This is a genomic window from Sphingomonas sp. (assembly GCF_036388215.1).
Classification (GTDB): Bacteria; Pseudomonadota; Alphaproteobacteria; order Sphingomonadales; family Sphingomonadaceae; genus Sphingomonas.
On sequence record NZ_DASVSH010000030.1, the window covers coordinates 1 to 110,443 of the forward strand.

A 110,443-nucleotide genomic window follows, 5' to 3' on the forward strand; every position below is an offset into this window, starting at 1 on the left:
TAGCCTTCTACCCTCACCCTTCCACCGCTACGCGCCTCCCTCCCTCTCCCAAGTGGGAGAGGGACTGGCCTTAGCCCTCGGGCGGGATCGGCGCTTCTTCCGGCTTCTCCAGCTGCAACCCGTGCCGCATGAGCATGGGAATGTTGATCATTGCGAAGACGACGGTGATGATTGGAACGCCGGGAAACTTGAAGGTCAACCAAGTAGTCATATCATCGGTCGCTCCTGGCGCGGTGATCCGCCACACCACCTCATTTAAAATCGCCATCGCCACGAAGAACACAGCCCAATTGATTGTAAGCAATCGCCAGCCCTTGGCTGAAAGGCCGGGGTACGCAGTCTCAAGTAGCATCTGAAGCAGTGGCTTGTGGGTTGCGAGGCCGTAGCCGAGAATGATCGCAAAGATCGAGTAGACGATCGTCGGCTTCATTTTGATAAACGTAGAGTCGTGAAAATAAAGGGTGAGGCCGCCGAACACTAAGACTAGTGCGCCGGATATCCACAGCATTGGCGAAACGTGGCGCGTCTTCCACCAACTCAGCGCCATCGCAGCAGCCATCGCGATCATGAAGGCAGCCGTGGCGGCGAATATCCGCTCAAGCGGAGCTCCGGGCACTAAGCTGTTCACCGCGAAAAACACGACCAGCGGGCCGAAATCTATCAGCATGCGGAGGCCGGGGGACGCGGCTGGTTTCATATTTGACGCCATTTCAAAAAAATCCGCTCACCCTGAGCTTGTCGAAGGGTCTTTGCAAAAAGCGGTAGAGTTAAAGAAGGGCCTTCGACAAGCTCAGGCTGAGCGGGGAGAAGTGAACTCTTCCACGCCCGCGATGATCCGCGCAACCTCGTTCGCATCGAACGGGCGGAGATCGTCGACTTTCTCGCCCACACCGATCGCGTGGATCGGGAGGCCGTATTTCTGAGCCGCGGCCACGAGGACGCCGCCGCGCGCGGTGCCGTCGAGCTTGGTCATCACCAGCCCCGTCACTCCGGCGACTTCCTTGAACACTTCGATCTGATTAAGCGCGTTCTGGCCAGTGGTGGCGTCAAGGACGAGGACCACATCGTGCGGCGAAGCGGGGTTGATGCGGCCCAGTACGCGGCGGATCTTGGCGAGTTCGTCCATCAGCTCGCGCTTGTTCTGGAGGCGGCCGGCGGTATCGACGATGAGCACGTCGATGCCCTTTTCGGTGGCCTGCTTGACCGCTTCGAAGACTACGCCCGCGGCGTCACCACCCTCGGGGCCGGTGACGATCGGCACGCCGATACGCTCGGCCCAGGTGCGCAACTGGCCGATCGCGGCGGCGCGGAAGGTGTCGCCCGCGGCGAGCATCACCCCGTAATCCTGTTCGAGCAGAAGATTGGCGAGCTTGGCGATGGTGGTGGTCTTGCCGCTGCCGTTGACGCCGATGACGAGGATGACCTGCGGGCGGGGGAAGGCCGCGATCTCGAGCTTCTTGCTGACGGGATCGAGGACCTTGGCGATCTCCTCCGCGACGATCAGCCGGATGCCGAGCTCTTCGAGGTTGCGCTCGACTTGCGCTTCCTCAAGCCGGCCGCGGATGCGGGCGGCGGTGGCGGGGCCGAGATCGGAGGCGATCAGCGCTTCCTCGATCTCGTCGAGCTGTTCGGTGCCGAGGCGACCGAGGCCGATCCCGGCGAGGTTGCCGATCAGGCGGTCGGAGGTCTTCTTGAAGCCGCCGAGGAGGCGTTCGTGCCAGGAGGGGCCGGTCATGCCCCGACACCGATGAGCTTGCCGTCGTCGATACCCGTCACTGTAACCTCTACGATCTCGCCCACACCCGCTCGTGCTGAGCCTGTCGAAGCACCCTTCGACAAGCTCAGGGTGAGCGGAGTAGGGGCTAGGCGTACTTCGGCGAAATTGGGCGTGTGGCCCCGATCCCCCAGGCGCTCTACCAGCACTTGCTGCTTGCTGCCTATCAGGCTTTGCAGCCAATGCGCGCGGGATTGTGCCGCCGCGGTGCGCAAACGCGCGGCGCGGGCTTTGACGATCTCGGGCTCGACCTGCGGCATCCGTGCGGCGGGCGTTCCAGCTCGCGGGCTGTAGGGAAAGATATGCCCCTGGACGATCTGCGCGTCGGCGATCAGCGCGAGCGTGTTGGCGAACATCGCTTCGGACTCGGTGGGGAAGCCGGCGATCAAGTCGGCGCCGATGGCGATCTCCGGTCGCGCGGCCATGAGGCGCTGGGCCAGGGCCACGCTATCGGCTCGGTTATGGCGGCGCTTCATCCGCTTGAGGATCATGTCGTCCCCCGCCTGGAGCGAGAGATGGACGTGCGGCATGATCCGCGGCTCCTGAGTGAGGAGCGTGAAGAGGCGGTCGTCGATCTCTATGCCGTCAAGCGACGAGAGGCGAAGGCGCTTGAGGGCGGGGATGCGATTGAGGATGCGCTCGACCAGGGCGCCCAGGCTCGGTGAACCCGGCAGATCGGGTCCGTAGCTGGTGAGGTCCACGCCGGTCAGCACCACTTCGGCATGGCTTTCGGCCAGCATGGCGATGCGGTCGATCAGCGCGCCGGCGGGCACCGAGCGGCTGTTTCCGCGGCCAAAGGGGATCGTACAGAAGGTGCAGCGATGGTCGCAGCCGTTCTGGACTTCGACAAAGGCCCGGGCATGGGTGGAGAAGCTGGCGGCAAGGTGCGACGCCGTTTCGCGGACGGCCATGATGTCCTGCACCTGCACCCGCTCGGGTGAGCCCCAGGCGAACGCATCGAGCTTCTCGGCATTGCCGATCACGCGGCTCACTTCGGGCATCGCGGCGAAAGAGGCCGGGTCGATCTGAGCGGCGCATCCGGTCACCACCAGCTCGGCATCGGGCCGCTCGCGATGCGCGCGACGGATCGCCTTGCGGGTCTGCTTGACGGCCTCGTTGGTCACCGCGCAAGAGTTGACGACCACCGTGTCGCGATCGTCCAGCAGGGCGCGGATGGTTTCGCTCTCGGCGATGTTCAGCCGACAGCCGAGACTGATGAGGTGAGGGGATGGCATTGGCGGACGATCTAGGGATGGGCGAAGGGGATGTCCACGCACAGGCGCGCGAAGTGCTGGGCTTCTGGTTCGCGCTGACGCCGGAACAGCATTTCGCCAGGTCCGAGCCGCTCGATGCCGAGATCGGTGAGCGCTTCGGTATGTTGCGCGATGCTGTGCTGGCGAGCGGGGCGGCGGAGTGGCGGGAAAATGCGGATGCCTTGCTAGCGGCGATCATCCTGCTCGATCAGTTCAGCCGGAATATGCACCGTGGCACGGCGGGTGCTTTTGCCGCGGACGGGCTGGCGCTGGAGCTGACATTGGAGGCTATCGGCAAGGGCTGGGACGCCGATATGTCCAAGGAACGCCTCCAATTCCTCTATATGCCGCTGATGCATTCGGAGGGCCGCGAGATGCAGCAGTTGAGCGTGGAAAAGTTTGGCGCGATGGGGGATGCGGACATTCTCGAATTTGCCAAGAGCCATGCCGAAGTGATCGTGCGCTTTGGGCGATTTCCCTCGCGCAATGCGGCGCTTGGCCGCGAGTCAACGTCCGAGGAGATCGAATATCTCAGCCAGCCTGGCGCTGGCTGGTAGCGATCTGTGGGGTGGGGGCGGGGGCGGGCGCTTCCTGATCGGCGGGCACCTGCTGATGTTGTTGCTGGAGCAAGCGGCGCTCGGCGAGCAGGCGGCGGACATTTGTGACCGATAGCGGGCGGCCATAGAGCCAGCCCTGCGATTTGGCGCAGCCGAGCGCGCGCAGCCGCTCTTCGATCTCGACGGTCTCGACGCCCTCGGCGGTGATCGGCAGGTTGAGGCTTTCGCCCAGCCCGACGATCGCATTCACGATCGCGGCCGAATCCGCATTGTCGTTGAGCGACATCACGAAGCTCTTGTCGATCTTGATGCGATCGAACGGCAGCGCCCGCAGATGGGCCAGCGAGGAATATCCGGTGCCGAAATCGTCGAGCGCGAGCCGCACGCCCTGATTCTTCAGGCTGCCGACGATGGATTGGGCCAGCGCCAGATTGTCGAACAGCGAGCTTTCCGTGATCTCGATCTCCAGCCGATTGGCGGGGAATCCGGTTTCGGTGAGCACCTTGATGATCTTCTGCGCGAGCCATGCGTCGCGAAGCTGCCAGGGCGAGATGTTTATCGAGATGCTGAGCGAGGAATCCCAGTCGCGCGCGGCGAGGAAGGACTGGCGCATGATCGAGAGCGAGAGATCGGCGATCATGCCCGTCTCTTCGGCGATGGGGATGAACAGCTCGGGGCTGATCAGCCCGCGTATCGGATGCTCCCAGCGCGCGAGCACTTCGAAACCGTGGAGCCGGCCGGTGGAGAGATCGACCTGCTGCTCGAAATAGGGAACGATCTCTCCGCGCGGGATGGCGGTGCGCAGACCGCTTTCCAGCTCGTTGCGCACCTGAAGCTCGCGCTCCATCGAATGATCGAACCAGGCATAGCGGTTCCGCCCCGATTTCTTGGCCGCATACATCGCGATATCGGCCGAGCGCATCAGTGCATCGATGCTGGCGCAATCGAAATCCGAGCGCGCGACGCCGAGCGAGCAGCTTATGTGTAGCCGAAGCCCCTCGGCCTCGAAGGGCTGGGCCATGCGGTTCACCAGCTTCTCGGCGATCCGCTCGACAAAGCTAGGCTCTGCGGGGTCGAACAGGAAACCGCACGAAAATTCGTCGCCACCCAGCCGCGCCGTCAGCGCGATCGGGGGCATCACGGCCGCGATCTCGGCCGCGACCGCGCGCAGCAGCGCGTCACCGACGGCATGGCCGTGCATGTCGTTGATTGTCTTGAAGTGATCCAGATCGAGCATGAGCATCGCCATCGCCTTGCGGCGGCGAGTCGCGCGGACGAACATCGCCGCGCCTTCTTCCGCGATCGAGCGGCGGTTCAGGAAGCCGGTCAACGGGTCGCGCGCCGCGAGGGCCTGGGCGCGCTCTTCCGCGACAGTGCGGATGCGGACTTCCTGGCTGAGCGCGGCGTGGCGGCGCCATCCGATCAGGATGAGCGCCACGTTGAGAAGCAGGGCAATGACGAGCGTGCGATCGGCAGGCTCGCCGCCCTGGAAATAATGCTGGAGCGTCTTGGACAGCACCGAGCTGCCCGTTCCCACGAATAGCAGGATCGCGGCAACGCTGATCGCGCCCGACAGCAGATTAGGCCGCTCGGTGGGCCCCTCCGCATTGGTCTCGTCTTCGTCATCCAGCGACATAGCCGGGATTCACTCCCCCATAGGACAATGCGGGTGTGCCATGGGAGGGTGTAAATGGAGTTAAGGCGGGGGCGGTTGCGTTTCACCTGGGTGGCCGCTATGTGCCCGCCCATCCGTTCCACGGAACGCGAGACGCATCAGCGCCCACGGGTGCAGGCCGGCCGACGAGGTTTCGTCCGCCGGCTCGCTTTGCGTTTGGCGTTGCGGGCACGAAAACCGGAGTGATTTTGGTCTCATGTTCGAAAGTCTGAGCGAGCGGCTGGGCGGCGTTTTCGAGCGCTTGCGGGGCCGTGGCGCGCTCAACGAAGCCGATGTCCGCACCGCCATGCGCGAAGTGCGGATCGCGCTGCTGGAGGCCGATGTCGCGCTTCCGGTGGCGCGCGACTTCGTGGAGAAAGTGACCGAGCAGGCGATCGGCCATCAGGTGCTGCGCTCGGTCACGCCAGGGCAGCAGGTCGTCAAGATCGTCCATGACGCGCTGATCGACATACTGGGCAGCGACACTGCCGAGCTGGAGTTGGGCGTCACGCCGCCCGCCGTAATCATGCTCGTCGGGCTTCAGGGCTCGGGCAAGACGACGACCACCGCCAAGCTGGCGAAGCTGCTGGCCAAGTCGCAGGGCAAGAAGGTCATGATGGCGTCGCTCGACGTCAACCGCCCGGCCGCGCAGGAGCAGCTGGCGGTGCTCGGCACCCAGACCGACACGGTGACGCTGCCGATCGTCACGGGCCAGACTCCTATCGAGATCGCCCGGCGTGCGATCAGCTCGGCGAAGCTTCAGGGCTTCGACGTGCTGATGCTCGATACCGCGGGCCGCCTGCACGTCGATCAGGCGCTGATGGACGAAATGAAGGCCGTGGCGGATATCGCCAGGCCGGCCGAAATCCTGCTGGTGGTGGATTCGCTGACCGGTCAGGACGCAGTCAACGTCGCCAAGAGCTTCAGCGATCAAGTGCCGCTCACCGGCGTGATCCTGACCCGCATGGACGGCGATGCGCGCGGCGGCGCAGCGCTTTCGATGCGCGCCGTTACCGGGAAGCCGATCAAGTTCACGGGCATGGGCGAGAAGCTCGACGCGATCGAGCCGTTTCATCCCAAGCGCGTTGCGGGCCGCATCCTGGGCATGGGCGACGTGGTCTCGCTCGTCGAGCGGGCGGCGGAGGCGATCGACGCCGAAGAATCCGAGCGCATGGCGAACCGGCTCTCCAAGGGCCAGTTCGACATGAACGACCTGCGCAGCCAGCTCGCGCAGATGCGCAAGATGGGCGGGCTGGGCGCGCTTGCCGGCATGATCCCCGGCATGAAGAAGGCGCAGGCGGCGATGACCAATAGCGGCATGGACGACCGCATCCTGCTGCGCATGGACGCGATGATCACCTCCATGACTCCCAAGGAGCGCGCCAGGCCCGAATTGCTCAATGCCAAGCGCAAGATCCGCGTGGCCAAGGGCAGCGGCACCACGGTTCAGGACGTCAACAAGCTGCTCAAGATGCACCAGGAAATGCAGACGGCGATGAAGCGGCTCAAGAAGATGGGCGGGCTGAAAGGCATGCTCGGCATGCTCGGCAAGGGCGGTCCCGGCGGCGGGATGGCCGGGCTCGGCAATGCGCTGGGCGGCAAGGACATGGGCCCGCAGCTAGGCGAGATGATGGGCAAGATGGGCGGAAACCTGCCCGGCCTTCCGGGTGGGCCGAACCTGCCCCCTGGCTTTGAGAATTTGCTGAAAAAGAAATAAATCAACTCAAGATACCAAGAAGGAATATCTAATGGCTCTCTCTATTCGCCTTTCGCGCGGTGGCTCCAAGAAGCGCCCCTATTACCGGATCGTCGTGGCCGATGCGCGGTCTCCGCGTGATGGCAAGTTCATCGAGAAGATCGGCACCTACAACCCGCTCCTCGCCAAGGATTCGGCGGACCGGATGAAGCTCGACGCCGAGCGCGCGACGCATTGGCTCAAGATGGGGGCGCAGCCGACCGACCGCGTCGCCCGCTTCCTCGACACGCTGGGCGTGAAGGAACGCGCCGCGAAGAACAACCCGAACAAGGGCAAACCGGGCGAGAAGGCCGTCGAGCGTATCGAGGAGCGCGCCGAAAAGGCGAAGGCCGCCGAGGAAGCCGCAGCCGCAGCCGCCGCAGCGCCCGCGCCCGAGCCTGTAGCCGAGGAAGCTCCGGTGGAAGAGGCTCCCGCCGCTGAGGAAGCTCCCGTCGAGGCGGTCGCCGAGGAAGCTGCCCCCGCCGCTGAGGAAGTTCCGGCCCCCGCGGCCGCTGCGGAAGAAGCTCCCGCCGACGAGGCTCCCGCAGCAACCGATGTGCCCGCCGCAGAGGAGGGCGCAGAGGGCCCCGCTGCAGAAGAAGCTCCGACCGCCGAAGTAGAAGCCGAAGCCCCGGCCGAAGAAAAGTCGGAAGGCTGAGGCACTTGCCGGCCATCGTGCGTTTCCTCGGAGCAACCCGCACCGAAGGAGCGCATGATGGCCAGCCAGAACGGCCCCGACGAGACCGAGCGTGAAAACCCCGGCGACACCCAGACCAACCCCTCCGGCGTCTCCAGCGACCAGCCAGCCGAAGGCTCGGACGATGCCCCCGGCCCACAGCCCGGAAGCCCGAGCGGCTGAGCGTTCGGTAACGCTGGCCGCGGTGATCGGCGCGCACGGCATAGCCGGGGAGGTGCGCTTGAAGGTCTTCGCGCAGGATTTCGCGAGCTATAAATCGTTCAACCAGGGCGCTCTGAACCTTATTTCGCTACGTACAGGTTCCAACGGCGCGATCGCGCGGTTCGCGGAAGTAACCGACCGCAATGCCGCCGAGGCACTGCGCGGCACTGCGCTCACCGTGCCCCGCTCGGCGCTGCCGCCGCTGGGAGAAGGCGAATATTACCACCACGACCTGATCGGGCTGCCGGCCATATCCGAGACCGGCGAAGTCCTGGGCAAAGTCGTCGCCATCGACAATTACGGCGCGGGCGACGTGCTCGAGATCGAGCGAGAAACCGGCAAGCGCTTCATGGTGCCGATGCGGCTGGAGGCGGTTCTCGAATGGGATGACGCGCGGCTGGTGGTGGCTGCCGGGTTTGTTGAAGTGTGACCCTCTCTGCCCCTCTGGTTTACTTCCCCGCCGACCATTATATTTCTACCCACTCCGGCAAGACGGTCACGACCTCAGCATAGAGCTGCACGGGATCGTATCCCAGCGCCTTGGCGATGACATAGAACTCGATCAGGTCCACCCGTCTCACTCCGGTCTCGATCACTGAGACGAACTTTTGGCCCTTCCCAAGCCGACGCCCCAATTCCGTTTGGCTCACGCTCGCGTCTTTCCTGGCTTTCACCAGCGCATTCACGAGCACCTTATAGGCGTCCGTGAACATTGAGGTCGGCATGTGCTGGCCCTTCTCGGAGCGTGGTCCAGCGTGTTGATCTATAGACGGTTATGGGATAGATGATAATCGTCTAGTTATTGAGGATGACCGGCGCGTTGGCTAGTCTCCATGTATTTCAATGGAATAGGGGGTAGCTGTGAAGCCAATCTTCGCGTGGGGCGCATTGATCCTGGCACTTCCGTTCATGGTCGGATGCACAACGATCAAGAAAGCGACAGCCGGCCTGTACGGGGCCGTCTTCCCAGGTGCCATTTTTGATCCCAAGAAGTATAAGGCTGTTGCCTTTGACTACGCCACAAGCCCGTCAGCAGCCGAACAAAATCGGCACCAAAACATTAGGTTCGATGGCTACTATTTCGGTGTCACCACTAATGTTTCCCAGCGAGAAATCATCAGCCAACATATCTATGTGACACTCTGTGAAGACCGGGCGCGGCAGCAGTGCGCAACCAAGATCGCGGTCCACGACATAATTCAAGAAAGGTCATGAGCATCCCCCGCGGGTCTCCCGTTACATTCTACGGCCGGGTCGGCGAGATACAGTCGATTGAATATGGGAACTTGAGCGTCACCAATCGTGACGGTTCCCTCAGCAACGCTGTCTTCTATCTCAAGGCCCATCAGATTTTGCCGCGATGAGAGGGCTCAACGGATCGGGGGAGGGGCAATATGAAAAAGGATCAAAGTGCGCCCGTGGCTCACCTGCCTGGCAGGATCAATGTGGCCCTTGGGCTGGGTGCATTGCTCCTAGCAAGCGGGTGTTCAGGGGCAATGGGGAGCTGGCCTACTGAAGAAGAGATGCGTCCTTTAGTTGAACAAGCTCTAATTAAAAATATTTCTTATCAAGAATGTGCGAGCGCTATTGAATTTGGCACGGGTAGGAAAGTTGGCGGGCCAGCTCTTAAATCATTCTCGGTTGTCAAAAAAGGGAACGTAGAGAAGGGTGTTTATCCTGCTATGATAGAGGCGACATATCTGTGCGATCCTACCCAAACATTTGGATCGTCACCTCAGCAAGAAAAAATCTCCACAAAAAGCATGCGCGTGTTATTCCGGAAAGACGAATTCGGGACTTGGCAGAGTTTGTCTCCACAGGACGGTTCTGCATCCATGCCATGAAGCCTTCCGACGTTTTCTAGCGCCGGATCGGTCGCTGCTCGGCCAGCATGTTGCGGATCGTGGTTGCGGCCACGCCGGCTTCGCCCATCGCATGGCTGATCTGGTCGAGGCCCTTGGCGACATCGCCAGCCGCGAACAGCCCGGGGATCGACGTGCGCTGGTGGTCGTCCACTTCCAGGCACCCGTCCTCCGCCGCGCGCGCGCCGGCCATCACCGCCAGCTTGGAGCGAATGCGCGAGCCGAGCGCGGGGTATAGCGTATCGAAAGCCAGACGGCCGTGCGAGGTATCGAAAGCGATGCTATCGCCTTCGATCGCGTAATTCCCGCACGGGCCATCGACGCGCTTGATCCCCGCGGCGTCGAGTTCGCCTTCATGCTCTTCTTCGATCTGGTGCTCGGCATCGGGCGCGATCAGTGTCACATCCGCGCTGTAGCCGCGCAGGAACAGCGCCTCGCGTGCGCCATGACCGCCCGTGCCGATCACAGCGATTTTCCTGTCCGTGACTTCATAGCCGTCGCAGATCGGGCAATAGCGGACCAGGCCGCGCTGCAACGCTTCACCATGGAGCGCATCAGGCATGTCGGGCCGGTGATTGACCACGCCGGTCGCGAGCAGCACGGAACGTGCGGCAACTTCGCGCTCGCCGATGCGGACGCCGAACCCATCGTCGAGAACGCGCAGGCCGGTGACTTCGACCTGCTCGCGCACCGCGCCATATTGCTCGGCCTGGGCCAGCATGCGGGCCAGGAGGTCCCTCCCGGCGATGCCCTCCGGATAGCCGGCATGATTGTGCGTGCGCGGGATCAACGCGGCGCGGCTGTCTCCCGAATCGAACAGCCGGATCGAGAGATGAAAGCGCGCGAGATAGATCGCCGCGGTGAGTCCGGCGGGGCCGGCGCCAATGATGATGCAATCGTCCATCGGCGGCGAAGCGCATGAGGCAGGGAGTGGTTCCTTGACGACCCACGGTGATGTATATACATAGTGTATGCACGGAGGTGGTTATGGCTGAAAAGATTTCAAACCGGGTTCGCGAATTAAATCGAGTGTTCGGGTCGGCACCGTGGCTCAAGCCGATCGACAAAAAGGATTACAGGGTCAAGGTGTTCAAGTCGGGCAATTCGGTCGCGCTTCGGATGCCAGCGGAACTAGGCCTGCTACCGGGTTCTGAGATGAACCTCCGCGTTGAAAATGGTGAAGTCATGTCGCTTGAACGTATCGACCGCCCGAAGCGCAAGTTTAACGTGGCCAAAGTCTGTGGGTCCGCAACCGGCCTCAAGCCAATCAAGGATGAAGATCGCGTCTTTGAAGAGAGGCCTCTGGCTTGGCCGAGCCGAGGCCCGGTTGATCCAGCGTGAAGTACATGCTGGACAGCAATGCGATCATTGCTCTGGTAATGAACAGCAGTGCGCTGATGGTAGCTCGCGCCGCCGAATGCGACGAGGATGATATTGTCACAAGCGCGGTCGCCTTCGCGGAAGTGGCCTACGGCTCGACGCGCGAGAAGCCTCCGGCGCTGGATCAGCTTCGGGCGTTTGTCGAGGAAGTACCGGTGTTGTCGTTCGACTACAAAGCCGCCCTGGCGTACGCAAACCTGCCGTTCAAGCGCGGAGGCTATGATCGCCTTATAGCTGCGCATGCACTTTCGCACGATCTTGTTGTGGTGACTGACAACACGCGGCACTTTGCCGACGTACCGGGGTTGAATGTCGAGAACTGGACCCTGTGACCTTCGCCGCCACGGTCCTCACCCTCTATCCCGAGATGTTTCCCGGACCGCTGGCCATTTCGCTTGCAGGCCGGGCGCTGCGCGAAGGCTTATGGAGCATGGACGCGGTGCAGATCCGCGACTTTGCGACCGACCGCCATCGCTCGGTGGACGACACGCCGGCCGGGGGCGGGGCGGGGATGGTGATGCGGGCCGATGTGCTGGCCGCGGCGCTGGACAGCGTCGCGCCGGGGCGGCCCGTGCTGGCGATGACGCCGCGTGGCGCGCGCCTCACGCAAGAGCGCGTTCGCTCGCTGGCAGCGGCCCCTGGCGTCACCATATTGTGCGGCCGGTTCGAAGGCATCGACGAGCGTTTGCTGGAGGCGCGTGAGATCGAGCAGGTCTCGATCGGCGACTATATCCTCTCGGGGGGCGAGATGGCCGCGCTCACCTTGCTGGACGCTTGCATTCGGCTGCTCCCCGGCGTAATGGGCGCGCCTTCAAGCGGTATGGACGAAAGCTTCGAAACGGGGCTGCTCGAATATCCGCAATATACCCGGCCCGCCATATGGGAAGGGCGCACGATCCCCGAAGTGCTGCGATCGGGGGATCATGCGAGGATCTACGCCTGGCGGAAGCTGCAGGCGGAGACCGATACACGGCTAAGGAGGCCGGACCTTTGGGAGCGCCATGAGGGCGCTCGGGTCAGTTCTCCCTCTGGCGCGCGGCAAAAGAAGGAAGAATGACATGAACGTCATCCAGACGCTCGAAGCTGAGCAAATTGCCAAGTTCAATGAATCGAAGAAGGTGCCCGAATTCCGCCCCGGCGATACGCTGAAGGTCGGCGTGAAGGTCGTCGAAGGCGAGCGCACCCGCGTGCAGAATTACGAAGGCGTGTGCATCGCCCGCTCGAACAAGGGCATGGGCAGCAACTTCACGGTTCGCAAGATTTCGTTCGGCGAGGGCGTCGAGCGCGTCTTCCCGCTCTATTCGCCGAACATCGACAGCATCGAAGTGGTCCGCAAGGGCGTGGTGCGTCGCGCCAAGCTTTATTACTTGCGCGGCCGCACCGGCAAGTCCGCCCGTATCGCCGAGCGCCGCGATGCGCGCCCGACCGCGGAAACGACTGCCGCCGAATAAGTTTGCGGGCGAGAGCCCAGGGGCAAGCGACGGGGCGCGGCGGCATTGGCCGGCGCGCCCCGTTTCGTTCAATCGGCCGCCGCGAGTGCTTCCTTCAGCTGCCTCGCGCGGTCGTGACCGCGCTGAACCGAATCGAAGCATATCCGGATCACGCTGTTTGTGCCGGATGAAATATGCTCGTCGGCAATGGCGCGCTCGAACTCTTCCTTCAGATAATCCTCGCCGCGCTCGACTTCGCTGATAATCGCTTTGTCTCCGCCACCGAGCGCTGACCGAAGGTCCTCGATGCGGCGGTGAATCGCCGCGGCGGTCGAGCCATAATCGGCGGGCGTCCCGCCCAGTTCGCGGCTTCGCGCGGACAGTGCTTCGACCACTTCGCGGCGCTCGGCGGCCATCGAAGTGAAGAACTCGGTATAGCGGTCGCTTTCCGCATGTTCCGCGGAATGCTCATAGCCCTTGATGCTGTCGATCGTCGTGACGATCAGATCGTCGAGTTTCGCGATATCGGTGTTGTCGGACATGTGGTTCTCCCATGCTGTTGTTAAGGAAGAAACTTGCGCGGAGCGGGCTTGCTCCGCGCAAAGAGAGTCAATCGGGGCTTAATGCGCGGCGTAGCTTACGATCTCGAACTCGGTTCCGTCATAGTCGAAGAAATAGAAGCGCCGGCCGGGTTCGTAATCGCCGTGCGAGAAGGGGACCAGGCCCGCGGCGACCACGCGGCGCTCGACTTCGTCGAGGTCATCGACCTGGATTCCGATATGGTTGAGGGGGACGCCCTTCGTGAACTTGCCCGCTATACCCTCCGGCGGGGTGTAGACCGCGAGATATGCGGTGTCGTCGCCGACATGGATCGTGCGGCCATTATCGCGCGCCGGGCCCTGCCAGCGGATACGCCAGCCGAACAGGTCGTGGAGCAATTTCGCCATCCGCTCGGGATCGCTGACGGTGATGTTGACGTGCTCGATAAAGGGAACGGGCATGGGATTCCTTCCTTGCTAGATTGCCATGCCGAGAGCAGCTACAACCTCAACCTAAGTTGAGGTCAAGCGGTAATTTCAGGAGAGCGGATGCCGCGCGGGAACGAGCTTCTTACGATCGGTGAGCTCGCGGCGCGAACGGGACTCACGGTGTCAGCGGTGCGCTTTTACGAGTCAAAGGGGCTCGTTCATCCGATCCGCACCGGGGGCAACCAACGGCGCTTCCTGCGCGCCGACATCCGCCGCATCTCGTTCGCGCTGATTGCGCAGCAATTGGGTTTCACATTGCCCCAGATCGCCGCGGAATTGGCGCGGTTGCCACAGGAGCGCGCGCCGAGCGCGGCCGAATGGAGGCGTACCGGGGCGGGTTTTCGGCGGGTGATCGAAGAGCGAGTCGCGCAGATGCAGCGCATGCTCGACAATCTCGACGGCTGCATCGGCTGCGGGTGCCTGAGCCTGAAGAAATGCGCACTCTATAACCCGCAGGATCGCGCTGCGCGAAGCGGCGCCGGACCCAGGTTCATTACCATCGGGCGGGCAGCGGCAATGGGGACCGATACGCCTTTACCCGCGCACATTCCCCCGCGATAACGCGCTCCAAGGAGACTATGGGATGCGTAAATGGCTGGTTGGATTGGCCCTGTTGGGAGTGCCGGTAGTGGCGAGTAGCGCAGTGGCGCAGGACCTGCCGCTGGAGCGCGTATTCGCCAGTCCCGATCTCGCCGGACCAGCGCCCAGGCTTCCCAAGCTCTCCCCCGACGGGTCGCTGCTGACCCTGTTGCGCAACCGCGCCGACGAGAAGGATCGGTTCGACCTTTGGGCAATGGACACCGCCACCGGGAAATGGCGCATGCTGGTCGATTCGAAGAAGGTAGGATCGGGCGCCGAGCTCTCCGAGGCCGAGAAGATGCAGCGCGAACGCGCCCGGATCACCAACGCCAAGGGCATCGTCAATTATTCATGGTCGAGCGACGGCAAGTCGATCATCGTGCCGCTGGACGGAGACGTCTATCTTGCCGGCACCGACGGCAAGACCAGGCGGCTGACCAATTCGCCGGAAGGCGAACTCAATCCCGCGATCAGCCCGAAAGGCAATTTCTTCAGCTTCGCGCGCGGCCAGAACTTCTTCGTTCAGCCGCTAGACGGTGGCGAGGTTCGCCAACTCACCAGCGATGGCGCAGGCACCGTCCATTGGGGCGAGGCGCAGTTCGTCGAGCAGGAGGAGATCCACCGCTATGACGGCTATTGGTGGTCGCCCGACGAGACATATATCGCGGTCGAGCGCTTCGACGAAGCGCGCGTCGGCGTGGTCAGCCGCGCGGCGATCGGCGCGGACGGCACGCGGGTCTATTCGCAGCGCTATCCCGCGGCGGGCACGCCCAACGCAGTCGTCGACATCTACGTGATGAAACCCGATGGCTCGGGGCGAGTGAAGGCCGATCTGGGCGCCAACGACGACATCTATGTCGCGCGCGTGTCCTGGGCGCCGGATGGCAAGGCGCTGTATGTACAGCGCCAGAGCCGCGACCAGAAGACGCTCGACATGCTCAAGGTCGATCCCGCCACGGGTAAGTCCAGCGTGCTCTTCACCGAGAAGTCGAAGACCTGGCTCAACATCACCGACGCCTATCGCTTCCTGGAGGACGGCAGCCTGATCTGGCCCTCCGAGCGCGACGGCTATCGGCACCTCTATCATTTCAACAAGGGCAAATGGCGCCAGCTGACCAAGGGCCAGTGGGTGGTCAACACGCTTGCCGGCGTCGATGAAAAAGCAGGCAAGGTCTATTTCGTCGCCAACAAGGATACGCCGCTGGAAATGCAGGTCTATTCGATCGACTTGAAGCGCCCCGATGCCGTCACGCGGCTCACCGAGGCGGGCTATTTCAACACGGCCGTGATGAACAAGACCGCGACTCGCTTCATCGTCAGTCGCTCGAACGCCGGTCAGCCGCCGCAATCCTATCTTGCCGATCAGACCGGCAATCGGCTGGCATGGATCGAGGAGAATGCGCTGAGGGAGGGGCATCCTTATCACCCGTATCTCGCGAGCCACCGCGCCCCGCAATACGGCACGCTCAAGGCTTCCGACGGGACCACGCTATATTGGGAAATGATCAAGCCGAAGCTGGAGCCAGGCAAGAAATACCCGGTCTTCGTGGAATATTATGGCGGACCGGGCACCACGCAGCGTGTCGCGCACAAATGGGAAAACCCGCTGGTCCAGCATATCGTCGATCGCGGCTATATCTATTTCCAGATCGACAATCGTGGCTCGAATTTCCGCGGCAAGGCGTTCGAGGATCACCTGTACCAGAAGCTCGGCACCGTCGAGGTCGAGGATCAAATCGCGGGGATCGACTATCTGAAGACGCAGCCCTTCGTCGATGCGGATCGCATCGGCGGCTACGGCTGGTCCTATGGCGGCTTCATGACGCTCAAGCTGCTTGAGGAGCACCCGGGCGTGTTCGCCGCCGCGGTATCGGGCGCACCGGTGGCGAAATGGGGCCTATACGACACCCATTATACCGAGCGCTATCTGGGCGACCCCAACAAGGATCCCAAGGCCTATGCAGCGGCCGATCCGATCGGGGACGCCGGCAAGATCCGCGATCCGATGCTGCTGATGCACGGCATGTCCGACGACAATGTCGTGCTCGACAATTCGACTGTGCTCGCCGCCAAGCTTCAGGCGGAAAACCGGCCGTTCGAAATGATGCTCTATCCCGGCAAGGCGCACAGCGCACCCAAGGACGTGCATGTCTGGACGACGGTGCTAAGGTTCTTCGACCGCCAGGTGAAGGGCCGCCAGAAATAAGCCCTCTCGACGCGATTGTTTGGCACGCGTAACGTTCGCCGGACAATCGCTGAGGGGGCAAGGCGGATGGCAGACGGACAAGTTGCGCTCGCGCCGGTGGCGGGCAAGGCGCGGATCGACGTGCTCGATATCCTGCGTGGGATCGCGATTCTTGGGATATTCTTCATGAACATCCCTTTCATGGCGGCAGAAATCTCGAAGCTGTTCGTCAATGTCACGGCGATCGGCTGGACGCCGATGGACCAGTTCGCCTGGTGGGGCGTGCATCTGTTCCTGGAGGGCACCCAGCGCGGGCTGCTCGAAATGCTGTTCGGCGCGGGGCTCATGGTATTTGCGGCGAAGGCGATGACGCCGGACGGGCCGGTCGCCGTGGCGGACCTCTACCAGCGCCGCAACCTGTGGCTGATCGGCTTCGGGCTGCTCGACATTTTCGTGCTGCTCTGGGCGGGCGATATCCTCCATATTTATGGTCTCGCGGCATTGCTGTTGTTCCCGTTTCGCAGGCTGGGCCCAAAATGGCTGCTCGCGCTGGGCATGGGCTTCGCGCTCTTCAATCTCGTCTCGGGCGGGATCCAATATGTGAAGCGCGTCGAGCTGGTGCAGCAGGTGGAAGCGGCGCAGGCCAAGCAGGCCGCGAACGCTCCGCTGAGCGTCTCTGAAAAGAAGACGCTGGAGGATTGGGCCAAGAAAGTGGAGCGGCGCCGCACCGGCGGGCCCGAGATGAAGCAGACCGCCGAAATGGAGAAAAAGGGCCATTCGGGCGGTTTCATCGAATATGCCCAAATGAACATCGGGTTCTTTGTCGGATTCGTCCTTTCCTCCCTGCCTTCCAACGTGGCCGAGGCATTCTGCATGATGCTGGTGGGGATCGCCCTGTGGAAATGGCAGGTGATCCAGGGCGGGCGGAGCGGGCGCTTCTATCTGGTTCTCATGGCCGCCTGCTATGTGTCCGGGATCACGCTTCGGTGGATTGGCGGTCACGAGATCCTCGATCTCACCCCGGCGGCGAAGATACATTGGGCGACGGCGGAATTCGCCCGGATGGCTATGTCCGTGGGGCATGTCGCTCTGATAAACCTGCTGGTGAAAGGCGGGGCCGGCCGGTCGCTGCTGGCCCCATTCAAGGCGGCCGGGCGCATGGCCTTCTCGCTCTATTTTCTCCAGAACGCGCTGGGCATGTACATCCTTTATGCCCCCTGGGGGCCCGGCCTGTGGGCGCGGCAGGGCTGGGCGGATATGGCGGGCACCGCGCTGATGGTGATCGCGGTGCAACTGGTGCTGGCGAACGTCTGGATGCGATATTTTTCCTGCGGGCCGCTGGAATGGGCGTGGCGCAGCCTGGCTTATGTGAAGTGGCAACCCTTCCGGAAGCGCCCTGCGGCGAGCGAGCCTATCGCGGCGTAAAGCAAAAGGGGCTTTACGCAGTGCGGCATGGCGCGCATTTGCGCGGCACGGCGGCATCCCCCGCCGGCTAAAAGGGACTTGTAATGGGCTACCGTGTCGTCGTCGCAGGCGCCACCGGCAATGTCGGTCGCGAAATGCTGAACATCCTTGCCGAGCGGGAATTCCCAATCGACGATCTGGCAGTCGTCGCATCGTCACGCAGCCAGGGCGACATGGTCGATTTCGGTGACACCGGAAAACAGTACAAGGTCCAGAACATCGACAATTTCGATCCAGCGGGTTGGGACATGGCGCTGTTCGCGATCGGCTCGGAAGGTTCGGCGCTGCACGCGCCGCGCTTCGCCGCGGCGGGCTGCACGGTGATCGACAATGCCTCGCTCTACCGGATGGACCCGGACGTTCCGCTGATCGTGCCCGAAGTGAACCCCGAGGCGATCGACGGCTACCGGAAGCGCAACATCATCGCGAATCCGAATTGCTCGACCGCGCAGATGGTGGTGGCATTGAAGCCGCTCCACGATGCGGCGCGGATCAAGCGCGTGGTGGTCGCGACTTACCAGTCGGTATCGGGCGCGGGCAAGGCGGGGATGGACGAACTGTTCGAGCAGAGCCGCAACATCTTCGTCGGCGATCCCGCCACGCCGAGCAAGTTCACCAAGCAGATCGCGTTCAACGTGATCCCCCATATCGATAGCTTCCTCGACGACGGATCGACCAAGGAAGAGTGGAAGATGGTGGTGGAGACCAAGAAGATCCTCGATCCGAAGATCAAGGTGACCGCGACCTGCGTGCGCGTGCCGGTGTTCGTTGGGCATTCGGAGGCGATCAACATCGAGTTCGAAGACGATCTGAGCGCGGCCAAGGCCAAGTCGATCCTGCGCGAAGCCCCGGGCGTCATGCTCATCGATAAGCATGAGGATGGCGGCTACATCACTCCGATCGAATGCGTGGGCGAATATGCGACGTTCGTGAGCCGCGTTCGCGAGGATCCGACCGTGGATAGCGGCCTGAGCCTGTGGTGCGTCAGCGACAACCTTCGCAAGGGCGCGGCGCTGAACGCCGTGCAGATCGCCGAATTGCTCGGGCGGCGGCATCTGAAGAAGGCTGCCTAGCTTGCCGATTGCGCTGACTCCCTATGCCGGCGAGCCCGAACTGGGCGACCCTGTGCTCACTGGGGAGTTTGCGGGGGAGCTAGCGAAGATGGCGCAGAACGCGCACAGGCCGCCCTGGTGCAGCTACCTGGCATGGCGCGACGGGCAGGCGGTGGGATCCGGCGGGTTCAAGGGGGCGCCCGATGCCGATCACGCCGTGGAGATCGGTTATCTGACCTTCATCCCCGCGCGCGGAAGCGGCGTGGCGACGGCATTGGCCGGCGCGCTGGTCCGGATCGCGCGGACGGAGGGCGCAGCGTTGGTCGTGGCGCACACGCTGCCGGAGCAGAACTCCTCGACGCGTGTGCTCGCCGCCAACGGTTTCACCAAGACGGCGGAGGTTCACGATCCCGAGGACGGGCCCGTCTGGCGTTGGGAACTTCAGCTCTGATTTCGAGGCATGGCGAAGCGGGGTTTCAGGAGATCGCAGGCCACCGACCCGCCGGGTGCGGTTGCGAGACTGATAGCATTTTGCTATCATAGCGCTTGCCGGCCTCGCTTTCATCGAGGCTGCGGTGGAGGTGCTTCCAAGCATAAATCTGTCGGCGAGCATTGGAAATCGGGCTTGAGATTGAGCATCCGATCTACGACTGCGTCTACCTAGCCCTGGCAGAGCTATTGGAAGGAATCATCGTAACTGCGGATTTGCGGCTCATAAACAGAGCTGGGCCGTATAGCCGGCTGCTGCATCCGCTCGCCTGAACTCAATGCCCCGCCGCCGATGGATCGGGCTTCCCGACCGGCCCTTTCGGCTTGCGCAGGAACAGCACCAGTGGGACCGACAGGGCGGTCACGATCATCATTGCGTAGAAATCGTTCAGATAGCCGATCATCAGCGCCTGGCGGTTGATCTCGGCATTGGCCATGGCGAGCAGCGTGTCGCCTGATCCGCCCAGCGCCTGGAGCAGCCCGGGATCCATCATGTTCAGGTTCTCGGGATTGACCTTGGGCGCCATGTCGGAGTGGCTGATCTGGACGCTGCGGGCCAGCAGGGTGGTCACCAGCGAGATGCCCACCGACGCGCCGATGTTGCGCGACAGGTTCATCAGCGATGAACCCTCGGTTCGATAGCGCGGGGGCAGGGTGGCGAAGGCGAGGCCGTTCAGCGGCATGAACACCAGGCCCATGCCCAGGCCCTGGATGAAGCCCGAAAACACTAGTGGTCCGGTGCCCATTTCAAGCGACCAGTGCGTCATCTGCCAGAGCGAAAAGGCGGCGAGCGACATGCCCATCCCCACGAGCCAGCGGGCGTCGAAGCCGCGCTGAGTAAGCTGCGCCGAAATGGCCATCGTCAGCACCACGCCAATGCCCCGGGGCATCAGCAGCAGGCCAGTGTCGAAGACCGAATGGCCATACAGATTCTGGAGCATCGGCGGCAGCAGCGCCATCGTTGCCATCATCACCACGCCCATCACCAGCATGAAGCCGATCGCAGTGACGAGATTGCGGTTCCTCCACAGCTCACGGTCGAACATCGGCTGTTTCGCGGTGATCATGTGGATCGTGAACATCCACAATGCGATTCCGGCGATCAGCATCTCGATCCAGATCTCGGTCGAGCCCAGCCAATCCTCGCCCTGTCCGCGGTCGAGCATGAGCTGCAACGAGGCGATGCCGAGCGTGAGCATCGAGAAACCGAATATGTCGAATCGCCGCTTTGTGACGGGGCGGGTGGGCAACAGCCACCACAGGATCGCGATGCAGATCACGCCGAGCGGCAGGTTGACGAAAAACACCCAACGCCAATTGAAGTTGTCGGTCAGCCATCCGCCGATGACCGGGCCCATGATGGGTCCGACCATGATCCCCATTCCCCAGATCGCCATGGCCTTGGCCTGGCGCTCGGGCGGGTTGATATCGAGCATAACCGTCTGGCTGAGCGGATTCATGAATGCCGCAGAGACACCCTGGAGCAGGCGGAACAGCACCATCTGCTCCAGGTTTTGCGCCATTCCGCACAGCGCCGACGCCACGATGAAGCCGACCGTGGAGAGCAGGAACAGGTTGCGTGAGCCGATCCGGTCGGCGAGCCAGCCTGTGATCGGAATCGCGATCGCGGAAGCCACGATATAGCTGGTGAGAACCCAGGTAACGGTGTCGGCAGTCGCGCCCAGCGCCGTTTGCATGTGTGGAAGGGCCACGTTCGCGATCGTCGAATCGAGAATCTGCATGATCGTCGCCAGCATCACGCCGAAAGTGAGCAGGCCGCGATTAGCGACGGGCAGCGCCGCCACGCCGGGCGCCGGCGCGGGCGGGGCTGTTGGGCTGGAGGTTTGGGCGGCAGTGGCCATTACGCGCTTACTCGACAGCTATTGTACATCCACCGTCACGTCGGCGGATAGGCCGGCGATCAGCGGACGCGAGCTTTGCTCGTCGATGGCGATACGCACCGGCACGCGCTGGGTCACCTTCACCCAATTGCCGTTCGCGTTCTGCGCTGGCAGCACCGAGAATTCGGAGCCGGTGCCGGCACCGATCGAGGCTACATGCGCCTTCAGGTGGAGCCCCGGATAGGCATCGAAGCTCACTTCGGCCTGTTGCCCGACGCGCATCTTGTTGAGGTCGGTTTCCTTGAAATTCGCCTCAAGCCAGGCGCCCTGGCCGCGCACGATCGTAAGTGCGGGGAGGCCGGTCACCATCATCTGGCCGACCTGTAGCCGGTCCGACTGGCTGACGATGCCATCGGCGGGCGCGTAGACCCTGGTCCGGCTCAGATCGAGTTGGGCCTTGGCGAGCTGGACGCGCGCCGCAGCGAGCTGCGGGTTCTCGCCCGCAGAACCGGTGGAGAGCTTGGAGCGCGCCTCGGCGGCGTCGGAGGCGGCGCGGTTGACGCTGGCGCGCGCCTGCTCGACCGAATGCTGCGCCTGTTCCAGCCGGGCCCGGGTGGTGAAGCCGCTCTTCATCAGCTCTGCCTGGCGGGCATAATCCTGTTGCGCGGCCTGAAGGGTGTCGCGCGCCGCCTGGATATCGGCGCCCGTCCCGGCATAGCTGGTTTGCAGCGTCTGGACGTTGACTTGCGCCGCCGCGATCTGCGCCCGTGCCGATGCCACTGCGATCCGATAGGGCTCGGCATCGATCTGGAAGAGCAGGTCGCCCTTCTTGACGATCTGGTTCTCCTTGACCGCGACATTCACGATGCGGCCGGCCACGTCGCTCGAAACCGATACCTTGTCCTGGCTGACATAGGCATTGTCGGTGGATACAGTCCCTCCGCCGGTGAGATAGAAATAGCCCACGATTGCGAGCAAGACGAGCGGCACGCCGAACATCAGCAACGGACGCAGCCAGCGGCGCTTCGCGGGCGTCACGACGATTGCCTCGACCGGAGCGGCCACCGGTTCCACCACGATCGCCTCCTGAGAGGGTTTTTGGAATTTGGGATCTGCGTCAGCCATTGGCGGCCTCTTTGCTTTCTTGCGTAGGAGTAAGATTTGCGCGGATCGCATTGAGCGAACCGATGAGTTCGTCGCGTTGCCGGGCGGATAATCCCTGAAGCGCCCCTTCGATCATCTCGCTCGCAACGTCGCGAAGGTCATCCAGAACGGGGCGGGCCTTGTCGGTCAGAAAGATGCGCCAGGCGCGGCGGTCGGCTGGGTCGCGGCGGCGCTCGACGAGCCCGGCTTCCTCGAGCCGATCGATCATGCGGCACGCCGTGATCGGCTCCACTTCGAGCAATTCGGCAAGTTGGCCCTGGTTGACGCCCTCACGCCATTCGAGGATCTTCAGCGTGCGCCACTGCGTACCCGTCGCGCCCGTGGTGCGTGCGCGCTCATCGAAGCGGCGGCGCATCAGGCGGGAGACATCGCCCATCAGGAAGCCTAAAGTCTCGGTCATGGCGTGCACATAATAAGCATAGTTATGAATTGCAATCCGCAACTGGATTGCAATGTGAGCCGCAGCGATTGCATGGGAGGCAAGATGAGCGAGGAAATGACCGGCGGATGCCAATGCGGGCGGGTGCGGTACAGCGTTCACGTGGCGGACTACGAAGCTTATCTTTGCCACTGCAGGATGTGCCAGCGCGCCACTGGCGGGCTCGCCGCCGCGTTCAAGAGCGTGAAGAAGGCCGACGTGACCTGGGAGCGTGAGCCCGATTATTATGCGTCCTCGCCCATCGCACGGCGCGGCTTCTGCAGCGCATGCGGCACGCCGCTCACCTTCGAATTTCCGGACAGTTCGCGTATGGACCTGACCATCGGCAGCTTCGACGAGCCGGGCCGGTTCGTGCCGACGCAGCATTACGGCGCGGAGAGCATCCACGAGCAGTGGCTCGACACGCGCGACTTGCCCCGATACCGGACCGAGGACAATCCGAACGTCGTCAACCGCTGGATGGACAAAGTTGGCAGATTACCCGACTGAAACGCACCGCTTCACTTCGCCTGACGGAGTCGAGCTTGCCTGGACCGAGATGGGTGAGGGGCGGGCGGCCGTCCTGATCCATGGCTATTTTTCGAACGCGCAAGTCAACTGGATCAAATACGGGCACGCCGCCAAGCTGGCGGCAAAGGGCTTTCGCGTGATCATGCCGGATCTGCGCGGGCACGGCCTCAGCGGCAAGCCGCACGATCCCGCCGCTTATCCGCCCGATGTGCTGATGCGCGATGGCTTCGCGCTGATCGGGCATCTGGGCCTGACCGATTACGATCTCGGCGGCTATTCGCTGGGCGGACGCACGGCGCTGCGGATGCTGGTCAACGGCGCGACGCCGCGGCGCGCGGTCCTGAGCGGCATGGGGCTGGCGGGGTTGGTCGATACACAGGGGCGGGGCGCCTATTTTCGTCGTGTTCTTGCCAATCTCGGCAGCTTCGAGCGCGGCACTTCCGAGTGGATGACCGAGGCCTTCCTGAAGACCACCAAGGGCGATCCCCAGGCGTTACTCAATGTGCTGGAGACCTTCGTGGACACCAGCGAAGTCGAAATCGCCGCGATCGACGTGCCCATCCTGGTGGTGACGGGGATCGATGACGACGACAACGGATCGGGGGAGGCAGTCGCGAAGCTGCTCCCGCACGGCCGCTTCGCATCGGTGCCGGGCAATCACATGAGCGCCGTCGTCCAGCCCGAGCTGGGGCAAGCAATCGCTGACTTTCTCGCAGCTTGACGGGCCATCGAGGCGCGCGCACTCTGCGCGCCATCCAGAAATCCAGTCCCGAGGTTACTCCATGATCCGTACCGGCATCTCCGCGCTGGCGCTCGCCGCCATGCTCGCCTTCGCGCCTGCGCAGGGCCAGACCGCCGCGCCCACCGCTGCCGAGGCGCAGGCGTTCCTCGATCGAGTCCAGGCCGAATATACGACATTCAACCTGACCGCCGCGCGCGTTCAGTGGATCAACGCGACCTTCATCACCGACGATACCGATGCGCTGGCCGCCGAATATGGCGCGCGCGGGACGGAGATGGCTGTCAAGTGGGCGATCGAGGCGGCTGCTTTTCAAAAGGCGGCCGGGCTCACCGCCGAGCAACAGCGGCAGCTCACCATGCTGCGCGGCGCGATCACCCTGCCTGCGCCGACCAGGGCGGGCGCCGCGACCGAACTCGCAGAGGTGTCTACCAAGATCGGATCGATGTATGGCAAGGGGAAGGGCACGCGCGGCGGCAAGCCGACCAACGGCAGCGACCTCGAAGCCGCGATGGGCGAAAGCCGCGATCCTGCCGAACTCAAGGAGATGTGGACCAGCTGGCACGACAATGTCGGAGCCCCGATGCGCGGCGATTATGCCAGGATGGTGGGCATCGCCAACGAGGGCTCCAAAGAACTGGGCTTTGCCGATACCGGGGCGATGTGGCGCTCCAACTACGATATGGCGCCAGCGGACTTCATCAAGCTGACCGACGGCATCTGGAACGATTTGAAGCCGCTTTACACGGCGCTTCATGCTTACACCCGCCGCAAACTCAACGAGAAATATGGCGACGCGGTCCAGGCCAGGACCGGCCCGATCCGCGCCGATCTGCTCGGCAACATGTGGGCGCAGGAATGGGGCAATATCTATGACGTGGTCGCGCCCGCAGGGGCGGGCGAGCTGGGCTTCGATGTCACCGAATTGCTGACGTCGAAGGGCTACGACCATATCAAGATGGTCAAGGCCGGCGAGAATTTCTATTCGTCGCTGGGCCTCACGGAGCTGCCGGCCAGTTTCTGGGAACGCTCGCAATTCCTAAAGCCGCAGGACCGCGAGGTCCAGTGCCATGCTTCCGCCTGGGATGTGGACGAGAAGGACGATCTGCGGATCAAGATGTGCATCAAGGTAAATGCGGACGATTTCGTCACCATCCACCACGAGCTCGGCCACAATTATTATCAGCGCGCCTATAAGGCCAAGCCCGCTTTATACCGCAACGGCGCCAATGATGGCTTCCACGAAGCGATCGGCGATTTCGTCGCGCTCTCGATCACGCCCGATTATCTCGTCCAGATCGGGCTGCTCGAGCAATCCAAGGTGCCGAGCGCCGACAAGGATGTGGGGCTGTTGCTCCGCCAGGCGATGGACAAGGTGGCGTTCCTGCCCTTCGGCCTGCTGGTCGATAAGTGGCGCTGGGGCGTGTTCGACGGATCGATCCCTACCGGCGGATACCAGGCGGGCTGGGACAAGTTGCGGCTGCAATATCAGGGCATCGTCGCGCCGGTCGCCCGCGATGAGACGCGTTTCGATCCGGGCGCGAAATATCACATCCCCAACAACACGCCTTATGCCCGCTACTTTCTGGCGCGGGTGCTCCAGTTCCAGTTTTACAAGGCGGCGTGCGATCAGGCCGGCTGGAAGGGCCCGCTGCACCGCTGCTCGTTCTTCGGCAACAAGGAAGTGGGCGCGCGGCTGAACAAGATGATGGAGATGGGCGCGTCCAAGCCCTGGCCCGATGCGCTCGAAGCGTTCACGGGCAGCCGCCAGATGTCCGGCAAGGCGATGGCGGAGTATTTCGCGCCGCTGAAGAAGTGGCTGGACAAGCAGAACAAGGGCCAGCCGAGCGGCTGGTGAGACAACAACAGGGGGGGTTGAAAATGATCAGATTGGCGATCGCATGCGTCATGCTATCGGTGCCGGGGGCCGTAATGGCCCAGTCGAATGGGGCGTCCGATCCCGTGATGGTGGAGATAGTCGCATCGGGCGAAGTGACGGTTCCGGCGCAACGCTTTCGGATGTCGGTGACTCTCACGGCAAAGGGCCCTAGCGAAGAGGCGGCGAAGGCCGCGCTTGCCGCGAGCCGGGCGAAGCTCGTCCAGTCGCTCGACGGCCAGAATGTGCATGAGGCGCAGGCCGATCCGTCGCCGGGAGGCACTTCGTTCATGAGCCTGTTCGCTAGCCTTGGCGGGCGATCGAAGCCGACCGTCAGCATGGATTCGTTCGGCGACGATCCGGATGCCAAGCCCCAATCGATTGCTAGCGAGACCATCCAGTTCGATGCGCCCACCCGTGCCGCGGCCGGAAATGTTCGCCAGACGGTCGAAGCCGCCGGTGGGACCACCGCGGAAGAGGTCGTGGGACTGTTGGACGACTATCCCGCCGCGTCGCGGCGGGCCAAGGCCGACGCGTTGGTCAAGGCGCGCGTGCAGGCCCTCGCTTATGGCGAGGCGCTCGGCCTTCGCCAGGCCAACATCACGCGCATCAGCGAAAAGCAGGACATCATGGGCGGAACCCTCGGCTTCCTGTCGCAGATCGTCGGCATGTTCGCACCCAAGTCGGGTGCCGAGACCAACGATGTGACCGTGCGCGAGAGCCTGACCGTCGAGTTCAAGCTCAGCCGCTAGGGGGGTCTTGATCGGGGATCATGTTCTCGTCGGCGATCTGCGCCTGCCATTCATCCGAGCTGTCGGTTCCGTCGGGCTGGTGGGCGCCGCCCTCTTCCTGGGCCGGCTGTTTCTCGGGATCGATCACGGGCATTCTCCTTCGCGTCCGTAAACGCAGGAGCGGCCACGCATATCCTTAGCGGAACGGCGGCTCGTTGAATGCGCGAAGCTTGCGGGAATGGAGTTTTGCTCCTTCGCGGCGCAGCTCTTCGCACGTCTCGATGCCGATCTTGAGATGTTCGGCGATCGCGCGTTCGTAGAAGCGGTTGGCCTGGCCGGGGAGCTTGAGTTCGCCGTGCAGCGGCTTGTCCGAGACGCACAGTAGCGTGCCATAGGGAACGCGGAAGCGGTAGCCCTGGGCCGCCAGCGTGGCCGATTCCATATCGACCCCCACAGCCCGGCTCAGCGAGAAGCGAAGCGCCGTGGTGGAATAGCGCAGCTCCCAGTTGCGATCGTCGGTCGTGACGATCGTGCCGGTGCGCAGGCGGCGCTTGAGCTCGTCGCCGGACTGTCCCGATACCGTCTCCGCGGCGCGCGCCAGCGCGAGCTGGACTTCGGCGATCGCCGGGATCGGTATCTCCGGGGGGAGCACATCATCCATGATATGATCGTCGCGTAAATAGGCGTGGGCGAGCACGTAATCGCCGATCCGCTGGCTGGGGCGAAGCCCGCCGCAATGGCCGATCATCAGCCAGGCCTCGGGGCGAAGCACCGCAAGGTGATCCGTGATCGTCTTGGCGTTTGACGGGCCGACGCCGATATTGACCAGCGTGATGCCGGATCCGTCTGCGGCCATCAGGTGATAGGCCGGCATTTGGTGCCGTCGCCAGGCCGAGCTGTCGTTGAGCAGCCGATCCGTGTCGTCCCCGGCCTCGACCAGGATCCCGCCCGCGCCCGAGACGCCGGTGAAGCGGCTGCCCTCGCCAAGCTGGCCGCAGGCCCAGCGGATGAACTCATCGACATAACGGTGATAGTTGGTGAAGAGAATATATTGCTGGAAATGCTCGGTGGGCGTGCCGGTATAATGGCGTAGTCGTGCGAGCGAGAAATCGGTGCGCAGCCCGTCGAACAGCGCCAGCGGCCGCGTGTCGTCAGTGGCGATCCACAGGCCGTCCGCGATCTCGTCGCCGATATGCGCAAGCTCGGTCGCCGGGAAATGGCGAGCCAGCTCGGTTGCCGAAACTTCATCCAGGCTCAGCGCATGGCCGGGATCGAGCACATAAGGGAAGGGGATCTCTTGACGCCCGGTGCGCGCGTGAACCTCGACCTCGTAATCCTCGATCAGGAAAGTGAGCTGCTCGATCAGGTAATTGGCGAACATCGCGGGCTTGGTGACGCTGATGCGGTATTCGCCTGGCTCCACCAGCCGGCCGAACGAGCGCGGCGGCACCGGGCGGTCAGTGCCGCCCGAATAACGTATATGAATCTCGGGATAAGCGAATGAGCCGTCGTGTCGCGCCTCCCGCGGCGGTGGCGTGCCGTTCGTCAGATATTGTGTGAGTGCGGCCTGAAGCCGCTCGACCGATGCGCGGTAAAGGCGGTCCAGCTCGGCGACGATGTCTGATGCTTGAGTCATCTTCGACGGCTAATGCGCAAAGATGACGGTGGCAAGACCTGCGGCCCGCCGCAACTAGCGAAGGGCCGCACGCCGGTGACGCGGTGATTACTTCTTCTTGCCGCCCTTTGGGGCCTCGCCGCCACTGCGCTGAGTGGCGGCATAGACGACGCCGCCCACCGCGGCAGCTGCGCCCGCAGCTATCGCGGCCGCGGCGAGAGGGTTTTCCTTCGCGGCGCCTACGGTCGCTTCCACGGCGTCTGTAATGGCTTCCTGCGCGGTTTCGAGAAACGACTTGGCGCTGTCCAAAGCGGTGTCGAGCGCGGCGGGCGAGGCTTCGTTCGCCGCGGTTGCTATGTCGGTGGTGTTCGTGTCGGTGACCATGGGTTGTTCCCTTCCAGAATTACCGGAAGTCAACTCCACCATGGCCCACGAGTTCCGTTACGCGACCGTGATTACAGCCTGCCGAGCAGATAATCCGCCGAGCTGACTTCGAACTGGCCCGGCGCTTCCACATTGAGCTGCTCGACCACGCCGTCATTTACCAGCATCGAGAAGCGCTGGCCGCGCCCGCCCATGCCGAACTTGCTGCCGTCCATCTCCAGGCCGACTGCCTTGGGAAAGTCGCCATTGCCGTCGGCGAGCATCGTCACCTTGCCCTCCACGCCATTGGCCTTGCCCCAGGCGCCCATCACGAAGGCGTCGTTGACTGCGGTGCAGGCGATCTCGTCCACGCCCTTCGCCTTGATCTCGTCGGCCTTCTCGACGAAGCCGGGAAGGTGCTTGGCCGAGCAGGTGGGCGTAAACGCGCCGGGCAGCGAAAATAGCGCGACCTTGCGGCCGGCGAAGAATTCCTCGGACCCGACCGGCTCGGGGCCGCTTTCGCCGACCTTGATGAAAGTGGTGCTCGGCATGCGGTCGCCAACCTGGATGGTCATGTCACTTCTCCTCAAAAGGGGTTCCCTGTCCCAATCGGCGCGCTTGGCCGGTTTTTCAAGCATGGCGGAGCCGAAAGCGCATCGGTAAGTTGTTTGTCACATGGAGTCGGCGCCCTTTCTCACCGGACAGTTCCTGCTGGCGATGCCAGGGATCGGCGACCCGCGCTTCGAGCGCGCGGTGATCGCGATGTGCACGCATGACGAGGACGGCGCCCTGGGGATAGGGATCGGCGAGACGATCGAGGGGCTGGGCCTGCACGACCTGCTTCGTCAGTTCGAGATCGAACCGGGCGATGCACCCGATGCCGCAGTGCATTTCGGCGGCCCGGTCGAGCCGCGCCGCGGCTTCGTGCTCCACTCGACCGATTGGGGCGGGCAGGACACGATCGACGTGGGCGGCCGCTGGGCGCTCTCCGGCACCGTCGATATCCTGCGCGCGATCGCGGAGGGCAAGGGCCCGAGCCGATGGCTGGTCGCCTTGGGCTATGCCGGCTGGGGCGAAGGCCAACTCGACGCCGAGATGGCACGCCACGGCTGGTTCAACACCGAATCGACACCGGAGCTATTATACGGCGTCGATGCCGAAGACCGCTGGGTGGTGGGCTTTGCGGGTGCGGGGATCGACCCCCGAATGCTGGCGAGCAGCGCCGGCACCGCCTGATCCGGCGAACCAGCCCTCAGCCCGCCGGCTTGTGCCAGATGACTTGCGGCTCCAGCACATCGACGCGCAACACCGAGGCCATGCGCGGCTGCGTGCAGACTGCGGCGAGGCTTTCGACCGTAACCTCGTCGCGGGTCTGCTGGTGGCGAAGCAGGAAACGCACCGGCAATTCGCAGGGCTTGGCCCTGGCGGTCTTGACGGTCAGTGCCGCCTTGCGCGGGCGGAGCGCATATTGAAAGCGGTTGCGGCCCCAATAGGGCTTGGCGCCCGCGCGTGCAGAATTGATGTAGAAACCGACCAGATCATAGCCTTGGGTCTCGTTGACGACGACCAGGCAGCCGAGCTGGTAGCAACCGTCCTTCTTGAAATTGGCGAGCTTCATCTCGAAGAGCATTGCCTGGGCCGTGACCTGGCCCCCGCTGATGCTGGAGATCGGAGCGACCCCGCTGGCTTCCGACTGGGCGAAGCCGCTGCTTGGGATGAGCGCGGCCACAAACGCCGCGGTGATAAATTTCCACATTGACCAGACCTTTCAGTCAGGAGACGGCGCGTCTCGCAAACATTATCATGCCATACATTCGGCACGCAATCCGCCTTCATCGTACATCATATAAAGATATCTTTATATCTGACTTGCGCTCGATCAACTGAGCTTGTAGTGGCCCCATAGATGGTCGGCGGGTGCGTGCCCGCGACCCGCAATCTATGCCAATGGAGATCAGTCAGTGGCTACCGTGCTTGAGAAGAACGACTATGTGATCGCGGACATCGCGCTCGCCGATTTCGGCCGCAAGGAGATCGAGATCGCCGAGACCGAAATGCCCGGCCTCATGTCGCTGCGCCAGGAATTCGGCGCTTCGCAGCCGCTCAAGGGCGCGCGGATCACCGGCTCGCTGCACATGACGATCCAGACCGCGGTGCTGATCGAGACCCTGACGGCGCTCGGCGCGCAGGTCCGCTGGGCCACGTGCAACATCTTCTCGACGCAGGACCATGCCGCCGCCGCGATCGCCGCGACCGGCGTGCCGGTGTTCGCTGTGAAGGGCGAGAGCCTGGCCGAATATTGGGATTATGTCGGCGACATCTTCTCGTGGGACAAGGAAATCGAAGGCCAGACCTCGAACATCATCCTCGACGATGGCGGCGACGCCACGATGTTCGCGCTGTGGGGCGCCAAGCTCGAAGCCGGCCACACGATGCCCGAGCCGGAGAATGAGGAAGAAGTCGAGATGCAGCGCGCGCTCAAGGCGTTCATCGCGCGCAAGCCCGGCTACCTCACCGAGACGGTCAAGAATTTGAAGGGCGTTTCGGAAGAGACCACGACCGGCGTGCATCGCCTGTACGAGATTTCGAAGAAGGGCGAACTGCCGTTCCCGGCGATCAACGTGAATGATTCGGTGACGAAGTCGAAGTTCGACAATCTCTATGGCTGCAAGGAATCGCTGGTCGACGCGATCCGCCGCGCCACCGATGTGATGCTCGCCGGCAAGGTCGCCTGCGTCGCCGGCTTCGGGGACGTCGGCAAGGGCTCGGCCCAGTCGCTCCGCAACGGCGGCGCGCGCGTGATGGTCACCGAAGTCGATCCGATCTGCGCATTGCAGGCGGCGATGGAAGGCTTTGAAGTCGTGACGATGGAAGAAGCCGTGCAGCGCGCGGACATCTTCTGCACCGCGACCGGCAATGCCGACGTCATCACCGCCGAGCATATGGCCGCGATGAAGCCGATGAGCATCGTCTGCAACATCGGCCATTTCGACAGCGAGATCCAGATCGCCGCGCTTTCGAACTATGAGTGGGACGAAGTGAAGCCGGGCACCGACCTGGTCCGATTCCCCGATGGCAAGCAGATCATCATCCTCGCCAAGGGCCGCCTGGTGAACCTGGGCTGCGCGACCGGCCACCCGTCTTTCGTGATGTCAGCCAGCTTCACCAACCAGACGCTGGCGCAGATCGAGCTCTTCACAAAGGGTGAGAACTACAAGAACGAAGTATATGTCCTGCCGAAGCATCTCGACGAGAAGGTCGCGGCGCTGCATCTCGAAAAGCTGGGCGTGAAGCTGTCGAAGCTCACTCCGAAGCAGGCGGGTTACATCGGCGTTCCGCTCGAAGGTCCGTTCAAGCCGGATCATTATCGGTACTGATTTAGCGATATGTGAATTGGATGGGCCGCGCTTTCAATCAGGAGGCGCGGCCCCTTCCTTGGGCTATGCCTCCAGTCAGGCGAATACCGCTAGCATTGAGGGCATGACCCTCACGGCTTTCCGCTACCGGATCGGCACCGCTAGCCCGTTTCTCTTGAGTTAAACCGCGCTTGGAGTCCTAGCCAGTTGCTTTCCCGGGAGGCGGCAGATCATTCTTTAGGGGGAGTTCCGGTCCGCCCCCTTTCCCGTCGCTTTTGTCTGGAGTTTTCTTCTTGGCGGTGGCCCGTTTGCCCGTGCCGCTTCCCCCGCCGCGGCCCGTGCCGATACTGCCTCTCGCGCCGTCACCGCCCTTGGTGGTGATCGCGCCCGGATTCCCGCCTGCGCCTTTCTGAGCCACTTCGAACCTCCACTATGAGTGAAGCTCAACACCGAGCAGCACGCCCAGTTCCGAATATTAGCAGTGACTTAGGTTAGGAAATCGTCGGCAACGTGGGGGATAGCGGCTTGACCGCGAACGTCGATTCAACCGCACCGATCGCGGATTGTTCGCTGGATCGACAGCGGCCAACAGGTGTGCCGGAGGTACAATCCCTCTGGGTCGGTGAATGTTGAGCCCGAAAGCCCTAATCTTCATCAGCATTCGCGCTAATGGTGATCAGGCGGCGCTAGATCCGATCCGCCGGCAGCAATCATCTTCCCGCCGGGCAGTGCTTTGCCTAAGGACGGGCAATGAGCAGCAACCCTAGCCCCGAGCAAGCGGCTTGATCCTGATTTCGCAATCCGCGGCGGCGCTTGCCGGTGCGGCGCTGGCGTTGCTCGTCATCGGCGCGGCCTGGGCCTTGCTCACGGGGCTGAAAGCACGCGCCGAGGCGGCGGCGATGGCCGACGATAACAGTCGTTTCGAAACCCTTGTGTCGGGCTCGCCTGCACAGCCGATGATCGTGCGCGCCGATGGCCGGATCGAGGTGCCGCGTCGGCTGGCCGATTGGCTGGGGCTGGAGACGATACCGCGCGAGCTCGATGCGCTTGCCGGGGGAGAGGGCGGGCTGATGCCTGAAGATGCCGATGCGCTGGCGGTGCATGTCGCCGCCGCGCAGAAGGCCGGCAAGCCGTTCAGCCTGTCGGTGCGGGCCAAGGGATCGGAGCGCGCATTGCTGGTGATCGGGGAACGCGCCCCCACTGCGGTCCATGCGCCGGGCGGAGTGGTCCTGTGGTTCCTCGATGCCACCGAGAGCCAGGACGAGATCAACCGCCTCCAGCGCGAATCGACTCGGCTGCGCGCGGCATTCGACGCGCTGACTGCGCTGATCGAGGCTGCGCCGATGCCGATGTGGTATCGCGGGCCGGATCTCAAGCTCCTGATGGTCAACTCGGCCTATGTGACCGCTGTCGAGGGCGGCGACAGCGAGGATGTCGTCGCGCGCGGGCTAGAATTGGTCGAGGGCGCGGGGCTGGGCGGGCCGCTGGCGAATGCAGCGATCGCTCGGGACACTGGCGAGCCGCAGACCGCCGCCATGCCCGCGACGATCGGCGGCAAGCGCAGGATGCTGCGGCTCCACGATGTGCCGCTGCCGACTGGTGGCGTTGCGGGGTTCGCGGTGGATATCGAGGAGCTGGAGCAAGCGCGCGGCGGTCTCAAGCGCTTCGGCGACGCCCAGCGCGCGATGCTCGATCGCGTCTCGGCGGGCGTCGCGCAATTCGGTTCGGATCGCGCGCTGATCTTCTGCAACCAGCCGTTCCGACGCATGTTCGCAATGAAGAACGAGTGGCTGATCGACCGCCCCGAATTCGATCGCGTGATCGAGCGGATGCGTGAGGCCAAGCGCCTGCCCGAAATGCGCGATTTCCCTGCATGGAAGGCCGAGCGCCGCGAATGGTTCGTCGCGCCCGATGCGGTCGAGGAAAACTGGCATGTCGGCGCCACGCATCTGCGCGTCGTCGCCCAGCCGATGCCCGAAGGAGGTTTGCTCCTGTTGTTCGAAGACCGCACCCAGCAATTCGAGCTCCAGCGCGAGCATGGCGAGATGCAGCAGGTGCGCACTGCGACGCTTGAGAGCTTGGCCGAAGCCGTCGCGGTGTTCGGCAAGGGACGCCTTCAGCTATGGAACCGCAAGTTCCGCCAAGTCTGGGGCTTTGAGGATGCCTTTCTCGACGGGCACCCGCAGATCCTTGCGCTGGTGAAGGCCGCCGGACCCAAGTTGACCAATCCGGCCAAAGCCGATGTGATCGGCGACCTGGTGCGGCTCGCGGCGCAGGATCGCCAGCAGCGCGGCGCTAGCATCGTCTTCGCCGACGGGCGCCATTTCGATTTGAGCGCGGTCCCGCTGCCCGACGGCAATGCGCTGGTGACGATGCTCGACACGACCGATCAGCACCGCGTCGAGCGTGCGCTGCGCGATCGCAACGAAGCGCTGGAGGCCGCCGACCGGGTCAAGACCTCGTTCGTTGCGAACATGAGCTACGAACTGCGCACGCCGCTTACTTCGATCAAGGGCTTTGCCGAGATGCTGCATGGCGGCTTCGCGGGTAAATTGAGCGAGAGCGGAACCGAATATTCGGAAGCGATCCTGGTTTCGGTCGAGCGGCTGGGTGCGCTGATCGACGATGTGCTCGACCTGACCCAGAGCGAGGGCGCGCCCATCGAAAAGGGCGCGGTGGATATCGAGATGATTGCCCAGGGCGCCGCCGAAGCGATTGCGCCGCTCGCCCGCGAAAAGGCGATCGACCTGGCGGTGGACGATACGGGAACGGCGGGCAGCGTGACCGGCGACGCGCGGCGGCTGCGCCAGGTTATCGAGCATCTGCTGCGCCATGCGGTGGCCGGTACGCCCGCCAGCGGCCGCGTGCTCCTCCACCTCGACGGCAACGATAAGGTCGCGCGGATCATCGTCTCGGATGACGGGCCGGGAATGAGCAAGGAGGCCGCGGCCAGCGCGTTCGACCGGTTCGCGCAAGGCGGCGGCCGCAATGCCGAGCGGGCGCTGGGCCTCGGACTCCCGCTCGCCCGGCAGTTCGTCGAGGCGCATGGCGGGCGGATCGAGCTGATTTCCGAGCCGGGCGAGGGGACGCTGATCACGGTGGAATTGCCGCGCGGGTGATCGTTCTGGCCGATCCGCAAGCGTCGCATTCGCTCGGGCAGCGCCTGGCCGCCGTCGCCCGCCCCGGCGACGTGATCGCGCTCTCGGGCGAACTAGGCGCCGGCAAGACCAGCATTGCGCGCGGGCTGCTTGCCGCGCTTGGCCTCGACGGTGAGGCGCCGTCCCCGAGCTTCGCGATCGTCCAGCCCTACGAGCCGCCGGAAGTACGCTTCCCCGTGCTCCATATCGATCTCTACCGGATCGAAAACCCCGACGAGGCGGAGGAACTCGGCCTGGACGAGGCGCGGGGCGATTCGCTGCTGATCGTCGAGTGGCCCGAGCGGCTTGGGGAGGATTTCTGGTCCGAGGCGCTGTGGCTGTCCCTCGAAGTGACGCCGGACGGCGCGCGCGCCTTGACAGCGAAGGTGCCGGCGGCATGGAGGAACCGATGGCCCCTGATATGAATCCGCCCGCTTCCGCGCCCGCTTTCCTCGTTTCGGCGGGTTGGGGGGGCGCTGAAATCCGTCCGCTCGCCGGCGACGCTTCGTTCCGCCGTTATTTTCGGGTGGTGGAGCATGACCGCACCGCGATCCTGATGGATTCCCCTCCCGACAAGGGAGAGGACCCGCGCCCCTTCATTTCGATTGCGCGATGGCTCACTCAGCGGGGCTTCGCCGCGCCCGAAATATTGCACGAGGATCTGGATCAGGGCCTCGTGCTGCTCCAGGATTTCGGCGATGCGCGGATGCGCGAGACCGTGGACGCCGCCCCCGAGAGCGAGCTTCGGCTTTACGAGGAAGCGGTCGACCTGCTGGTGCGCCTGCGCGATCATCCGGCGGCGGCGGATATCGGGCCATACAGCCCCTCGCAATATCACCGCGAGGCCAAGCTGCTGCCGGACTGGTATTGCGGCGCGCTCGGCCTCCATGTCGATGCGCAGGGCTATAACGACGCCTGGAACGCGGCGCTCGCCCCCGTCCTGACCGGTCACACGCCCGTCACGGTGCTGCGCGACTATCACGCCGAAAACATCATGCTGATAGAGGGCAGCGAGAGCTTGGGGCTGCTCGATTTCCAGGACGCGCTGGCCGGCCATCCGGCCTATGATCTCGTCTCGCTGTTGCAGGACGCGCGGCGCGACGTGCCGCCCGAGCTCGAGACCGCAATGCTCGACCGCTACAAGCGCAGGACGGGCGTGGGCGACGAATTCGACATTGCCTATCACGTGCTGGGCGCGCAGCGGAACGCCAAGATTATCGGCATCTTCACGCGGCTTTGGCGGCGCGACGGCAAGCCGCGTTATGCCGGGCTTTGCCCCCGCGTCTGGGGATATCTGGAGCGCGACCTCAAGCACCCCGCCTTGAAGCCGGTGGCGGATTGGTTCGGAGCCAATGTGCCCCAGGATATGCGTGGCGATCCGATGACCATCGCAGGCGAATGACCGTTTATTCGCTACGTCCCCAGCCGGACGCTCCCGTTCCCGAAACCGCGATGGTGATGGCCGCGGGGCTGGGCAAGCGCATGCGCCCGCTGACCGCGACGCGGCCCAAGCCGCTGGTCGAGATCGCGGGCAAGACGCTCATCGATCACACGATCGGGCACCTGCGCGATGCGGGGGTGAAGCGCGCCGTGGTCAATGTACATTACCTCGCCGATCAGATGGAAGCGCATTTGCGGGCCCGGGCGACGGACTTGGAGGTGATGATCTCCGACGAGCGCCGGCAATTGATGGAGACCGGCGGCGGCATCGTCCAGGCGCGCGAATTGATCGGCGACGCGCCGTTCCTGTGCGTGAACAGCGACAATCTGTGGATCGACGGACCCACCGACGCGATCCGCCAGCTCGCCGCGCGCTGGGACGACGCCAGGATGGATGCGCTGCTCCTTCTGGTGCCGCTCGCGCGGGCAAACTGTCATCGCGGCCACGGCGATTTCCGGATGGACCCGTTCGGCCGGATCACCGAGCGGCGCAAGCCCGGGCGGCTGGCGCCGTTCGTCTATATCGGCGTGTCGATCCTCTCCCCGCGCATCATCCGCGACTGGCCCGAGGGTCCGTTCTCCACCAATTTGTTCTTCACTCGCGCGCTAGAGGCCGGCCGCCTATGGGGTGTCGTGCATCAGGGGCTGTGGTTCGATGTCGGTACGCCCGCCGCGATTGGCGAAGCAGAGGCTGTGCTGGCCGAGATGTGACGATCTTCCTACTCCCCTTCGGGAGAGGGTGGCCGAGCGAAGCGAGGTCGGAGAGGGGCGGTTATCCACAGGCCCCTCTCCCCGACCCTCTCCCCTGAAGGAGAGAGGGAGACTAGAACTGCCGGAATGCCTACCCGCCTTCATCTCTACGCCATCCCCCCGCATCAGGCTTTCGCCGATGTACTCGCCGCTGGGCTGATCGCGCGGTTCGGCGGGGATGCGCTGGGGCTGGCGCGAGGCGTGGTGCTGGTGCCCAACAACCGCGCCAAGCGATCGATCCAGGACGCTTTTGTCCGCGCGAGCGGGGGCGGGCTGCTGCTGCCGCGCCTCGTCGCGGTCGGTGATCCCGAGCTCGACGAAGCGGTGTTCGAAGCTATCGAGGATTCGGACCCCGTGCCCCCCGCTGTCGATCCGCTCCAGCGGCGGATGATCCTCGCGCGGCTGATCCTGGAAAGCGGCGCGCAGGCCGATGCGGCGGAGGCAGTGCGGCTGGCGGGCGATCTGGCCTCGACGCTCGACCAGCTGCTGATCGAGGAGGTCCCTCCGCACAGGCTGCGCGACCTCGATCTCGGCGATCTCCAGGCACATTGGGAGCGTTCGCTGGCGCTGTTCGAAATCGTGCTGAAGCGCTGGCCGGGCGAACTGAAACGGTTGGGGCGCATTGATCTGGCCGAACGCCGGACGCGCCTGTTGGCCAGGGTTGCGGAGCGCTGGCGCGACGCGCCGCCTGCGGGCTTCGTCTGCGCGGCAGGCGTCACCGCCAGCGCGCCGGCGATCGCGAGGCTGCTGCGCGTCGTTGCCGGCCTGCCGCAGGGCATCGTCGTGCTGCCTGGGCTCTCGAAGGGGATCAGCCAGGCCGAATGGGATTCGCTCGGGCCTCACAAGCCCGATCCCGTCACCGGCCGCCGCAAGCGCGCTTATGAATCGCACCCGCAATTCCAGCTCAAGCTGCTGCTCGAGCGCATGGGCGTGAACCGCAGCGAGTTCGCGATCTGGCAGGGCGAGAGCGAGCATGACGCGGCGCCCGCGCGCAGCAAGGCGATCGCCACCGCGATGGCGCCGCCCGACCTGACGCGGGAGTGGAGCGGGCTTCACTATTCCGCGCGACGGCTGGACGGCGTGCGCGCCTTCGAGGCGGCGACGCTCGCGGAGGAGGCCCAGGGGATCGCCCTGGCGCTGCGCGAAATACTGGAGACCCCGGGCAAGACCGCCGCACTGGTCACCCCCGATCGGGCACTGGCGCGGCGCGTGGTCGCGCATCTCGCGCGGTGGGGCGTGACTATCGACGATTCGGCGGGCGAGCCCCTCTCGGTGTTGCCCCCCGGCACGCTGCTGCTGGCGCTTGCCGAAGCCGCCGCGCAGGATTTCGCGCCGCTGCCCCTGCTCAGCCTGCTCAAGCATCCCTTGGTCATGCCTGATGCGCGGCTGGAATGGCTCGAAGGCGCGCGGCTGCTCGATCGTGTGCTGCGCGGCCCGCGTCCTGCCCCCGGACTGGCCGGAGTGGATCGGCACCTTGCCGAGCAGGACGGGCGCGACGGCGGGCTAAGGCGCGCGGCACAGGCCTGGTGGGCCGGCGCGCGCGCACTCCTTGAGCCGCTCGAGGCGGTGTTCGCCGCGGGTCCCCAGCCGCTGCCCGTGATGCTCGCGGTGCTGCGCGAAACGGCGCAGGCGCTCGGCGGCGACGCATTGTGGAGCCGCGCCGAGGGCCGCACCGCCGCCGATTTGCTCGATGCGCTGGAGCGCGAAGCCGCGTTCGGGCCTCCGCTGGCCGATCCCGCCAGCCTGGCTCCGATATTGCGAACGCTGATGGACGAGAATGCCGTGCGTCCACCCCAGGGCGGACATCCCCGGCTAGCCATTCTCGGCCTGATCGAGGCACGGCTGCATAATGCCGATCTGATGATCCTGGGCGGGCTTAATGAGGGCGTATGGCCTGGACTGCCCGCGCCCGATCCCTGGCTGGCCCCGCGCATCCGCGCCGAACTGGAGCTGCCGGGGCTGGAGCGCCGGATCGGAGTGTCGGCGCATGACCTGGCAAGCGCGCTGGGTGCGCCCGAAGTGCTGCTCACCCGCGCGCGCCGCGATTCCTCCGCCCCAACGATCGCCTCGCGCTTCTGGCTGCGGCTCGAAGCCCTGTCGGGCGGGCTGGAACGCGCGGGCGACCTCGCGGCCTGGGTGGGCGCGATCGACGATCCGGGTCAGCACATTCCCGCCGCGCGGCCCGCGCCGTCGCCCCCGATCGCCGCGCGGCCCAGGATCATATCGGTTACCGAGGTCGATCGGCTCAAGGCCGACCCCTATGCCTTTTATGCCAAACGCATGCTGCGCCTTGCCCCGCTGGATCCGGTGGACGCCGATCCCAGCGCGGCGTGGCGCGGAACGGCGGTGCACGATGTGCTCGAGCAATGGGGCCGGCACGACGATTGCGCTCCGGACAAGCTTCATGCGCGCGCGCTGGCCATGCTGGCGGACGAGCGCACCCACCCGATGATGCGAGCGCTATGGCAGCCCCGGCTGATGGAAGCGATCGACTGGATCGCGCAGGAAATCGGGGCGCAGGCCACGGAGGGCCGCCGCGTTCTGGGCGTCGAGCAGGAAGGCAAGATCGGCTTTGCGGGCGTCACGCTCAAGGGCAAGTTCGATCGGATCGATCGGCTGCCCGATGGAGCGCTGGCCGTGGTCGATTACAAGACCGGCCAGCCGCCCAGCCCGAAAGCTGTCCGCGCCGGATACAGCCTCCAGCTCGGGCTGCTGGGCCTGATAGCGCAGGAGGGCGGTTTCGACGGGATCGCAGGCGAAGCACGCGGCTTCGAATATTGGTCGCTTGCGCGCAAGAATGGCGGCTTCGGCTATATCGACTCTCCTGTTTCGCCCCGCAAGCGCGATCCGATCCCGGCGGACGAATTCGTGGGCATCGCGGGCGAGAACTTCCTGCACGCGGTGCAGGATTGGCTCACGGGCGAACAGCCGTTCACGGCAAAGCTCGTCCCCGAATATGCGCCCTATGCCGAATATGATCAGCTGATGCGCCGCGACGAATGGTATGGCCGTGACTGAAGCCCGCACGCTCCATCCGCTGAAGGGCAATCAGCGCGCGGCCAGCGATCCGGCGCGCAATATCTGGCTCTCGGCATCGGCCGGGACCGGCAAGACCCAGGTGCTCGCCGCGCGCGTGTGGCGGCTGCTGCTCGGCGGCACCGACCCCGGCGCGATCCTGTGCCTCACCTTCACCAAGGCCGGCGCGGCGGAGATGTCCGAGCGGATCACCAGCAAGCTGGCTGAGTGGGTGCGCGCGGATTCTGTGGGGGTGTTTAACGATCTCGAAGCATTGGGCGAGAAATCCGGTCCGGACCAAGTCGCCAGCGCGCGGACGCTGTTCGCCAAGGTTCTCGATGCGCCCGGCGGGGGCCTGCGCATCCAGACGATCCACAGCTTCTGCCAGACCCTGCTATCGGCCTTTCCGGTCGAGGCCGGGCTGGTTCCCGGCTTCCGTCCGCTCGACCAGCGCGAGGAAGCGGTGCTCGCCCGTGAGACGCTTGCGGAGATGCTTGTCGTTGCCGAGCGCGAAGGGCGGATCGGGCTGATCGAAGCGGTAGGCGCGCTGAGCCTGAGGCTGGGAGAGGGACAGGCCGAGGCGTTTCTGAAGCGTTGCGCCTCGGCTGGCGAAGCGATGGCGTCGCTGCCGAGCGGCATCCAGCCTTTCCTGCGCCGCGCAATGGGCTTACCGAGCGGCGATATCGGTGACGAGTTGGAGCGTTGCTGCGCCGACGATTCGTTCGATTGCGCGGGATTGCGTCAGGTGCTGGCGGCCAATCGCAATTGGGGCACCGCCACCGGCGTTTCGCAGGCTGAAGCCGTCGAGCGCTGGCTTGGGGGCCACGCAAAGGAGAGGGCAGCGGGGCTTGAGGCGCTCGGCCTCGTTTTCCGCACCAAATCGGGCGATCCGCGCAAGGTCTCGGCAAAGCTGATCGCGGCCGACGCCGCCTATGAAAGCCTTGCCGAGAGCATAGGTGGCCGCTGCGCGGAATTGCTCGCGATGAAGGTGCAGGCCGATTACGCCGATCTGCTCGCGCGCGGGCTTGAGGTGGGGCGCGTCTATGCCGAGACCTATGCAGGGGCGAAGCGCCGCGTGGGCGCGGTGGATTTCGACGATCTGATCCGCTCGGCCGTTGCCCTGCTCGGGCAAGAGGGGATGGGCGATTGGGTTCGCTTCAAGCTGGACCAAGCAACCGAGCATGTGCTGATCGACGAGGCGCAGGACACCAATCTCAAGCAATGGACGATCGTAGATGCGATCGTCCAGGAATTCGCGGCGGGCAAGGGGACGCGCGAAGCCGGCGCGCGCACCCTCTTCACCGTGGGCGATTACAAGCAGGCGATCTTCAGCTTCCAGGGCACCAGCCCCATCTATTTCCAATGGGCGCATGGGCGCTTCACCGACATGTTTCGCCTGACGCCGGAATTCGAGACCGAGGCGCGCGAGCTGGAAGCCCTGTCGCTCACGCACAGCTTCCGCTCGACGCGGCCGATCCTGGAATTCGTGGACGCGGCGCTCGGCGTGCTTCCCGAACCCGGCATGGGCGCGCTGAGCGAGGCCGAGCCGCATGCCAGCGAAGTGGCCGGCCCGGGTACAGTAACTCTGTGGCCGCTTACCACCGATGGCGGCGCCGAAGCGGATGAGGAAGAATGGGTAAGCGACGCCACACGCGAGCACGCCAAGCGCCTTGCCCGGGCAATTCGCGGCTGGACCGATGGAAGCGTCCTCAAGCGCGATGGGACCCCGCTGGGGCCGGAGGACGTGATGGTGCTGGTCAAGCGGCGGGGCGAACTGGCATCGCTGATCGTCGCGCGGCTCTATGCAGAGGGCGTGCCGGTGGCGGGCGTGGACCGGCTGCGGCTCAATGCGCCGCTGGCGGTGCAGGATCTGCTCGCCGCGATCCGCTTCGCGCTCCAGCCTGACGACGATCTATCGCTGGCTTCGCTGCTCGTCTCGCCGCTGATCGGATGGAGCCAGGACGAACTGATGACGGGCGCGGTGCGCGAGCGCGGTGGCCTGTGGCGTCATCTCCGCGCCACCCAGCCGGCGGAACGGCTCGCGCCGCTGGAGCAATTGCTGCGCCAGGCCGATTTCACCACGCCCTATCGCTTCCTCGAAGCGATCCTTTCGGGCGAGATGGATGGCCGGCGCAAGCTGCTGCTCCGGCTGGGCGAGGAAGCGCGCGATCCGATCGAGGAGTTGCTGAGCGCCGCGCTCAATTTCGAAAGCGTCGCGACCCCTTCGCTCCAGCGTTTCCTCGACTGGTTCGATCGCGGCGATGTCGAGATCAAGCGCGAGGCCGATAAGCCGCGCGGCGCCGTTCGGGTGATGACGGTACACGGGGCCAAGGGGCTTCAGGCGCCGCTGGTGATCCTGGCCGATGCGACAGTGGATCCCGGCAAGAGCCCGCGCGACTTCCTGCCCTGGCAGCCGGATGGATATGATGGCGAGCCGTTCCCGATCTTTCGCCCGCGGGCGGCGGAGCAGGGCGGGGCGCTCGACAGCGTGGTCACCGCCGCCGCCAAGGCGGAGATGGAAGAGCATTGGCGGCTATTCTATGTCGCCGCCACACGCGCGGAGGAACGGCTCGTGATCGCCGGCGCCCTCGGCCCACAAGCAAAAGGCGAGGCGCCCGCCGTGAGCTGGTATTCCGCATGCGCACGGGCGTTCGATGCGCTGGGGGTCGAGGGCGCGGGCGCCCGCGAATTTCATGGCATTGTCCCGCCCGCGCCAGCAGCGCGCAGAAAGCCGAAAGCCGCGCAGATTTTCGAAACACCGGTCCTGCCCGCATGGGTGACAGCCTCCGCGCCCCAGGAATCGCGACCGCCGCGGCCGCTGGCGCCGTCCTCGCTAGGGGAAGACAGCGTCGCCGATCCCCCGCCAACACCCGCGCTGCGCATCGCCGCGGAGCGTGGCCGATTGCTGCACGCATTGTTCGAGCGGCTGCCCGGCGTGGCGCCGGACAGGCGCGCGCAGGCGGCGGACCGCTGGCTGGCCGGGGCGGGGGGCGTGGAGGATGCGGCAATGCGCCGCGCGCTGATCGAAGCGGCATTGAGCGTGACCGAGGATGATCGCTTCGCCGAATTGTTCGGGCCGGAGTCGCTGGGCGAAGCACCGATCGCCGCCGTGGTGGGGGCAGGCGTGGTCGTGACCGGCACCATCGACAGGCTGGTCGTAACGCCTGACCGGGTGCGCGTGGTCGATTTCAAGACCGGCCGCCGCGCCCCGGCCTCGCTGGAGGATGTGCCCGCTTATCACCTGCGCCAGATGGCCGCCTACGCCGCGGCGCTCGCGGTCATCTTCCCCGGGCGGGCGATCGAGGCGGGTCTGCTCTACACGGCGGGCCCCACGCTCTACCCGCTGCCCCTGGAGCTGCTGTCGGCGCACAAGCCCGGCTTCGCCGCCTCGGAGCAAAGCTTGCCTTCGCGCGCTTGAGCCGGAAGGCCCGCGCACCTAGATTGTACCCCACACAGGAGAATTCCCATGGCCACCAAGGCGACCACCGACGCGAGCTTCGAATCCGACGTACTTCAGGGCGACAAGCCCGTGCTGGTCGATTTCTGGGCCGAATGGTGCGGCCCGTGCCGGATGATCGCGCCGGCGCTCGAGGAATTGTCGAGCGAGATGGCCGATCAGGTCCAGATCGTGAAGGTCGATATCGATGCGAACCCCGAAGCGCCGGGCAAATATGGCGTGCGCGGCATCCCCACCATGATCCTGTTCAAGAACGGCCAGCAGGCCGCGACTCAGGTCGGTGCGCTTCCCAAAGGGGCGATCAAGCAGTGGCTCGAACGCGAACTCTGACGCTGGCTCAAGGGTAATCCGCCCGCACGAAGAACAGTCCGTCCGAAGGCGCGTTGAGCCCCAGCTCCGCGCGGTCGCGGGCCTCCAGCGCCGCGGTCATGTCGTCCGGCGTCCATTTCCCCTGGCCCACCAGCGCCAGGCACCCGACCATCGAGCGCACCTGATGATGCAGGAATGACCGCGCGGACGCGAATACGCTGATCCGCTCCCCTTCGCGCACCACTTCCAGCCGATCGAGCGTCCGCAATGGGCTGTCGGCCTGGCAATGCACCGAGCGGAAGGTGGTGAAATCGTGCCGCCCCACCAACCGCGCCGCGCCTTGGGACATTGCCTCCGCATCCAGCGGATTGGCTACTCGCCAGGCCAGCCCCCTCTCCCAGGTCAGCGGCGCGCGGCGCTGCACGATACGATACTCGTAATAACGGGCCAGGCACGAGAAGCGCGCATGCCAATCCGCCGCCACTTCCACGCAATCGAGGATCGCGACCGGATCGGGCCGCAGCCGGGCGTTGAGCGCCTCCATCAGCCGAAACGGCGTGATCGTGCGTGCCACATCGAGATGCGCGCGCATCCCTAGCGCATGCACCCCGGCATCGGTACGCCCGGCGGCATGCACCGCGACGCGCTCACCGGTGATTTCGAACGCCGCGTCCTCGATCGCCTGCTGCACGCTTGGGCCATGATCCTGCCGCTGCCAGCCCATGAAGGGCCGCCCGTCATATTCTACCGTGAGAGCGAACCGCGTCAAAGCTGGGTGCCGGCCGGGATGGGAAAGCCGCGCAACATCTCCTCAGCCGTCATAACGCCCCGCCCGGCACGCTGGACGAGAACAGGGCGGATCGCGGCCTCCAGACAGGCGATGCCAAGGCGGTCATCGAGAACCAGCCCCGGGGCACCTGTATCAGGCGTGACTTCCACCCCCAGCACACGGATGCGCTCGCCGCCGAACTCGAAATAGGCCGCCGGGTGAAATGCCCGCACCTGCCGATCGACCTCATTGGCGCTCAGCCTGAAGCGCAGCCGCGTCTCTTCCTTGGTAACCTTGGGAGCGTAGGTGACGCCTTGCTCGGGCTGGGGAACCGGCCAATAGGAATCCGGATCGGCGAGCACCTGCACCATCAGCCGCGCGCCCATTCTGCTCAATTCGGTGGTGAGCTGTCCCACAGTCTTGCGGCCGATCGGCGTCCGCCCCTCGATCAGCACCGGCCCGGTATCCAGCCCCGCCTCCATCTGCATGATGCCCACGCCGGTCTCCGCATCGCCGGCGAGGATCGCCCGCTGGATCGGCGCGGCGCCCCGCCATCGCGGCAACAGGGAACCGTGAACATTCAAGCAGCCGAGCCTGGGCGCCTCTAACACTGGCCGGGGCAAGATCAGGCCATAGGCGGCCACCACGGCGACATCGGCATTCCAAGCCGCGAATTCCGCCTGCGCCTCCGCCTCGCGCAAGGTTACCGGCGTACGCACCGCGATGCCCAGGGTCTCGGCCCGCGTGTGAACCGGGGAGGGCGCGGTCTTGCCGCGATTCCCCCGCCGCGGCGGCTGGCTGTATGCCGTAACTACATCATGCCCCGCCTCCACCAGCGCATCGAGCACCGGTACGGCGAATTCGGGCGTTCCCATAAAGACGATCCGCATGCGGGCGCTTTCGGATCGGATTTCGCGCCACGCAACCAAAAACCGCTCACCCTGAGCTTGTCGAAGGGTGCTTCGACAAGCTCAGCATGAGCGGTTAGAGGAAGGCGCATGGCCTCCCACGAGATCGAAGCGCTCACCCAAGCCCTGTCGCGGCTGCCCGGCCTCGGGCCGCGCTCCGCACGGCGCGCCGTGCTCCATTTGCTCAAAAAGCGCGAGACTGCGCTCGATCCTCTGCTCGCCGCTCTCGGCGCGGTCAGCCAGAAGCTCGGCACCTGCGGCATCTGCGGCAATGTCGATACCGTTAGCCCCTGCTCGATCTGCGCCGATCCCCGCCGCGAAGCGCGTTCACTCTGCGTGGTGGAGGAAGTCGCGGACCTCTGGGCGCTCGATCGATCGCGCCTGTTTCCCGGCAAATTCCACGTCCTGGGTGGCCGGCTATCGGCGCTAGAAGGAATCCGGCCCGAAGATCTGCGCATCGACAGCCTCGTCGCGCGGCTTTCGGCGGGGGGCGTGGACGAAGTCGTCCTGGCGATGAACGCAACGCTCGAAGGGCAGACCACCGCCCATTATGTCGCCGAACGCATCGAGGCGTTCCCCATCCGCGTCACCCAGCTCGCCCATGGCCTGCCGGTGGGCGGGGAGCTCGATTATCTCGACGAAGGCACGCTGGCCCAGGCGCTCAGGGCGCGGCGGCCGGTCGCCTAGCACGTTCCCGTCCCTTGCAGGGAGGGGCGCAAGAAACTAAATCCCCATCCATGGCAGTCCTGCAAATTCTGGAAGTACCCGATCCGCGCCTTCGCATCATCTCGACACCCGTCGAGACCGTGGATGACGATCTGCGCGCGCTGATCGATGACATGTTCGATACCATGTATGACGCGCCCGGCATCGGCCTCGCCGCGATCCAGGTGGGCGTGCCCAAGCGCGTGGTCGTGATGGACCTGCAGGAGCGGGAGGATGAGGAAGGCAAGCCAATCCGCGAGCCGCGCGTCTTCATCAATCCCGAAATCCTCGATCCGGCCGAGGAGCAATCGGTCTATACCGAAGGCTGCCTCTCGGTTCCCGAGCAGTTCGCCGATGTCGAGCGCCCCGCCCGCTGCCGCGTCAAATGGCTCGACGAGACGGGCGCCGAGCATGACGAGGTGTTCGAGGGGCTGCTCGCCACCTGCGTTCAGCATGAAATGGATCATCTCGAGGGGATCGTCTTCATCGACCACCTCTCCCGTCTCAAGCGCGACATGATCCTCAAGAAGCTCAACAAGGCGCGCAAGGCGGCTGCGTGATCAGCTTGCGGTAATCCAAGCGAGCCGATAGGGTTCGCCTTCTGTTCCCGGGAGGCCGAATTGGATCTGCTCGTTCTCGCCATTGCCATCGCCGGCCTGGTCACGGCCTTCACGATCGGGCTGTTTTTGGGCGGCCGGCCGGCCGTGCAGATGCGCCGTGAACGCGACGCGCGCGAGGCCGATTTCAGGGCTGCCGCCGCGGAACTGGGCCGCGCGCAGATCGAGCTGGCGACGCTGAAGGCAGAGACGACCGGTCTCGAATCGCGCTTCGCCGAACTTGCCGGGCGTATCCTGGGCGAAACCCAGAAGAACTTCCTCGAACGCGCCGATCAGCGGTTTGCTCAGGCGGGCGAGAGCAACGAGGCGAAATTGAAGGCCCTGCTCACCCCCGTGCAGGAGACGCTGAAGCGTTATGAGGAGGGGCTGACGAATGTCGAGAAGGAGCGGGTAGGCAGCTATCAGGCGCTGCGCGAGGCGGTTACCTTGCTCCATGCCGGCCACACCCAGGTTCGCGACGAGACCGCCAAACTGGTCAACGCGCTCCGCGCCAGCCCCAAGGCGCGTGGACGCTGGGGCGAGCAAAGCTTGAAAAATGTGCTCGAACAGGCCGGGCTCTCCCAGCACGCCGATTTCGCCACCGAAGTCTCGGTAAACACCGAGGACGGGCGTCTCCGCCCCGATGTGATCGTGCGGCTGCCGGGCGGACGGAAGCTCATCATCGATGCCAAATGCTCGCTCAATGCCTTTCTCGACGCGAGCGACGCGCATGACGACGCGACCCGCGCTTCGCATCTCCAGCTTCATGCCGCCGCCATCCGCCGCCATGCCGAGCAACTGGGGTCCAAGAATTACTGGGCGCAGTTCGGCGACGCGGCGGATTATGTGATTCTCTACATTCCCGGCGAGCATTTCCTCACCGCCGCGCTGGAGCAGGATGGCGGGCTGTGGGAATGGGCGTTCGAGCGACGCGTGCTGCTTGCCACGCCCACCAATCTAGTCGCGATCGCGCGCACCGTGGCCAGCGTCTGGCGGCAGGAGCGGCTGGCGGAGGAGGCCGCGGAGATCGCCCGGCTGGGCAAGGAACTGCATTCGCGGCTGGCGACGATGGGAAGTCACATTGCCCGCATGGGCCGCAATCTCGAAGGCGCCAGCAGCGCCTATAATGCGATGGTCGGCAGCCTGGAGAGCCAGGTGATGACTCAGGCCAAGCGCTTCGAGGCGCTCGAAGTGTCGAGCGGCGCGAAGGAGATCGAGCCGCTGCCCATGGTCGAGACCGCGATCCGCCCCCTCACCAAGATGGCGGCGCTACCAGTCACGCCAGCACTGGAAGACGCCGCCGAATAGGTTCAGCGCCGCCCGCGCGGGGCCAGCACCATCGTCTCGCCGCGCCGACCGGTCAGCACCAATTTTCCGTTGCGATTGCTGCTCACGCTCAGCCGCTGGCCGAACAGGCGAAGGACCGCGGCCTCCTGCACGTTCCCGCCGCGTGTCACGCAAGCGCGCCGCGTCGTCGCGAGAGGTCCCGCGGCGATCCGGCCGCGTTCGAAGCGGAAGCTGCCGTTGAATTTATTGCAACTCGCATCGCCGCTTATCCGGTTGCCGCGGAAGCTGACATCGGGGGACGTGCGCGGCGCGACGAGGCGGCCGTTTATCGACTGGATCGTCCACTCGCCTTCGATCATCGATCGGGGGGCGGACTCGCTGCCGGATCCTTCCCCGCCGCAGCCCTTATAGACGCGGCCATCCACCGTGACTGTCACCGTGTCCGGATAAACCCGGTCGCTCATGCCGTCGCTGCAGCGGACGTGATTGGTGTTCACGCCGATCCGGCGCGACTGCCAGATTTCGCCCGCGAACCCGTGGATCACCTTGGGCGCCGGCACCACGACAGGCTGGCGGTCCGGAGCCTCGAAGCGCATCGTACGTCCGTCGATGGTGAGCGCCCAAAAGGGTTCGGTGCCGCGCGCAACATAGGGATCGACGGGAGTCTGCGCCGCGGCGGGCAGGGCAGTCATCGAGACCAGGGCGGCGGCAATCAGCTTCTTCATCGAAAAATCTCCTCGGAGGTTCGCTGTCGACGATCCGCGCTGAACGCACGGTGGCCGATTTGTTTCGCTACCGTTCAGTGATCTACGGCGGCTAAGCCCGCCGCCGCTGGTTCAGCACCTCATAAGCCATCACTGCGGTGGCCACCGCCGCGTTGAGCGAGTCGGCCTTGCCCAGCATCGGAATCTTGACCCTCACGTCGCAAGCCGCGGCCATGAAATCCGGCATCCCTTGCGCTTCGTTGCCGGTGAGCAGGAAGGTGGGCGCTTCGTAGCGCGCCGCCTGATAATCCAAATCGGTGTCGAGGCTGAGCCCGACCAGCTGCCCCGGCCCCTTGCGCAGCCAGGTGGCAAACTCCGACCAGGGCGCGCGCGCCACCGGTATGGTGAACAGCGCGCCCATACTGGCGCGGACTGCCTCGACCGAGAAGGGATCGACGCACTCGTCGATCAGGATCAGGCCGCCCGCGCCGATCGCGTCGGCGGTGCGCAGGATCGTGCCTAGATTGCCCGGATCGCGCAGCCGCTCGGCGACCAGCCAGATGGGGGCCGCGCTTCGGTCCAGATCCTCGAGCTTTGCTTCGAATTCGGGAAAAACGCCTACGACCGCGCCGGGATTGTCCTTGCCCGAAAGCTTGGAAAGGATGTCCGCATTGGTCTCGATCGCCTCGCCCGAATGCGCCTCCACGCCTTCGATCAGCGCCTGCACCAGCGGATGGTTCGCGCTCTCCCGGGCATAGAAAAGGTATTCCGGCAGCCGCCCCGCCTCGCGCGCTTCGGTCAGGATGCGCAGCCCTTCGGCCAGGAACAGCCCTTCCTCACGCCGATGCTTCTTCTCGCGCAGATTGCGGACGCGCTTGATGAGGGGATTGGAGAAGGCGGTTATTTCGCGGGGCATCGCGTCAGCCCTAGATGATCGACGAAGGGATCGAAATCGCGATCTGAATAGAGAAGCGAATATCCCTCGGCGATGCAGCGGGTCGCGATAAGCGTGTCGATGGTCTTGCGGATCGTGATGCCGCGGCGGCGGAGTGCTCTGAAATTCTGTGCCGCCTGCAGAGCGACCTGGGCCCCGCCGATCTCGATGACAGGCGCTCTCGCCATGATCTTCCAGACCTGGGCAAACTCCAGGTCGCTGGTGAAGCCTTGCAGAACCTCGGTGAGGATCAGATCGCCGGATGCCAATTCCTCGGTGCCCAGCAATCGATCGAGCCGATCGGTCTGCGGGGTCGCAACTCCGCGGAAATAGTCGATCCAGATGCTTGAATCGACGAGAATCATCAGTCGAGACGCATAGCCTCGAGATCACCTTCCCAAGATGTGAGCTTGCCGCGATACTTACGAATTTCGGCCTGATTGCGAAGCCGGACCATCGTTCGGAGCGCTTCCTCGACAGCCTCGCGCTTGGTTCTCGCGCCCGTCGCCCGCATGGCGTCCGCCATTAATTGGTCGTCGATCACGATATTGGTGCGCATGATGTGTATCCTCGAGCTATGACATACACATAGGCTGGAGATGGCGGGGATTCAATCCTCGCCGAAACGCGCCTCGACCAGCTCGACCAGCGCCTGCACCGCGCCTTCGGCGCCTGCGCCCTCGGCGCTGATAGTGATCGTGTCGCCGCGCGCGGCGCCCAGCATCATCAGGTCGAGGATCGAGGTGCCCGACGCGCTCGATCCATCCTTCTCGACGGTGAGCTCGACAGGATGGCTGGTCGCCAGCGTGACAAAGGCCATGCTGGCCCGCGCGTGGAGCCCGCGCTTGTTCTCGATCGTTACCGAGCGCTGGCAGCGGCTCATGCCGCCGCCTCGCCGAGAACTTCAGAGGCGACGGTGATGTATTTGCGGCCTGCGTCCCGCGCCGCGGCGACGGCTTCGGTGACTTTCATCGCCTTGCGAGCGCTGCCCAGCCGGATCAGCATCGGCAGGTTGATGCCCGCGATCACTTCGATCTTGCCGGCTTCCATAAGCGAGATCGCCAGATTGGAGGGCGTGCCGCCAAACAGGTCGCTCAGCACGATCACGCCCTGGCCCGCATCCACCTTGGCGATGGCGGCGGCGATGTCGGCGCGGCGACCTTCCATATCGTCCTCGGGGCCGATGCAGATCGGTTCGATCCGCTCCTGCTTGCCGACGACATGCTCCATCGCGACCACGAACTCTTCGGCGAGCCGACCGTGCGTCACGAGTACCAGACCGATCATTCTAACTCAGCCTTCTCATGCCACCAGCGGCGCCCCCTCAAGCGAGTCCTGCGGCGCGGTCTGCAGGTCGCGGTGGGTCACCGTGGGCGAAAATCCTTCCTGGCGCAACCGCGCCGCCATCCGTTCGGCGACATGCACCGAACGATGCCGACCGCCGGTGCACCCGAATGCGACAGTCACATATGCCTTGCCCTCCGCCTGATAGCGCGGAACTAATAAAAGCAGCAGCGATTCGATCTGCGCCATCGCCTCGGCATAAGCGGGGTCTGCGGCGACATAGGCCGATACGTTCGCATCCTTGCCGGTGCCTGGCCGGAGCGCCTTGTCCCAATGAGGATTGCGCAGGAAGCGCATGTCGAGGACCAGATCCGCATTTCGCGGCAGCCCCCGCGCGAAGCCGAAGGAAAGGATCGAGAGCGTCGTTTCGCCCACTCCGTCGCCGGAAAAGGTCGATCGGATCTGCTGCGCCAGCTCGTGGCCGGCCAGGCTTGTGGTATCGACCAGCCGGTTCGACCATTCGCGCAAGGGGGCCAGCAATTCGCGCTCGCGGGCGATGCCGTCGGAGGCGGGGCGGTCCTGTGCCAGCGGGTGCCGGCGGCGCGTCTCCGAATAGCGGCGCTCCAGCTCCGAGCCCGCACACTCAAGGAAAAGCGTGCCGACATCGTGCCCGTGATCCTCGCGCAGCTTCTTGATGCGCCGAACGATGCTCTCGGCGTCGAAACCGCGGGTCTGCGTGCCGATCCCCAGCGCGAGGGGTCGTTCGTCGTCGCCATCGGTGCCTTCGGCGGGCGCGGTGTCGAGCAGCCGGTTGAGCAGGAGGAGGGGCAGATTGTCCACCGTCTCCCAGCCAAGATCCTCGAGCGTGCGCAACACAGTCGATTTGCCCGCGCCGGACATGCCCGTGACGAGCAGGATATGCTTCGGCTTCCGGCTCATTTTCGCTGCTTGAGCCACAGCTCGGCCTTGATCGGCGCGGCGGGATCGCTGGAGGCGAGGGCGAGCACCGGCACATCGATGCCGGAGATGCTGCGCGTCCGCTTGTCTTCAGGGAAGCGCGGGCCGGCGTCGAGCAATACGATAAGCAATTCCACGGGCACGCGCTCCGCATGCGGCGTTTCGACAATGCCCAGTCCCCGCACTTCGATCCGTCCGCCCGCGCCGGCAACCGGGCTCGCCAGCAACACGCCCTCGTGGCGCAGGCAAACCGTTTGCGCATCGGCGACCAGAGTCGCCCCGCGATCGATCATTTGCAGCGCCAGGCCCGTTCGGCCTTCCCCTTCGCGGCACTCGATCAGTACGCCGCGCCCGTCCACGGCGACGCAGGCAGCCTGGATCGCTTCGGAAGAAAGCACGGCCATCAGCTCCGCTCCGCTCTGGGCAGCCGCACTACGAAGCGCGCTCCGCTCACTCGATCCTCCCGCGATTCCACTACAATGCTCCCCTGATGCGCCTCAACGATCGTGCGGGCGATGGCAAGCCCCAGCCCCGAATGCCGGCCAAAGGCTTCGGTCTCGGGGCGGACCGAATGGAAGCGCCGGAAGATATTGTCGCGGGCGTCCTCGGGAACGCCGGGGCCCTCGTCCTCCACGCTTATCGTCAGCGTCTCAGCGTCGCTTTCCGCCGATATTCGGATCGTCCCGCCGGGGGGCGAGAATGAAATCGCATTCTCAATCAAATTCTCGAACACGCGCTCCAGCCGTCCGCCTTCGCCAAGCACATTGAGTGCGGTCTTGGGCTTGGCGGCGAAAGCGGCGCGAATGCCGCTAGGCAGGCCGCGGGCCTCGCGGCTGTCGAGCAGCGCCTGGATCATCGCGCCCACGTCCACGGGCTCGAAGGTCGCCCGGCTGAGTTGTGCGTCCAGCCGCGACGCGTCGGAGATATCGCTGATCAGGCGATCGAGGCGATGCACGTCGTCGCGGACGATCTCGAGCAACTGATCGCGGTGCTCGCGCTTCTTCACGCTGGTGAGGCTGTCTACGGCCGATCGAAGCGAGGCGAGGGGGTTCTTCAGCTCGTGCGTCACGTCCGCTGCAAAGCTCTCGGTCGCATCGATCCGCGCGCGTAGCGCCTGGCTCATGTCGGAAAGCGCGCGGGCGAGCAGCCCGATCTCGTCGCTGCGCTCGGGCAGCCGCGGCACCACGACTTCGCGCGCGCGCCCCAGGCGCACCCGAATCGCCGCGCGGGCAAGCAGCCGCAGCGGGCGCACGATCGTCCGCGCCAGGAACAGGGAGAGAAGGATCGACGCCAGCGAGACGATCAGCAGCACGATTCCCAGCCGATAGCGCTCCGAGCGCACCGTCTGGGTGATGTCGCGAGCATTGACCGTAGTCATGACCACGCCGAGTCCCGTGATCGGCGCGGCGGCGGTGATCACCGGCGTGCGATCCGGCGCGCGCCAGACCGTCGCGGCGGAACCGTGCACTGCCTGCGCGGTGCGCACGTCGGGCCACTCCAGCCCATGATCGCGTGGCCGCTCGCGATACGCCGGCGCCCGCGTGGCGCCTGCCACGGTATCGATCACGGCGTCGAGCCAGCGCGCCGCTTCCAGCCCCCAGGGATCCTTGTCCGGATCCCGCAGGGTCGCATTGCGAAGACCCAGTTCGCGGCTGTCGGCCAGCGACTTTCCCTCGTCGTCGAACAAGCGGATGCGCGTGCCCATGTCGCGCGCCAGGCTGAGCACCAGCAAGTCGCGGCGCTTGGCGTCCTTGTTGGTCGATGCGAGCGCCTGCGCGATCAGGCGCGCCTCGCGGCTCGCCTGCTCGACTCGGCTGTCGACCATCCTGCTGCGGTATGAATCGAGATAGGAGAACCCCCCCCCGAGCAGCGCCAGCGCGAAAATATTGACCGCAAGGATACGCGGCGTGAGGCTGACACGGTTCGACCATTTCAGCCCGAGCGCCTGATCGTCATTCGTCGGAGAAGCGGTATCCGGCCCCATAGAGCGTCTCGATAGCATCGAATTCAGGATCGACCTGCCGGAATTTGCGGCGGACGCGCTTGATATGGCTGTCGATAGTGCGGTCATCGACATAGATGTCGTCCTGATAGGCGGCATCCATCAGCTGGTTGCGCGTCTTGACGATGCCGGGGCGCTGGGCGAGCGTTTCGAGGATCAGGAATTCGGTGACGGTGAGCGTCACGTTGTTTCCGGCCCAGCTCACGCGGTGCCGTGCCGGATCCATCGTCAGCCGTCCCCGCTCTAGTATCTCGGCCGGAGTCTCTTCGCTGCCCTCGGCGTTGGGCAGGGTGGCCTCGGTGCGGCGCAGGATCGCGCGGATGCGAGCGATCAGCAGCCGCTGGCTGAACGGCTTGGCGATGTAATCGTCCGCGCCCATCGCCAGGCCGAGCGCTTCGTCGAGTTCGTCGTCCTTGCTGGTCAGGAAGATCACCGGGATCGCGCTCTTCTCGCGCAGCCGGCGGAGCAACTCCAGCCCGTCCATGTTCGGCATCTTGATATCGAGCACCGCCAAATCGGGCGGATTCTCGACCAGCGCCTTCAATGCGCTCTCGCCGTCTGAATAGACGCGGGTCAGAAAGCCTTCGGTCTGAAGCGCGATCGAGACCGAGGTCAGGATGTTCCGGTCGTCATCGACCAGCGCGATAGTCGCTGTCATGTGCCAGTCATAGCGTTGCAACCGCGCATCACCAACCGCGTAATCGAAAGTTCGTGGGACACAATCCAATGACACCGCTTACCCGCATTGACCCGCGCGCGTAGCTGCCTAATGCGTCTCAACATATGGATATTGTGCGCCCGGGAGGCGCTGAGGAGGGACTGTCTTGAACGACCGCGCACCGCGCCATGGTCTCGATGCGCAAGGCATCGGAACCGGGGCTGAGATTTTCTGGAATCTGGGAACTGCTCCATTGGTGGAGCATGCCGTGCGCCGCGGCGAGGGCAGGCTGGCGGCAGATGGGCCCCTCGTCGTCACCACGGGCAAGCATACGGGGCGAAGCGCCAAGGATAAATATGTCGTCCGCGATGCGACGACGGAGGACAATGTCTCGTGGGGCAATGTGAACCGCGGCATGAGTCCCGCGCATTTCGCCGCGCTCAAGGCCGACTTCTTCGCCGAAATCGCCCAGCGCGAAATGCTCTTCGTCCAGGACCTGTACGGCGGCTCGCAGCCTGAGCACCGCGTCAACGTCCGCGTGATCAATGAGCTTGCCTGGCATAACCTTTTCATCCGCACGCTTCTGGTCCGTCCCGACGCGAGCGAACTGCCCGGCTTCACTCCCGAATATACGATCATCGACCTGCCGAATTTCAGGGCCGATCCCGAACGCCACGGCTGCCGCAGCGAGACCGTGATCGCGGTCAGTTTCACCGAGAAGCTGATCCTGATCGGCGGCACGGCCTATGCCGGCGAAATGAAGAAGAGTGTGTTCGGGCTGCTCAACTATCTGCTGCCCGCGGACGGCATCATGCCGATGCATTGCTCGGCCAATATGGGCGCGAATGGCGATACGGCCGTGTTCTTTGGCCTGTCGGGCACGGGGAAGACCACGCTTTCGGCCGATGCGAGCCGGACGCTGATCGGCGACGACGAGCACGGCTGGTCCGACACGGCAGTCTTCAATTTCGAAGGCGGCTGCTACGCCAAGATGATCAACCTTTCGGCCGATGCGGAGCCCGAGATATTCGCGACCACCAGGCGCTTCGGCACGGTGCTCGAGAATGTCGTGATGGACCCCGAAACCCGCGCGCTCGATTTCAACGATAACAGCTTGGCCGAGAACAGCCGCGGCGCCTATCCGATCGAGTTCATCCCGAACACATCGAGCCAAAATCTCGGCCCCGTGCCCAAGAACATCATCTTCCTCACCGCCGACGCGTTCGGCGTGATGCCGCCGATCGCGAAGCTCACGCCCGAGCAGGCGATGTACCATTTCCTCTCGGGCTACACCGCGAAAGTGGCGGGCACCGAGATCGGCGTGACGGAGCCCGAGGCGACATTCTCCACCTGCTTCGGCGCCGCGTTCATGCCGCGTCACCCTTCGGTCTATGGCAATCTGCTCAAGAGCCGGATCGCCAAAGGCGGCGTGGATTGCTGGCTGGTCAATACTGGCTGGAGCGGCGGCCGCGCCACCGATCCCGGCATCAAGCGCATGCCGATCAAGGTGACCCGCGCCTTGCTCAATGCGGCGCTGGACGGCAGCCTGAACGAGGTCGAGTTCCGAAAGGATCCCAATTTCGGCTTCATGGTGCCGGTGACCGCTCCGGGCGTGGACAGCGCGATTCTCGATCCCCGCGAGACCTGGGCCGACAAAGCCGATTACGACGCGACCGCGGGCAAGCTGGTGGACCAGTTCGTAGATAATTTCGCTCAATTCGTGGATCATGTTGACGAGGGCGTGCGACAAGCCGCGCCTCAAACAAAAGCCGCCGCCTGAACCGACCATTCGCCCCGCCTTTTCTCTACTGACAGCGAAATCGCCCGCCGGGGCGAGGGGCCTGATCGCGTGTTCGTTGGAGCGGGCAGACTGGACGCACGAGGCGCATCTGGCCGCATGCCTTTATCTGTTGACCGAACGGCGCGATCTGGACGTGGACGCCGAGATCGCCGGCCTGATCTCCCGCTTCAACGAAAGCGTGGGCGGCGTGAACGACGATCAGGGCGGCTATCACGACACGATCACGCGCGCCTATGTGACGGGGGTGCGCCTGTTCCTGGCCGAGACGGAAGAAGCGGGGCTGAGCGCGCAAGTCAACGCGCTGCTGCTTTCGCCGGTGGGAGCGCGCGAATGGCCGCTACGCTTCTATAGCCACGATCTGCTCTTCTCGGTCGCCGCGCGCCGCGGATATGTCGCGCCGGACCTCGCGCCGCTGGCTATTCCGCGTGCGGCTCCCTAGATTAGAAGCACTGACTGGCAAATCCCTTCGTAGGCGCCGGCGGCTGAGAGACCTATGTGCTCCCGCTTACGATTTCGGGAAGCCTCATGAACGTCGATCCTGCCACATCAGAAGAACAGCCCGTCGCGCCCCCGGCTGAGGCCAATGCGAAGCCGCAGTACAAGCGCTTCCGCAAGCGTTTCGACACCGTGCGCCTCACGCCCGAAGCCGCGGCCCGGCAGGGCAAGGCCGCGACCGCGGCGTTCCTCGCACTCAAGGACCGCGACGCGATGATCGCCTTTCTGAACACGCACGACGACGCCTTGGGCGGACGCCCGATCGATTTGGCGGTGGAAAGCGACGAGGGGTTGAAGGCAGTCGAGGCGGCTCTGGCCGCGCGCTAGGCCTTCTTCGCCGCCACGTGCCGATCCACGATCTGCCCCAGCACCGTCATCGGCACATTGCCGCCCAGAACCACCGCATCGTTGAACGCGCGGAAGTCGTAGCGGTCGCCCAGCGATGCCCGGGCGCGCTCGCGCAACCGATTGATCTCGCTATGGCCCACTTTGTAGCCGCAAGCCTGGCCCGGCCATGAGCAATAGCGGTCTACTTCGCCGCGGACTTCCTCTTCCGATGAACCATTCGCTTCGACGAACCACTTGATCGCCTGCTCGCGCGTCCAGCGCTTGGCGTGCAGCCCAGTATCGACCACCAAGCGGCATGCGCGAAACCCGAGCGACTGGAGATAGCCCAGCTTCTCGGCCGGGTTGGCGGCATAGACGCCCAGTTCGTCGGCGATCTGCTCGGCATAGAGCGCCCAGCCTTCCGAATAGGCGTTGAACGATAGGAGCGAGCGGATCAGCGGCAGCTTGTTCGCATATTCGCCCTGCCAGACATGTCCGGGGATCGCCTCATGATAGGCCAGATCGGGCAGGCTGAAGCGCGAATGCAGGCTCGTCGTGCGCAAGTTGATCCAGAACTTGCCGGGGATCGTCCCGTCGATCGATCCGGCGCCGCCATAAGCACCCGGCGCGCCGGGCTCTTCCTCTGGCGGCAAGCGCTTCACTTCCACATTGCCCTTCACCAGCGTGTGAAACGCCTGGGGCATGCGGCTGCGGATGTCGGAAATGCGGTCGTTCAGGAATTTCATGATCTCAGCGCGGCCGGGATCGCCGTCGGGGAAGGTGAAGCGCTTGTCCTTGGCCAGGGCTTCCATGCGCGCGCCGACGCTGCCGGTCGAATAACCTTCCTTCTTGAGGATCGCGTCCATCTCGCTCTGGATCGCGGCGAGCTGTTCCAGGCCCATTCGGTGGACTTCGTCGGGAGTCATCGCCGTCGTGGTGCCCGCGCTCAGCGCCCAGGCGTAATAAGCGTCGCCGTCCCTGAACTTCCAGACCCCCGCGTCGCTTGTCGCGCGCTTGCGGTGCCGCTCCAGCTCGGCGATCTGGCGGCCGAGCGCTGGGCCGATCTTGTCCTTGGCAAGCAGCCATGCGCGATACCCGAAATCGCCGCCCATCCCAACGGTGCGGTTCGCCACTGAAGTCACCACGCCCCAGCCCGCGCTGTTTCCCGCGCGCGCCAGCTTTATCTGGGCCAGGCATTTGTCGAGCAGGAAATCTGGGGCGATAACGCCCTTGCCGGCTGCGATCTTGAGCCGCTGGGTCTCGCCGTCGAGCTGCTCGGCATAGCTTTCCAGCCGGTCGAGATAGGCTTCGCCATCCTCGGTGTTGGCAATCTGGTGATCGCTGTCGAGGAAGCGCGGCACATCCAGAAAGGCGCCGACATTCTGCACCACCACATAGGGCGAGTTGCGCCAGCTCCCGACCGCCACGTCGCCATAGCCGAAGGCGAACCCCTTCAGCGCATTGCCATATGCCGCCTGCACGACATCCACATTGGTGCGCATGATCGGGCTCAGCGCATTCAGGTCGAGCTTGGCGATATCGGCCAGCGCCTTGCTCAGATGCGCGGCGAGCGCAGCCTGTCCCTTCGGCGAACGGTCGGTCAGGCGATGCTTGAGCATTGCGTACTGGCCTTTGTCGATGCCCAGCGTGGTCGCGCTCTCGGGATAGTCCCGCAGGAGGGTCTGCGCGATTCCCGTCAGCAGCTTCTCGGCCTGTGCATCGTCGCCAGGTGCGAAGGCGCGGGCCGTGGCGGGGAAGGCGCCCAGCACCAGGCCGGCGCCCGTGCCCAGCAGAAGGTCGCGGCGATTGCTAAGCATGGGAACTCCTCAAACTGTCAGGCGATGACCGGCTCTACGGTGAGCGATGTGCCTTGCGCGCCCGTGATCCGCACCTGCGCGCCTGCGGGCGCATCGGCGCCGCAGGCCAGCCATTCGCTGTCGCCCACGCGAACTTTCCCTCGGCCCGAGCGGATGGGATCAACGACCGTCACGACTTGCCCTATCAGACGCGCGACGCGGTCGTTGAGCAGCGGATCGGCATTGGGCACCGGATGCCGCAAGTACCAGCGCCGCCCCAATCCGACCGCCGCCGATGCGCCGACGGCGAACAAGGCGACCTGGAACAGCAGCGGGAAGTGCGGGAACAGCAAGGTCACCAGCCCGGTCAGCGCTGCGCCGGCCGCGACGAACACCAGGAAGATGCCTGGCACCATCAGCTCGGTGAGAGCCAGCAAAGCCGCGAGGATCAGCCAGGCGAGCCCGGGCGAACCGCCGATCAGGTCCCAGTCCATCGGCTAGCTCCCAGCCGGGCCGAAGGGGGCCGGCTTTGGGCGCGGGGGCGCGGGCGGGATGGGGGGCTTGGGGGCGCCGCCGCCTGAAGGCCCGCTGATCGCCTCGCGCGCCAGCTCGCCAATCCCGCCCAGCGTGCCCATGAGCTGAGTCGCCTCCACCGGGAACAGGATTGTCTTGGCATTGGGTGAAGTCGCGAACTTGCCGATCGCCTCGACATATTTCTGCGCGATGAAATAGTTGATCGCCTGCGTGCTGCCCTGCTCGATCGCATCCGAGACCATGCGGGTAGCCTCGGCCTCAGCCCCGGCGGAGCGCTCGCGCGCTTCGGCGTCGCGGAACGCGGCTTCGCGGCGGCCCTCGGCCTCCAGGATTTTGGACTGCTTTTGGCCCTCGGCGCGCAGGATCTCGGATGCGCGGGTGCCTTCGGCCTCGAGGATGTTGGCGCGCTTCTCGCGCTCGGCCTTCATCTGGCGGCCCATGGCGTTGACGATGTCGGCGGGCGGCCGGATGTCCTTGATCTCTACGCGGGTGATCTTGACGCCCCAGGGGGTGGTCGCATGATCGACGACGTTGAGCAGGCGGGCGTTGATTTCGTCGCGCTTGGACAGCGTCTCGTCCAGGTCCATCGAACCCATCACGGTGCGCAAATTGGTCGTGGTTAGCTGCAGCAGCGCCACATAGAGGTCCGAGACCTCATAGGCCGCCTTGGCGGCGTCGAGGACCTGGAAGAACACCACGCCATCGGTGGAGATCATCGCATTGTCCTTGGTGATGATTTCCTGGCCCGGAATATCGATCACCTGCTCCATCATGTTCACCTTGCGGCCGACGCGATAGAAGAATGCGGGATAGAAATTTAGGCCGGGCACCGCCACCGCGGTGAAGCGCCCGAAATATTCGATCGTATAGTGATAGCCCTGGGTGACGATCTTCACGCTCGAGAAGAGATAGAGCAGCACCACCGCCACTGCCACCAGCAGAAAAATGTTGAGCACGTCCATCCCGACTCCCCTCGCAAACTTTCGCCCTTGGTAGCATAGCGTAGCGCCATGACCACAGCAGCTTTGGCCCCGCGCACCGCGCTTTTCCTCCCCGCCTCCAATTCGCGCGCGATCGCCAAGGCGCGTGAGCTTGGCGCGGACATGGTTATCCTCGATCTCGAGGACGCGGTGAAGCCCGAGGACAAGGATGCGGCCCGCGCCGCTGCCGTGGAAGCAGTGGCGGAGGGGTTCGGCAAGCGAGTGAGCGCGATCCGCATCAACGGCTTCGACGCGCCCGAACATGCCGCCGATGTCGCGGCGGTCGCGACGTCGCGTGCAGACTACGCCGTGCTGCCCAAGGCCGAGAGCGCGCAAGAAATCGCCCGCCTGACTCAGGCGCTCCGCAAGCCCCTGCTTGCGATGATCGAAACGCCGCGCGGCGTGCTCGCCGCCCCCGATATCGCTGCGCTCGAAGGAGTTATGGGTCTGATCGCCGGCACCAACGATCTGGCCGCGACGCTTCACTTGCCCCCGTCCTCGGGACGCGAGGCGATGAACCTTGCCCTCCAGACGATCGTCCTCGCTTCCCGCTCCGGCAACGCCTGGGCCTTGGATGGCGTGTTCAACCGGCTCGACGATCCGGATGGTCTGGAGTGGGAGTGTCTGGCGGGCAGGGGCTTGGGCTTTGACGGCAAGACCTTGATCCATCCCAATCAGATCGCGATCGCGGCTCGGGCATTCAGCCCCACCCAGGCGGAAATTACCGAGGCCCGTGCGCTTGTCGATGCGGCTACGGGCGGTGCCGAGCGTTTCAGGGACCGGATGATCGAAACCATGCACGTAGAACGGGCGAAGAATTTGCTGGCCCACACCGGGCCGTATGGGAGCGCAAATGCCGGCTGATCTCAGGGCGCTGCACGACGAGATGTCCACGGCGCTTGCCGAACTCGACCGGCTCACTGCCTCGGATAGCCCGGATCACATTGCTATCCCCGCAGCCCGGCTCCGCCTGAGCCGGGCGAGCGGCCGCCGCCGCAGACTGGTCGATGCAATGACTACCCGTTTGCTTGGAAGCGTCTCGCCGGCCGATTCGGATCGCTTGCGTGCTCTGCGCGAAATTAACGCGGCGCAACTCCATGCCTCTACCTCGCATATCGGCAAATGGGGCATGCGCCACGCGCTGGAGGACTGGGCGGGATATTGCGAGGCTTCGAAGCGCATGCGTCAGTCGCTTCGCGATCTGATGGCCGAGGACCGCAGGACCCTCTATCCGCTGCTCGACCGGAAGGCCCCCTAGCGCATCCCACCCCCTGCGGTTACATGAGCCGCCAACCTCCGACTCAGGACTGCTGGCGCACCCATGGACATTCCCCTCGGCCTGACTTTCGACGACGTGCTCCTGTATCCGGGCGAGTCCGAAGTGCTGCCGAGCATGGCGGACACCCGTACGCAGATCACGAGGAGCTTGGCGCTCAACATTCCGCTCATTTCGTCCGCGATGGACACGGTCACCGAGGCCGACATGGCGATTGTCATGGCCCAGCTCGGCGGGCTGGGCGTGCTCCACCGCAATCTCGATGTCGCGCAGCAGGTGGACGCGGTGCGGGCGGTGAAGCGCTTCGAGAGCGGGATGGTGATCAACCCGATCACGATCCGCCCCGGCGGCACGCTGGCCGAGGCGCGGGCGCTGATGGAGCGCCACAAGATCAGCGGCATCCCCGTGGTGGAGGATAGTGGCAAGCTCGTCGGCATTCTCACCAACCGGGACGTGCGCTTCGCGGAAAATCCCGGCCAGCCGGTCTCCGAACTCATGACCAGCGAGAACCTCGCCACCGTTTCCGCCGGCGTCGGCAAGGAAGAGGCGCGCCGCCTGCTCCATGCGCGCAGGATCGAGAAGCTGCTGGTGGTGGATGAAAGCTATCGCTGCGTAGGCCTGATCACGGTCAAGGATATCGAAAAGGCGGTGAACTTCCCCGACGCCACCAAGGACCCGAGCGGCCGGCTCTGCGTCGCCGCGGCGACCACGGTGGGCGACAAGGGCTTCGAGCGCACCGAGGCGCTGGTCGATGCCGAAGTCGATCTCATCGTAATCGACACCGCGCACGGTCATAACCGCGAAGTCGGCCGCGCGGTCGAGCGCGTCAAGAAGCTCTCCAATCGGGTTCAGGTGATCGCCGGCAATATCGCCACCGCCGAGGCGGCCAGGGCGCTGATCGGCTCGGGCGCGGACGGATTGAAGGTCGGCATCGGCCCGGGTTCGATCTGCACCACGCGCATCGTCGCGGGGGTCGGGGTTCCGCAGCTCACCGCGGTGATGGAAGCCGCCGGCGAAGCCGCCAAATCCGGCGTGCCGGTCATCGCCGATGGCGGCATCCGCACATCGGGCGACATCGCCAAGGCGCTGGCCGCAGGAGCCTCGACTGCGATGATCGGCTCGCTGCTCGCGGGCACCGAGGAAGCGCCGGGCGAGACCTTCCTCTATCAGGGCCGGGCGTACAAATCCTATCGCGGCATGGGCTCGGTAGGGGCGATGGCCCGCGGCTCGGCCGATCGCTATTTCCAGCAGGACATCAAGGATCAGCTCAAGCTCGTCCCCGAGGGGATCGAGGGCCAGGTCCCTTTTAAGGGCTCGGCGCGCGATGTGGTCCACCAGCTCGTCGGCGGGGTAAAGGCGGCGATGGGCTATGTGGGCGCGGCCACGATCACCGATTTCCAGCAGAAGGCCCGCTTCGTGCGGATTACCAATGCGGGACTGCGCGAAAGTCACGTGCACGACGTGACCATCACTCGAGAGGCACCTAATTATCCCACGCGGTAGATCATGACCCCCGCTGCACGCCTCCAGGCAGCGACCGAACTGCTCGACCGGATCGTCACCGCTGCCCGCGATCAAGGCGCGGCAGCCGACACGCTGATCGCGCGCTGGTTCGCCGAGCGGCGCTATGCAGGATCCAAGGACCGCCGCGCGATCCGCGAACTGGTGTACGAAGCGATCCGCCTGCTCGGCGTCCGGCCCGAAAGCGGGCGCGCCGGGATCCTGGCGCTCGCCAGGGCGCGCCCGGAGCTCGTCGAATTGTTTGACGGCACGCCTTATGGTCCGCCGGCGATAGACCCCGCCGAGCCGGTCGCGGAGGCTGGGCTGATGCCGAAATGGCTGGGGCTCGCGCTCAAGCGCTCCGGGCTCGCCAATGCCGAACAGGCCGCGTTGCTCCAGCGCGCGCCGCTCGATCTGCGAGTCAACAACCTCAAGGCCGACCGCGATGCCGTCGCGGCGGAAATCCCGGGGTCGGAACCCTTGCCGTTCCTGCCGGATGGCCTGCGTATTCCCAGCGACTTGCCGGTCGAGCAATTGCCGTCGTTTCGCGACGGGCGAATCGAAGTGCAGGACGCGGGAAGCCAGCTCGTCAGCCTCGCCAGCGCGGCGCGCCGGGGCCAGCATGTCGTTGACTTGTGCGCCGGGGGCGGGGGCAAGACGCTGGCGCTCGCGGCGATGATGGCCAACCACGGCAGCATACTCGCATGCGATGTGGATCGCGGGCGGCTTCAGCGGCTGCCGCCCCGCGCCGAGCGCGGGGGCGTCACCATCGCGGAGACCCGGCTGCTCAATCCGGGGCAGGAATTTCACCAGCTCGCCGATCAGGCCGGGCGGGCGGATGTGGTGCTGATCGACGCGCCCTGCTCGGGCACGGGCACGTGGCGGCGCAACCCGGAGGCGCGCTGGCGACTCTCGCCCGATCGACTGGCCAAGCTGGGCGAGACCCAGCGCTATCTGATGCGCCTCGGCGCCGAACTGGTCCGGTCGGGCGGGGCATTGATTTATGTGGTGTGCTCGCTGCTCGATGACGAAGGCGCGAGCCAGGCCGAAGCCTTTCTCAAGGCCTATCCGGGGTGGAAGGCCGAGCCGCTTTTGCTGGGCGCGGGAACCGCGCACGGGCCGGGGCTTCGCCTCACCCCGCTGGCTGACTCGACGGACGGGTTTTTTGTCGCGAGGATGATCCGGCCGTGATACGTGCCAAGGCCAGTCTTTCGGAGTTTTCGATGCGCGTTTCCGCGATTTTCGCCGCCGCCGCCCTGCTCGTGCTGTCGGTCTCGACCTCCCTGATGGCGCAGCGTCCCGACGCTCAGATCGATCCGCGCTCGCTCGCGCTGCTCCAGGAAGGCCGCGCGGCGCAGGCGGCGGGTCAGACCGAGGCCGCCAACGACGCGCTGGAGAGTGCGCTGGCGGTGGACCCACGAAACCGCGAGGCGTTCGTGCTGCTGGCGGAGATCGCGCGCGGCCGCAATCTGCCGGGCAAGGCGATCCGCCTGTACCGCGAAGCGCTGCTGCTGGAGCCGAACGACCTGTCCGCATTGCGCGGCCAGGGCGAAGCGATGGTCGCCAAGGGCGCGATCGAGAAAGCCAAGGGCAACCTCGCCAAGATCAAGACCATCTGCGCGACGGGCTGCAACGACGCCAACATGCTCGCCGCCGCGATCGCCAAGGGTCCGCCGGTCACCACGACCGCCCAGGTTGAGAAGCCCGCGACACCCGCCAAGCCTTGAAGCTTGCGGCCGCCGCTTTCGCGGAAGTTTAGGCGAAGGTTAGGCCAATGCGCGGTCAGGCAGGCGCGCGAAAGGTCACACAAGGGTCACACTATCAACGGCCTTCGCACGCTGCGAATGTTCCCAATGTTCGCACTGGCCATGGGCTTTTTTCGGACCGACGATTTCAAAGAGCGGCCGGGACTGCCGACCGGCTCAGCCAAGCAGGCGAAATCCTACATTGCAAGCGGGATGAACATCGCCGTTCTTGGTGGGAAGCGGTCATTGCCAAGGCGACGGAGGGTCAGGCTTTTCGCGGCGTCGCGATTTCCAAGCGGCGATTGTCTCGACTGCGGCACTCATCATGACGTCGCAGTCCGCGACCGGTCCCGTCCACGTGCGGGTTAGTTCGTCCTCGGTGTCGTCGTTCGTGTCCACAGCTCTGGCATGAACTGAAGTTTTCCCGTCTTCGGGTGCGTCCACGGAAATCTGGAAGCACTCGAATGGCGGATCGCCCGGTGTGTGGAAAAATCGCGCAGGCGCGTTCGCCCATTCGGTAAACAGCGTTGTATTCAGCGCGGCGACCCACTTTTCAATGATCGGATCAATTTCGGCATAGGTCGACATGTATGCACTATCGCGATCTCTGCCGAGGACCGCAACCAAGTCGGAAGCTGTCAATGCTCGCTAGAAGGTCGTCTAACCTTTCGCACTCAGCATCCGCGCCAGCGCGACGAAATCCTCGACCGCCACGGTCTCGGCGCGGCGGCTGGTGTCGATACCCAGCGCGTCCATCGCCCCCAGCGCGCCCGGCACGCCCTTCAGGCTCTGGCGCAGCATCTTGCGGCGCTGGCCGAATGCCGCCGCGGTGATCGCCTCCAGCGTCTTGAAGCGCACGCCCTCGGGCTCGGCGGCGGGCACGATATGCACCACGGCCGACATCACTTTGGGCGGCGGCGTGAAGGCCGAACGGTGCACCGTCATGGCTATCCGCGGCGTCGAGCGCCACTGGGCCAGCACCGCCAGCCGCCCATAGGCGTCATCACCGGCCTTCGAGACGATCCGGTCGGCCACTTCCTTCTGGAACATCAGCGTCAGGCTTGCCCACCATGGCTCCCAGCTCGTCGAGAGCCAGCCGACCAGCAGCGCGGTCCCGACATTATAGGGCAGATTGGCCACCACGTGCGGCTTGCTCTCGAACAGCCCGGGCGCGTCCACTTCGAGCGCATCGCCCTCGATCACGCGAAGCTTGCCCGGGAAATGCTCGCCGAGCTCGGCAAGTGCGGGAATGCAGCGCCGGTCGCGCTCGACTGCGATCACGCTCGCGCCGGCATCCAGCAGGGCGCGCGTGAGGCCGCCCGGACCGGGACCGACCTCGAACACTTCCCCGCCAGTCAAATCTCCCGGCACTTTCGCGATGCGGGCGAGCAATTGGTGATCCAGCAGGAAGTTTTGCCCCAGCGCCTTGCTCGCGCTCAGCCCGTATCGCTGGATGGTCTCGCGGAGGGGAGGGAGGTGGCTCACCCAATCCCCATACCGCTCATGCTGAGCTTGTCGAAGCACGATTAGGGAGGTGCCCTTCGACAAGCTCAGGGTGATCCTTCGACAGGCTCAGGATGAGCGGCGTTGGAGCTCGGGGGGCGCGGGATCAGAGGGCAGTGTCGGCCCTGCGTTGCGCGGCGCTGGCGGCCATGCGGATCGCGGCGATCATCGCGCCGGGATGCGCCTGGTCCTTGCCCGCGATGCCGAATGCAGTGCCGTGATCGGGCGCGGTGCGCACGATCGGCAGGCCCAGGGTGATGTTCACGCCTTCGTCGAAATGGAGCGTCTTGATCGGGATCAGCGCCTGATCGTGATAGGGGCAAAGCGCCACGTCATACCCCGCCCGCGCGCGCGCGTGAAACATCGCGTCCGCCGCGAAGGGCCCGATCGCGTCGATCCCCTCGGCGCGGAGCAGCTCGATCGCCGGCAGGATGATATCGATCTCTTCGCGCCCGATCGCACCGCCTTCGCCGGCATGCGGGTTCAGCCCGGCAAAGGCCAGCCGCGGCCGCTCGATGCCGAAATTGCGCAGCACCCCGCGCGCGGTCACGCGCGCCTTGGCAAGGATCAGCTCGATCGAAAGCGCCCCGGGAACGTCCGCTATCGCCAGATGCACCGTGAGCGGCACCACGCGCAGCGTGGGGCCGGCGAGCATCATCACGGCATTCTCGCCCGAAATTCCGCAGCGCTCGGCGACGAATTCGGTCTGGCCAGGGTAGGTGAAGCCGATGCCGTAGAGCTGCGCCTTGGATACCGGGCCAGTGACCACGCCCCCCGCCGCTCCGGCGCTGGCAAGCCCTACCGCTATTTCGAGCGATTGAAGCGCGGCGCGCGCGGTGCTGTCATTGGGTGTGCCGGGAACCACCTCGCCGCCGTCTCCTACCGTGAGAATCGGCAGGGCGCGGGCAAAAGCGGAGGTTGCCTCTTCGGGATCGGTGATCTGAACGATCGGGCCGTCCCATACCTGCCGAATGGCGCGCGGATCGCCGACGGCAAAGAAGGGAGCCAGCGAATGCAGCTCGCGCGCTTTCCAGGCCTTGGCGGTGATCTCCGGGCCGACTCCGGCGGAGTCGCCCATCGCTACGGCGAGCGGGGCTATCATCCGCTCAACCAAGGCGATCAGCGATACTCGACCAGCGCGTCCCGGCGGAGGTCGCGAAGGATGCGCTGGGCGCGGATATTGGTCCGCTGCTCGGTGATCGAGTCCTTGAGCTGGTCGGCGGAGGGCGCGCCCGGCGCGGGTGGATCGTCGCGGCCGCAAAGCACCAGCACGCTCACGCTTTCTTCGATCGAGCCGAACGGGCGCGTGACCTGGCCCACCTGAAGCGGCAACAGGATGTTCTGGACGCTGGTGGGCATGTCCTTGATAGCTAGCCCATCGCGGTCGGCGACCTCGGCGTTTTGCGCGGCCGCCACCTTCGCCACATCGCCGCAGCCCTGGATGGCCTGGGTCGCCGTCGCGAATTGGCCGGCGATCGCCGTCGCCTGCGCTTCGGTCGTGCCCTTTGGGAAGCGCACGGTGATCTGGCGCAGGCTCAGCCTGGCCTCACGCGGGTCGGCCATCAGCACCTGGCGCTTCTCGGCCAGGTAAAGAATCGAGAAGCCGGTCGGCAATTCGATCGGGCCGGCGACCTGGCCGGGTTGCATCGTCAGGACGGCCTGGGCCAGCGCGTCGGGCAGCATGCCCGGACGCACCCAGCCCAAATCGCCACCCACCGACTTGGTCGAAGCTTCGGAATAGGTCTTGGCGAGATAATCGAAGGGAATGCCCTCGCGCATCTGCTGGATGATCCGGGCCAGGCCTGCTGCTTTTTCCTGCGCCTGGTCGGGTGTGGCGTTCTGATAGATTTCGTAGACGTGATATTCGTCCGAACCCTTTTGGGCTTCCAGGCCGGCCAGGATTTCCTTCACCTCGGCATCGCTCACGTTGATATCGACTCGCCGGTTCAGCAAGCGCCTCCAGGCCATTTCGCCTTCGATCTGACGGCGGATCGATCGCTCGGCCGATCCCACCTGGCGCAGCCAGCCGCGGAACGCATCCGGCGTGTGGCCATATTGCTTGGCCACGCGCGCATACGTGGTGTCGATTTCCTTCTTGTCGATCGTGATGTCGTTGGCCTTGGCCTCCTGGATCTGCAGCGTCTCGTCGATGATCTGGCGCAGCACGGTGAGGCGAAGCTCGTCGCGTTCCTGGGGCTTCAGCTTGAACTTGTTGATGGCGATGATCAGGTTCACGCGCTGCTCGACATCGGTGCCCGTGATCACCGCATCATTGACGATCGCGGTTGCCTTGCGGATGTTGGGGTCGGCCTTGCCGAAGATCATCAGATTGGCCGGAAGATCGAGCCCGGCCGCGATCTTGCCGAGGTCCGGATCAGGCACCGTCTGTGCCATGGCGACCGATGCGAACCCAACGGCCGCTAGCATCAAGACAGTCTTGCGGCCCAAGCGGATCGCCTTTGCAACACCGATTTTCACTTGAATCCGTACCCTCATCCAAAACGGAGATCGCCGCGCTTACTGACGAATTGTGCCTGAACCAAGGCTGACGGAGTTCTTAGCGGCCCAAGTTCTTGAACGCCAGACTCAGGATATAGCTGTTGCCCCGCCGGGCATCGCCCGTCGTCTCATAGTCCCGCTTCCAGGTGAGGCCGAGGCGGAGGCAATCGTCCTCATATGTTACACCCAGCCTGTGGCGGACCGGCTCGAAGCCATCCGCCTGCGATGTCACGTCTTCGTTCCGGTCCGTCAGGTCGATCAGGATCGAGCCGGAGACCGACCAGAAGCGCGCGACCTTTACGCGCCCGCCGATCCGCGCTTCCTCCCGATCCTGCAGATCCTCAAGCGCGGGGCCGATGTTGCGATTGAGCCGTAGATAGCCGAGCTGAAGATAGGTTTCGCGCGAGCCGAGCGCGGCATCGACTTCGTTTCGGCGAAAGGCGAAGCCGTCCTTGTCGATCCGGTAACGGTGCGTGACGCTCACGAAATCGCGAAAGCGCACCACGGTGCGCCCGACGATATCCGAAACGCGATCGGTGAGCCCCGTGCCGTCGGGGAAGATCGAGGGGCTGGACGACAGCCGATAGCTCTGGCCGATATTGGCATCGAGCGAAAAGCCCGGAAGATAGAGTGCGTAATCCACTCCCCAGGTGAAGCGCGTCGAATCCTCGAAGCGATCGTAGCCGGGAAAGCGGTTGAGCGCGAAGAGGTTCGAATCCTCGAGATCGACCGCGCGGGCATCTTCGTTCGGGACTGCGAGGTTTTCCAGCGGCGGCGCGGCGACCACCTGAAGCCGCGGCGTGATCCGCTGCGTGCCCCCAAACAATTCGCCGATCAGCGGCCATTTCATGTCGAGCGCGACCGCGCCGATCCCGCGGAACCGGAAGCCTTCCTCACCGCGATAGCTGGCGACGGCGGTGGTCAGCGTGTCGCTGGCGTTATACGCATCGCCGCGCGCATAGGCCGTGAGCGTCAGTTCCTGGCCCCAGGCCGTGAGCCGGCGCAGGTCCCAGCGGGCGCTGGCGAAAGCGCGCTGCGAATCCTGGCCGTCCGCCCTGCCGATCGCCAGGCTATTGAGCTGGAACTCGAAACGCCCGCCGATCAGCCCATCGTCCATCCGCCGCCGGTAATCCACTTCGGGCAGCGCGAGGGGCTGGAGACCCTGGCGTTCGCCAACGCGCAGCGTCTGCACTGCCCAGGCATTGATCGAGAAATAGCTGTCGGGATCGATCCGCTCCAGCCGGATATTGTTGCGCAGCCGATCGTCGCGCGAGATATCGTAGCGGCGCAGGAAAGTCCGGTCGGAGGCCAGTCGGATCGAAGCGCTCGCCGCCCAGTTGGGGCTGAGCTGGAAGCGGCCGACTCCGTCCAGATAGCCGCGAAAGTCGGTCTTCGATGTGGCCGGCGTCAGCGGCACGGTGAGGTCGTCCGAGCGGCGGCTATAGGTGCCGTAGGCGCTCACCTTGAAGGCGCCGAGCCTGTTCAGTTCTCGATACTCGGCCTGGAGCATCGGGAGCACGCCGGTGAAGACGCGCGGAGTGACGGTCAGGTCGCGATTGGGCGCCAGGCTGAAATAATAAGGCAGCGCGAACTGGAATCCGTTGGTCCGGCTGTATCGCAGATCGGGCATCAGGAAGCCGTCGTCGCTCTGGCCACCCACCGGGTGCGAGAATGCGGGCAGGGGAATGCTCGCTATGCCAAACACGGAGACCCGCGCGCCGGTGTAGCGTATGCGCCGCTTGTTCGGGCTATACACGACTCGGTCGGCAGTGATCTTCCACGAAGGCTCTTTGGGGCAATTCGCCGAATCGGTAACCGTGCAGGGGGTGTAGGCCGCGTTCTCGACCGTGATGATCCCGCCTTCGCGCGTGCCGCGCCGGGCGGCGATCCTACCGCCCGCATCGAGCACGACGAGCATGTTCTCGACGACGCCGTCCTTGAGCGAATCGGTCAGTTCAATGCTGTCGCCATAGGCCGCATCGCCTTCCGGATTGACGATGACGATATTGCCGACCGCAGTCACCTGGCCCGTCTTGCGGTTCCACACCACGCGATCGGCGCGGAGCCGGTCGCTGCGGCGAAAGAGGCGGACATCGCCGCTCGCGGTGACGATCTCGGCTTCGAAATCGTAATCGATCTGATCGGCGTTGAACTGGATTTCGTTGCCATTGTCCGATCCCGCCGCAGTGGAGGGCGGGGGCACTTCGACGGGGCGGTCCTGCAGGTCGGGCTGGCCGAGCTCGGGCTTCTGCGCCGGCGATTCGGGTGGGGCCGCGGTCTCCTGCGCGCGCGCCTGGGCGGCTGGGAGCAATCCCAGCGCGGCCGAGAGCAGCAAAGCCTTGCGCGTCACTTGTATTCCCACCTTTGATCGAACTCCCACGCACGCGGCTTGCCCGCCCTATCCCAGCGGTTCCGCCATCGCAACGCCGTGCGCATTGGCCGCAACGCTTCTCCCGGCTAACAAGAGCCATGCAAGTCGATTTCTACCACCTTACCCACACCCCGCTCGAGCGCGTGCTGCCGCAAATCGCCGAAAAGGTGCTGGAAAGCGGTCGGAGGCTGCTGGTGGTTGCCGGCGATGCCGAGGCGCGCGGCAAGCTCGACCAGCTGCTGTGGTCGTATCGGCCCGAAAGCTTCCTGCCGCACGGTCTTGCCCCCGGCCCGGACGATGCGCGCCAGCCGGTGCTGATCGCCGATACGTGCGAGGCCGCGAACGGCGCGCGCAATATCGCGCTTGCCGATGGTGTCTGGCGCGACGAAGCGCTGGCGTTCGACCGCGCGTTTCATTTCTTCGACGAGGACGCGATTGCCGAGGCGCGGGCGGCTTGGAAGGCGCTGGCCGATCGCGACGGCGTTGAGCGGCGCTATTGGAAGCAGGACGAAAATGGGCGCTGGGAGAAGGCGGCTTAGCGATCATGGTTCGCGCTTGATCGGGTCCTTCTTGACGCTCTCGATCACACCTTTCAACGGTGCCTCGCCATAAGCGGAGGGAACCTCCTTTGCGATGGGCTTGCAGATCCCATATTCGCCCGCCGGGCCGCCGCTATGCTCGCGCACCGTCGCCGGCTCGTAGGATATGTCGTAGGCATCGGCGATCTGGTGCATACGCAGCCCGGCCATACCCATCAGGCGGTTCGTGAAGCGCGCCTGGCTGACCGCGTCGCGTAGCGAAACCGCCTCGACGTCGGATAGTCGCCTGCCGGGTCCGACGATCCCGTAAAGTTTGGTCCAGATGTCCAGTTCTCGCATGTTCGCCGCGTTGAGCTGGGTCACGAATTCATACGTGCCCGAGAGATTGTCGAGCGAGTCCCGATCGAAGTGCGTTGCGGTCTGGGCGCTGACGACGCTGTCCCACACGCCGCGCGTCCAGGTGCGGTGCGGCGGGTTGCCGATCCTGCCGAGCGGTGGGAGCCGACCCGCTTCGGCGGCCGCGTCGATGATGACCGCAAGCTCGTCAAGCCGGCGCTCGACGCACGACGCGAGCTTGACCCGCTCCTGAGCCTGGCCGATGGTCTCGCCCAGTTCGGCGGCCATGGCATTGCGCGCGTTGGCGACTTCGACCCGCCAGCCGATCTCGTTGGCGATCGCGCCCAGGCCGAGAGCGATCAGCACACCGAGCACCACGCTGCCCACTTCGCGGACGAATTTCTGCGCGCGTTCGGTGCGCCAGAAGCGCGGCCGGGTTGGGGGAGTCTCGGCAGTCATGATGCTGCGGATTTGTAGGGCTTGCGGTCCACGATCAGCGGCTGGCACAGGGGCTGGCGCTTCCTGGTCCTGCCGTCGAACGATTCATAGGTTGCACCGGATGGGAAGCCTTCGATCGCTATCCCGTCCGCTTTGAGTGCCTCGTCGGTCTGTTCGGCTATGAGCCCGAGCCATCTTCCGCGGGTCTTTGCTTGCGCCCAGGCGTCCAGCAGGGTCGCCAGCAGATCGCTATCGACGGGTCCCGGCGCGCCCTCCAACAGCGCGAGGGTGGCCCATGGGGCAAGCTCGGCCTGGGTTTCCTGGTCGTAATAGTCGCCCATGCGATAGTTTGCCGTATATTCGCGCGCCTTTTCGCGGGGCATGTGGAGCAGGACGCCCTCGCCGGTCGCCGTATCGAGCGCGCTGGAATCGGTCGGCCGCCTGCCCGGATCCCCAATGCCGCCGATATGCGGCAGGAGATGGGTGCGCCTGGCCTCGGCCAATATGCCGCCGATTTCGGCCAGCCTTTTAATGACGCAGGGTTGATAGACCCGGCGCTCTGCGAAGTTGAAGCGGTTTCCAGCTAGCTCGGCGCGCATCGCCTCGGTCCCGACCGCGACACGCCATTGCCAGCGGCCCCAGTCGGCGATCTCACCGATACCCAGCGCGATGAGGACGCCGAGGACGACGCTGCCGACCTCGCGGATGAATTTGGACTGGCGCTCGGTGAGCCGTCGGCGCGGCGCGGGTGCGGGTTCGTCGGTCGGTTCGGTCAAGTCATGGTCCCCGGCTTGCATCCTGAACGGGGCGAGCCTAAAGCGCCGCGACTTTTCCACAACTCAAAATACAGGAGCCGCACGGCCATGGCCGCGACCCGGACCTTTTCGATCATCAAGCCCGATGCCACTCGCCGCAACCTGACCGGCGCGGTCACCAAGATGCTGGAAGAAGGCGGCCTGCGCGTCGTCGCTTCGAAGCGCATCCAGATGACGCGCGAGCAGGCCGAAGGCTTTTATGCGGTGCACAAGGAACGTCCGTTCTTCGGCGAGCTCGTCGAATTCATGATCTCGGGCCCGGTCGTCGTGCAGGTGCTCGAGGGCGAGAATGCGATGCAGCGCAACCGCGACATCATGGGCGCCACCAACCCGGCCAATGCCGAGCCAGGCACGATCCGCAAGGAACTGGCCGAATCGATCGAGGCAAATTCGGTGCACGGTTCGGATTCGGACGAGAATGCCGCGATCGAGATCGCCTATTTCTTCAAGCCGGAAGAAATCGTCGGGTAATTGCGCGACAACGACCTACTTTCAGGATGGGCGCTCATCGTGGACAGGATCGTCCGCGGTGAGTCCCTTCATCGGCCGATCGTTACCGTCGGCCCAACACCAGAATTGCTCAGTCGCTACGGGCTGTCCTCCGGCGGTCTGATGATGAAGGCGGCAAAGGTCGCCACTTGCAGAAGAATCCATCCAGAGGTTCCTCTGGATGTCTGGCACAACCTGCCTAGCCTGCTGGCCAATCCTTTAGCGATATTTCCTTCGGCACGTCGAGACGGATCGGTCGTAACCCTCTTGATCGTGAAAGACCGTGACAACAATCCTATCGTTGTTGCGATCAGCCCTGATGCCAATATCGGCCATAACGTCGTGCTTTCCGTTTACGGCAAAGATGCAGGTTTTGGGTGGGCGGCAACCGAAATGGAAGCGGCTCGCAAGGAGGGGTTGCCGGTATATGAAGGAAATGGCTTCGCTGCCTCTTTGCCGCAGCCGCCAGCAGTCGAAACTGCCTCCTCGTCTCACGGTCTAATTCCGTCTGACGGGACAGCGAAGCCAAAGAGGGATATACTCTCGATAAAGAAAAATTCAAGTTAAAGTTGAATCGACGGGAGGTCCGGCGCTGCTGTCGGCTATCCCCGCGGCAAGGTGATCGTGGCCGCCAGGCCGCCGCCTTCGCGGTTCGCCAGCGTGATCTCGCCGCCCGCGTCGCGGACGATCGCGCGCGCGAGCGCCAGGCCCAGGCCCACACCGCCGGTGTCGCGATTGCGGGATTGCTCCAGGCGCGTGAACGGGTCGAAAACCTTGCCCAGCGAGCCCTGGGGAATGCCCGGGCCGCGGTCGCAGACCTGGATCGTCACGGATTTGCCCTCGCTCCTGAGATAGACTTGGGCTCCGCCGCCATATTTTACCGCATTTTCGATCAGGTTGCGCACCGCGCGGCGCATCAGCGACGGGCGCAGGTGCATCGTCAGCCGCGGCGCTTCCTCGAACTCGACTTCCTTGTCGAGATCGCGGAAATCCTCGACGACCGCATCGACCAAAGCCGATACGTCCACTTCGGTCAAAGGCTCGCTGGGGCGGCCCAGCCGCGCCAGCGACAGGATATCGTCGAGCGTGCCGCTCATTTCCTCGATCGTATCCGCCATGCGCGCGCGATCTTCCTCATCCTCGACCGATTCGATCCGGACGCGCAGCGCCATCAGCGGGGTGCGCAGGTCGTGCCCGATCGCGCCGAGCATGCGGTCCTTCTCGTCGAGCATCGCGTTCACGCGCAGGCTGAGCGCATTATAGGCCGCGATCACGGCGCGCACGTCGCCAGGCCCTCGCTCGGCGACGGGATCCGCATTGTCACCCGGGCGAAATCGCTGCGTCGCTTCCGCCAGTTCGCGCAAGGGCCGCGCGATGCGGCGGCCCGCCCACAGCACTGGAAACAGCACGACGATGTAGAGAATCGAAGTCTGCGCAAGCAGCTGCCAGATCAGCACGCGTTCGCCGCGCGACCACCCGCTGCGGAGCAGCAGCCAGCTCTTTCCCGGGAGATGAATGGCTATGCTGAGCTCGGCGCCCAGGCGGCGGAGACGATCCGCGCGTTCCGGGCTGACCTTGCGCTTTTGCAGCAGTTCGTCGTCGATCGGCCGGATGACCGCGATCACTTCGCCTGGCTCAACGCCGGCTTCGATCAATCCCTGGCGTATGTCGTTCTCGATGTCGGTGCGACGCGACAGGCCGGCTTCGATCGGATTGGCGGCAACCGCTTCGACACGCTGGCCCGCGCGCCGAGAGCCACGTTCGCGCCGGGGCTCGGCAGTCGGCAGGGCGGGGTTGTTCAATCGCTCCGCCGCGTCCGCGAGCCGAGTGACGGCAGGAGCAACGACCTGGGCGAAGCGCACTCCGCGACGCTCGTTGAGCAGCAGCCCGAAATTGATCGCCTGGGCGACGAACAGCGCAACGCCGACAAGCAGCGCGATCTGCCCCGTCAGGCTCTTGGGCAGTATGCGCCTCAAATCCGTGTCTCGCTCACAAGCGAGTCACTTCGGCGGCGAGGGTATATCCGCCGCCCCACACGGTCTTGATCAGCGACGGGGCCTTGGGGTCGGTTTCGATCTTCTTGCGCAGGCGGCTGACCTGATTGTCGATCGCCCGATCGAAGGCGGCGGCTTCGCGTCCCTGGGTCAGATCGAGCAATTGATCGCGGGTGAGCACGGCCCGCGGCCGAGTCACCAGCGCGTGGAGCAGGTTATACTCGCCGGTGGAAAGTGGAACGGAGACGCCGTCGCGATCGACCAATGCGCGCTCGCCCGTCTTCAGCACCCAGCCGGCAAAGGCGAAGCTGCCGCTCTCGGGCGCGTTCTGGCGCGTTCCTCCCGCCGAAACGCGGCGCAGGATCACCTTGATGCGCGCGGCCAGTTCGCGCGGGGAAAAGGGCTTCACGACATAATCGTCCGCGCCCATTTCAAGGCCGACGATCCGGTCCGTCTCTTCGCTGCGCGCCGTGAGGAGGATAACCGGCGTCTCGCTGGTCTCGCGGATGTGGCGGCAAAGACTGAGGCCATCCTCCCCCGGCATCATGATATCGAGCACCACCAGATCGATCGCATAGGCTGACATGCGCGCCCGCGCGCCCTCGGCATCGCCCGCCTGGGTCACGCGAAAGCCCTGCTTGGTCAGATATTGCGCAAGCGGCTCGCGGATCGATCGCTCGTCATCGACGAGCAGGAGGTGGGGCAGTTCGGACATATAAGCGCCGTACAAATCAGAGGATCAGGCCCCGGAATCAGGGAAGTGCCGGGCGGGAGGAGGAGGAGATCCGCCCGGCACCCTGGTCCGGCCCTAGCTGCCGTTGGCAGGTGGGACGGGAGGCTGTGGCGGGTGCGGCATATCCCCACCGTAATGACGTCCATGGGACCCGCGATGGCCGCGGCCACGGCCACGGCCGCCGGCCATTTCACGAAACATCTCGCGGACGAGCTGGCGCTCGGCCTGGTCGATCCTGCGGTCTCCATTGCGATCGATGAAATCGAAACGGCGAAGCGCGACCGCACGCTGTTCGTCGAGCGTCACCGCACCATCGCCATTGGCGTCGGGGCCGTGCTTCATTCCGGGACCGCCGCCTTGCATACCGTCCGGGCCGCCGCGCATGCGCCGGCCCATGCCACGTCCCATCGGCCCGCGCATCGCCCTGCGCTCGTCCATGGTGATCTTGCCGTCCTTGTTGGCGTCCACGGCGGCGAAGCGCGCAGCTACTGCGGCGGCGGTTTCGTCGCGGGTTACTATTCCGTCCTGGTTGGTGTCAGCCGGCATCATCCCATCGCGCATCATGCGCGGCCTGGCATCCTGCGGCTGGGTTTGATTTTGCGCCGCGACGGTGCCCCCGGCCAGCAGGGTCGCGCCGAGCAGCGCGGAGATCAGCATCTTGTTCATCGAGCGAACTCCCGAAAGCGGCGCCTATCCCCCGCGAAGGGCATTTCTGAAGGTCGCCTGTCTCACATATTTGTCAAGCGTTCAGGAAATTGTCGCAATTTGTCGCAAAACTCAAAACGAACGCTACTAATGTCTTCTCAGCCAAAAATGGCGACGCCCTGCATGGCGTCCGCGATCGGCTCGCCGGTCGCGTTCCAGATCTGCATCCGCTGGCTCGAATAGCCGTCACGCGCCACGTCGGCATGTGCTGCCAGAAGCCACCAGCCGCTGTCCGTAACGGGCACGGGCATAAGGAAGTTTATCTGCCAGTTGAGCGAACTGAGCGGCACTCGCTTGTCGGCGAACAGCTTGAGCGCGGCGGGGGGCAGCCCATCGCCGATCGCCAGCAACTCCACGAACGGGTCGAGCCGCGCTCGCGCGCGCAGCCTCGCCCAGCGTCGCCATTCCGCAGGCCCGAGGCCTTCCTTGCAATCGACGAATTCGAAATTGCCGATGAACGAGGTTTCCGGACCGACAAGGACTTCCGCATCGGGCCCAGGTGCGGGCAGAGCGGCGCGCGGTGCGGTGTCGTGGGCAAGTGTCGAGGGAAGCGCCGCCATGAAGACAAAGGTCGCGCGCAGGCCCAGCCCTGCCTCGCTGACGACATCCGCCTGAAGGAAAGCGGCATTGCGCCCGCGGCGAAGCTTTGTGGCCTTGACCGTCACTTGGCCGGCAAGCGGCCCGATAAAGGCGATCTGGGCGGAGCGCAGCGGCGGCAGATCGGCCTCCAGATCGAGCGCCGCCTGCAGCGCCAGCGCCGCCGACAGCCCGCCATAGGCTGTACGGCCCTGCATCCAGTCAGGCGGAATATCGCAAGCGAAGCCATCGCGCATCGGCATACGTGCGGCGAGGATGTCGGCGATCGGCGTCATTTCCCCAGATACCCCTCGCGGCGGCGATTTCCATACGCGAAATTCGAAAAGCGACTGATCCGATCAAGCCTTGGCGGTATTGGCCGCGGTCTGGCCGAACAGGACCTTGCGCTGCTCGTCGGTCATCGGGGCGGCATGGGAGCGCACTTCGTTGCCTCTCTCATAGGCGCGGATCGTGGCGGGCCGCGCCGCGATGGCTTCGAACCAGCGCTTCACGTCGGGGAAGTCGTCCAGCTTCTGCTTGTGCGCCTCATGCGGCACGATCCACGGATAGATCGCCATGTCCGCAATCGAATAGCTGCCGCCGGCGACGAACTCGCGGCCGGCGAGCCGCCGATCCAGAACGCCGTAGAGCCGGTTGGTCTCGTTGGTGTAGCGATCGATTGCATAGGGCACTTTCTCCGGCGCATAGATGTTGAAATGCCCGTTCTGCCCGGCCATCGGCCCAAGCCCGCCCATCTGCCACATCAACCATTGCAGCACTTCGATCTTCTCGCGCTGATCGGCCCCGAAGAACTTGCCGGCCTTGTTCGCCAGGTAGATCAGGATCGCGCCGCTCTCGAACACGCTGATCGGCTCGCCGCCGTCCGCAGGGGCACGATCGATGATCGCGGGCATGCGGTTGTTGGGGCTGAACTTGAGGAAATCGGGATTGAACTGGTCGCCCGTGCCGATGTTGACCGGCTTGATCTCGTAGTCGAGGGCCGCTTCCTCAAGGAAGAGGGTGGCCTTGTGGCCGTTCGGGGTCGGCCAGTAATAAAGCTCGATCATCGGAAACCTCCTTCGAGGGCGGAGATAGGAAGCCCGTTTCATTACGCAACCGGCTTTTGGATCACCTGCACCTTCGGCACGACGCGCAGCAGGATGATGAGCACCGCGGCAAAGGCAAGCCCGGACGCCACGACGAAATTGCCTCCGTAGAAGCCGCGCTCCGCCCCGAACGCAAGCGCCTGGCTGAGCATCAGCGGCGCCACGATCACCGCTACGCTGTTCAGGCTGGCCAAGCCCCCTTGGAGCGCGCCCTGGTGCGATGGATCGGTCATCCGCGACAGGAGCGCGTTGATGGAGGGATAAGCGAGCGCCTGGAATGCGCTGATCGCGATCAACGCATAGACCGCCCATAGATCGCGGGCGAAGATATAGCCGGTGAAGACGAGCGCGCCCGCGAGCATGCCGATCACCACGGTCCGCTCCTCTCCAAAGCGGGCGATGGCCCGCCCCGTGACGAGCGTCTGGACCAGCGCCATGCACAGGCCGGATGCGGCGAGCGACCATCCGATCATCCGCTCGTCCCAGCCCAATGCGAGCCCGCCGAAAAAGGCCCAGGTCGTGGGATAGACCATGTGCGCCACCTGCCAGAGAAAGGCGGCGGCGAGCAGCCACTTGGCATTGCCTGCCTGCATCAGCGGGCGGAAGGCGCCGACGACGTTCGCCTGACGCCAATCGAAGCGGCGGCGCTTGTCCTCCGTCATGGTCTCGGGGAGCATGAAGAGGATCCACAGCGCGTTGATCCCGGCGAGCACCGCGGCGGCGATGAAGGGCGCGCGGGTGCCGAAGCCCGCCAGCAGCCCACCCATTGCCGGCCCCAGGATGAAGCCGATGCCGAAGGCAGCGCCCATCAGGCCGAAGGTGGCGCCGCGCTTTTCCGGTGGCGTCACGTCGGCGAGCACTGCGTTTGCGGGGCCATAGGTGGCGCCGGCGATGCCTGCGACGATCCGGCCTGCGAAGAGCCAGCCGATCGTCGGGGCCGCCGCCATCAGGGCATAATCGATCGAGAAGGCGATCATGCCGAACAGCAGCACCGGGCGCCGCCCGATCGCATCGCCGAGGCTGCCGAGGATCGGCCCGGCGAAGAAATGGGTGACGGCATAGGCGACCATCATCCAGCCGCCGATCCGCGTCGCATCCTCCAGGCTCACATTTGCCAGCTCGACGATCAGGCGGGGAAGGACCGGAAGCACGATGCCGAAGCCGATCGAATCGATCAGCACGGCGGCAAGCACGATCGGCACCGCGCGATGATGGAAAGTCATGATCCTCAACTCCCATGGCTTGACGCCGGCCACGCCATACCGCACCTTCGAAAGTAACGCAGAACAGACCGCCGGGAGAGAAGACTTGGCTACCGCACCCGAAATCGACGAGCAGGTGAATGCGCTGGACGCGTTTCGCGCGCAAGTCCGCGATTGGCTGGCGGAGAACTTCCCGCCAAGCCTGAAGGGCAAGGACAATGCGATGTCCGCAGTGGAAGGGCCGACTGAGGAGGATGCCGAGCAACGCGCCTGGCGCGAAGCGATGGGCGCCACGGGCTGGGGCGTGCCCACCTGGCCGAAGGAATATGGCGGGGGCGGGCTGAGCCGGGCCGAGGCCCGGGTGCTCCAGGAGGAGATGACGCGCGCCGGCGCATGGAACCCGATCGGGGGCATGGGCGTGATGATGTTCGGCCCGACGCTGCTGGAATATGGCAGCGAGGAGCAGAAGCAGGCGCATATCCCGGCGATCGCGCGCGGCGAAGTCCGCTGGTGCCAGGGCTATTCGGAGCCGGGAGCCGGGTCGGATCTCGCCAGTCTGCAATGCTTCGCGCAGGATGCGGGTGACCACTATATCGTCAACGGCCAGAAGACCTGGACCAGCGGCGGGCAGTGGGCGGACAAATGCTTCATGCTCGTCCGCACCGACAAGTCGAAGAAGCACGAAGGCATCACCTTCCTGCTCTGCGACATGGACACGCCCGGCGTTGAGGTGAAGCCGATCGGGCTCATCTCCGGGTCGTCGCCCTTTTGCGAGACCTTCTTCACCGATGTGAAGGTGCCCAAGTCCAACCGTGTAGGCCGCGAGGGCGAGGGCTGGACGATCGGCAAGCGCCTGCTCCAGCATGAGCGCAACAGCCTGTCCGGCGGCGGATCGGCGGCGGGGCGGATGTTTTCCGGCGTGCCGCTCTCGCAGATCGCCAAGAAATATGCCGGCGCGGACGAGCGGGGCCGGATTGCCGATGCCGACCTGCGCACCCGGATCGTGCGGCACGAGATGGACCTGCGGGCCTTCATGCTGACCCTCCGCCGCGCCTCGCTTGAGGCGAAGTCGAACCAGGGGCCATCCGCAGCCACGTCGATCATGAAGAATGTCGGCGCTCGGATCATGCAGGAGCGATCCGAGCTGCTTATCGAGATCCGCGGAATGGCCGGGCTCGGCTGGGAAGGCGAAGGGTTCGACGAGGATGCGCTCAAGGACGTGCGCCACTGGCTCTTCGGCAAGGCGGTGTCGATCTATGGCGGGTCCACCGAAATCCAGAACAATGTGATCACCAAGCGCATCCTGGGGATGCTGGATCATCAGTGAAATCTCCCTCTCTCCGCTCGCGGGGAAAGGGCCGGGGAGAGGGGGCTATCGAGAGCGCGGTGCACATGCCCCTCTCCCTAGCCCTCTCCCCTTGAAGGGGAGAGGGAATAATAGAATGGCCGCGTTGACCGAAGAACAGACAATGCTGCGCGATATGGCGCGCGAATGGGCGGACAATGAATCGCCCGTCACTGCCTTTCGCAAGATGCGCAACGGCGCTCCCGCGAGCTTCTACGACCCCGAGGCCTGGGCCATGCAGGCCGAAATGGGCTGGGCGGGCATCCTGGTGCCTGAGGAACATGGTGGCGTGGGCATGGGCTATCTTTCGCTCGGGCTCGTGATCGAGCAGCTCGGCCGCAATCTCGCGGCGACGCCCCTTGCCGCGACCGCGGCTGCGACGGGCGCGATCCTGCTTGGCGGATCGGATGCGCAGAAGGCCGAATGGCTGCCCCGCATCGCCGCGGGCGAAATCGTCGCGGCGCTAGCAGTGGACGAAGGCCCCCGCTTCGCTCCGGAGAGCATCGAGGCGGCGGTCGAGGGCGGCAGGCTCAATGGCGCCAAGCAGTTCGTGGCCGAAGGCGACAGCGCCCAGCTCTTCGTCGTAGCCGCCGCGGACGGCCTGTATCTCGTCGCGGGCGACGAAGGAGTCACGCGCGCGCCGCGCAAGATGACCGACTCCCGCAGCCACGCGCAGATATGTTTCAAAAATGCCCCCGCTACCAGGCTTGAGGGCGGAGAGGACCTCCTCACTCAAGTAACCGATCGCGCCGCGATAGCCGTTTCGGCGGAGATGCTGGGCATGGCGGAAAGCGCTTTCGCCCAGACGAATGACTACCTGAAGACGCGGGTCCAGTTCGGCCAGGCGCTGGCGAGCTTCCAGGCGCTACAGCATCGCATGGCGCGGATGTTCACCGAGCTCGAACTGATGCGCTCGGCCGTGGAAGGCGCGCTGGAAGCCGCTGATTCCGGGCGCGCGAATATCAGCCAGGAGGCGAGCCTGGCCAAGGCGGTGGCGAACGAGACGCTGCACCTGGTCAGCCGCGAAATGGTCCAGCTTCACGGCGGCATCGGGATGACCGATGAGCATGACGCGGGCTTTTACCTCAAGCGTGCGCGGGTGCTGGAGCAGATGTGGGGCAATGCAGCGTGGCATCGCGATCGCTTCGCCCGGCTTAACGGCTATTGAGCGAGTGAAATACATTAGCGGATCGCTCGGTGCGTGCTGCTTGGCCAGGGTTATGGCATTTGCGCAACACTGCCGCTCCAGTCGCCTTTTGCAACGCTTGTTATGCTTGACGGACGCCAGGGAAATAGCTGTATTCGAGTTTGCGGTATGGAACTGGAAAGTTCCGGCCAATGTGGGAGAGGAATGATGATGCGGTTGCGCCTTTTAACGGCTTGCGCGGTGCCTGCGCTGATCCTGGGGATCGCGGCGCCCGCTTATGCGCAGGATGCCCAGACCACGACCGAGGCCGATGCGGCCGAGGATCAGACAGATTCAAGCACCATCGTCGTCACGGCGCAGGGCCGCGCACAGGCGCTGGCGGATGTCCCCCTGGCGGTCTCCGCCGTCAATGCGGAGACGATGAGCAATTCGGGCGCGAACGATATCCGCCAGCTCAATCAGCTTGCCCCGTCGCTGCTCGTCTCCTCCACCGGCAGCGAAGCCAATGGCTCGGCGCGTATCCGCGGCATCGGCACTGTCGGAGACAATCCGGGCCTTGAAAGCTCGGTCGCGGTGTTCATCGACGGCGTCTATCGCTCGCGTTCGGGCATCGGGCTAAGCGAATTGGGTGAGATCGAACGCGTCGAGGTTCTGCGCGGACCGCAGGGCACGCTGTTCGGCCGCAATGCGTCCGCCGGCCTGATCCACATCATCAGCAAGTCGCCTTCCTTCACCTTCGGCGCGAATGCCGAGGCGAGCTATGGCAATTATGACATGTACCGCGTTTCCGGGGGCATCACCGGGCCGCTCAGCAAGTCGATCGCAGCGCGGCTGGACGGCGTCTATGTGAAGCGCGACGGCTTCTATCGGGATCCCGCGAACAACACCGATGTGAACAACCGTGACCGCTATTTCCTCCGCGGCCAGCTACTGTTCGAGCCCACCAGCGAATTGAGCGTCCGCCTGATCGCCGATTACACCAAGCGCAACGAAGCGTGCTGCGGCGCGGTCTATATCGATCGCGGCGCGAACCAGTTCATCGGCGATCTGAACAACGTCGCCACGCCCATTACCACCGGATCCTTGCCGCCCGCGAACGGCAACAACATCATCAATGTGCTGCGCGATCTCGGCCAGAACGTCGCGGCGTTCAATACCACGTACAGCCGCTCGCTGTCGGTCACGCGGGGCCGCTTTTATGAAGGCGAGACCGAAGACCGCGGCGTGTCGCTCCAGGCCGATTATGATTTTGGCGGCGCAACGCTCACTTCGATCACCGCCTATCGCAAATATGACAGCAATCAGGGCGGCGACGTCGATTACAGCACCGTCGACATCCTCTACCGGGCGGCCGACGGCAATGGCAGCCGCAGCTTCGACACGTTCAGCCAGGAACTCCGGCTTCAGGGCGCGGCGTTCGGCGACACGCTCGACTGGCTTGTCGGCGGGTTCTTCGCCGATGAGACGCTCAACGTAACCGATAACCTGCGCTTCGGCACCCAATATGGCAGATACGCGGCGTGCCGGCTGATCAGCGGCGGCGGATTGGCGGCGCTCTATTCGCCGACGTCGCCGGGCTGCCTCGCCGCGCGCCCGGCGGCATTCGGCGCTGCCTCTCCGCTGATCTACGGCGCGATCGACAATCTCGACGCAATCAACGATCGCGGCACCACCCTGGATCGCTATCGCCAGAACAGCCGCAACTATGCTGTGTTCACGCACAACATTTTCCACCTTACCCAAACGGTCGATCTGACGCTGGGCCTGCGCTACACTTCTGAGCGCAAGCGCATGAATGCGGCGTTCGGAAACAACAATACCGGGTGCACCGCCAACCAGGCGTTGATCGGCGGCTTCATCAATCCGGCGAGCCCTGCATTCAACGCGGGCCTCTTCGGGGTCAGCAACTCGATCCTGGGCCTCTCTTGCGTGGGCAACTCCACCGCCGAGATCAACGGCGTCTCGATCGCCGACAGCCGCAGCGAGGACGAGTTCACGGGTACAGCGGTCGCTTCGTGGAAGCCGACGGAAGACCTGCTGCTTTATGCGAGCTATTCGCGCGGCTACAAGGCAGGCGGCTTCAATCTCGATCGCTCGGCGCTCAAGGCCCCGACTGCTACCTTCGCCAGCCTTGGCGGAGCGCAGGCGCTCGTCGGCAATCTCCAGTTCGACCCCGAGATCGTGAATTCCTACGAAGTCGGCGCGAAGTTCCAGCGAGGCCCAGTCAGCATCACGGTCACGGGCTTCCGCCAAGAGTTCAAGAACTTCCAGCTGAACACGTTCGACGGCACGGTCTTCATCGTCCAGAACGTCAATGGCTGCTCCACGGATCTGGGCGGCGCCGATCGCGATCAGAGCGTTCGCGTGGGCGGGGCGAATTTCGTCAATCCTAACATCGTGGCGGGTTCGGCATTCAGCCTGAACCCGGCGGCGGCGACAGGCGCGTGCGCGGCGGGCGACGTGACTTACGGCGTGCGTTCGCAGGGCGTGGAGCTGGAAGCATCGCTCAGCCCGCGCGCCGACATGCGCTTCAATCTGGGCCTGACCTATGCCGATACGCGCTATCGGGACAACCTGGTGGGGAACGCCAGCGGCGCGCCGCTCAGCCCGTCGCTGCGCAAGCTTCCGGGAGACAATCTGTCGAACGCGCCCGAGTTCGTGGCGACGGCATCCTATGCCTGGACGCCTTCGCTAGGGGGATCGGGCCTGTCCGGGCTCTTCTATGTCGATAGCCGCCTGTCCGACGATTATAATACCGGTTCGGATCTCTTCCCGCAGAAGGAGCAGGACTCGTTCGTAGTGGTCAACGGCCGCATCGGCATCCGTGGCCCGGACGAGCGCTGGGGCATCGAAGTCTGGGGCCAGAACCTGTTCGACAAGGATTATGCCCAGGTCGCGTTCAACTCGCCCTTCCAGGAAGGCGGCACCGGCGTTCCGCCCTTCGCGGCAGGGCTGAACGCATCGCCCTTCGTCGATCCGCAATATCCCGGCGGTCGCCAGATCTTTTCGCAATTCCTCGCAGAACCGCGGACCTATGGCATAACGTTGCGCGGGCGCTTCTGATTGGATGGGGGAGGGCGGCCAGGCCGCTCCCCTCTTCATCCCGATGGTCGATTTCAATTCAGCGGCGAACGCAGCCGATGCCCGGGCGATGAAGCGGCGGACGCTGACGCTCGCATTGCTGACGCTCACCTATTTCTTCAGCTATATGGATCGGCAGATCCTCGCGATCCTGCAGGAACTGATCAAGAAGGACCTGCATCTCAGCGACACCCAATTAGGGTTGCTCTCCGGGCTCGCCTTCGCGATTTTCTATGCGACTCTGGGCATCCCGGTCGCCAGGCTGGCCGACCGCGCGAACCGCAGGAATATCGTCGCGATCAGCCTCGCGATCTGGAGCGTGATGACGGCCGCTGGCGGTCTCGCGCAGAATTTCACCCAATTGCTGATCGCGCGAATTGGCGTCGGCATCGGCGAGGCAGGTTCCTCTCCCCCCAGCCATTCGATCATCGCCGACCTCTATCCGCCGGACCGGCGGGCGGGGGCGATGGGAGTCTATTCGCTGGGAGTGGTGCTGGGCGCGGCGCTTGGCACTTTTATCGGGGGACTCGTCGCCAGTGCTTATGGCTGGCGCGCGGCGATGTATGTGATCGGCCTGCCGGGCGTCGCGCTCGCAGTTGTCGTCTGGCTCTTCGTAGTCGAGCCGCGCCGGGGCCTGGCCGATCCGCGCCCTCACGATCCGGACGAGGCGGTGCCATCGCTCCGCCAGGGCTTCGCCTCGATTCTGGCGACCGCGCCGGCGCTCCATCTGGTGATGGCCGTGACGCTCACTTCGATGATCGGCTATGGCCTGACGGCTTGGGGACCGAGCTTCATGGTGCGCTCGCTCGGGTTCACCGTGCGCGAGATATCGCTGTACGTAGCCCTGCCCGCGGGCGCCGCCGGTGCGCTCTCGGCAGTGTTCGGCGGTAAACTGGCGGACAGGCTGGCGCGATCGCACGGGCTCTATGCACAGGCGACGATGGTAGCCGTGCTAAAGACGCTGGCATTGCCCTTTACGCTGGGGTTCTTCCTGCTCGGCAGCCCTGCCGCGGCGCTGGCCAGCTATTTCGCCTATGTCCTGCTCGCCAACAGCTATCTCGGCCCAACTTTCGCGCTGATCCAGGGACTCGCGCCGGTGCGGCTGCGGGCCTTGTGGGCGGCGATCACGTTGCTGGTGATCAACCTGATCGGGTTGGGGCTGGGGCCGACGCTGGTGGGCGTGATCAGCGACCTGCTCAAGCCGTCGCTGGGTACGGAGTCCCTGCGCTGGTCGATGCTGATCTTCGCGGCCGTGACGCCTTGGGCGATCTTCCATTTCTGGCGCGCCGGCGTGCTGCTCAAGCGCCAGGCTCAGCTTCAGCCCTCGAGCACTTTGTCGTCGAACAATCCGAATGCGAGCGTGGAGGCGTAAAAGGCGATCGCCTGGCCGCGGGGCATCGCGCTCGCCCATTTCCGCATGTCGAACGCGGCGTTCTGGAGCGCCATCAAGGCTTGCGAGGCGACCAGCGGATCGATCGGCCGGATCGAACCTTCGGCGATACCGTCCGACAGCATGCCGGCGAAGCGCCGTGCGATGCGGTTCGAGCGATCGATCATCGTGGAGCGCACGCGCGGGGGGAGGCCCGAGAGCGCGGTGGTGCGCAGCAAGGGGCCGCGCTCCGAGAATTGCACGTCGAGCAAGGTCGCCATCGTGCTTTCGAGCCGCTGCCAATGGCTGCCCGCATGGCTTTCCGCCAGCCGCTGCGCATCGGCGATGATGTCGAAGCTGCGCTTGTAGCAGGCGATGACCAGCTCGTCCTTGGCGTCGAGATGGTGATAGAAGCTGCCCTTGGTGACATTCAGTTCGCTCGCGATCTTCTGCACCGAAGCGCCGCGATAGCCGAGTTCGTTGATCAGGCGAGTGGCCGCCAGCAGGAAGGCGTCGCGGCCCGGCTCGGGCTCGTCATGCTCCAGGTCGAGCATCTCGGGAGCCCAGGCCTGGCCGGGCGCTGCGATGCCGCTGCGGAACACCTCCATCAGCCGGGCTTCGACGCGGGGATATTCGTCCACTTCGTAGCGCGCCAGCCAGGCGGGCAGCCAGAAGGTGTTTTCGAGCAACACATGTGCCCGCGCCCCATGCAGGTCGGTCTGCGCGCGGTTGGCGGCCGGCCCCCACAGGCTGCGCGTCTTGCGGAATATCCCGCGCCAGCGCTCGAGCAGTGCGCGCTTCACTGGCCCTTCCATCGCGCGCAGATCGGAAAGGATCGCGAAGTCGCGCTCATCGCCGCGGCGAATGCGCGCGAGCCTTTCCATGTTGATGGTGAGATAGCGAGCAACGCGCGCCTGCGGGTCCGCTTCCGCCCCGGCCTCGTCAAGCATCGCGGCCAGCCGATCAAGCGTCTGCTCGAAAGCGGCGGCCGCCAGGTCTTCCTTGCGCTTGAAATAATAAGTCACGCTGGTGGTATTGAGCCCAACGCGCCGCGCAACATCGGCGAAGGTCATTCCCTTCGCGCTCTGCTCGTTGATCGCGTCGGCGGCGGCGGCCAGGATCGCATCGCGCTTCGCCTGGAAGCGCTTGGTTCCGGCGACTTTTTCGGGCGCGTTCATCCGGCGCAGCTTACCCAATTTGGCCGCGGGCCAAAGCGCTTTTTTGAAAGCGCCTTGCGTCCAGATTCTAGGGCCGGTGCCCTTTACCGAAAATCGGGTACGCTCTAAGCCAATGTCGACAATGGGACGGAGAGAGTGCGATGGACTTCACGCTGACCGAGCGCGAGACCTATTTCCGCGATCGCGTGAAGGCGTTCATCGACAGCCGCATCCGGCCTCGCGACGCCGATTACCATGCCGAGGCGCATTCCGGCGAGCGCTGGAAGGTCAATCGCGTGCTTGAAGAGGTCAAGGCCGAGGCCAAGGCGCAGGGGCTGTGGAATTTCTTCATGCCCCCACATTCGGGCCAAGCCCATGTGGACGACAGCTTCGAGTTTCAGGGCGCGCAGCTAACCAATCTCGAATATGCCCTGTGTGCCGAAGAGATGGGCCGAATCGGCTGGGCGAGCGAAGTGTTCAATTGCTCCGCGCCTGACACCGGCAATATGGAAGTGTTCCACCGCTATGGCACCCGAGCGCAGAAGGACCGATGGCTGAAGCCGCTGATGGAAGGCGAGATTCGTTCGGCCTTCCTGATGACCGAACCTGCCGTCGCTTCCTCGGATGCGACCAACATCCAGACGGCGATGGTCCGAGACGGGGATCATTATGTGATCAACGGGCGCAAATGGTGGTCCTCGGGCGTGGGCGATCCGCGCTGCAAGGTCGCGATCGTGATGGGCAAGACCAATCCCGATGCTGCCAGGCACGCGCAGCAGAGCCAAGTCCTCGTGCCGCTGGATACGCCCGGCGTGAAGATCGAGCGAATGCTTTCGGTTTATGGGTATGATCACGCACCGCATGGACACGGCGAGGTGCTGCTTGAGGATGTGCGCGTCCCCGCCGAAAACATCCTGCTCGGCGAGGGGCGCGGATTCGAGATCGCCCAAGGGCGGCTGGGGCCGGGCCGCATCCACCATTGCATGCGCACCATCGGCGTGGCGGAAGAAGCGATCGAGGCAATGGCCAAGCGCCTGCTCAGCCGCGTCGCCTTTGGCAAGCGGATCGCCGACCATTCGATCTGGGAACAGCGCATCGCCCGCGCGCGCATCGATATCGAGATGACGCGGCTGCTTTGCCTCAAGGCGGCGGACATGATGGACAAGGCGGGCAACAAGGCCGCTCAGCTCGAGATCGCGATGATCAAGGTCCAGGCGCCGACAATGGCGCTGCAGATCCTGGATGATGCGATTCAGGCGCACGGCGGCGGCGGCGTATCGGGCGATTTCCACCTGGCGCATGATTGGGCGGCGGTGCGCACCTTGCGTTTCGCCGACGGACCGGACGAAGTTCACAACCGCGCGATCGCGCGCAACGAGTTCGGGAAATGGGGCGAGTGGAAGGTCGATAGGCCGTGAAAGCCGCGGTCCTTCACGAAGCCAAATCGCCCCTCCAGATCGAGGACGTGCAGGTCTCGAAGCCCGGCTCGCGCGAGGTGCTGATCCGCACCGTAGCGTGCGGGGTTTGCCGTTCCGACCTCCATTTCGTCGACGGCGCGTTCCCGCACCCCGTGCCGACCGTGCCGGGGCACGAAGCAGCGGGCGTAATCGAAGCAGTGGGCAGCGATGTCGCCCACCTAAAGGTCGGCGATCATGTGATCACTTTCTTCACCGTTTTCTGTGGCTCGTGCGAGATGTGCATCACCGGGCGTCCCTCGCTTTGCATCGATCCCTCGACGCGGCGGCCCGCCGACGCCGAGCCACGGCTGAGCCTTGCCAACGGCACACCGCTCGCGCCGTTCCTCAATCTCTCGGCGTTCGCGGAGATGATGCTCGTCCACGAAAACGCATGCGTCACGATCAGCAAGGAAATGCCGCTGGACCGGGCGGCGCTGCTGGGCTGCGCGGTGATCACCGGCGCGGGCGCGGTGTTTAACGACAGCCGTGTGCGCCCCGGCGAGAGCGTGGCGGTGATTGGTGCGGGCGGGATCGGGCTGGCGGCGATCAATGCGGCGAAGATCGCGGGGGCGGGGACGATCCTGGCGATCGATCCGATGCCCGAAAAGCGCGAACTGGCGCTCAAGCTCGGCGCGACGCATGTCATGGACCCGAGCAGCGAGACGATCGTCAAGGATGTGCTCAAGCTCACGGGTGGCGGAGTGCATTATGCGATCGAAGCGGTCGGCCGGCCGAACACCGCCGAACTTGCCTGGAACATCCTGCGCCGTGGCGGCACCGCGACGATCCTGGGGATGATCGCGCCGGGGGGCAATGTCAGCCTTCCGGGGCCGACCTTTCTTACCGGCAAGAAGATTCAGGGCTCTCTGTTGGGAAGCACGCGCTTTCCTATCGACATGCCGCGGCTGGTCCAGATGTATCTCGAAGGATTGCTCGATCTCGACACGATGGTGGCGGAGAGGATCAAGCTTGTGGATGTGAACGACGCGCTTGAGAAATTGCGCGATGGGCACAGCGTGCGTTCTGTGATCGAGTTCACATGAGCGACCTTGACGAAATCGGGCTCGGCGAGTGGCTGACGCGAAACGTCACCGGGTTTGCTGGACCGTTCACGATCGAGAAGTTTGCCGGCGGGCAGAGCAACCCTACGTACCGCATCCAGGCCGTCAGCGGCGCTTATGTGCTGCGCCGGAAGCCGTTCGGGCCGATCCTCCCCTCGGCGCACGCAGTGGAGCGCGAGCACCAGTTGATCGCGGCGTTGCACCCCACCGGCTTCCCGGTCGCGCGGCCTTATGGACTCTGCCAGAATATCGAAGTCATCAGTTCGCCCTTCTACATCATGGAAATGGTCGAGGGGCGGACGCTTTGGGACGGATCGCTGCCCGGCATGACGCCTGCCGAGCGGACAGCGCATTACGATGCAATCACCGATGCGCTCGCCGCGCTGCATTCGGTCGATTATGCCGCTGTCGGCCTCGGCGAATACGGCAAGCCGGGCAATTATTTCGAGCGCCAGGTCGCGCGCTGGTCGAAGCAATACCGCGCCAGCCAGACCGACGACATGCCCGAGGTGGAGAAGCTGATCGCGTGGCTGCCGCGCACCGTGCCCGAACAGACCCGCACCGCGATCGTCCATGGCGACTTCCGCATCGACAACATGATCTTCGCGCCCATCGGACCGCGCATCGCCGCGGTCCTCGATTGGGAACTCTCCACGCTCGGCGATCCGCTCGCGGACTTCTCCTATTACCTGATGAGTTGGGTGACCGAGCCCGAGGGACGTTCGGGCGTGAAGGGCATGACCGGCGACACAGGAATCCCGACGATCGAACATGTCGTGGAGCGCTATTGCGCCGCGACGGGCCGCGACGGCGTTCCCGATCTCAACTGGCATTTCGCGTACAATCTCTTCCGCCTCACCGGCATCGTCCAGGGCATCAAGAAGCGGATGATCGACGGAAATGCGTCTTCCGCCCAGGCAGCGGCAACCGTTGAGCGATTGCCGGGGCTGGCGGCGTCGGCGTGGGGATTCGCGCGGGAGGCGGGGGCATGAGGCTTCAAGGCAAGGTTGCGATCGTGACTGGCGCCGGCTCGGGCATCGGGCGCGCGACGGCTCGGTTGTTCGCGGCTGAAGGCGCGCGCGTGGTCGCGGCTGACGTGAGCGATGCGGTTGAGGAAACGGTCGCCGGCCTCGACAGGGCCATCGCCGTCCGCATGGACGCCGGCAGCGAAGCCGATGTCGAGCGCGTTGTCGCCATGGCCTGCGACAAGTTTGGCGGGCTTGATATCTTCTATGCCAATGCCGGCATTTCAGGCGGGGGCGAAGGCATCTTCGATTCCTCCGTGGCATTGTGGACCGAAGTGCTGCGGGTCAACCTGATCGGCCCTGCGCTGGCCATCAAGCATGCCGCGCCCCGGATCGTGGAGCGCGGCAGGGGTGCGATCCTCTGCACCGCCAGTGTGGCGGGCCTCCGCTCGGGTGCAGGCGGCCCGGCTTATTCGGCGAGCAAGGCGGGCGTGATCAATCTGGTCCAGACGGCCGCGCAGCAGCTTTCCACTTCAGGCGTCCGCGTCAATACGATCTGCCCCGGGCTCATCGAAACGGGCATGACCCAGCGTGCATTCGATTACGCCCGCGATAACGGCAAGCAGGACAAGCTCGGCCAGCTCAACCCGCTGCGCCGGGCGGGCCGACCGGAAGAGATTGCGAGGGTCGCGCTGTTCCTCGCGTCCGACGAGGCCAGCTACGTCAACGGGCAAGCGTGGGTGGTGGATGGCGGGCTGTCATCCAGTCACCCGGTGACGCGGCAATTATTCGGGAAGACGTCGTTCTAATTCCTTCTCCCAAAGCGAAGGGAATTATCCCTTCAGCCTAATCAGACCCTCCTGCGCCACGCTGGCGACGAGCCGCCCGTCGCGCGCGTAAATCCGCCCCCGATTGAAGCCGCGCGAATGGCCGGACCAGGGGCTGTCCGTCGAATAAAGCAGCCATTCGTCAAAGCGGAAGGGCTCGTGCAGCCACAAAGCGTGATCGAGGCTTGCGGTCTGCACCTTGCCCGTCATCCACGAAACCCCATGGGGCAACATGCAAGTGCCGAGCAGCGCCATGTCGGAGGCATAAGTGAGCATCGCGCGGTGGAGCGCCGGATCGTTGGGTAGCGGACCGACGACGCGGAACCAGCTATGCTGCACCGGCTCGCTGGGCTCTGGGCGAAACCAATTGCGCGGGGCGACCGGGCGGATTTCGATCGGCCTGGCGCGAAGGAAAAAGCGGCGGAACTTCTCCGGCACCTGCTCCTGCACTTCGTCACGCAGCTCACGTTCGGACCGCAGCGTTTCGGGCATCGGCACGTCGGGCATCTTTTCCTGATGGTGGAGCCCTTCCGAGGGAAGCTGGAAGCTCGCCGTCATGTTCAGGATCGGCTGACCCTTCTGCATCGCGATGACGCGCCGATTGGCAAAGCTGCGCCCCTCGAAATCGCGCACCACGCGGTAGATGATCGGATGATCCTCATCGCCGGGCCGCATGAAATATGCATGGAGCGAGTGGGCGATCTTGTCGTCACCGATCGAGCGCTGCGCGGCCTGCAGCGCCTGCGCGACCACTTGCCCGCCGAATACCCGGCCAATTCCCCCGGGATTGCGGGGGCCTCGATAGAGGTCGGTATCGATCTCCTCCATGTCCAGCAGCGTAGTGAGCTGGGCGACGAGATCAGCCGGGCTCTTCTGGTCGGACATCAATATCCCGCCGCTTGCGCCAGCGCGTCGGCGTGGAAATTGCTGTCGCCGAACATCTCGGCCAGGACGCGCGCTCGCTTCATGTAGAAGCCGATATCATATTCGTCGGTCATGCCGATGCCGCCATGCATCTGCACGCCTTCCTGCACGGCGAGCGTCGCCGCAAGGCCGGTCATGGCCTTGGCCACCGACACGGCCTCCGCGGCGTCCTGAGCGGAATCCAATAGCTGCTGCGCCTTGAGCACCGCGGCGCGCGCCACTTCCATCTCCGAGTAGAGATGCGCCGCGCGGTGCTGAAGCGCCTGGAAACTGCCGATCAGCTGGCCGAATTGCTTCCGTTCCTTGAGATAGGACACCGTCATGTCCATTGCCCCGCCGCCTACACCGAGCAGTTCCGCCGAAGCGCCGGTGCGGCCCGCCGCGAGCAAGCGGGCGAGGGGGGCGTCTCCGGCATCGACCTCGCCGACCACGGCGTCGGCATCCACTTCCACTCCGTCGAACTGCAGGTGCGCCGCCAGGCTCGCGTCCGCAAGTCGCTCGGGACTGGCGGTGAGGCTCTTGGCGTCACCGGGGATAGCAAACAGCGTGGTCCCGCCCTCGGTCCTTGCGGCAACGAGGATCAGGTCTGCGATATGCCCGTGCGCTACGAAGCGCTTGGCGCCGGTCAGCCGAAAACCGTTGCCCGCCCGCTCCGCCCGCATTTCGACGCGGCCGTCATGCTTGCGGCGCTCATCGATGGCCAAGGCCGCGACGGTTTCCCCGGCCAGGATGCCTGGATACCAGCGCGCGGCATGCGGCGTGCCCTGGAGCGCTTCGACGGCCGCGACGGCTGTAGACAGGAAAGGGGAGGGGGACAGGTTGCGCCCGATCTCTTCCAGCACAACCCCCGCCTCGACATGGCCGAGGCCCAGGCCCTGGTCCGCCTCGGGAATGAGGATACCGGTCAGGCCCATTTCGGCGAATTGCTTCCACAAGCCGCGGCTGAAGCCGGTGGCGTCCCCCGCATCGCGCAGCGCGCGCATATGGCTGACGGGCGCGTGTTCGGCGACGAAGTCGCGCGCGGTTTCGCGGAGCATTTGCTGTTCATCGTTGAGGTAGAGCGGCATTGTTCTGTCTTTCTTGCTCCCTCTCTCCGCTTGCGGGGAGAGGGCTGGGGAGAGGGGGCTGGTGAGAATGTGCAGTACTTGCCCCTCTCCCCGACCCTCTCCCCTGAAGGGGAGAGGGAGTTAAGAAGGAAGATCCAAAATCCGCTTGGCGATGATGTTGAGCTGGATCTCGCTCGTCCCGCCCTCGATCGAATTGGCTTTGGTACGCAGCCACGCGCGCGGCGCGGCGCCGCTGGCGGAAGCTTCGCTTTCCCATTCAAGCGCGTCGCTGCCGCCCGCGGCCATGAGCAGTTCGTGGCGCGCCTTGTTCAGCTCGGTGCCGTAATATTTCATCATCGAGGGCTGGGCGGGGTGCGCCCTGCCGGCCTTGAGCTCATCGATGAAGCGCTCGGACATCGCCGCGAACGCCCTGGAGCGGACCACGAACATCGCGATCTGCGCCCGCAGGATCGGGTCGATGCCTGCCCGCGCGGCCTCGATAAGGGGGTCCGCGCCGATTGTGCCAAGGCCCATGCCCGAGATCATCTCGCGCTCATGGCCGAGCAGATATTTGGCGACGTCCCAACCTTTATTCTCGTCATGGAGACGATTGGCCTTGGGCACCTTCACATTGTCGAAGAAAGTCTCGCAGAATGGTGAGTTGCCGCTGATGAGCAGGATCGGCCTGGTGCTGACGCCTTCGCTAGCCATGTCGAACAGCACGAAGCTGATGCCGCCTTGCTTGCTGCTCTTGTCGGTGCGCACCAGGCAGAAAATCCAGTCCGCCTTGTCGGCATAGCTGGTCCAGACCTTCTGGCCATTGACGATATAGTGATCGCCCGCGTCCTCGGCGGAGGTGGCCAGCCCCGCGAGATCCGAGCCCGCATTCGGCTCCGAATAGCCTTGGCACCACCGGATTTCGCCGCGTGCGATCTTGGGCAAGTGTTCGAGCTTCTGTTCCTCGGTGCCATATTTGAGGAGCGCGGGCCCAAGCATCGAAATGCCGAAGCTGTTGAGCGGGTTGCGGCATTTGAGCCGCGCCATTTCCTCGCGAAGGATCTTGGTCTCGGCCGGGCTGAGTCCACCCCCGCCATAGGCCACGGGCCAATCGGGAACAGTCCAGCCCCGCGCGCCCATCCGGTCCATCCAGAGTTTCTGGTCGGGATGTGCATATTCGGGATTACGCCCGCCCCAGGTGGCGTCCTTCTCGCTGCGCATGGGAGTGCGCATCGAGGGCGGGCAGTTTTCCTCAAGCCAGGCCCGGGTTTCGGAGCGGAAGGTTTCCAGTTCCTCGGTCATTTCTATCCTTCTTCTCCCTCTCCCCGTTTTCGGGGGAGAGGGGCGGGGTGAGGGTCTTCTTTTTTGCAAGCGTCTGGAAGAAGACCCTCACTCTCCCACCGCTTCGTGGCGGGCCCCTCTCTCTCCCGCGAAAGCGGGAGAGGTGTACTTGCTCAATTGAACCGCTCGCCCTTCTCCGCTTTCTCGCGGAGCAGGGGCGCGACTTCGAAGCCATGTTTTTCCAGCCCCGCGACGATCTTCTTCAGCCCTTCTGTGTCGCCCCAGAACATCGGCCCGCCCCGATAGACCGGCCAGCCATAGCCGTAGATCCATACCACATCGATATCGCTCGCCCGCTGCGCCTTGCCCTCGGCCAGGATCAGCGCGCCTTCGTTGACCATAGGGTAAAGCGTCCGCTCCACGATTTCCTCGTCGGTCACTTCATGCTGCACCGCCCCCGTTTTCTTGCGGAAATCCTTGATGATCTCGGCGACGCGGGGGCTGGGCGAAGGATTCCGCTTCTCGTCATAATCGTAGAAGCCGGCGCTCTTTTTCTGGCCCCAGCGGCCCTCGGCCGCGAGTGCATCGCGAATATTCTCGATGCGCGTTGGATCGCGGTGCCAGCCGATATCGACGCCCGCCAGGTCACTCATCTGGAACGGGCCCATCGGCATGCCGAACTCGACATGGACCTTGTCGATCTGCTCGGGGGTCGCGCCTTCCATCAGCAGCTTCATCGCCTCGACCTGGCGCGGCATCAGCATGCGATTGCCGATAAAGCCGTGGCAGACACCCGCAACCACTGCGACCTTCTTGATCTGCTTCGCGATCGCCATTGCGGTGGCGAGCACGTCGTCGGCGGTCTTGTCGCCGCGGACGACTTCCAACAGCTTCATGACATTGGCGGGAGAGAAGAAGTGCAGGCCGAGAACGTCCTGCGGGCGGCTGGTCGCCGCCGCGATTTCGTTCACGTCGAGGTAGGAGGTGTTCGAAGCGAGGATTGCGCCGGGCTTGGCGATCTTGTCGAGCTTGCCGAAGATGTCCTTCTTTACCGACATCTCCTCATAGACCGCCTCGATAATCAGGTCGCAATCGCCGAGATCGTCGAAGTTGAGCGTGGGCGTGAGCAATCCCATCGCCTGATCGACCTGCTCGGGCTTGATCCGGCCTTTGGCGGCGGAGCCCTCGTAATTCTTGCGCATCACTCCGGTGCCCCGATCGAGCGCTTCCTGCTGCATCTCGACGATCGTCACAGGAATGCCTGCGGAGAGGAAGTTCATCGAAATCCCGCCGCCCATCGTGCCCGCGCCGATAACGCCGACCTTCCTGATGTCGCGCAGCTTGATGTCTTCGGCGACGCCGTCGATCTTGCCCGCCTTGCGCTCCGCGAAGAAGATGTGGCGCTGCGCAGCGGACTGGACGCCCATGATGAGCTTCATGAAGCCCATGCGCTCTTTCTGGACGCCCTCGGCATAAGGCGTGCCCGCGGTCTGCTCGATCAGGTCGATGATCGTTGCGGGCGCCTCGAAGCCGCGGAAGCGCTTCGCGTTGGTCTTGCGGAAGGCGTCGAAGACTAGGGGATCGACGGTGACCGGACGCTCGCTGGAGCGCGAAATCGGCTTGCCGACGACTTCGTTGGCGAAGGCCACCGCGTCGGCGAGCAAGCTGTCCTCCCCGGCGATGCGATCGACCAGGCCGGCTTCCTTGGCCTGCGCGGCGGAGACCGGATCACCCTTGGCGGCCAGCTCGAGCGCGAAGGCAACGCCGGCCACGCGCGGCATGCGCTGCGTGCCGCCGGCACCGGGCAGGATACCGAGCTTGACCTCAGGCAGCCCAAACTTCGCCGAAGGCACTGCGATCCTGTAATGCGAAGCAAGCGCTACTTCGCAGCCGCCGCCCAGCGCGGTGCCGTGGATTGCGGCGACCACTGGCTTGTCCAGCGCTTCGATCGCATCGACCAGCACGGGCAGCGAGGGCTCCTGCATGGGCTTGCCGAATTCGGTGATGTCGGCGCCCGCGAAGAAGGTCTTGCCCGCACATGCGATCACGACCGCCTTGACGCTGTCGTCGCTCCTCGCTTCCTCGATCCCGGCCTGGAGACCCTGGCGAACGGCCGCGCCGAGGGCGTTCACCGGCGGGTTATCCGAAGTGAGTATCAGGACATCGCCCTGGCGGCTGGTGGTGATGACGGACATTCTAGTCTCCAGATTATACGAGTGCCGAATAGATGAGCGTCTTGAGCTCGCGGCGGATGGTGAAGGCGGATGAGGGGCTGACCTGCGTCATGAAGATCATGTGCAGCCGCTCTACGGGATCGATGAAGAAGGCAGTCGAGAACATTCCGCCCCAATAATATTCGCCCTCGCTGCCCGGGAGCAGCGTCTTGGCGACGTTCATGGTCACCGCGAAACCCAGGCCGAAGCCGGTGCCGGCGTTCGTCGTTTCGCTGAACAGGGACTGCGACATGCTCGCCAGATCGGAATCGCCCGGCAGGTGGTTGCGCGTCATCAAGTCGAGTGTCTTGCGGCTCACGATCCTTGCCCCATCGAGCACGCCACCGTTCAGGCACATCTGGCAGAATCGATGATAATCGAGCGAAGTGGAGACCAGCCCGCCGCCGCCCGAAAGCTGGGCCGGCGGCTTCGCCCAGGCCGACGCGGCGCCGGCATCATACATCACCCGGCCCTTTTCCGCCGTGATCGCATAGCAATCGGTGAGGCGGTGGAGCTTGTCGTCCGGCACCTGAAAGAAGGTATCGTTCATGCCCAGCGGCGCGAAAATCCGCTCGCGAAGGAAGCTGTCGAGGGCCTGGCCCGAAACGCGCTGCACGACTGCGCCGAGCACATCCGTCGAGACCGAATAATTCCATTCGTCGCCGGGAGAGAATTCGAGTGGCAGCTTGCCCAATTCGGCGACGAATTCGTCGAGCGTCAGGCCGCCATGCCAGCGCTCGAGCTTCAGGTCGCGATACGCCGCGTCGATCGGTGTGCGCTCCTGAAAACCGTAGGTAAGGCCGCTGGTGTGCCGCAGCAAATCAATCATTCGCATTGGCTGAGCGGCAGGGCGCGTCTGCCAGGCGCCATGCTGACCGCCGGTAAACACAGGCTGATTTTTGAATTCGGGGAGGATGCGGTGCACCGGCGTGTCGAGCGCTACCTTCGCCTCTTCCACCAGCATCATGAAGGCGATCGAAGTTATGGGCTTGGTCATGGATGCGATGCGGTAAAGTGAGGTTTCATCCACAGGGGATCCGCCATCCCGTGCAAGACCCTGATGGGAGAAATGCACGATTTCACCACCGCGAGCGATCAGCAGCTGGCAATTGGGCAGCAGCCCCGAATCGAGATAGCGTTCCCGCAGATAAGGCTCGATCCGCGCCAGCCGCGATGCATCGAAACCCAGTGCTTCAGGGGCGTAGCCCGTCATGGAAATGCCATACCTCTCGTTCGAATCCCTGTCGCCGCTTCCGGCGGCCGCGGTCGAACTCCTATTGCCTTGAGCGCTGTTTGAATCAACACTAACGTGATTTCGGCGTGGCCTTGCGGCCAAACCCAACATTCAGAATGACATATGGAGACTATGCGCTTGGCCCCCGATCCGATCGTGCCGCTGGACCCGAATTGGCCCGCAATGTCACTGGAACAGGCCCAGGCGCTGCTGACCGCGCCGGGCGCCAGGTTCGAGATGGATACGGTGGAAATCCGGGGCGTGCCCACGCGCGTCTGGAAGAACGCTCCTCCGACGCTACGGCTTCTGGCGCAAATGGTGCGCGCTTATGGGGCACGCGAGTTCACGGTCTACGAAGACGAGCGCATCACCTATGAGGCGAACTACCGCGCCACTTCGCACATTGCGCACAAGCTGATCGGCATGGGCGTGAAGAAGGGCGACCGCATTGCACTGGCGATGCGCAACCTGCCCGAATGGCCCGCGATCTTCTTCGCCGGCGCGAGCATCGGCGCCATCATGGTTCCGCTCAACGCCTGGTGGACCGGAGGCGAACTCGAATACGCGCTCAACGATTCGGGTGCGAAGTTGCTTTTCGTAGACGGTGAGCGGCACGAGCGGCTGAAGGATTGCTACACCAAGCTTCCCGCGCTTGAGCGGGTCGTTGTGAGCCGCGCTAAGGGCGAGCTCGACGGCAGCGCGAGCCGGCTTGAAGTGCTGATCGGCACGCGCAGCGACTGGGCGTCGCTGGAAGATATCGGCTTTCCCGATGTCGAGATCGCGCCCGACGACGATGCGACGATCTTCTATACCAGCGGGACGACGGGTAGCCCCAAGGGCGCGCTGGGCACCCACCGCAATTTCTCCACCAACATAATGTCCAGCGGCTACACCGCCGCACGCGCGATGCTCCGCCGGGGGGAAACGCCGCCGGCAACGCCCGAGCCGAAGGTGATGCTGCTGGTCATCCCGCTCTTCCACGTCACTGCCTGCAGTGCGGCGTTGATGACGGTCGTGGCGACCGGATCGACGCTGGTCTTCATGCGCAAATGGGAGCCTGAGCTTGCGATGGAACTCATCCAGCGCGAGGGCGTGCATGCGACGGGCGGCGTGCCGACGATCGCCTGGCAGCTCATCGAGCATCCCGAGCGTCACAAATACGACCTCTCCAGCCTGGAGAGCATCTCCTATGGCGGCGCGCCCTCCGCGCCGGAACTGGTAAAGCGCATCTTCGAGGAATTCGGGGCGCTGCCCGGGAACGGCTGGGGAATGACCGAGACGACAGCGACGGTCAGCCAGCATTCCGCCGAGGACTATCTGAATCGCCCGACCAGCGCCGGGCCGCCCGTGGCCGCGGCCGACCTCAAGATCATGGACCCCGAAGGCGAGCGCGAGCTTCCGACCGGCGAGGTCGGCGAGCTATGGGCCAGCGGGCCGATGATCGTGAAGGGCTATTGGAACAAGCCCGAAGCGACTGCCCAGACCTTCGTCAACGGCTGGGTGCGCACCGGCGATCTGGCGCGGATCGATGAGGACGGGTTCCTCTATATCGTCGATCGCGCCAAGGACATGATCATCCGCGGCGGCGAGAACATCTATTCGAGCGAAGTCGAGGACGTGCTGTATGCCCACCCTGCCGTGACCGACGCGGCGCTCGTGGGCGTGCCGCATCGCCAGCTTGGCGAAGTGCCGGCGGCGGTGGTGCATCTGGCGCCGGGGACCAGCGCAACCGAGGCCGAGCTCCAGGATTGGATCCGCGAGCGGCTGGCCGGGTTCAAGGTCCCGGTGCACATCCGCTTCGTAAAGGACACATTGCCGCGCAACGCGAACGGCAAAATCCTGAAGACGGACCTGCGCCAGCTGTTCGCGGCCGAAGCTACTTCCTGATCGGCGCTGCTATTTCGGGCCGAGCGCGAAATCCACGCTGACAGTCGCGCCGGTCTCGTTGGTGCCTGCCATCAGGGGCGGGGCCGGTGCAGCTTCGACGGCAACGGGGGCCATGTCATAGCGTGCGTCCATCGTGGCTACACCGGGCTGCGCATTGTCGCGGATGCGGAGGACGCGGGCGACCTTGAGCCCGGCAGCTTCCGCATAAGCGTCGGCGCGGGCGCGGGCGGCCATGAATGCGGCGGCATAGGCGCTTCGGCCGGCTGCCTCCGGATTGGCGGTGCGGAAATCGGGTCCGGACATCGTATTCGCGCCCGCGGCGGTGGCGGTACCGAGTGCCTGTGCGGCCTTGTCTACCGCGCGCATGCGGACATTGACGGTGTTGCCCGCCTGGAACTTGCCCCGGTTCGGCCCCCAATCCTGCTTGGCGATCGATATCTGGCTGGTCTGGATATCAGCTTCGACGACGCCCTCTGTCTTGAGCGCGGCGATGATGGCGGCCATCTTGCGAGCGTTCGCGTTGCTCGCTTCCGCCGCGGTCGCACCGAAGGTGGAGACGCCGACCGAGAAGCGGGCCTCATCGGGCTTGGACTCGGCCTTGCCGGTGGCGACCACCTGAACCAGCACTTCGTCGCGGGCGACGCCGCGAGGATCGGACGGGGGTGGCGAGCACCCGGCTGCCGCCAAAGCCAATACAGTAAAGGGCGCGAGCTTGAGCATGGACCTCTCCCTAACTTTCGGAAATGATACATTGTATCGCGGGTGTTGCAACAGGTTCGTCAGGTGAGGACGGAGCGCACCGCCGCCTGCCATCCCGCCAGTCGTGCCTCCCGTGCCCCGGCATCCAGCTTCGCCTCGAACGTCTGCCCCGGCCCGCGCATAGCAGCCGCATCCTCAAGAGACGCGAACATCCCGCAACCAACCCCCGCCAGCATCGCCGCGCCCAAGGCGGTCGTCTCCGCGAAATCGGGCCTGTCGACCGGCAAATCCAGCATGTCCGCCAGATCCTGTGCGATCCAGTCGTTGGTCACCATGCCGCCGTCGATCCGCAGCCTCGCCCAATCGGCGCCGTCGGCCGCGAAGGCGGTCTTCAGATTGTGACTCTGATGGGCCATCGCCTCCAGCGCGGCGCGGACGATATGCGCGCGGGTGCTCGAAAAGCTGAGACCGGAAATCGCGGCCCGGGCCTCCGGCTCCCACCATGGCGCGCCCAGGCCGCTGAGTGCGGGAACCAGGAATACGCCGCCATTGTCTTGCACCGAGCGGGCAATCGCCTCGGTCTCGGGCGCGGTCTCGATTAAATTGACCGAATCGCGAAGCCACTGGATCAGGCTGCCCGCAACGAACACCGATCCCTCGATCGCATAGGTCCGCCGTCCGCCGAGCTGCCAGAGCACGGTGGCGAGCAAACGGTTCTTCGAAGAGGGCGGGGTCGCGCCCGCATTGGTCAGCACGAAGGCGCCGGTGCCGAAAGTGGCTTTGGTGTCACCTTTGGCGAAGCATGCCTGGCCGATGGTGGCTGCCTGCTGGTCGCCCGCCATGCCGCATATCGGGATCGAACCGCCGAACACCGGGGTGGTGCCGTAATTGCCCGCGCAATCGACGATCTCGGGCAGGGCGTCGCGTGGCACGTTGAACATGCCGAGCAGGCCGTCGCTCCAGCCGCCCGAGCCGAGGCCCATCAGCAGCGTGCGCGAAGCGTTGGTCGCGTCGGTGATGTGCAAGCCCCCGGTGAGCTTCCATACCAGCCAGCTCTCTATCGTGCCGATGGCCAGCCGCTCGCCCGCACCCTTCAACTGCGGCCAATGTTCCATCGCCCAGGCGATCTTGGTGCCCGAGAAATAGGGATCCAGCAGCAGCCCGGTGCGGGCCTGCACGCCGGGCTCCTCGCCCGCCTCACGCAACTTGCGGCACAGGGGCGCGCTGCGGCGATCCTGCCAGACGATCGCCGGGGCCAGCGGCTCGCCGGTCGTCTTGTCCCAGAACACGATGGTCTCGCGCTGGTTGGTGATGCCGATAGCCGCGATCGCGCCCGGACCACCCGCCTTCGACACCATCGCCGAAGCGCATTCCAGGCTTCGGCGCCAGATTTCGTTGGCGTCATGCTCGACCAGGCCGGGCCCCGGATAATGCTGGGTAAGCTCGGCCGCGTGCGACCCAAGGCATTTTCCATGGGGGGCGAACAGCATCGCGCGAGTGGAAGTCGTGCCTTCATCGATGACCAGGAGTATCTCGCCCATCGATACAGGCTAGCCGGGATTACAAGCGCTGCAAATGCCGCTAGAGAACGAATGGGTGTGGGAGGCATTGTGAGCGACAAGTCCGAAACCATTGGCAATGGCGGTCCGCCCCAGGAGGGTGGCGTTCCAGCCATGACGCCCACAGAACCGATCCTCGACACCCAGGCGGAGGAGAATCTTGGAGACGGGCAGAAGCGCGACCGCCTGATGGCGTCGCTGGTGCTGTTTGCCGGCGCCGGGCTGCTGCTGGCGCTGCCCTTCGCGCTCCAGGCAGGCTCGGCCTTTTTCCTCCCGCTGACCATGGCGATCGTCATTGCGATCGCGCTGGTGCCCTTGCTTGAGTGGCTGGAGCAGCATCGCGTGCCCGCGCCGGTGGCGGCCTTCACTTGCGTGCTGCTTTTCCTCGTCGCCGCGAACGTGGCGCTCGCCTCGATTGTCGTCCCCGCCTGGCAATGGGTGCGCGATCTGCCCGCCAAGATTCCCCAGATCCAGGCCAATCTGAAGCCCTTGTTCGATTTCTATGCGAACCTCGATCAGTTCATGGACAAGACGCTGATGAACTTCGCCAACGAGCCGATGCGGCAGCAGCCCGAAGTGATGGCCACCACGCCGCCGCGCTCGCTGCTGGATCTGTTCGCCACCTCCGCGCCTTCCGCGCTGATCGAGATGTTCTTCGCGATCCTCGTGATCTACTTCTTCCTCTCGGGCTGGACGCGGCTGCGGCGCAACGCGATCACGTCACGCTCCAGCTTCGGCGGCGCGATGGCGACCGCGCGGGTGATCCAGGACGTGGTGGACGACACCTCGGCCTATCTGGGCACGATCACGGTGATCAATCTGACCCTGGGTCTCATCGTGGCGGGCGCTTTGTGGATGATCGGCATGCCGACGCCGCTGATGTGGGGCGGCATCGTCGCGCTGCTCAACTACATCCCCTATTTCGGGCCGGTGCTGGCGGCATTGCTGCTTGCGATGGGCGGGCTGATGACCTTTCCTGATCTCTTCTGGGCGTTGATCCCCGCGGGCATCATGATCGGCGCGCACCTGATCGAAGCGAACGTAGTGACGCCGCTGATCGTCGGCCATCGCTTGACGATCAGTCCGATCCTCATCCTGATCTCGCTAAGCTTCTGGGGATGGATCTGGGGCACTGTCGGGGCGCTGCTGGCCGTGCCGCTGCTGATCATCGTCCAGACCGTGCTCAAGGCGGCGGGCAAGCCCGATATCGCAGGCTTCCTGTTCGAGCACGGCACCCTTGTAGGCGACCAGAATGAAGCGCGAACGCAGCGCTGGCAGAGCCGCGACCAATCCGGTTGACAGCAATTTGAGGCGCGGCTAGTGCCCGCCTCCTCGCACGGATCATGCGGGTGTAGCTCAGTTGGTTAGAGCGCCGGCCTGTCACGCCGGAGGTCGCGGGTTCGAGCCCCGTCACTCGCGCCATCCCCCGCATTTGCAGGCAGATGGCGCCAGCGGCCCGCTCTTATTTCCCGATCCTCGCATCCAGCGCGTAGCGTCCCGCGCCGATCGCGGCGAACAGCAGCCCGAACAGGATCAGGCACGTTGCCGGAAAGGCGCCGCGGATGCCGAGCTTGGCGTCGACCATCGCCACCGCAACTGCGAAATGAACCGCGCACAGCAGCCCCGCCCAACGTGTGCCCAGGCCCGATACGAACGACAGGCCGCACAGGAATTGCGCCCATACCGAGAGGGGCGCGGCGAACTCGGGCATGGGGAATCCGCTGACGCGCAGGAACCCCGCGAACTCGGCCATGCGCTCGCCGCTCGCGATATTGTCCCAGACACCCCAGATCAGGAATCCGCCCAGTACCAGGCGCGCGATCAGCAGCGCCGCATCAGTGAATTGCGCCCAGCCTGATTGGATGATGCGCCTGTGGAGATCGTTCATGATGTCCTCCCGGATCGAGTGACGTAGGCGCGTCGGGGAGGAAGCTATCACGCTCGCCAGCGCCCTGTCTCCATCCATATCACCAGGGGGCGGAGCGGGAGTATCCACACGATGCCGGCGACAAGGTAGATCGGAAGCTGTGCGAGTACCGGCAGCGCGCCGATATAGCGGGAGAAGGTGGCGATCAGGATGATCCACATCAGGATCCACGCAATGATGGCCAACGCCCCCGCGGGTTTCCGCCAGCTCGGCTCTATGCCTCGTTGTGCCAAGACATGCCTTTCTCGGTAATAATGGCGTGGAGCGGGACATCCCAAATGTCCGCCGGGATAGCGGGCAGTTCCTGCACCGACCAGGCCACGCCCACGCGCCAGGCTGCTTCATAACGGGCGAAGGCGCGATCGTAATGCCCCGCGCCCTGGCCCAGCCGGTTGAAACGGGCATCGAAGCCGAGCAGCGGGGTCAGAATCACATCGGGCGCCGCCTCTTCGCTCGCGGCGTCGGGCTGGCGCAGGTTGAACGGCCCGGGAACGAGCGCGGCCCCGGGCTGCCAGATAAGAAAACGGATCGGCGCGGAACGGCCGGTCACGAAGGGCAGGGCGATCCGGCATCCGATCCCGGAGGCGGCCGCAGCAAGTTGCGACGGATCGGCTTCGCTGCCGACCGGATGATAAGTCGCGACGGTCATGCCCGGCTTCAGACGCTCGACAAACGCCTTGGGCGCGATGATCGCCGCGCTGCCCGCCGCGGCGAAACCGTCGCGCGCGGCGCGGAGCTGGGCTCTCAGGGCGGGCTTGTCTGGACTAATGGTAGCTGGGCTCATGGAATCAGGTGGCGGGTCCGCCATGGCCGTTTGCTTGAATATCCTCTGACGCCGTAAACGTCAGGTGGGGACCATGTGCCGCAGACCAGGATCTGCACAGGGACAGCCCCCTTGGATGATGAATCGCCTCAGGGATAATCGCTAAAGCTCGTACCGGGCAGAGCCCGCCGCCCCTTATCTAGGCGTTCCGGGCGTCTTCCTCAAGAGCCGCGGCCACTGCTTCCAGCCGATCGGCGATTCTATCGAGAAGGACGGGGGAAACTCCCCCTGAAGGGTTGCGCTCGCCTTCGTCCAGGATATCGGCGAGGATCAATGCCAGATAGACCAGTGTCCGCTCCGCGTTGAGGCCGCCCGAGGCGCGCAGCGCGGTCGCGGCGTGCTTTTGCAGGATACTCTCCAGGTGACGCAGGTGCGTCTCCTCGCCGTCCCGCGCGGCGACCGAATAGCTGCGTCCGGCTATGCTTAGCGTGACATCGGCCATCAATCGGTCTCGTCTTCGGATTCACGTGCGATCAGGGTATCGAGCGAGGCGACGGTGTCTTCGATGCGGGTTCGCAGCCTTGCGTGGCGCTGCTGCATCCGCTCGAGCGCATAGGATTTCGCGGCGCTTGCCGCTTCGATCCGCGCGAGCGCCTGTTCGATGCGGTCTGCGGGATCATCAGCCATAACCACCGGATAAGCATGCCGGGGATGGGCTTCAACCCCTGTTCGCAACTGCTTAAGGCGAGCCGGTTGACGCGCGGGCGCGCCCGCCCCAAAGGCGTGCGCATTGCCACCCGGGAGTCTTCCTTGACCGCATCCTTCACCGATTGCGCCAATGCGATCCGTGCGCTCGCCATGGATGCCGTGGAAGCAGCGAATTCCGGCCATCCGGGCATGCCGATGGGAATGGCCGATGTCGCGACCGTTCTTTTCCAACGCTACCTGAAATTCGATGCGGCCGACCCCAAATGGCCCGACCGTGACCGCTTCGTGCTGTCCGCCGGTCACGGCTCGATGCTGCTTTACGCGGCATTGCACCTGACGGGCTATGCCCGGCCTACCATCGAGGACATCAAGGCGTTTCGCCAGGTCGGCAGCCCCTGCGCCGGTCACCCCGAGAATTTCGAGCTGCCCGGCGTCGAATGCACCACCGGTCCGCTGGGGCAGGGGCTGGCGATGGCCGTGGGCATGGCTATCGCCGAGCGGCATTTGAACGCCGAATTCGGCGACGCGCTGGTCGATCACCGCACATGGGTGGTCGCGGGCGACGGCTGCCTGATGGAAGGCGTCAATCACGAGGCGATCGGAATCGCCGGGCATTTGAAGCTCGGGCGACTGATTGTTTTATGGGACGATAACAAGATCACGATCGACGGGCCGATCTCGCTGTCCTCGAGCGAGGACATTCCGGCGCGCTTCCGGGCCACTGGATGGCACGTCGTCGAATGCGACGGGCATGACGAAGCCGATATCTCGCGCGCGTTCGATGAAGCGATCACCGATGAGCGCCCGACGCTTGTCCGCTGCAAGACGATCATCGGCAAGGGTGCACCCAATTTTCAGGGCACGAGCAAGACCCACGGCTCGCCGTTGGGTGCTGACGAAGTGGCCGCAGCGCGCGAGACCCTGGGCTGGCGCCATCCGGCGTTCGAGGTGCCGGACGATATCCGCGAGACCTGGCTGACGGCCGGCAAGCGTGGCGTTGGACCTCATAGCCAGTGGCAACAGCGCGTTAAAAACTCCTCAAATGCAGCCGAATTATCGCGGCGGATGGCTGGTGACCTGCCCGCCAGTTTCTCGCTCGATGCGCATATCCAGGGGCTGATCTCCGACCCCAAGAAGATCGCCACCCGCACGGCGAGCCAGCTCGCGCTCGACGCGATCAATGCCGCGCTCCCCGAAACCGTTGGGGGCTCCGCGGACCTGACGCCTTCGAACAACACCCTCACCAAGGGCCTCGAAGACCTGAACGCGGACAATTACGGCGGCCGCTACATCCGCTATGGCATTCGCGAATTCGGCATGGCGGCGGCGATGAACGGCCTGGCGCTTCACGGTGGCGTGATACCCTATGGCGGCACCTTCCTGGTGTTCAGCGACTATGCCCGTCCCGCGATCCGGCTTTCGGCGCTCCAGCGCGCCCGCGTCGTCTATGTGATGACGCATGATTCGATCGGGCTGGGCGAGGATGGACCGACGCATCAGCCGGTCGAGCACGTGATGTCGCTGCGGCTGATCCCGAACCTGGAAGTCTGGCGGCCGTGCGATGCCGTCGAGACCGCAGAGGCTTGGGGCGCCGCGGTGGCGCGGCGCGACGGGCCCTCGCTGCTCGCGCTTTCGCGTCAGAATCTCGCGCAATTGAGCACTGGCGGTGCTGCCATGGGCGGATATCGCCTGATGGCGGCGAAAGCACCGCGCAAGGTCGTGCTGATCGCCTCGGGCTCCGAAGTCGAACTGGCCGTGGCCGTGCGCGAGGCGCTGGAAGCCGAGGGATTCGGTGGCGATGTCGTGTCGATGCCATGCTGGTCGCGCTTTGACGCGCAGAGCCAGGAATATTGCGACGATATCCTGCCGCCCGACATCCTTCGCGTCTCGATCGAGGCGGGGGTTACTACGGGCTGGGAGCGCTACACCGGCATCCACGGGCTGCGTTTCGGTCTGGACCGTTTCGGCGCTTCCGGCCCGGCGGGCGATCTCTTCAAGCATTTCGGCCTCACGGCCGCGGCGATCGTGCCGCAGATTTTGGAACGGCTTAACGCCAATTAGTCCGCTCACCCTGAGCCTGTCGAAGGGTCGCTGCCGCAGGGCCCGCCTTCGACAAGCTCAGGCTGAGCGGGGATAAAGGAGACTGACATGACCAAGGTTGCGATCAACGGTTTCGGACGCATCGGGCGGCTGGTGGCGCGCGCCATTCTCGAGCAGCCGGATTGCGGCCTCGAATTGGTGACGATTAACGACCTCGCCGACGCCAAATCGAACGCCTGGCTGTTTTCGCGCGACAGCGTCCATGGCAAATATCCCGGCACCGTCACCGCCGAGGGCAATGACCTGGTGATCGACGGCAAGAGGATCGCCGTGACCGCCGAAAAGGACCCCGCCAACTTGCCGCACAAGGCCAACGGCGTTGAGCTGGTGCTCGAATGCACGGGCTTCTTCACCGATCGCGAGAGCGCGCAGAAGCATATCGACGCGGGTGCGAAGAAGGTGTTGATCTCGGCCCCGGCCAAGGGCGTCGATCTGACGGTCGTTTACGGCGTGAATCACGACAAGCTGGAGGCGGGCCACACCATCGTCTCGAACGCTTCCTGCACCACCAACTGCCTCGCCCCCGTCGCTAAGGTGCTGAACGATGCGATCGGCATCGAGCGCGGGCTGATGACTACGGTGCACGCCTATACCAACGATCAGAAGATCCTCGATCAGATCCACCCCGACCTGCGCCGCGCTCGCGCCGCCGCGATGAACATGATCCCGACGACCACCGGCGCGGCCCGCGCCGTGGGCGAAGTGCTCCCCGAACTTAAGGGCAAGCTCGATGGTTCGGCGATCCGCGTGCCGGTTCCCGACGGGAGCCTGATCGACCTGACATTCACGCCTTCGCGCGACACGACGAAGGAGGAAGTCAATTCGCTCCTAAAGGCCGCGGCAGAGGGCGCGATGAAGGGCGTGCTGGTCTATTCGGACGAGCCGCTCGTCTCGATCGACATCGTCCATACCCCCGCTTCGTCCACGATCGACAGCCTCGAGACCGCCGTGATGGACGGCAAATTGGTGCGCGTGGTCAGCTGGTACGACAATGAATGGGGCTTCTCGAACCGCATGGTCGATACCGCCGCGGCGATGGCTCGCCTCTAA

At 64.7% G+C, this 110,443-nt stretch carries 112 protein-coding genes, 1 tRNA gene and 1 other RNA gene; 56 read left to right on the forward strand and 58 right to left on the reverse strand.

Features of this window, described 5'->3' with window-relative positions; all coding sequences use genetic code 11:
- Positions 1-70 precede the first annotated feature (70 nt).
- The 3 genes from ispZ to mtaB all read right to left on the reverse strand — a co-directional run bounded on the left by ispZ (position 71) and on the right by mtaB (position 3,009).
- Entirely contained in the window at positions 71-667 is a 597-nt protein-coding gene (ispZ, locus tag VF617_RS11000) for a septation protein IspZ (protein ID WP_414714022.1), read from the reverse strand.
- 123 nt (positions 668-790) lie between these two features.
- Positions 791-1,735: a signal recognition particle-docking protein FtsY gene (gene ftsY, locus VF617_RS11005; RefSeq protein WP_331014936.1), complete on the reverse strand. Its 945-nt coding sequence runs from the start codon at positions 1,733-1,735 to the stop codon at positions 791-793.
- Positions 1,732-3,009 (reverse strand): tRNA (N(6)-L-threonylcarbamoyladenosine(37)-C(2))-methylthiotransferase MtaB, encoded by a 1,278-nt coding sequence (mtaB, locus tag VF617_RS11010; RefSeq protein ID WP_331014937.1) that lies wholly within the window; start codon positions 3,007-3,009, stop codon positions 1,732-1,734. The genes ftsY and mtaB overlap by 4 nt, the downstream gene beginning before the upstream one ends.
- Between mtaB and VF617_RS11015 the strand changes: the two genes are divergently transcribed.
- A complete protein-coding gene (locus tag VF617_RS11015; protein WP_414714023.1) occupies positions 3,003-3,584 on the forward strand; it encodes a DUF924 family protein in 582 nt (193 codons plus the stop codon). The two genes, mtaB and VF617_RS11015, sit on opposite strands and share 7 nt — an antisense overlap.
- Here the strand turns inward: VF617_RS11015 and VF617_RS11020 are convergent.
- Positions 3,559-5,220, reverse strand: coding sequence for a putative bifunctional diguanylate cyclase/phosphodiesterase (locus VF617_RS11020; protein ID WP_331014939.1), 1,662 nt, complete (start codon positions 5,218-5,220; stop codon positions 3,559-3,561). The genes VF617_RS11015 and VF617_RS11020 overlap by 26 nt on opposite strands.
- Positions 5,221-5,455: 235 nt before the next feature.
- Between VF617_RS11020 and ffh the strand changes: the two genes are divergently transcribed.
- The 4 genes from ffh to rimM are packed head-to-tail and all read left to right on the forward strand — an operon-like array spanning position 5,456 to position 8,301.
- Positions 5,456-6,955 carry a signal recognition particle protein gene (gene ffh, locus VF617_RS11025; protein WP_331014940.1) on the forward strand — a complete coding sequence of 500 codons (1,500 nt, stop codon included), beginning with the start codon at positions 5,456-5,458 and terminating at the stop codon, positions 6,953-6,955.
- A 31-nt stretch (positions 6,956-6,986) separates the two neighbouring features.
- A complete protein-coding gene (gene rpsP, locus VF617_RS11030; protein ID WP_331014941.1) occupies positions 6,987-7,631 on the forward strand; it encodes a 30S ribosomal protein S16 in 645 nt (214 codons plus the stop codon).
- Between the two features lie 57 nt (positions 7,632-7,688).
- On the forward strand, positions 7,689-7,832 hold the full coding sequence (locus VF617_RS11035; protein WP_331014942.1) for a hypothetical protein: 144 nt from the start codon (positions 7,689-7,691) through the stop codon (positions 7,830-7,832).
- Positions 7,795-8,301 carry a ribosome maturation factor RimM gene (gene rimM, locus VF617_RS11040; protein ID WP_331014943.1) on the forward strand — a complete coding sequence of 169 codons (507 nt, stop codon included), beginning with the start codon at positions 7,795-7,797 and terminating at the stop codon, positions 8,299-8,301. Before VF617_RS11035 ends, rimM begins: the two co-directional genes overlap by 38 nt.
- Positions 8,302-8,338: 37 nt before the next feature.
- On the opposite strand, the gene VF617_RS11045 is transcribed toward rimM, so the two are convergent.
- Positions 8,339-8,596: a helix-turn-helix transcriptional regulator gene (locus tag VF617_RS11045; RefSeq protein ID WP_331014944.1), complete on the reverse strand. Its 258-nt coding sequence runs from the start codon at positions 8,594-8,596 to the stop codon at positions 8,339-8,341.
- A 136-nt stretch (positions 8,597-8,732) separates the two neighbouring features.
- Here VF617_RS11045 and VF617_RS11050 point away from each other — a divergent pair, with 136 nt between their 5' ends.
- Together VF617_RS11050 and VF617_RS11055 are read left to right on the forward strand one after the other, a co-directional pair.
- Positions 8,733-9,086, forward strand: a complete 354-nt coding sequence (locus VF617_RS11050) for a hypothetical protein (RefSeq protein WP_331014945.1) — start codon at positions 8,733-8,735, stop codon at positions 9,084-9,086.
- Between the two features lie 179 nt (positions 9,087-9,265).
- Positions 9,266-9,715, forward strand: a complete 450-nt coding sequence (locus VF617_RS11055; protein WP_331014946.1) for a hypothetical protein — start codon at positions 9,266-9,268, stop codon at positions 9,713-9,715.
- 16 nt (positions 9,716-9,731) lie between these two features.
- Here VF617_RS11055 and VF617_RS11060 read toward each other — a convergent pair whose 3' ends face one another.
- The gene (locus VF617_RS11060) at positions 9,732-10,637 is read right to left on the reverse strand and encodes an NAD(P)/FAD-dependent oxidoreductase (RefSeq protein WP_331014947.1); all 906 of its coding nucleotides are present in this window, start codon (positions 10,635-10,637) and stop codon (positions 9,732-9,734) included.
- Positions 10,638-10,720: 83 nt separating this feature from the next.
- Between VF617_RS11060 and VF617_RS11065 the strand changes: the two genes are divergently transcribed.
- The 4 genes from VF617_RS11065 to rplS are packed head-to-tail and all read left to right on the forward strand — an operon-like array spanning position 10,721 to position 12,564.
- The gene (locus tag VF617_RS11065) at positions 10,721-11,074 is read left to right on the forward strand and encodes a hypothetical protein (RefSeq protein ID WP_331014948.1); all 354 of its coding nucleotides are present in this window, start codon (positions 10,721-10,723) and stop codon (positions 11,072-11,074) included.
- Positions 11,075-11,079: 5 nt separating this feature from the next.
- Positions 11,080-11,445, forward strand: a complete 366-nt coding sequence (locus tag VF617_RS11070) for a type II toxin-antitoxin system VapC family toxin (protein ID WP_331015202.1) — start codon at positions 11,080-11,082, stop codon at positions 11,443-11,445.
- Positions 11,442-12,170, forward strand: a complete 729-nt coding sequence (trmD, locus tag VF617_RS11075; RefSeq protein ID WP_331014949.1) for a tRNA (guanosine(37)-N1)-methyltransferase TrmD — start codon at positions 11,442-11,444, stop codon at positions 12,168-12,170. Before VF617_RS11070 ends, trmD begins: the two co-directional genes overlap by 4 nt.
- Before the next feature lies 1 nt (position 12,171).
- The gene (gene rplS / locus VF617_RS11080) at positions 12,172-12,564 is read left to right on the forward strand and encodes a 50S ribosomal protein L19 (protein ID WP_331014950.1); all 393 of its coding nucleotides are present in this window, start codon (positions 12,172-12,174) and stop codon (positions 12,562-12,564) included.
- Between the two features lie 68 nt (positions 12,565-12,632).
- On the opposite strand, the gene VF617_RS11085 is transcribed toward rplS, so the two are convergent.
- On the reverse strand, positions 12,633-13,085 hold the full coding sequence (locus tag VF617_RS11085) for a PA2169 family four-helix-bundle protein (RefSeq protein WP_331014951.1): 453 nt from the start codon (positions 13,083-13,085) through the stop codon (positions 12,633-12,635).
- Positions 13,086-13,163: 78 nt separating this feature from the next.
- Positions 13,164-13,544 (reverse strand): VOC family protein, encoded by a 381-nt coding sequence (locus VF617_RS11090; protein WP_331014952.1) that lies wholly within the window; start codon positions 13,542-13,544, stop codon positions 13,164-13,166.
- Between the two features lie 87 nt (positions 13,545-13,631).
- Between VF617_RS11090 and soxR the strand changes: the two genes are divergently transcribed.
- The 5 genes from soxR (at position 13,632) to VF617_RS11115 (ending at position 19,302) form a co-directional block, all read left to right on the forward strand.
- A complete protein-coding gene (soxR, locus tag VF617_RS11095) occupies positions 13,632-14,132 on the forward strand; it encodes a redox-sensitive transcriptional activator SoxR (RefSeq protein ID WP_331014953.1) in 501 nt (166 codons plus the stop codon).
- Positions 14,133-14,154: 22 nt separating this feature from the next.
- Complete coding sequence (locus tag VF617_RS11100) at positions 14,155-16,356, forward strand: S9 family peptidase (protein ID WP_331014954.1); 2,202 nt, start codon at positions 14,155-14,157, stop codon at positions 16,354-16,356.
- A gap of 66 nt (positions 16,357-16,422) precedes the next feature.
- Complete coding sequence (locus tag VF617_RS11105; RefSeq protein WP_331014955.1) at positions 16,423-17,760, forward strand: DUF418 domain-containing protein; 1,338 nt, start codon at positions 16,423-16,425, stop codon at positions 17,758-17,760.
- 83 nt (positions 17,761-17,843) lie between these two features.
- A complete protein-coding gene (locus tag VF617_RS11110) occupies positions 17,844-18,872 on the forward strand; it encodes an aspartate-semialdehyde dehydrogenase (protein ID WP_331014956.1) in 1,029 nt (342 codons plus the stop codon).
- Between the two features lies 1 nt (position 18,873).
- Complete coding sequence (locus VF617_RS11115) at positions 18,874-19,302, forward strand: GNAT family N-acetyltransferase (RefSeq protein ID WP_331014957.1); 429 nt, start codon at positions 18,874-18,876, stop codon at positions 19,300-19,302.
- 313 nt (positions 19,303-19,615) lie between these two features.
- On the opposite strand, the gene VF617_RS11120 is transcribed toward VF617_RS11115, so the two are convergent.
- Genes VF617_RS11120 through VF617_RS11130 form a run of 3 tightly spaced genes read right to left on the reverse strand, consistent with a single transcriptional unit; the run spans position 19,616 to position 22,745 of the window.
- On the reverse strand, positions 19,616-21,202 hold the full coding sequence (locus tag VF617_RS11120; protein ID WP_331014958.1) for a DHA2 family efflux MFS transporter permease subunit: 1,587 nt from the start codon (positions 21,200-21,202) through the stop codon (positions 19,616-19,618).
- An 18-nt stretch (positions 21,203-21,220) separates the two neighbouring features.
- A complete protein-coding gene (locus VF617_RS11125) occupies positions 21,221-22,306 on the reverse strand; it encodes an HlyD family secretion protein (protein ID WP_331014959.1) in 1,086 nt (361 codons plus the stop codon).
- A complete protein-coding gene (locus VF617_RS11130) occupies positions 22,299-22,745 on the reverse strand; it encodes a MarR family winged helix-turn-helix transcriptional regulator (protein WP_331014960.1) in 447 nt (148 codons plus the stop codon). The genes VF617_RS11125 and VF617_RS11130 overlap by 8 nt, the downstream gene beginning before the upstream one ends.
- 84 nt (positions 22,746-22,829) lie before the next feature.
- On the opposite strand from VF617_RS11130, the gene VF617_RS11135 reads away from it, so the two are divergent.
- The 4 genes from VF617_RS11135 to VF617_RS11150 all read left to right on the forward strand — a co-directional run bounded on the left by VF617_RS11135 (position 22,830) and on the right by VF617_RS11150 (position 26,661).
- Positions 22,830-23,273 (forward strand): GFA family protein, encoded by a 444-nt coding sequence (locus VF617_RS11135; RefSeq protein WP_331015203.1) that lies wholly within the window; start codon positions 22,830-22,832, stop codon positions 23,271-23,273.
- A complete protein-coding gene (locus tag VF617_RS11140) occupies positions 23,254-24,015 on the forward strand; it encodes an alpha/beta fold hydrolase (RefSeq protein ID WP_414714024.1) in 762 nt (253 codons plus the stop codon). Before VF617_RS11135 ends, VF617_RS11140 begins: the two co-directional genes overlap by 20 nt.
- Before the next feature lie 61 nt (positions 24,016-24,076).
- Complete coding sequence (locus VF617_RS11145; protein ID WP_331014961.1) at positions 24,077-25,891, forward strand: M2 family metallopeptidase; 1,815 nt, start codon at positions 24,077-24,079, stop codon at positions 25,889-25,891.
- 23 nt (positions 25,892-25,914) lie between these two features.
- Complete coding sequence (locus VF617_RS11150) at positions 25,915-26,661, forward strand: SIMPL domain-containing protein (protein ID WP_331014962.1); 747 nt, start codon at positions 25,915-25,917, stop codon at positions 26,659-26,661.
- Here VF617_RS11150 and VF617_RS11155 read toward each other — a convergent pair.
- The 4 genes from VF617_RS11155 to VF617_RS11170 all read right to left on the reverse strand — a co-directional run bounded on the left by VF617_RS11155 (position 26,651) and on the right by VF617_RS11170 (position 29,193).
- Entirely contained in the window at positions 26,651-26,788 is a 138-nt protein-coding gene (locus VF617_RS11155) for a hypothetical protein (RefSeq protein WP_331014963.1), read from the reverse strand. The two genes, VF617_RS11150 and VF617_RS11155, sit on opposite strands and share 11 nt — an antisense overlap.
- 48 nt (positions 26,789-26,836) lie before the next feature.
- Positions 26,837-28,276, reverse strand: coding sequence for an AMP nucleosidase (locus VF617_RS11160; RefSeq protein WP_331014964.1), 1,440 nt, complete (start codon positions 28,274-28,276; stop codon positions 26,837-26,839).
- Positions 28,277-28,363: 87 nt separating this feature from the next.
- On the reverse strand, positions 28,364-28,639 hold the full coding sequence (locus VF617_RS11165; protein WP_331014965.1) for a hypothetical protein: 276 nt from the start codon (positions 28,637-28,639) through the stop codon (positions 28,364-28,366).
- Positions 28,640-28,710: 71 nt separating this feature from the next.
- Positions 28,711-29,193 (reverse strand): peroxiredoxin, encoded by a 483-nt coding sequence (locus VF617_RS11170; protein WP_331014966.1) that lies wholly within the window; start codon positions 29,191-29,193, stop codon positions 28,711-28,713.
- A gap of 100 nt (positions 29,194-29,293) precedes the next feature.
- Here VF617_RS11170 and VF617_RS11175 point away from each other — a divergent pair, with 100 nt between their 5' ends.
- Positions 29,294-29,854 carry a YqgE/AlgH family protein gene (locus VF617_RS11175; RefSeq protein WP_331014967.1) on the forward strand — a complete coding sequence of 187 codons (561 nt, stop codon included), beginning with the start codon at positions 29,294-29,296 and terminating at the stop codon, positions 29,852-29,854.
- Positions 29,855-29,870: 16 nt separating this feature from the next.
- Here VF617_RS11175 and VF617_RS11180 read toward each other — a convergent pair whose 3' ends face one another.
- Positions 29,871-30,374: a hypothetical protein gene (locus tag VF617_RS11180; RefSeq protein ID WP_331014968.1), complete on the reverse strand. Its 504-nt coding sequence runs from the start codon at positions 30,372-30,374 to the stop codon at positions 29,871-29,873.
- A 205-nt stretch (positions 30,375-30,579) separates the two neighbouring features.
- Between VF617_RS11180 and ahcY the strand changes: the two genes are divergently transcribed.
- The 8 genes from ahcY to trxA all read left to right on the forward strand — a co-directional run bounded on the left by ahcY (position 30,580) and on the right by trxA (position 44,103).
- Positions 30,580-31,995, forward strand: a complete 1,416-nt coding sequence (gene ahcY / locus VF617_RS11185) for an adenosylhomocysteinase (RefSeq protein ID WP_331014969.1) — start codon at positions 30,580-30,582, stop codon at positions 31,993-31,995.
- Positions 31,996-32,756: 761 nt separating this feature from the next.
- Positions 32,757-35,093: a PAS domain-containing sensor histidine kinase gene (locus VF617_RS11190; RefSeq protein WP_331014970.1), complete on the forward strand. Its 2,337-nt coding sequence runs from the start codon at positions 32,757-32,759 to the stop codon at positions 35,091-35,093.
- Positions 35,093-35,536, forward strand: a complete 444-nt coding sequence (gene tsaE / locus VF617_RS11195) for a tRNA (adenosine(37)-N6)-threonylcarbamoyltransferase complex ATPase subunit type 1 TsaE (protein WP_331015205.1) — start codon at positions 35,093-35,095, stop codon at positions 35,534-35,536. The genes VF617_RS11190 and tsaE overlap by 1 nt, the downstream gene beginning before the upstream one ends.
- Positions 35,533-36,513: an aminoglycoside phosphotransferase family protein gene (locus VF617_RS11200; protein ID WP_331015206.1), complete on the forward strand. Its 981-nt coding sequence runs from the start codon at positions 35,533-35,535 to the stop codon at positions 36,511-36,513. The genes tsaE and VF617_RS11200 overlap by 4 nt, the downstream gene beginning before the upstream one ends.
- Complete coding sequence (locus tag VF617_RS11205; protein ID WP_331014971.1) at positions 36,510-37,262, forward strand: nucleotidyltransferase family protein; 753 nt, start codon at positions 36,510-36,512, stop codon at positions 37,260-37,262. Before VF617_RS11200 ends, VF617_RS11205 begins: the two co-directional genes overlap by 4 nt.
- Before the next feature lie 126 nt (positions 37,263-37,388).
- A complete protein-coding gene (addB, locus tag VF617_RS11210) occupies positions 37,389-40,319 on the forward strand; it encodes a double-strand break repair protein AddB (RefSeq protein WP_331014972.1) in 2,931 nt (976 codons plus the stop codon).
- Positions 40,306-43,734, forward strand: coding sequence for a double-strand break repair helicase AddA (addA, locus tag VF617_RS11215; RefSeq protein ID WP_331014973.1), 3,429 nt, complete (start codon positions 40,306-40,308; stop codon positions 43,732-43,734). The genes addB and addA overlap by 14 nt, the downstream gene beginning before the upstream one ends.
- 48 nt (positions 43,735-43,782) lie before the next feature.
- Positions 43,783-44,103 carry a thioredoxin gene (gene trxA, locus VF617_RS11220; protein ID WP_331014974.1) on the forward strand — a complete coding sequence of 107 codons (321 nt, stop codon included), beginning with the start codon at positions 43,783-43,785 and terminating at the stop codon, positions 44,101-44,103.
- Between the two features lie 7 nt (positions 44,104-44,110).
- Here trxA and truA read toward each other — a convergent pair whose 3' ends face one another.
- Together truA and fmt are read right to left on the reverse strand one after the other, a co-directional pair.
- A complete protein-coding gene (truA, locus tag VF617_RS11225) occupies positions 44,111-44,851 on the reverse strand; it encodes a tRNA pseudouridine(38-40) synthase TruA (protein WP_331014975.1) in 741 nt (246 codons plus the stop codon).
- Positions 44,848-45,741 (reverse strand): methionyl-tRNA formyltransferase, encoded by an 894-nt coding sequence (fmt, locus tag VF617_RS11230; RefSeq protein WP_331014976.1) that lies wholly within the window; start codon positions 45,739-45,741, stop codon positions 44,848-44,850. Before fmt ends, truA begins: the two co-directional genes overlap by 4 nt.
- A 108-nt stretch (positions 45,742-45,849) precedes the next feature.
- On the opposite strand from fmt, the gene recR reads away from it, so the two are divergent.
- From recR to VF617_RS11245, 3 genes are read left to right on the forward strand one after another with little or no spacing between them, the layout of a single operon-like run.
- The gene (gene recR / locus VF617_RS11235) at positions 45,850-46,446 is read left to right on the forward strand and encodes a recombination mediator RecR (RefSeq protein ID WP_331014977.1); all 597 of its coding nucleotides are present in this window, start codon (positions 45,850-45,852) and stop codon (positions 46,444-46,446) included.
- Between the two features lie 50 nt (positions 46,447-46,496).
- A complete protein-coding gene (def, locus tag VF617_RS11240) occupies positions 46,497-47,024 on the forward strand; it encodes a peptide deformylase (protein ID WP_331014978.1) in 528 nt (175 codons plus the stop codon).
- Positions 47,025-47,084: 60 nt separating this feature from the next.
- The gene (locus tag VF617_RS11245) at positions 47,085-48,368 is read left to right on the forward strand and encodes a DNA recombination protein RmuC (RefSeq protein ID WP_331014979.1); all 1,284 of its coding nucleotides are present in this window, start codon (positions 47,085-47,087) and stop codon (positions 48,366-48,368) included.
- Positions 48,369-48,370: 2 nt separating this feature from the next.
- Here VF617_RS11245 and VF617_RS11250 read toward each other — a convergent pair whose 3' ends face one another.
- From VF617_RS11250 to VF617_RS11295, 10 genes are all read right to left on the reverse strand, one after another.
- Positions 48,371-49,072: an META domain-containing protein gene (locus tag VF617_RS11250; RefSeq protein ID WP_331014980.1), complete on the reverse strand. Its 702-nt coding sequence runs from the start codon at positions 49,070-49,072 to the stop codon at positions 48,371-48,373.
- Between the two features lie 91 nt (positions 49,073-49,163).
- A complete protein-coding gene (locus tag VF617_RS11255; protein ID WP_331014981.1) occupies positions 49,164-49,967 on the reverse strand; it encodes an RNA methyltransferase in 804 nt (267 codons plus the stop codon).
- Complete coding sequence (gene vapC, locus VF617_RS11260; protein ID WP_331014982.1) at positions 49,952-50,350, reverse strand: type II toxin-antitoxin system VapC family toxin; 399 nt, start codon at positions 50,348-50,350, stop codon at positions 49,952-49,954. Before vapC ends, VF617_RS11255 begins: the two co-directional genes overlap by 16 nt.
- Complete coding sequence (locus VF617_RS11265; protein ID WP_331014983.1) at positions 50,350-50,544, reverse strand: type II toxin-antitoxin system VapB family antitoxin; 195 nt, start codon at positions 50,542-50,544, stop codon at positions 50,350-50,352. Before VF617_RS11265 ends, vapC begins: the two co-directional genes overlap by 1 nt.
- Before the next feature lie 51 nt (positions 50,545-50,595).
- Positions 50,596-50,868, reverse strand: a complete 273-nt coding sequence (locus tag VF617_RS11270) for an HPr family phosphocarrier protein (RefSeq protein ID WP_331014984.1) — start codon at positions 50,866-50,868, stop codon at positions 50,596-50,598.
- A complete protein-coding gene (locus VF617_RS11275; RefSeq protein WP_331014985.1) occupies positions 50,865-51,272 on the reverse strand; it encodes a PTS sugar transporter subunit IIA in 408 nt (135 codons plus the stop codon). Before VF617_RS11275 ends, VF617_RS11270 begins: the two co-directional genes overlap by 4 nt.
- A 15-nt stretch (positions 51,273-51,287) precedes the next feature.
- Positions 51,288-52,208: an RNase adapter RapZ gene (rapZ, locus tag VF617_RS11280; RefSeq protein ID WP_331014986.1), complete on the reverse strand. Its 921-nt coding sequence runs from the start codon at positions 52,206-52,208 to the stop codon at positions 51,288-51,290.
- The gene (locus tag VF617_RS11285) at positions 52,205-52,630 is read right to left on the reverse strand and encodes an aldolase (RefSeq protein WP_331014987.1); all 426 of its coding nucleotides are present in this window, start codon (positions 52,628-52,630) and stop codon (positions 52,205-52,207) included. Before VF617_RS11285 ends, rapZ begins: the two co-directional genes overlap by 4 nt.
- Complete coding sequence (locus VF617_RS11290; protein WP_331014988.1) at positions 52,630-54,210, reverse strand: sensor histidine kinase; 1,581 nt, start codon at positions 54,208-54,210, stop codon at positions 52,630-52,632. Before VF617_RS11290 ends, VF617_RS11285 begins: the two co-directional genes overlap by 1 nt.
- Positions 54,179-54,886 carry a response regulator transcription factor gene (locus tag VF617_RS11295; protein ID WP_331014989.1) on the reverse strand — a complete coding sequence of 236 codons (708 nt, stop codon included), beginning with the start codon at positions 54,884-54,886 and terminating at the stop codon, positions 54,179-54,181. The genes VF617_RS11290 and VF617_RS11295 overlap by 32 nt, the downstream gene beginning before the upstream one ends.
- A gap of 166 nt (positions 54,887-55,052) precedes the next feature.
- On the opposite strand from VF617_RS11295, the gene VF617_RS11300 reads away from it, so the two are divergent.
- The 3 genes from VF617_RS11300 to VF617_RS11310 all read left to right on the forward strand — a co-directional run bounded on the left by VF617_RS11300 (position 55,053) and on the right by VF617_RS11310 (position 57,509).
- The gene (locus tag VF617_RS11300; RefSeq protein WP_331014990.1) at positions 55,053-56,666 is read left to right on the forward strand and encodes a phosphoenolpyruvate carboxykinase; all 1,614 of its coding nucleotides are present in this window, start codon (positions 55,053-55,055) and stop codon (positions 56,664-56,666) included.
- A 76-nt stretch (positions 56,667-56,742) separates the two neighbouring features.
- Positions 56,743-57,126, forward strand: a complete 384-nt coding sequence (locus VF617_RS11305) for a hypothetical protein (RefSeq protein ID WP_331014991.1) — start codon at positions 56,743-56,745, stop codon at positions 57,124-57,126.
- A gap of 86 nt (positions 57,127-57,212) precedes the next feature.
- A complete protein-coding gene (locus VF617_RS11310; RefSeq protein ID WP_331014992.1) occupies positions 57,213-57,509 on the forward strand; it encodes an antitoxin Xre/MbcA/ParS toxin-binding domain-containing protein in 297 nt (98 codons plus the stop codon).
- On the opposite strand, the gene VF617_RS11315 is transcribed toward VF617_RS11310, so the two are convergent.
- Genes VF617_RS11315 through VF617_RS11325 form a run of 3 tightly spaced genes read right to left on the reverse strand, consistent with a single transcriptional unit; the run spans position 57,506 to position 60,801 of the window.
- The gene (locus tag VF617_RS11315; protein WP_331014993.1) at positions 57,506-59,326 is read right to left on the reverse strand and encodes a DUF885 domain-containing protein; all 1,821 of its coding nucleotides are present in this window, start codon (positions 59,324-59,326) and stop codon (positions 57,506-57,508) included. The genes VF617_RS11310 and VF617_RS11315 overlap by 4 nt on opposite strands.
- 17 nt (positions 59,327-59,343) lie before the next feature.
- Positions 59,344-59,799 (reverse strand): NfeD family protein, encoded by a 456-nt coding sequence (locus tag VF617_RS11320; RefSeq protein WP_331014994.1) that lies wholly within the window; start codon positions 59,797-59,799, stop codon positions 59,344-59,346.
- A 3-nt stretch (positions 59,800-59,802) separates the two neighbouring features.
- Positions 59,803-60,801 carry an SPFH domain-containing protein gene (locus VF617_RS11325; protein WP_331014995.1) on the reverse strand — a complete coding sequence of 333 codons (999 nt, stop codon included), beginning with the start codon at positions 60,799-60,801 and terminating at the stop codon, positions 59,803-59,805.
- A 48-nt stretch (positions 60,802-60,849) separates the two neighbouring features.
- On the opposite strand from VF617_RS11325, the gene VF617_RS11330 reads away from it, so the two are divergent.
- From VF617_RS11330 to VF617_RS11350, 5 genes are all read left to right on the forward strand, one after another.
- On the forward strand, positions 60,850-61,683 hold the full coding sequence (locus VF617_RS11330) for a CoA ester lyase (protein ID WP_331014996.1): 834 nt from the start codon (positions 60,850-60,852) through the stop codon (positions 61,681-61,683).
- Entirely contained in the window at positions 61,673-62,077 is a 405-nt protein-coding gene (locus VF617_RS11335; RefSeq protein ID WP_331014997.1) for a hypothetical protein, read from the forward strand. Before VF617_RS11330 ends, VF617_RS11335 begins: the two co-directional genes overlap by 11 nt.
- A 63-nt stretch (positions 62,078-62,140) precedes the next feature.
- Positions 62,141-63,598 (forward strand): IMP dehydrogenase, encoded by a 1,458-nt coding sequence (guaB, locus tag VF617_RS11340; RefSeq protein WP_331014998.1) that lies wholly within the window; start codon positions 62,141-62,143, stop codon positions 63,596-63,598.
- A gap of 3 nt (positions 63,599-63,601) precedes the next feature.
- Positions 63,602-64,786, forward strand: a complete 1,185-nt coding sequence (locus tag VF617_RS11345) for an RsmB/NOP family class I SAM-dependent RNA methyltransferase (protein ID WP_331014999.1) — start codon at positions 63,602-63,604, stop codon at positions 64,784-64,786.
- A 32-nt stretch (positions 64,787-64,818) separates the two neighbouring features.
- Entirely contained in the window at positions 64,819-65,322 is a 504-nt protein-coding gene (locus VF617_RS11350; RefSeq protein ID WP_331015000.1) for a hypothetical protein, read from the forward strand.
- 261 nt (positions 65,323-65,583) lie between these two features.
- Here VF617_RS11350 and VF617_RS11355 read toward each other — a convergent pair whose 3' ends face one another.
- From VF617_RS11355 to VF617_RS11375, 5 genes are all read right to left on the reverse strand, one after another.
- On the reverse strand, positions 65,584-65,928 hold the full coding sequence (locus VF617_RS11355) for a hypothetical protein (protein ID WP_331015001.1): 345 nt from the start codon (positions 65,926-65,928) through the stop codon (positions 65,584-65,586).
- Positions 65,929-66,000: 72 nt separating this feature from the next.
- The gene (rsmA, locus tag VF617_RS11360) at positions 66,001-66,825 is read right to left on the reverse strand and encodes a 16S rRNA (adenine(1518)-N(6)/adenine(1519)-N(6))-dimethyltransferase RsmA (protein ID WP_331015002.1); all 825 of its coding nucleotides are present in this window, start codon (positions 66,823-66,825) and stop codon (positions 66,001-66,003) included.
- 124 nt (positions 66,826-66,949) lie between these two features.
- Positions 66,950-67,945, reverse strand: coding sequence for a 4-hydroxythreonine-4-phosphate dehydrogenase PdxA (gene pdxA / locus VF617_RS11365; protein ID WP_331015003.1), 996 nt, complete (start codon positions 67,943-67,945; stop codon positions 66,950-66,952).
- 17 nt (positions 67,946-67,962) lie between these two features.
- Positions 67,963-69,270, reverse strand: coding sequence for a peptidylprolyl isomerase (locus tag VF617_RS11370; RefSeq protein ID WP_331015004.1), 1,308 nt, complete (start codon positions 69,268-69,270; stop codon positions 67,963-67,965).
- A gap of 130 nt (positions 69,271-69,400) precedes the next feature.
- Entirely contained in the window at positions 69,401-71,692 is a 2,292-nt protein-coding gene (locus VF617_RS11375; protein WP_414714027.1) for an LPS-assembly protein LptD, read from the reverse strand.
- Between the two features lie 119 nt (positions 71,693-71,811).
- On the opposite strand from VF617_RS11375, the gene VF617_RS11380 reads away from it, so the two are divergent.
- Positions 71,812-72,252, forward strand: a complete 441-nt coding sequence (locus VF617_RS11380; protein WP_331015005.1) for a DNA polymerase III subunit chi — start codon at positions 71,812-71,814, stop codon at positions 72,250-72,252.
- 3 nt (positions 72,253-72,255) lie between these two features.
- On the opposite strand, the gene VF617_RS11385 is transcribed toward VF617_RS11380, so the two are convergent.
- Positions 72,256-73,047 carry a hypothetical protein gene (locus tag VF617_RS11385; protein WP_331015006.1) on the reverse strand — a complete coding sequence of 264 codons (792 nt, stop codon included), beginning with the start codon at positions 73,045-73,047 and terminating at the stop codon, positions 72,256-72,258.
- Positions 73,044-73,802, reverse strand: coding sequence for a hypothetical protein (locus VF617_RS11390; RefSeq protein WP_331015007.1), 759 nt, complete (start codon positions 73,800-73,802; stop codon positions 73,044-73,046). The genes VF617_RS11385 and VF617_RS11390 overlap by 4 nt, the downstream gene beginning before the upstream one ends.
- Before the next feature lie 87 nt (positions 73,803-73,889).
- Between VF617_RS11390 and ndk the strand changes: the two genes are divergently transcribed.
- Both ndk and VF617_RS11400 read left to right on the forward strand, forming a co-directional pair.
- Entirely contained in the window at positions 73,890-74,312 is a 423-nt protein-coding gene (gene ndk, locus VF617_RS11395; RefSeq protein WP_331015008.1) for a nucleoside-diphosphate kinase, read from the forward strand.
- On the forward strand, positions 74,313-74,897 hold the full coding sequence (locus tag VF617_RS11400) for a hypothetical protein (RefSeq protein WP_331015009.1): 585 nt from the start codon (positions 74,313-74,315) through the stop codon (positions 74,895-74,897).
- A gap of 35 nt (positions 74,898-74,932) precedes the next feature.
- Here VF617_RS11400 and VF617_RS11405 read toward each other — a convergent pair whose 3' ends face one another.
- From VF617_RS11405 to VF617_RS11430, 6 genes are all read right to left on the reverse strand, one after another.
- Positions 74,933-76,306, reverse strand: coding sequence for a sensor histidine kinase (locus VF617_RS11405; protein WP_331015010.1), 1,374 nt, complete (start codon positions 76,304-76,306; stop codon positions 74,933-74,935).
- 13 nt (positions 76,307-76,319) lie between these two features.
- Positions 76,320-77,039 (reverse strand): response regulator, encoded by a 720-nt coding sequence (locus VF617_RS11410; RefSeq protein WP_331015011.1) that lies wholly within the window; start codon positions 77,037-77,039, stop codon positions 76,320-76,322.
- Between the two features lie 93 nt (positions 77,040-77,132).
- Positions 77,133-77,723 carry a ca2+ sensor protein gene (locus tag VF617_RS11415; protein WP_331015012.1) on the reverse strand — a complete coding sequence of 197 codons (591 nt, stop codon included), beginning with the start codon at positions 77,721-77,723 and terminating at the stop codon, positions 77,133-77,135.
- 137 nt (positions 77,724-77,860) lie between these two features.
- Positions 77,861-78,634, reverse strand: a complete 774-nt coding sequence (locus tag VF617_RS11420) for a thioesterase family protein (RefSeq protein WP_331015013.1) — start codon at positions 78,632-78,634, stop codon at positions 77,861-77,863.
- A 63-nt stretch (positions 78,635-78,697) separates the two neighbouring features.
- Positions 78,698-79,405, reverse strand: coding sequence for a glutathione binding-like protein (locus tag VF617_RS11425; protein WP_331015014.1), 708 nt, complete (start codon positions 79,403-79,405; stop codon positions 78,698-78,700).
- Positions 79,406-79,446: 41 nt separating this feature from the next.
- Positions 79,447-80,667 (reverse strand): TCR/Tet family MFS transporter, encoded by a 1,221-nt coding sequence (locus VF617_RS11430; protein WP_331015015.1) that lies wholly within the window; start codon positions 80,665-80,667, stop codon positions 79,447-79,449.
- Between the two features lie 85 nt (positions 80,668-80,752).
- On the opposite strand from VF617_RS11430, the gene VF617_RS11435 reads away from it, so the two are divergent.
- The 4 genes from VF617_RS11435 (at position 80,753) to VF617_RS11450 (ending at position 87,591) form a co-directional block, all read left to right on the forward strand.
- Entirely contained in the window at positions 80,753-81,973 is a 1,221-nt protein-coding gene (locus VF617_RS11435; protein ID WP_331015016.1) for an acyl-CoA dehydrogenase family protein, read from the forward strand.
- A 115-nt stretch (positions 81,974-82,088) separates the two neighbouring features.
- On the forward strand, positions 82,089-83,159 hold the full coding sequence (locus VF617_RS11440) for an acyl-CoA dehydrogenase family protein (RefSeq protein WP_331015017.1): 1,071 nt from the start codon (positions 82,089-82,091) through the stop codon (positions 83,157-83,159).
- 186 nt (positions 83,160-83,345) lie between these two features.
- Positions 83,346-86,201: a TonB-dependent receptor gene (locus VF617_RS11445; protein WP_331015018.1), complete on the forward strand. Its 2,856-nt coding sequence runs from the start codon at positions 83,346-83,348 to the stop codon at positions 86,199-86,201.
- Positions 86,202-86,205: 4 nt separating this feature from the next.
- Positions 86,206-87,591: an MFS transporter gene (locus VF617_RS11450; protein ID WP_331015019.1), complete on the forward strand. Its 1,386-nt coding sequence runs from the start codon at positions 86,206-86,208 to the stop codon at positions 87,589-87,591.
- On the opposite strand, the gene VF617_RS11455 is transcribed toward VF617_RS11450, so the two are convergent.
- A complete protein-coding gene (locus VF617_RS11455; protein ID WP_331015020.1) occupies positions 87,537-88,766 on the reverse strand; it encodes a TetR/AcrR family transcriptional regulator in 1,230 nt (409 codons plus the stop codon). The two genes, VF617_RS11450 and VF617_RS11455, sit on opposite strands and share 55 nt — an antisense overlap.
- 140 nt (positions 88,767-88,906) lie before the next feature.
- On the opposite strand from VF617_RS11455, the gene VF617_RS11460 reads away from it, so the two are divergent.
- Genes VF617_RS11460 through VF617_RS11475 form a run of 4 tightly spaced genes read left to right on the forward strand, consistent with a single transcriptional unit; the run spans position 88,907 to position 93,037 of the window.
- Positions 88,907-90,163 carry an acyl-CoA dehydrogenase family protein gene (locus VF617_RS11460; RefSeq protein ID WP_331015021.1) on the forward strand — a complete coding sequence of 419 codons (1,257 nt, stop codon included), beginning with the start codon at positions 88,907-88,909 and terminating at the stop codon, positions 90,161-90,163.
- Positions 90,160-91,245, forward strand: coding sequence for a Zn-dependent alcohol dehydrogenase (locus tag VF617_RS11465; RefSeq protein ID WP_331015022.1), 1,086 nt, complete (start codon positions 90,160-90,162; stop codon positions 91,243-91,245). The genes VF617_RS11460 and VF617_RS11465 overlap by 4 nt, the downstream gene beginning before the upstream one ends.
- Complete coding sequence (locus tag VF617_RS11470) at positions 91,242-92,255, forward strand: phosphotransferase family protein (RefSeq protein WP_331015023.1); 1,014 nt, start codon at positions 91,242-91,244, stop codon at positions 92,253-92,255. The genes VF617_RS11465 and VF617_RS11470 overlap by 4 nt, the downstream gene beginning before the upstream one ends.
- Complete coding sequence (locus VF617_RS11475; protein WP_331015024.1) at positions 92,252-93,037, forward strand: SDR family oxidoreductase; 786 nt, start codon at positions 92,252-92,254, stop codon at positions 93,035-93,037. The genes VF617_RS11470 and VF617_RS11475 overlap by 4 nt, the downstream gene beginning before the upstream one ends.
- Before the next feature lie 24 nt (positions 93,038-93,061).
- Here VF617_RS11475 and VF617_RS11480 read toward each other — a convergent pair whose 3' ends face one another.
- The 5 genes from VF617_RS11480 to VF617_RS11500 form a co-directional block, all read right to left on the reverse strand.
- Positions 93,062-93,940, reverse strand: coding sequence for an acyl-CoA thioesterase II (locus tag VF617_RS11480; protein WP_331015025.1), 879 nt, complete (start codon positions 93,938-93,940; stop codon positions 93,062-93,064).
- Entirely contained in the window at positions 93,940-95,046 is a 1,107-nt protein-coding gene (locus VF617_RS11485) for an acyl-CoA dehydrogenase family protein (RefSeq protein WP_331015026.1), read from the reverse strand. Before VF617_RS11485 ends, VF617_RS11480 begins: the two co-directional genes overlap by 1 nt.
- A gap of 120 nt (positions 95,047-95,166) precedes the next feature.
- The gene (locus tag VF617_RS11490) at positions 95,167-96,324 is read right to left on the reverse strand and encodes an acyl-CoA dehydrogenase family protein (protein ID WP_331015027.1); all 1,158 of its coding nucleotides are present in this window, start codon (positions 96,322-96,324) and stop codon (positions 95,167-95,169) included.
- Between the two features lie 152 nt (positions 96,325-96,476).
- Entirely contained in the window at positions 96,477-98,498 is a 2,022-nt protein-coding gene (locus tag VF617_RS11495; RefSeq protein ID WP_331015028.1) for a 3-hydroxyacyl-CoA dehydrogenase NAD-binding domain-containing protein, read from the reverse strand.
- A gap of 13 nt (positions 98,499-98,511) precedes the next feature.
- Positions 98,512-99,729, reverse strand: a complete 1,218-nt coding sequence (locus tag VF617_RS11500) for a serine hydrolase domain-containing protein (protein ID WP_331015029.1) — start codon at positions 99,727-99,729, stop codon at positions 98,512-98,514.
- 153 nt (positions 99,730-99,882) lie between these two features.
- On the opposite strand from VF617_RS11500, the gene VF617_RS11505 reads away from it, so the two are divergent.
- Positions 99,883-101,637 carry a class I adenylate-forming enzyme family protein gene (locus VF617_RS11505; protein ID WP_331015208.1) on the forward strand — a complete coding sequence of 585 codons (1,755 nt, stop codon included), beginning with the start codon at positions 99,883-99,885 and terminating at the stop codon, positions 101,635-101,637.
- A gap of 9 nt (positions 101,638-101,646) precedes the next feature.
- Here the strand turns inward: VF617_RS11505 and VF617_RS11510 are convergent, their stop codons facing one another.
- Together VF617_RS11510 and VF617_RS11515 are read right to left on the reverse strand one after the other, a co-directional pair.
- Positions 101,647-102,357, reverse strand: a complete 711-nt coding sequence (locus VF617_RS11510; RefSeq protein ID WP_331015030.1) for an SIMPL domain-containing protein — start codon at positions 102,355-102,357, stop codon at positions 101,647-101,649.
- 59 nt (positions 102,358-102,416) lie between these two features.
- Positions 102,417-103,877, reverse strand: a complete 1,461-nt coding sequence (locus VF617_RS11515; protein WP_331015031.1) for a glycerol kinase — start codon at positions 103,875-103,877, stop codon at positions 102,417-102,419.
- A 132-nt stretch (positions 103,878-104,009) separates the two neighbouring features.
- On the opposite strand from VF617_RS11515, the gene VF617_RS11520 reads away from it, so the two are divergent.
- Both VF617_RS11520 and VF617_RS11525 read left to right on the forward strand, forming a co-directional pair.
- Positions 104,010-105,194, forward strand: coding sequence for an AI-2E family transporter (locus VF617_RS11520; protein WP_331015032.1), 1,185 nt, complete (start codon positions 104,010-104,012; stop codon positions 105,192-105,194).
- A gap of 46 nt (positions 105,195-105,240) precedes the next feature.
- Positions 105,241-105,317 (forward strand) — tRNA-Asp (locus tag VF617_RS11525).
- A gap of 40 nt (positions 105,318-105,357) precedes the next feature.
- Here VF617_RS11525 and VF617_RS11530 read toward each other — a convergent pair.
- The 6 genes from VF617_RS11530 to VF617_RS11550 form a co-directional block, all read right to left on the reverse strand.
- Positions 105,358-105,783 (reverse strand): DoxX family protein, encoded by a 426-nt coding sequence (locus VF617_RS11530; RefSeq protein ID WP_331015033.1) that lies wholly within the window; start codon positions 105,781-105,783, stop codon positions 105,358-105,360.
- 47 nt (positions 105,784-105,830) lie between these two features.
- Positions 105,831-106,055 carry a DUF2842 domain-containing protein gene (locus VF617_RS11535; RefSeq protein ID WP_414714028.1) on the reverse strand — a complete coding sequence of 75 codons (225 nt, stop codon included), beginning with the start codon at positions 106,053-106,055 and terminating at the stop codon, positions 105,831-105,833.
- A complete protein-coding gene (locus VF617_RS11540) occupies positions 106,037-106,606 on the reverse strand; it encodes a 5-formyltetrahydrofolate cyclo-ligase (protein WP_331015034.1) in 570 nt (189 codons plus the stop codon). Before VF617_RS11540 ends, VF617_RS11535 begins: the two co-directional genes overlap by 19 nt.
- A 10-nt stretch (positions 106,607-106,616) precedes the next feature.
- Positions 106,617-106,773: non-coding RNA, 6S RNA (gene ssrS / locus VF617_RS16530), on the reverse strand.
- An 11-nt stretch (positions 106,774-106,784) separates the two neighbouring features.
- Entirely contained in the window at positions 106,785-107,087 is a 303-nt protein-coding gene (locus tag VF617_RS11545; protein ID WP_331015035.1) for a cell division protein ZapA, read from the reverse strand.
- Positions 107,087-107,272, reverse strand: a complete 186-nt coding sequence (locus VF617_RS11550; RefSeq protein ID WP_331015036.1) for a hypothetical protein — start codon at positions 107,270-107,272, stop codon at positions 107,087-107,089. The genes VF617_RS11545 and VF617_RS11550 overlap by 1 nt, the downstream gene beginning before the upstream one ends.
- 171 nt (positions 107,273-107,443) lie before the next feature.
- Between VF617_RS11550 and tkt the strand changes: the two genes are divergently transcribed.
- Together tkt and gap are read left to right on the forward strand one after the other, a co-directional pair.
- Positions 107,444-109,354, forward strand: a complete 1,911-nt coding sequence (tkt, locus tag VF617_RS11555; protein WP_414714041.1) for a transketolase — start codon at positions 107,444-107,446, stop codon at positions 109,352-109,354.
- Between the two features lie 87 nt (positions 109,355-109,441).
- Positions 109,442-110,443: a type I glyceraldehyde-3-phosphate dehydrogenase gene (gap, locus tag VF617_RS11560; RefSeq protein ID WP_331015038.1), complete on the forward strand. Its 1,002-nt coding sequence runs from the start codon at positions 109,442-109,444 to the stop codon at positions 110,441-110,443.

Excerpts from the sequence above, each read along its gene's own strand:
- ispZ (WP_414714022.1), bottom strand. The coding sequence starts at position 667 with ATGCTGATAGATTTCGGCCCGCTGGTCGTGTTTTTCGCGGTGAACAGC.
- ftsY (WP_331014936.1), bottom strand. The coding sequence starts at position 1,735 with ATGACCGGCCCCTCCTGGCACGAACGCCTCCTCGGCGGCTTCAAGAAG.
- VF617_RS11015 (WP_414714023.1), top strand. The coding sequence starts at position 3,003 with ATGGCATTGGCGGACGATCTAGGGATGGGCGAAGGGGATGTCCACGCA.
- mtaB (WP_331014937.1), bottom strand. The coding sequence starts at position 3,009 with ATGCCATCCCCTCACCTCATCAGTCTCGGCTGTCGGCTGAACATCGCC.
- VF617_RS11020 (WP_331014939.1), bottom strand. The coding sequence starts at position 5,220 with ATGTCGCTGGATGACGAAGACGAGACCAATGCGGAGGGGCCCACCGAG.
- ffh (WP_331014940.1), top strand. The coding sequence starts at position 5,456 with ATGTTCGAAAGTCTGAGCGAGCGGCTGGGCGGCGTTTTCGAGCGCTTG.
- rpsP (WP_331014941.1), top strand. The coding sequence starts at position 6,987 with ATGGCTCTCTCTATTCGCCTTTCGCGCGGTGGCTCCAAGAAGCGCCCC.
- VF617_RS11035 (WP_331014942.1), top strand. The coding sequence starts at position 7,689 with ATGGCCAGCCAGAACGGCCCCGACGAGACCGAGCGTGAAAACCCCGGC.
- rimM (WP_331014943.1), top strand. The coding sequence starts at position 7,795 with ATGCCCCCGGCCCACAGCCCGGAAGCCCGAGCGGCTGAGCGTTCGGTA.
- VF617_RS11045 (WP_331014944.1), bottom strand. The coding sequence starts at position 8,596 with ATGCCGACCTCAATGTTCACGGACGCCTATAAGGTGCTCGTGAATGCG.
- VF617_RS11055 (WP_331014946.1), top strand. The coding sequence starts at position 9,266 with ATGAAAAAGGATCAAAGTGCGCCCGTGGCTCACCTGCCTGGCAGGATC.
- VF617_RS11060 (WP_331014947.1), bottom strand. The coding sequence starts at position 10,637 with ATGGACGATTGCATCATCATTGGCGCCGGCCCCGCCGGACTCACCGCG.
- VF617_RS11065 (WP_331014948.1), top strand. The coding sequence starts at position 10,721 with ATGGCTGAAAAGATTTCAAACCGGGTTCGCGAATTAAATCGAGTGTTC.
- VF617_RS11070 (WP_331015202.1), top strand. The coding sequence starts at position 11,080 with ATGCTGGACAGCAATGCGATCATTGCTCTGGTAATGAACAGCAGTGCG.
- rplS (WP_331014950.1), top strand. The coding sequence starts at position 12,172 with ATGAACGTCATCCAGACGCTCGAAGCTGAGCAAATTGCCAAGTTCAAT.
- VF617_RS11085 (WP_331014951.1), bottom strand. The coding sequence starts at position 13,085 with ATGTCCGACAACACCGATATCGCGAAACTCGACGATCTGATCGTCACG.
- VF617_RS11090 (WP_331014952.1), bottom strand. The coding sequence starts at position 13,544 with ATGCCCGTTCCCTTTATCGAGCACGTCAACATCACCGTCAGCGATCCC.
- soxR (WP_331014953.1), top strand. The coding sequence starts at position 13,632 with ATGCCGCGCGGGAACGAGCTTCTTACGATCGGTGAGCTCGCGGCGCGA.
- VF617_RS11100 (WP_331014954.1), top strand. The coding sequence starts at position 14,155 with ATGCGTAAATGGCTGGTTGGATTGGCCCTGTTGGGAGTGCCGGTAGTG.
- VF617_RS11105 (WP_331014955.1), top strand. The coding sequence starts at position 16,423 with ATGGCAGACGGACAAGTTGCGCTCGCGCCGGTGGCGGGCAAGGCGCGG.
- VF617_RS11110 (WP_331014956.1), top strand. The coding sequence starts at position 17,844 with ATGGGCTACCGTGTCGTCGTCGCAGGCGCCACCGGCAATGTCGGTCGC.
- VF617_RS11120 (WP_331014958.1), bottom strand. The coding sequence starts at position 21,202 with ATGGCCACTGCCGCCCAAACCTCCAGCCCAACAGCCCCGCCCGCGCCG.
- VF617_RS11125 (WP_331014959.1), bottom strand. The coding sequence starts at position 22,306 with ATGGCTGACGCAGATCCCAAATTCCAAAAACCCTCTCAGGAGGCGATC.
- VF617_RS11130 (WP_331014960.1), bottom strand. The coding sequence starts at position 22,745 with ATGACCGAGACTTTAGGCTTCCTGATGGGCGATGTCTCCCGCCTGATG.
- VF617_RS11135 (WP_331015203.1), top strand. The coding sequence starts at position 22,830 with ATGAGCGAGGAAATGACCGGCGGATGCCAATGCGGGCGGGTGCGGTAC.
- VF617_RS11145 (WP_331014961.1), top strand. The coding sequence starts at position 24,077 with ATGATCCGTACCGGCATCTCCGCGCTGGCGCTCGCCGCCATGCTCGCC.
- VF617_RS11150 (WP_331014962.1), top strand. The coding sequence starts at position 25,915 with ATGATCAGATTGGCGATCGCATGCGTCATGCTATCGGTGCCGGGGGCC.
- VF617_RS11160 (WP_331014964.1), bottom strand. The coding sequence starts at position 28,276 with ATGACTCAAGCATCAGACATCGTCGCCGAGCTGGACCGCCTTTACCGC.
- VF617_RS11165 (WP_331014965.1), bottom strand. The coding sequence starts at position 28,639 with ATGGTCACCGACACGAACACCACCGACATAGCAACCGCGGCGAACGAA.
- VF617_RS11170 (WP_331014966.1), bottom strand. The coding sequence starts at position 29,193 with ATGACCATCCAGGTTGGCGACCGCATGCCGAGCACCACTTTCATCAAG.
- VF617_RS11175 (WP_331014967.1), top strand. The coding sequence starts at position 29,294 with ATGGAGTCGGCGCCCTTTCTCACCGGACAGTTCCTGCTGGCGATGCCA.
- VF617_RS11180 (WP_331014968.1), bottom strand. The coding sequence starts at position 30,374 with ATGTGGAAATTTATCACCGCGGCGTTTGTGGCCGCGCTCATCCCAAGC.
- VF617_RS11200 (WP_331015206.1), top strand. The coding sequence starts at position 35,533 with ATGAATCCGCCCGCTTCCGCGCCCGCTTTCCTCGTTTCGGCGGGTTGG.
- VF617_RS11205 (WP_331014971.1), top strand. The coding sequence starts at position 36,510 with ATGACCGTTTATTCGCTACGTCCCCAGCCGGACGCTCCCGTTCCCGAA.
- addB (WP_331014972.1), top strand. The coding sequence starts at position 37,389 with ATGCCTACCCGCCTTCATCTCTACGCCATCCCCCCGCATCAGGCTTTC.
- addA (WP_331014973.1), top strand. The coding sequence starts at position 40,306 with ATGGCCGTGACTGAAGCCCGCACGCTCCATCCGCTGAAGGGCAATCAG.
- trxA (WP_331014974.1), top strand. The coding sequence starts at position 43,783 with ATGGCCACCAAGGCGACCACCGACGCGAGCTTCGAATCCGACGTACTT.
- fmt (WP_331014976.1), bottom strand. The coding sequence starts at position 45,741 with ATGCGGATCGTCTTTATGGGAACGCCCGAATTCGCCGTACCGGTGCTC.
- recR (WP_331014977.1), top strand. The coding sequence starts at position 45,850 with ATGGCCTCCCACGAGATCGAAGCGCTCACCCAAGCCCTGTCGCGGCTG.
- def (WP_331014978.1), top strand. The coding sequence starts at position 46,497 with ATGGCAGTCCTGCAAATTCTGGAAGTACCCGATCCGCGCCTTCGCATC.
- VF617_RS11250 (WP_331014980.1), bottom strand. The coding sequence starts at position 49,072 with ATGAAGAAGCTGATTGCCGCCGCCCTGGTCTCGATGACTGCCCTGCCC.
- VF617_RS11255 (WP_331014981.1), bottom strand. The coding sequence starts at position 49,967 with ATGCCCCGCGAAATAACCGCCTTCTCCAATCCCCTCATCAAGCGCGTC.
- vapC (WP_331014982.1), bottom strand. The coding sequence starts at position 50,350 with ATGATTCTCGTCGATTCAAGCATCTGGATCGACTATTTCCGCGGAGTT.
- VF617_RS11265 (WP_331014983.1), bottom strand. The coding sequence starts at position 50,544 with ATGCGCACCAATATCGTGATCGACGACCAATTAATGGCGGACGCCATG.
- VF617_RS11270 (WP_331014984.1), bottom strand. The coding sequence starts at position 50,868 with ATGAGCCGCTGCCAGCGCTCGGTAACGATCGAGAACAAGCGCGGGCTC.
- VF617_RS11275 (WP_331014985.1), bottom strand. The coding sequence starts at position 51,272 with ATGATCGGTCTGGTACTCGTGACGCACGGTCGGCTCGCCGAAGAGTTC.
- rapZ (WP_331014986.1), bottom strand. The coding sequence starts at position 52,208 with ATGAGCCGGAAGCCGAAGCATATCCTGCTCGTCACGGGCATGTCCGGC.
- VF617_RS11285 (WP_331014987.1), bottom strand. The coding sequence starts at position 52,630 with ATGGCCGTGCTTTCTTCCGAAGCGATCCAGGCTGCCTGCGTCGCCGTG.
- VF617_RS11290 (WP_331014988.1), bottom strand. The coding sequence starts at position 54,210 with ATGGGGCCGGATACCGCTTCTCCGACGAATGACGATCAGGCGCTCGGG.
- VF617_RS11295 (WP_331014989.1), bottom strand. The coding sequence starts at position 54,886 with ATGACAGCGACTATCGCGCTGGTCGATGACGACCGGAACATCCTGACC.
- VF617_RS11310 (WP_331014992.1), top strand. The coding sequence starts at position 57,213 with ATGAACGTCGATCCTGCCACATCAGAAGAACAGCCCGTCGCGCCCCCG.
- VF617_RS11315 (WP_331014993.1), bottom strand. The coding sequence starts at position 59,326 with ATGCTTAGCAATCGCCGCGACCTTCTGCTGGGCACGGGCGCCGGCCTG.
- VF617_RS11320 (WP_331014994.1), bottom strand. The coding sequence starts at position 59,799 with ATGGACTGGGACCTGATCGGCGGTTCGCCCGGGCTCGCCTGGCTGATC.
- VF617_RS11325 (WP_331014995.1), bottom strand. The coding sequence starts at position 60,801 with ATGGACGTGCTCAACATTTTTCTGCTGGTGGCAGTGGCGGTGGTGCTG.
- VF617_RS11330 (WP_331014996.1), top strand. The coding sequence starts at position 60,850 with ATGACCACAGCAGCTTTGGCCCCGCGCACCGCGCTTTTCCTCCCCGCC.
- VF617_RS11335 (WP_331014997.1), top strand. The coding sequence starts at position 61,673 with ATGCCGGCTGATCTCAGGGCGCTGCACGACGAGATGTCCACGGCGCTT.
- guaB (WP_331014998.1), top strand. The coding sequence starts at position 62,141 with ATGGACATTCCCCTCGGCCTGACTTTCGACGACGTGCTCCTGTATCCG.
- VF617_RS11345 (WP_331014999.1), top strand. The coding sequence starts at position 63,602 with ATGACCCCCGCTGCACGCCTCCAGGCAGCGACCGAACTGCTCGACCGG.
- VF617_RS11350 (WP_331015000.1), top strand. The coding sequence starts at position 64,819 with ATGCGCGTTTCCGCGATTTTCGCCGCCGCCGCCCTGCTCGTGCTGTCG.
- VF617_RS11355 (WP_331015001.1), bottom strand. The coding sequence starts at position 65,928 with ATGTCGACCTATGCCGAAATTGATCCGATCATTGAAAAGTGGGTCGCC.
- pdxA (WP_331015003.1), bottom strand. The coding sequence starts at position 67,945 with ATGATAGCCCCGCTCGCCGTAGCGATGGGCGACTCCGCCGGAGTCGGC.
- VF617_RS11370 (WP_331015004.1), bottom strand. The coding sequence starts at position 69,270 with ATGCTAGCGGCCGTTGGGTTCGCATCGGTCGCCATGGCACAGACGGTG.
- VF617_RS11380 (WP_331015005.1), top strand. The coding sequence starts at position 71,812 with ATGCAAGTCGATTTCTACCACCTTACCCACACCCCGCTCGAGCGCGTG.
- VF617_RS11385 (WP_331015006.1), bottom strand. The coding sequence starts at position 73,047 with ATGACTGCCGAGACTCCCCCAACCCGGCCGCGCTTCTGGCGCACCGAA.
- ndk (WP_331015008.1), top strand. The coding sequence starts at position 73,890 with ATGGCCGCGACCCGGACCTTTTCGATCATCAAGCCCGATGCCACTCGC.
- VF617_RS11410 (WP_331015011.1), bottom strand. The coding sequence starts at position 77,039 with ATGTCCGAACTGCCCCACCTCCTGCTCGTCGATGACGAGCGATCGATC.
- VF617_RS11415 (WP_331015012.1), bottom strand. The coding sequence starts at position 77,723 with ATGAACAAGATGCTGATCTCCGCGCTGCTCGGCGCGACCCTGCTGGCC.
- VF617_RS11420 (WP_331015013.1), bottom strand. The coding sequence starts at position 78,634 with ATGACGCCGATCGCCGACATCCTCGCCGCACGTATGCCGATGCGCGAT.
- VF617_RS11425 (WP_331015014.1), bottom strand. The coding sequence starts at position 79,405 with ATGATCGAGCTTTATTACTGGCCGACCCCGAACGGCCACAAGGCCACC.
- VF617_RS11430 (WP_331015015.1), bottom strand. The coding sequence starts at position 80,667 with ATGACTTTCCATCATCGCGCGGTGCCGATCGTGCTTGCCGCCGTGCTG.
- VF617_RS11440 (WP_331015017.1), top strand. The coding sequence starts at position 82,089 with ATGGCCGCGTTGACCGAAGAACAGACAATGCTGCGCGATATGGCGCGC.
- VF617_RS11445 (WP_331015018.1), top strand. The coding sequence starts at position 83,346 with ATGATGCGGTTGCGCCTTTTAACGGCTTGCGCGGTGCCTGCGCTGATC.
- VF617_RS11450 (WP_331015019.1), top strand. The coding sequence starts at position 86,206 with ATGGGGGAGGGCGGCCAGGCCGCTCCCCTCTTCATCCCGATGGTCGAT.
- VF617_RS11455 (WP_331015020.1), bottom strand. The coding sequence starts at position 88,766 with ATGAACGCGCCCGAAAAAGTCGCCGGAACCAAGCGCTTCCAGGCGAAG.
- VF617_RS11460 (WP_331015021.1), top strand. The coding sequence starts at position 88,907 with ATGGACTTCACGCTGACCGAGCGCGAGACCTATTTCCGCGATCGCGTG.
- VF617_RS11470 (WP_331015023.1), top strand. The coding sequence starts at position 91,242 with ATGAGCGACCTTGACGAAATCGGGCTCGGCGAGTGGCTGACGCGAAAC.
- VF617_RS11475 (WP_331015024.1), top strand. The coding sequence starts at position 92,252 with ATGAGGCTTCAAGGCAAGGTTGCGATCGTGACTGGCGCCGGCTCGGGC.
- VF617_RS11480 (WP_331015025.1), bottom strand. The coding sequence starts at position 93,940 with ATGTCCGACCAGAAGAGCCCGGCTGATCTCGTCGCCCAGCTCACTACG.
- VF617_RS11485 (WP_331015026.1), bottom strand. The coding sequence starts at position 95,046 with ATGCCGCTCTACCTCAACGATGAACAGCAAATGCTCCGCGAAACCGCG.
- VF617_RS11490 (WP_331015027.1), bottom strand. The coding sequence starts at position 96,324 with ATGACCGAGGAACTGGAAACCTTCCGCTCCGAAACCCGGGCCTGGCTT.
- VF617_RS11495 (WP_331015028.1), bottom strand. The coding sequence starts at position 98,498 with ATGTCCGTCATCACCACCAGCCGCCAGGGCGATGTCCTGATACTCACT.
- VF617_RS11500 (WP_331015029.1), bottom strand. The coding sequence starts at position 99,729 with ATGACGGGCTACGCCCCTGAAGCACTGGGTTTCGATGCATCGCGGCTG.
- VF617_RS11505 (WP_331015208.1), top strand. The coding sequence starts at position 99,883 with ATGCGCTTGGCCCCCGATCCGATCGTGCCGCTGGACCCGAATTGGCCC.
- VF617_RS11510 (WP_331015030.1), bottom strand. The coding sequence starts at position 102,357 with ATGCTCAAGCTCGCGCCCTTTACTGTATTGGCTTTGGCGGCAGCCGGG.
- VF617_RS11515 (WP_331015031.1), bottom strand. The coding sequence starts at position 103,877 with ATGGGCGAGATACTCCTGGTCATCGATGAAGGCACGACTTCCACTCGC.
- VF617_RS11520 (WP_331015032.1), top strand. The coding sequence starts at position 104,010 with ATGACGCCCACAGAACCGATCCTCGACACCCAGGCGGAGGAGAATCTT.
- VF617_RS11530 (WP_331015033.1), bottom strand. The coding sequence starts at position 105,783 with ATGAACGATCTCCACAGGCGCATCATCCAATCAGGCTGGGCGCAATTC.
- VF617_RS11540 (WP_331015034.1), bottom strand. The coding sequence starts at position 106,606 with ATGAGCCCAGCTACCATTAGTCCAGACAAGCCCGCCCTGAGAGCCCAG.
- VF617_RS11545 (WP_331015035.1), bottom strand. The coding sequence starts at position 107,087 with ATGGCCGATGTCACGCTAAGCATAGCCGGACGCAGCTATTCGGTCGCC.
- VF617_RS11550 (WP_331015036.1), bottom strand. The coding sequence starts at position 107,272 with ATGGCTGATGATCCCGCAGACCGCATCGAACAGGCGCTCGCGCGGATC.
- tkt (WP_414714041.1), top strand. The coding sequence starts at position 107,444 with ATGGATGCCGTGGAAGCAGCGAATTCCGGCCATCCGGGCATGCCGATG.
- gap (WP_331015038.1), top strand. The coding sequence starts at position 109,442 with ATGACCAAGGTTGCGATCAACGGTTTCGGACGCATCGGGCGGCTGGTG.